This window comes from Sandaracinaceae bacterium, from assembly GCA_020633055.1.
GTDB lineage: Bacteria > Myxococcota_A > Polyangia > Polyangiales > Houyiibacteriaceae > JADJJE01.
Genome location: JACKEJ010000004.1, coordinates 461372 through 576714 on the forward strand (window position 1 = coordinate 461372; position 115343 = coordinate 576714).

The following is a 115343-nucleotide window of genomic DNA, read 5'->3' on the forward strand; positions in this document are numbered from 1 at the left end:
ATCTTGAGCGCCACCTCCACCGAGGTGCTGCCATTGTCGCTGTAAAAGACCCGCGTGAGCCCGGGCGGCGCCAGCGTCACCAGCTCCTCGGCCAAGAGCACGGCGGCGGGGTGCGCCGTGCCCGCCATCGAACAGTGCAGCATGTCCTGAGCCTGCCGGACCAACGCCTCGCGCAGACGGGGATGGCCGTGACCGAGGTTGTTGCACCACCACGCCCCGCTGCCGTCGAGGTAGCGGCGGCCATCGTCGGCATACAGGTAGGGCCCGTCGGCGCGCGTGATGACCAGCGGGTCGAGCGCCTCGTGGTCCTCGCTGGACGTGTAGGGTCGCCAGAGGTGCCGCCTGTCGATGGCGAGCAAATCGGAGCGCGCGGGAGTCATGCGGGGGACCTACCAGCCGCGCTCCACCCGGGCAACGCTCACGCCCGTCACGCCGACGCCGGACGGTTGACCCACCGCGGCAAGCAACGCAGAACAGGCTCCATGTCCGCGCCCACGCTGGAAGCTCTCTCGGCCGCCTTGGCTGCCGTCGTCGACCCCACCTTCGGCAAGCCCCTGGGCGACCTGGGCACGCTGTCGGGCGTGAGCCTCACGGGAACGGTGGGCGCCGCGCAGGTGCGGCTCTCCTCCCCCGCGGAAGAGGTCAAGCAGCAGGTCAAGCAGGCCATCGACCGCGCCGCCGCCGCCATCGGGGTGACGCTGGTGGAGGTGACCTTCAGCGTGCAAGTGCCCACGCGCGACACCACCAGCGAGGACCCGCTGCCCAACGTGAAGAACGTCATCCTGGTGATGAGCGGCAAGGGCGGCGTGGGCAAGAGCACCGTCGCCACCAACCTCGCGCTCGCGCTGCGTCGCATGGGCACGCGCGTGGGCCTACTGGACGCCGACCTCTACGGCCCGTCGCTCCCCACCATGCTCGGCATCACCGGCCGCCCGCACAGCACCGACGGTAAGCGCATCGCGCCGCTGCAGCGCTTCGGCCTCAAGCTGATGAGCATCGGCTTCCTGCTGGACGAGCCCAAGCAGGCCATCATCTGGCGCGGCCCCATGCTGCACGGCGCGCTGCAGCAGTTCGTGAACGACGTGGACTGGGGCGAGCTCGACTACCTGGTGCTCGACCTGCCGCCGGGCACGGGCGACGTGGCGCTCACGCTGGCCCAGAAGATCAAGGTCACCGGCGCCGTGGTGGTGACCACCCCGCAAGAGGTGGCGCTGGCCGACGTCTACAAGGGCGTGTCGCTGTGCCAGAAGGTCAACCTCCCCATCCTGGGCGTGGTCGAGAACATGAGCTTCTTCATCGACAGCGCGGGCGTGAAGCACGAGATCTTCGGCTCGGGCGGCGGCGCGAAGGTGGCCGAGTACGCCAAGGCGCCGCTGCTGGGGCAGATCCCGATGGACGCCCAGGTGCGCGAGTGGGGCGACAAGGGCACGCCCGTGGTGCAGGCCGCGCCCGAGTCCGACGCGGGCGCGGCCTTCGCGGCGGTGGCCGACAGCCTCGCCACGCTCATCGCGAAGCAGCACTTCGACCGGCACGGGGGGGACAAGGCCCCGGCCGCCGAGGGGCGCAAGCGGCTCAAGATCCTGCGCTGAGGTCCGTCGCAGCGACGACGGCTGACGCCAGCAGTCCACGAGCGGTGTGGGACGTCTAGCGCGTCTCACCGCCCTCGGTGCGGCTCACCCGCCCCAGGTGCCGTCCCTGCGCGCCGTGGCGCCCCCGAGGGCGGCGATGCGCAGGTCGAGCGAGGGGTGCGTGGCGAACAGCGCGCCCACGTTCCCCGCGATGCCCATCGCCTCCATGCTGGCGGGCAGCTGCGGGGGCGCGCTGGTCTTCAGCCGCCGGAGCGCGCTGATCATCTTGTCCGCGCCCACCAGGCGGGCTGCCCCGGCGTCGGCGGCGTACTCGCGGTAGCGGCTGAACCAGCGCACCACCAGCGTGGCCAGGATGCCCAGCAGGAACTGCATCACCATCACGATGACGAAGTAGAACGGCCCCCGCCCACGCCGCTGCTCGCCCCGCGACACGGCCGAGTCGATCACGTCGCCCAACACCCGCGGGATGAAGTACACGAACGTGTTCGTGACGCCCTGCACGAGCGTGAGCGTGACCATGTCGCCGTTCGCCGCGTGGGAGATCTCGTGAGCGAGCACGGCCTCGACCTCCTCGCGCGTCATGCGGTTCAGCAAGCCCGTCGTCACGGCCACCAGCGAGCTGTCCTTGCTCATGCCCGTCGCGAACGCGTTCATGTCGTCCGACGCGTAGATGGCGACCTCCGGCATCTGGATGCCCGCCGCCTGGGCCTGTCGACGCACCGTCTCCACCAGCCAGCGCTCCACCTCGCTGCGCGGCTGTGTGATGACCTGCGCGCCCGTCGCGTGCTTGGCCATGGTCTTGGACATGGCGAGCGAGATGAACGCGCCGCCGAAGCCCATCAGCGCCGAGAGCACCAGCATGCCGGTGTAGCTGGAGAGCCCGAGATCCGGCGGGATCACCCCCAGGATGCGCAACACGGCGAGGAGCCCGCTGAGCATCATCAGGACGGCGAAGTTCGTGACCACCAACAGGGTGACTTGCTTCATAGCGCTTCAGTCGTGTGTCGCGTCCGAGGGTTTCGCAACCCCTCCCGATCACCCCTCGTGCCCGTGCCGCCGCATGCTCCCCCACACTCCCGCCGACGCGCTATGCCGACGGGAGCGAGTCCGCGCCGCCAACGTCGCCCACCGAGCCGGCCAGATGCCGCCCCACAGCCTCGCGTGCCAAGTCGGTCGCCGGGCCGACCGGGCGCAACAACAAGGCGAGCGCCCCAGCGCCCGAGCGCTCGAGCATCGCACGCACGAGCGCCTTGGCGCCCTCGTCGTCCCCCTCCGCAGACAGCGCGTGGGCCTCGACGGTGTCGGCCTGCAGGCGCAGGGCAGGGTCCGCCTCGGCCTCGTCGCGACGACGTGAGCGCAGCGCCCGCGCCTGCTCCACCCCCCCACAAAGCACATGCACCAGCGCGCGTGTGAGGTCCACCCACGCGTCCACGGCCTCGGTCGTCGGATACGGTGCGGCGTCCAGGGCTTCGAGCGCCGCCTCGAGGGCGCCGTCGTGCAAGTGGCTCATGGCGACCAGGTGGGCCCGCAGCGCGGCCTCGGGAGGTGCCAGCTGCGCCTCGTCGGCCTGCGCCAAGTGCTTGCGGCTCAGCCCGACCAGCCCGTGCCGCGTGAGCGGTCCGGCAGCGAACAGCACCAGCAGCGCGTGCTGGCGCGGGTCGCGTCCCCGGTCCCGTGTGAGGCGCTCGTCGATGCGTGTCGCGGCGTCGTCGCGCCGGTCCGGCAAGCCCAGCTGTGCGCAGAGGACATGCAGCCCGCGCAGGCCCCGGTCGCGGCGCGCCGCCAGCAAGGCCAGCGTCACCCCCGTGGCCCACGCCAGCGCCGCGGCCGTCAACACGGTCAGCCGCGCCTCGGCCCCGGCCTGCACCAGCACGAGCCAGAAGGCCCCACCGGCCAACCCCGTCAGCACGAGCGTGCTCAGGAAGGTACGCGCCATCCGCGCGAGAGGCACGTAGCGCAAGGGCACGCGCCAAGCGCGCGCTTCGAACCACGGAGCGAGCGCGGCTGCCAGGAGGGCCGCACTGAGCAAAGGTCCCACGGCCTCAGCCTACATCGGCGGCGGGATCACGGCCCCCGCGACGTTCCACCACACCGCTCTCGCGCGGCACCTCGTCCGCCATCTGCGCCAGGTGGGCCCGGTAGAGCGCGAGGGCGCTGCGCCGCGCTCGCCACCCGGCGCTGGGCGAGTAGTCGTAGGTCTCACCCGTGAGCTGCGCCAGCTCTTCGGCCGCCAGGGTGCGCTCGGCCACACGGAAGCTGCGTGCCGCCTCCAGCAGCCACTCGCCCCGAGAGCGCGCCGCGCGGCGCTTGTACCAGGTCCGCCACCGGGCCGGCTTGCGCCCCAGGTCGCGCGCCGTGACCGCGCGGAGGATGCGCTCGGCGGCAGCGACGATGTTCGGGTCGGGGTGGACGAGCAGTTCTGCGACATGCGGGACACAGCCCGGGTCGCGCAGCACCCCGAAGGTGCGCAGCAAGGGCACCACCGGCGGGCTCGGCTGCGTCAGCAGCGCGTACAGGGAGGCGGTGGCGCGCACCCGGGAGTGCGGGTTGGCGTGGGCCCGCATGGCGAGGATGGCGATGTTCGAGACCCCGGGGTCGGGGTCACACACCAGCGACGCCACGTGCTCGGGCAGGTCGTCTGGGTCGATCTCCGCGCACACCAACAGCGCGAAGTAGCGCTTGTCCGCGTCGGGGTGCCGCAGCAGCGGCAGCACGTGTGGCAGCGCCTTTGCGCCGAATTCCACGAGCGCGGAGGCCACCCCAGACACCCCCCGGCCCTTGGGCAGGCGCGTCGCGGTCTGCTGGCGGTTGAACCACACGGCCCCCGGAAAGACCTGCACCAGCTCTGGGAGAGCCGCCGCACCATAGCGCAGCAACGCGTGAATGGTCGGCCCCTCCAGGCCGGGCGTGGCCCCCGTCAGCTCTGCGACCAGGCGCGTGACGCGCTCGATCTCGCTCGAGGGACGGTCCTCGGGAGCGGGCGGTCGGTCGGTCGCGGTCCCGACGGCGCTGAGACCGGTCACCCCCACGATGTCCTCCGTCACGGCGTGGCGACCCGTGTTGCTGTCGCGCGAACGCTCGCGACCGCCTGGGCGTGCTTCGTGCGCAGGGACGGCGCGCGTCCCCACCCGCCCCAACACCGGCTGGGAGGATGGCGTCTTCTTTTCGTTCACAGCAGTTGAAGTCTACCTGTCCGAACGGAAAAGGATAAGGGGTTTGCACCGAGCGAGTTGTCACGCCATCACCGGAGCGTGAGCGCTTCCCGCGAGCTACAGCTGTCGGTCACGTTGCGACCCGAGGACGTGCGCGCGGGGCTGCTGCGCACGGTGCTGCGCCAGACCCGCCTGGCACGTCTGTGGCCCATCTGGCTGGGGCTCACCGCGGGGATGGTGGTCTACGCCATCCAGACGGCCGTGATGCTCGGCAGCGTCCCCACAGTGCTCGCGGTCTTCGCGCTCGTGCTGGCCGGCACTGGCCTCGGGGGTCTGTGGCTGATCAGCCGGCTGGGGGACCGCATGTTCCACGCGCTCCCGAGCCCGGCAGCGACGTGGCGCTTCTCACTCGCGGGCGTCGTGCTCGCTAGCCAGGGGCACGAGACGCTGCTCGCGTGGCCCGAGCTGCGCTACGAGCTGCGCGAAGAGCGGGCGCTGTTGCATCCGACGCCCACGACCTTCCACGTCCTGCCGTTCGCCGGGCTGAGCGCCAGCCAACGCACGGACGTCGTGGCCTGGCTCGAGGCCCACGCGAAGACCGTCCCTCAGCCGAAGCGCCCGTGGCTGCCACCTCTCGTCGCGCTGACCCTCGGCGTGCTGACCGCGCTCTTCCTGCGCACGCGTTGAAACTGCGAGAGCGGCTGCTACAGAGCGGCCATGGCCGAGCTTCAGAAGGTGTTGGTGACGGTGATCGGACCGGACACCCCGGGCATCACCGCCGCCATGAGCGGCGTGGTCGCCGAGAACCACGGGCGCCTCCTGGACATCGAGCAGGTGGTCGTCCAGGGGCAGCTCACCCTGTGCATGCTGATCGGCGTCTCTCCCCAGACGGCCGTGGGTGAGCCCGTCATCAAGGACCTCCTCTTCCGCGCCAAGTCCATGGGACTCGACCTGCAGTTCAAGGTTATCGACAGCCGCCTCGACACGCTCCCGGCGTACTCCACCGAGGGGCACCTGCGCTACGCCGTCACGGCCATCGGGGACTCGCTCGATGCAGAGGGTGTGCACATCCTGACACGCGAGCTGGCGACCTTGGGCGCCAACATCGAGTCCATCCGCAAGCTCAGCAGCAACCGCTTGATCTCCCTCGAGATCATCGTCTCCTTACCGGGCGGGGAGTGTCGCGCCGCGGAGCTGCGCCGCGCGCTGCTGCAGGGCCTCGAGCACAGCGACATCGACGTGGGTGTGCAGCGCGAGCGCCTCACACGCCGCGCCAAGCGCCTGATCGTCATGGACATGGACTCGACGCTCATCCAGATCGAGGTGATCGACGAGCTGGCGCGCATGCATGGCGTGGTCGACCGCGTGGCGGAGATTACGCGTCGCGCCATGGCTGGCGAGCTGGACTTCGCGGCCAGCCTGAAGGAGCGCGTGGGGCTGCTGAAGGGGCTCCCCTACGCCAAGGCGCTCGAGCTGGCCGACGCGCTGCCCCTGATGCAGGGCGCGCCCGAGCTGCTGACGGTGCTCCGCCGGTTGGGCTACAAGACGGCGGTCATCTCGGGTGGGTTCACCTTCGCGGCGAACGAGCTGCAGAAGACGCTGGGGCTCGACTATGCGTTCGCCAACGAGCTCGAGGTCGAGGACGGCGTGCTGACCGGCCGCGTCGTGGGAGCCATCGTGACGCCCGAGCGCAAGGCCGAGCTCCTGCGCGAGATCGCCGAGCGCGAAGGCATCGCCCTCGATCAGACCATCGCGATGGGCGACGGCGCGAACGACCTCGGCATGCTGACGGCGGCAGGCCTCGGCATCGCGTTCCACGCCAAGGCCAAGCTCAAAGCCGCGGCAGACACGGCCGTGAGCGCAGGCGGCCTGGACCGCATGCTGTACCTGCTGGGGCTCCCGTGGCGCGACGTCGAGGAGCTGCTCGCCGACACGCCGAGCGCGTAGTCCTCGTCGCCGCGCTCGCCGTCGTAGAAGGCCGCGGGATCTTGCCCGTGCGAGCGACGCGCAGTAGGAAGAACCAGCCATGCTCCGCTTCCGTGCCGACCTCCGACCGCTCTTCTTCAACGCGGTCTACTTCGCGCTGCTCGGCTGGGCGTTCGCCGCCGTGCCGTTGAACGACCTGCGCCTCTCGCTCCCGCTCTTCGCGGCGCTGTGCCTCACGTCGTTCATGGGCGCGGTGCAGACACACAACGCGGTGCACTGCCCCATCTTCAAGCAGCGCTGGCTGAACAAGCTGTACCAGGGCGTGCTCACCTGCACGTACGGGCACCCGGTCAGCAGCCTCGTGCCGGGGCACACGCTGAGCCACCACAAGCACACGCAGACGCGCAAAGACGTCATGCGCACCAGCAAGGCGCGCTTCCGCTGGCACCTGCTCAACGGCCTCTTCTTCCTGTTCATCGTGGCGCCCTCCACCTCGAAGGCGGACATGGCCTACACGAAGCAGATGCGCACCCGGCACCCGCGCTGGTTCCGCCAGATGCTGTTCGAGCTGGCGCTGCTGTGGAGCATCCAGATCGCGCTCTTCGTGGTCGACTGGCGCAAGGCGCTGGTGTTCTGGTTCATCCCGCACATCTACGCGCAGTGGGGCCTGGTCGGCATGAACATGCTGCAGCACGACGGAACGGACGCGAACCACCCGTACAACCACTCGCGCAACTTCGTGGGCAAGGCGGTCAACTGGTGGGCCTACAACAACGGCTACCATGGCCTGCACCACATGCAGCCGGGGCTGCACTGGTCGCTGCTGCCCGAGAAGCACGCCGAGCTGATGGTGCCGCACGTCCACCCGAACCTCGATCAGCCCTCGCTGCTGGTCTACCTGTTCAAGACCTTCGGCCTCAGCCGGCGCGTGGACTACCTGGGCAACCCGTTGGTGCTCCCGGACGAGGGCCCCGACGAAGAGTGGATCCCCGATCCACGCACCACCGCGGCAGACCTCGGCGCCGAGGGTATCGACCCAGCGCTCGCGGGCACCTGAAGGCCTCCCCTCCGCGAAGCAGCTTCACGACGCGTGGCGAACGCGCGCGCGACCGGAGACAAGGGGCTCCCGGCTGCGGCGCACGGCTTGCGTTCGATGGCGTGGACCGCGCAGGGAGTGCGCGTCGCGGAGACATGTGCACCGCCAGCGCGCACCGAGCGACCATGCGCGAACCTGCTTGCGCGGCGCTGGTCTATGAGTTGCACTGTGGGCTGCCATGACCCACCCCACGTTCCCCGAGGTCCGTCGTATCGTCGTCGGCACCGACTTCTCCGAGCCCTCCTTCCCTGCGCTCAAGGCGGCAGCTTCGATCGCTGCGCGTGAAGGAGCCACGGTCTTCTTGGCGCACGTGATCGACCCGCTGCCCCACATCGGCCCCGGCCTCGACACCCTGGTGGGCACGGACGCGCTCCGCGACGGCATCGAGGAGTACGCCAAGCAGCACCTGAAGGAGCTGACCGAGAGCCACTTCGCGGGCCTGAACGTGGAGACGCACATCCTGCACAGCCCAAACAGCGGCATGGCCGTGGCCGACCTGGCCGAGCGGGTGGACGCCGACCTGATCGTCGTGGGCACACACGGCCGCAGCGGGCTCAAGCGGCTCATGATGGGCAGCGTGGCGGAGCTGGTGTCCCGCTACGCGCCCTGCTCGGTCCTCGTCGTACGTGCTTGAGGCGTGACTGCGCCATGTGAGCTGTGTCGCCTCAGTGACGCAGCGGGGTGACCCGCGTCACGCGCCACGCGGCTTGGGGGGCCAGCGCCTGCTCACCCGCGCGGAGGCGGACGGCCACGCCGAAGTGGTCGTTCCAGCTCTGGTAGGCGTCTTGGACGTCGAAGCGCACCTCGAACTCGCTCTCACCCGGCGGCAGCGACGTGACGTCGAGGCTGGCGTTCCCGAGCGGGCGCGGGTTCCCGTTGCGCACGAAGTCGCCCCCGACCAGCGCGAGCGGCAGCGGCGCGGGCCCGTCGTTCCAGGCGCGGAAGCGGGCGTGGGCGATGCGGGCGGGCGCACCGCCGTGCGTGTGGCGGCGCTGCTGCGTGAGCCCGACGACGGCCACGCCGCGTCCCACGGCCCACACGCTGCCCGAGGTGTAGGCCTGGTGCGTGGTCCCGTCGGCCACGCTGACGTTGGCCGCGAACTCGTCGGGCACGCCGTTCGACGGGCGCGGGCGGACGCGGGCGCGGTAGCCCCACTCCTCGGGGGCCAGCTCCACCGTGCAGCGTGAGCGGTCCACGGCCGGGGCTTCGGTCCCGCACAGAACGTGCTGCTCGCAGCCGCGCGCAGCGGCGGGGTGCACCTCTCGCAAGGCGCGCAGCACCAGCTGTACCCCGCGGCGCACACGGGCGGGGTCCGCGCACCCCGCGTCCGAAGCGGGCTGCTGGGCCCCCACGCGCGACGCCAGCGAGGGGCCGGCCCCGAACGAGCCGCCAAACCGCGCACCCGGGACACCCGTGACCACGCCGAGCGTGAACACCACGATCGCGACGCTCGGCCACCCAGCACCCCACGGACCACGCGCGGACGTCCTCATGCCCTCCTTGTACGCGCCAGCTGCCGGATTGACCTACGCGACGTGGCATGGCGGTCCCCAACGGCGCTGCGGCGAGCGCCCGCGGAGGCCCGCTCAGCGTGGTATAGGCGCCGCATGAACGGAACCGCGCGCGCTCGCCTGCTGTCGGTGCTGTACCTGACGGCCGTTGCCGTGCTGGGGGCGTGGGCGTTCTCGGGGTTGCCGCTGCGCACCGAGATCATGGACTTTCTGCCGGACGCGGGCGACCGCGAGCTGGCGCAGTTGTCACGGCACGTCGCGGCGTCGGACCTGAACCGGACGATCACCCTGACGGTCGAGGGGCCCAGCTTGGATGTGGTGGCCGTGGGCACGCGAGCGCTCGGCGAGCGCCTGGCCCAGACACCGGGCGTGGCTTGGGTACGCACCGGCCCCACCGATGACTTGCAGCGTGCGTTCTACGAGGTGTACTTCCCGCACCGCTTCCAGCTCTTGGGCGACGAGCCGCAGGCCCGAGCGCTGATGACCCCCGAGGGGCTGCGCGAGCGCGCGGCCGAGCTGCGCGCGCGCCTCGCCTCCCCAGCGGGCGCGTTCGTGCGGCAGATCGCGGTCGCGGACCCATGGCTCGCGTTCCTGCACCACGTGGAGCGGCTGCGCGACGCACAGCAGGGCGAGCTGAGCGTCCACCAGGGCGTGTTCGTCACCGAACGGGGCGGGACCCCGGCTGGCGTGGTGTTGCTGGCCAGCGAGCGCTCGCCCTTCGACGGCGCGGCGACGGGACCGCTGCTGTCCGCCATCGACGAGCACTTTCGCGACGTCAACGCAGAGCAAGGAGGCGCGCTGCGCCTCGAGCAGGCCAGCGTGCACCGGCTCGCGCATCACTCGGAGCAGACCATCCGCGCCGACATCCAGCGCGTCAGCGTGGCCGGGAGCCTCGGCGTGGTGCTGCTGCTGCTGGTGCTGTTCCGTTCGCCCCGGGTGCTCGTCCTGGGCGCGCTTCCGCTGGTGGCAGGCCTGGTCATCGCAGTGGCGGCGGCCCGCGCGCTCTTCGGCGCCGTGCACGGGCTCACGCTCGCGTTCGGTGCGACGCTGATCGGCGTGGCCATCGACTACGTGGCCCACTACCTGAACCACCATGTGCTCGCGCCTGCCCCCGAGGGCCCCTACGGCAGCCTGCGACGCATCGGCATGGGCCTGCTGCTGGGCGCCGCCACCACCATCGCAGGGCTCTCGGGGCTCGCGTGGACCTCTTTCCCAGGCATCCGGCAGATGGCCCTGTTCACGACGGTCGGAGTGGCGGGGGCGCTGCTCACGACGGCCCTGGTGGTCCCCGCGTTCATGCCTGTGCGGCCTACCCCCACGGGGCTGCACCTGCGCCTGACCCACTCGTGCACGCGTGGCTTGGCGTGGCTCGCGGCGCGGCCGAAGTTGCTGTACGCCCTGCCCGCCACCGCGCTGCTCCTGATGGCGCTCGGGATCCCACGCCTCTCGTGGCAGGACGACATCCGCGCGTTGAGCGAGCCGGACCCCGCCATGGCCGCCGAGGACGCGCGCGTACGTGGGCGCGTGGCGCGCATGGAGGCTGGCCGCTTCGTAATCGCCACAGCCCCTGACGAGGCGAGCGCGCTCGCACACAACGACCAGGTGGCCGCTCTGCTGGGCGAAGCGCGCGCGGCGGGCGACATCGACGGCTTCCGGTCTCTGGCCACCTTCCTGCCTTCCCCGGAGCGACAGCAGGCAAGCCTGACGGCGATCCCCCGGGATGCCTTCGAGCGCACCATGAGCGCGCTCGAGGCGGAAGACTTCGTGCGCGCGCCCTTCGCGGCGTTCGAGCAGACCCTCGCGGAGGCGCGCTCGCACGCCGCGCCCCTCACCCTCGCGGACCTGTCGGCCACTCCCCTCGGGGCCATCGCCGACAGCTTCGTCGTACGCTCCGACGCGGGCGTCTCGATCCTCACGTTCGTGACGGGGGTCCGAGACCCGGACGCCCTCGCCGCGCGCGTCGAGACGCTCGAAGGCGTGCGCTTCTTCGATCAGGGGGCGTTCATGACTCGCGCCTACCGCGAATTCCGCGAGCGCACGGTCGAGCTCGTGGGGTTCGGGCTGCTGGGTGTGCTCCTGCTCGTCTGGCTGCGCTACCGGCGCGGGCGCCCCACCCTGGCGGCTTTTCTGCCCGCGCTGCTCGCGACGGGCGCCACGCTGGGCGTGCTCGGCCTGGCCGGGGTCGAGGCCAATCTCCTGCATGTGGTCACCCTGCTGCTCGTGCTCAGCATGGGCGTGGACTACGGCGTCTTCATGGTCGAGACGCAGGCCCACCCCGAGGACGAAGCGCCGACGGTGGTCAGCCTCCTGACGGCGTGCGGCAGCACCGTCTTGTCGTTCGGCGTGCTGGGCCTCAGCGCCCAGCCAGCGATGCGGGCCATGGGCGTGACGGCCGCCGTCGGGGTCGCGGCGAGCCTGGTGCTAGCCCCGGCCGCATGGTTGTGGGTGCGACGGCGCGGCTGACCTATACTCCGCGAACGGGGGCGGGAGACCGGCCCACCACACACCCCAACCGGAGCCCGAACAGCTCGACGAAGCGAGGACGAACATGGGAATGATGAGTGAGTTCAAAGAGTTTGCCGTCAAAGGCAACGTCGTCGACATGGCCGTCGGCATCATCATCGGCGGGGCCTTCGGGACCATCGCCAAGTCGTTGGTCGAGAACGTCATCATGCCCCCCATCGGTCTGGCCACTGGCGGGGTCGACTTCAGCGCAATGCAGATCGTGCTTCAGGAGGCCAGCACGAACGAGGCCGGTGAGGAAGTCGCCGCCGTGGCCATCAAGTACGGCGTGTTCCTCAACAACGTGATCTCGTTCTTGATCGTGTCCTTCGCGGTCTTCTTGCTGGTGAAGTCGATCAACCGCTTGAAGAAAAAGGAAGCGGAGGCGCCCCCCGCCGACCCGACCACCAAGGAGTGCCCGGCCTGCTTCAGCACCATCCACATCAAGGCCACGCGCTGCCCCAACTGCACCACGGAGCTGAAGGCCGCGTAGCCCGCGAGACGGCGGCGACGCTGCGCCGTCCGCTCCCGGCCGCGTGGGAGGTGGGCGACCGCGCGTCCTACCCCGCAGCCGGTTCCGCAGCCGGGCGGCGAGCGAGCGGACGCTGGGGGCTCAGCCGCCGCCGTGGCGCACGTCCACGCCGTCCACCAGGAAGATCACCATCTCCGCGATGTTGGTGGCGTGGTCGCCGATGCGCTCGAGGTACTTGGCGCAGTTGCTGACGCGCATGCCGTCGTCGATGGCGCTCGGCTCGGAGCGCATGAAGGCGACGCTGCCACGCAGGATCTCGCCGTAGATCTCGTCCACCGCGTCGTCCTCGGCCAGCACCAGGCGCGCCTTGTCCACGTTCTCCTCCACGAACGAGTCGAGCGCGTGCCGCAGCATGTTCTTGGCCAGCATGGCCATCTCGGACAGACGCTTGGCGGGCGCGGGCATGGCCCCGGACGCGGCCAGCTCGCTGGCGCGCTCGGCCAGGTTGACCGCTTCGTCGCCGATGCGCTCGAGGTCCGTCACGACCTTGACGGCGGTGATCGCGAAGCGCAGGTCGCGGCCCACCGGCTGGCGCAACGCGAGCATGCGCATGGCCATCTCGTCGACGGCCATCTCGTCTTCGTTCATCTGCCGGTCGGCGCGCATGACGTCCTCGGCCAGCTGCACGTTCTGGTCCTCGAGGGCGTTGACGGCCCAGAGGATCATCTGCTCGCAGCGCCCCCCCATGGCCAACAGCCGGCCCTTGAGCTGCCGCAGCTCGGCCTCGAACTCGTGACTGGTGTGAGTCAGCAGGGTCATCACCCGAATCTACCGGTGATATACTCTTCCGTCTTCTTTTGTGACGGGCGAGTGAAGACCGTCTCCGTATCGCCATACTCCACCAGCTCACCCATGTAGAAGAAGGCCGTGTGGTCGCTGACGCGCGCCGCCTGCTGCATGGAGTGCGTGACGATGACGATGGTGTACTGCTGCTTGAGCTCGCGCAGGAGCTCCTCGATGCGCGCCGTGGCGATGGGGTCGAGGGCGCTCGTGGGCTCGTCCATCAGGATGACCTCGGGGCGCACGGCCAGGGTGCGGGCAATGCACAGACGCTGCTGCTGACCGCCGCTGAGGCCCAGCGCGCTCTCCTCCAGGCGATCCTTGAGCTCGTCCCACAGGGCGGCGCCGCGCAGGGACTCCTCCACGCGCTGGGCGATCTCGGCCTTGTCCTTCATGCCGGCGATACGCAGGCCGAACGCGACGTTCTCGAAGATGGACTTGGGGAACGGGTTCGACTTCTGGAACACCATGCCCACGCGCCGCCGCACTTCGACCGGATCCACGCCCTTGCCGTAAACGTTGTACCCGTCGAGCAGGATCTCGCCCTTCACGCGGCAGATCTCGATGGTGTCGTTCATGCGGTTCAGGGCGCGTAGGAACGTGCTCTTGCCGCAGCCCGAAGGACCGATGAAGGCCGTGACAGTGCGCGAGTAGATGTCGAGATCCACCGCCTTGATGGCCTGCGCCTCGCCGTAGAACACGTCCACGGCGCGCGTCTGCATCTTGACGTGCAGCTGCGCGCCGGGTTGGGACTTCGAGGAGTGGGAGAGGGCTGGGCTCACGTGCGCGTCGCTCGGGTTCGGCTTCGGATGACGATAGCCAGGAAGTTGAGGCTGAACGTCAGCGTGAGCAAGACCAGCACCGTCCCGAAGAGGGTGGGCTTGGCCGCGTCGACGTTGGGGGACTGCGTCGCCAGGGCGTACACGTGGTAGCCCAGGTGCATGAACATGTCGCGCAGGTCCGTGGGCAGATAGGGCAAGAAGTTCGCGGCGCCCACGAAGATGATGGGCGCGACCTCACCCGCCCCACGGCTCACCGCGAGGATGACGCCCGTCAGGATGCCGCCCACCGCGTTGGGGAGGACGACCTTGTAGACCGTCTGGAACTTGGTGGCTCCGAGCGCCAGCGAGGCCTCGCGCAGCTCGTGCGGCACCTGGCGCAACGCCTCCTCGGTGGTGACGATGACCACGGGGAGCGTGAGCACCGCGAGTGTGAGCGAGGCCCACAGGATGGAGGGCTTGCCCCACACCGGCGCCGACCCCTCGCCGTACACCAGGGTGTCCAGCGAGCCGCCGACGAAGAGCACGAAGAAGCCGAGCCCGAACAGGCCGAACACGATGGAGGGCACGCCCGCGAGGTTGTTCACGGCGACGCGCACCAGCTGCGCCATGCGGCTGCGCGACGACGCGTACTCCGTCAGATAGACGGCCGTCGCGATTCCGACCGGAACGCCCGCGAGGGTCATCAGCAGCGTCATGAACACGGTGCCGTAGATGGCGGGCCAGATGCCGCCGCCAGTCATGTCGGCCGTGGGGCTGCCGGTGAGGAACTCGGCCGAGACCACGGGCGTGCCGTGCATCACGATCTGGCCCAACAGCACCGCCAAGAGCAGGAGGATGATCAGCAGCGCGAGGCCGCTGAGCCCGCCCAGGATCCAGTCTTTGCGTGTGTAGTTCATGGGGGGCTCTCAGGTCGCCGTGAGGCGCTTCTGTAGGCGGCGGATGGCGACGTCGCCGATGACGTTCAGCACGAAGGTCACGGCGAAGAGGAGCACGCCGAGCATGAAGAGCACGCGCCAGTGAGGGTCACCCACGGCCACCTCGCCGAGCTCGGCCGCGATGGTGGCGGTCACGGTGCGCACGCTGGTGGCCAGGTTGGTGGGCTCCATCATGGCGGCGTTGCCGGAGGCCATCAGCACGATCATCGTCTCGCCGATGGCCCGCCCGAAGCCCAGCACCACCCCCGCGGCGATGCCGGGGAGCGCGGCGGGGACCACGACACGCAGCGCCACCTGATACTTGCGAGCGCCCAGGGCCAGCGCCGCCTCGGAGAGCGAGCGGGGCACGGCCTGCAACGCGTCCTCTGCGATGGTGAAGATGACGGGGACGATGGTGAGCGAGAGCGCGATGGCGGCCACCACGGCGTTGAGGCGGAAGCGGAAGCCGAACAAGTCCTGCGCCCAGGTGGCCACGACCATGAGCGCGAAGAACCCGAGCACCACCGAGGGGATGCCCGCGAGCAGCTCCACCACTGGCTTGACCACCTCACGGACGCGACGCGGCGCGTAGAGCGCGACGAAGAGCGCCGCGCCGATGCCGATGGGCACGCTCATGGCCATCGCCAGCACGGTCACCTTCAGCGCGCCGACGAAGAGCGGGATGACGTTGTACTTGGGGACGCTGCCGACGGGCTGCCAGATGTAGACGGCTTCGTCGTAGCCGTTCCACTGCCGAGCGAAGAAGAGGTCACGCAGGTTCACCTCGTGCGCGAAGTCGGCCTCCCACAGCATGGGGACCGCCTCGCGCCCGATGAACAGGAAGATGAGGACGATGGCGGCGATGGCGCTGAGCGCCATGAAGGTGATGACCTTCTCCGCCACCTTGTGCCACAGCGGCGTCTGGAAGGTGGTCCCCAATGGCGGCGCGCCGCGTCCGCTCGCACGCTCCGCCGAGGCGGTGTTGGCCTCCGAAGAGGACGCGGGCTCGGCGGTGAGTGAAGGCATGGCGGGTTCGGCTGCGCTCATGATGCGGACTCTCTTCCAGAAACGGTAGGACTACTCGGCGGCGGCCGGCTCGGCAGCGGGGGCTTCGGCGGCGGGCGCCTCCGCGGGCTCGGCGGCGGCCTCGTCGGTCGGCGCGTCTGCGGCGGGGGCTTCGGCAGCTGGCTCGGCGCTGGGGGCGGCCGCGGCGGCGCTGTCGGGGAGCGGGTAGTAGCCCACGCCCTCGACGATGGACTGGCCCGCCTCCGAGAGCACGAAGGCGATGTACTGCTGGGCCAGCCCAGTGGGCTCGCCCGCCGTGTACACATAGAGGAAGCGGCTGAGGGGGTAGGTCCCGTTCGTCGCGTTCGTCATGTTCGGCTCGATCGGCTCGCCCCCCTCGGCGGCCACACGGATGGCGCGCACCCCGGTGGCGTAGGCGATGCCGCCGTACCCGATGCCGAAGCGGTCCTGGCCCACGGCGTTGATGACCGCCGCGGTGCCGGGCAGGGTGGCGACGCTGGTGGCGAAGTCCATGTCCTCGAGCACGTGCTCCTTGAAGTACGCGTAGGTGCCCGAGTTGTTCTCGCGGCTGTACAGCACGATCTCGTGGTCCGGGCCGCCCACCTGGCTCCAGTTGGTGACGGTGCCGCGGAAGATGTCGCGGATCTGGGGGATGGTCAGCGACTGGACGGGGTTGTCGGCCTGCACGTACACGGCGAGGGCATCGAGCGCCACGCGGGTCTCGTGGGCCTCGCCGCCGCGCCGCTCGAGCACCTGAGCGCGCTCGCGGTCCTTCATGGGGCGGCTGGCGTTGGCGATGTCGGCCGTGCCGTTGATGAGCGCCGCGATGCCGGTGCCAGAGCCCCCACCCGAGACCTGCAGGGTCGCGCCCGCGTTGTTCTCCATGAAGCGCTCGGCCCAGCGCTGGGCGAGGATGACCATGGTGTCGGACCCCTTGATGGTGAGCGTGCTGGAGGCCGCCTCGGGCTCGGCCGTCTGTCCCTCCGTGTTGGACTGGGCCGCGGGGTCGTGTCGACCGCTGCAGGCCGTGAGGGCGCCCAGGGAGGTCATCGTCAGGGCCAGGGCGGCAACGGGCAGGAGGGCAGCGCCAAGCAGGGCGTTTTGGGACTTGGAGGTCGAAAAAGTCTTTTGATTTCGCATGAAAATCTTCGTTCGTGAGCTGAGCAGGATCTGACCCCAAACCTGCGGGCGAAATGCAACAGATGTGTGACAACCGCGCGACGAGCCGGGGTCAATGACCACGCTGGCGTGTCACGGGCCGCGGTTGGTAGGCTCGTTCGACATGGGGTTGTTCAAGAACCACAAGCAAGGTCTGGCCATGGCGGCGCGCACCCTGGGGCTGTCCCACGACGGGGACTACACCCTGCGGGGGGAACACCAGGGCATCCCGGTACGTGTGCACCTGTGGTCCTCGCGCTCGGACGACAGCACGAATTACTACACGACCGTCGACGCTGGGCACCCCGTCCCGCTGCGCATGAGCCTCGCCGTCACACGGCAGAACGTGGTGGGACGCTTCTTGCGGTCCGCCTTCGGCGGGCAGGACCTCCCGACCGGACACCTGCAGTTCGACGAGCAGTACCGCGTCCGCACGTTGGACCCGGAGCGCGCGGGCGTGCTGTTGGCGGACTCGGGGGTGCGTGGGGCCATGCTCGGAGCGCTGAGCGCCCGACGGAACCAGCTGAGCGTGACGGACGTCGCGAGCAGCATCACGATCAGCAACTGGTACTCGGACCCTGAGGAGCTGCGCGGCATGCTGAACACCACCTACGCGGTGGCAGACAGCATCCGGTCCGCCCGGGGGCGGGTCCCGTTGAGCGACGCGGAGCAGCGCGCCCAAGCGGCCCTGCGTGATGCCGCCACCAGCCTCGGCCTGCCGTGTGACGACGCGCGCCTCGAGGTGGCCGGGCAGCGCGGTCGACAGCACGCCGCCCTCCGCGCGCTCTACCACCCCGCAGGCAACTGGACGACCGAGTTCGAGGTACGCTTCCCCGCCTCCCTCGAGGTGGGACTGCGCCTGCTGCCCCAGGGGGGCTTCTGGAGCACGGTGGGCGAGTTCTTCGGGACGCAGGACATCGAGGTGGGACACCCGGCCTTCGACGCGAAATTCAAGGTCAAGGGCAAGCCCGAGGACAAGATCGCGGCGCTGCTGACGGGGCAGGTGGCCGACCGGATCCTGGCCCTCCACGCCGTGGCGAAGGAGCTGCACGTGGGAGACGAAGGCGTGCGCGCGACGGCCGCGGGCCTGATGGACGACGCCCCCTCGCTGACGCGCTCGATCACAGTGGTGGAGGGCCTCGCGGGCGCCATCACCGAACGGGCCTGGGGCGGCCCGAGCGCCCCCTACAGGTAGCGGCTGATGAGCGAGTGGATCGACGAAGACCTCCCTGCGTCCAAGACGCTGTCCCTCGAGTCGAGCGGGGTCCGCGTTGGCAAGAGCCTGGTGCCGTGGGGATCCGTGCTCGGCGCGCTGGCCCTGCCGGCGGACGCGCCGAAGGAGCTCTACGTGCTGGTGCCGCGCCGTCCCCCCGCGCCGCCGTGGTTCGCGGTGGGCAAGGACGCTTTGCCTGAGGAGCTGCAGCAGCTGGGCCTTTCGGGGTTGGCGCAGCGGATCGACCTCCGCGCGCGTCAGGGGACGTACCGCGACCACGCAGGCCTCGGCGCCCCTCTGCCCCCTGCCGAGCTGCTGAGCCGCGTCATCGCACGACTGGAGATCCCGGGCGCGCTCGAGGTTCCGGTGGGGCACGGACCGGGCGCAGGCTTCAACCGCTTCCTCACCGCAGCCGCCAGCAGCGCCGCCGCGGGAGCGACCGGGCTCGTGGCCGGGCTGATGGTGGCCCCTTCGCTCGCCGGGGCGTTTGCCGGCGTCAGCCTGGCGCTCGGGGCCGCCTCCCCAGCCGGGTGGCACCTGCTACAGGGGCGCATGCGGGGCAAGCCCCGCGTCCTGGTGTTGGCGCCCGACGGGTGCGTGATCGGTTTCCCCGGAGGCGTGCGGGCCTTTGGCTGGAGCGAGATCGAAGGCTTCGGCGAGACCCACGCCGCTCTTCCCGGTCGGCTGAGACCTCTCTACCCCCACCTCGAGGTCACCCTCCGCGACGCCGACGCGAGAGGCGAGGCCGAGCAAGAGGCCACCATCCGGGCGCGCCGCAAGGGGCGCCTGGCGGCGGCCTGGTTCGACGCGCCGCTGCCGCTCATCATCCGGGTGGCGGAAGCGTACCGCCTGCGTCAGACCCGCAGCGCATGATCACGCTGCGCTTCACGGGCGGCACGCTGCTGGCCCTCGGCCTGGCACGGGACGCGAGCCCACCCACGGACGCCTTCGTGTGGGACACACGCAGCGACTGCTACCGGGCGCCGGCGGTGCACTACGCCGACACGGTGCGGGCGCTCCTGCGCGCGGGCTCCGAGTACACCGACGAGGCACGCGACTACCCCGAGTTGGGCAAGACGCTGCGTGTGCACCGCGAGCCACGCTTCTACCAGCGCGAGGCGATGGAGGCCTTTGCGCGGGCGCGCAGCCGCGGGCTGGTGGTGCTGCCCACAGGCGCGGGCAAGAGCCACGTGGCGGTGATGGCCATCGCGAAGCACGCGCGCGCCACCCTCGTGGTCGCGCCCACCCTCGACCTGGTGCGGCAGTGGTACGACCTGCTACGCGCGTCCTTCGGCGGCGAGGTGGGTGTGGTGGGAGGCGGGGATCACCGGGTGCTGCCGCTGACGGTGACCACCTACGACTCGGCGCATCTGCACATGCCGCACCTGGGCGCCCGCTTCGGGATGGTCATCTACGACGAGGTGCACCACCTCCCCGGGGAGAGCTACGCGCTCGCCGCGCGCGGCTACCTCGCCCCGTTCCGGCTGGGCTTGAGCGCGACGTTGGAGCGCGCGGACGGACGCCACGCAGACCTGACCGAGCTGGTGGGCCCGGTCGTGTACCGCAAGGACATCGTCGAGCTCTCGGGAGACTTCCTGGCGGACTACGAGACCGAGAAGGTCAGCGTGGACCTCAGCCCGGACGAGCGCGCGCGCTACGACAAGGCGCGGGGCGTGTACCGGGGCTTCGTGCTGTCGCAGGGCATCCGCATGAGCTCGCCCCACGGCTGGGGGGAGTTCGTGCAGCGCTCGACCTGGTCCGACGAGGGGCAGCGCGCCATGGCCGCCTACCGCGAGCAGCGGCACATCGCGTTCGCCGCCGAGGCCAAGCTCGAGATGGTGGAGCACCTGCTGCACCGCCACCGCGCGGACCGCACGCTGCTGTTCACGCAGGACAACGCCACCGCCTACGACATCTCGCGGCGCTTCCTGGTGCCAGCCATCACGCACCAGACGCGCGTCACGGAGCGCAGCGAGATCCTCGAGGGGCTGGCCAGCGGGCGCTACCGAGCCGTGGTGACGTCGAAGGTGCTGAACGAGGGCGTGGACGTGCCGGACGCGAACGTCGCCATCATCGTGTCTGGCAGCGGGTCGGTGCGCGAGCACGTGCAGCGCCTCGGACGCGTGTTGCGCAAGGTGGGCGACAAGCGCGCCGTGCTGTACGAGCTGGTCACGGCGGACACCCACGAGACGTTCACCAGCGAACGCCGGAGGGAGCACAGTGCTTACCGCTGACATGGTGCGCGCTCGGCGCCGAGGAGACACCCTCACGCTCACCCCGTTGGTGCCGACGGGGCCCAAGGGCGAGCTGGTTCGCGCAGAGCTGATGCAGCTCGCGGAGGACACCCTGGACGCGCTGCGCGCGCACGTGGGTCACTGCCGCGACGACGTCGACGCGGCGCTGGGCGGCCTGGTGGTGCGCGCGGCACTCAAGAAGGTTGCGGCTGGGTTGGCCAAGCTCGCGCTCGACGCGTGCGAGTTCAGCGCCGACGCAGGGGATGAGGCGCGTGCGCTGCGCGCCGAGGTCTTCGGTGCGGCCGCGGCCGCGCGCATGGCGGCAACGTCCCAGCGGGACTTCTCGGTGCAGGACACCGTACGGGCAGCAGCCGAGCGCGTCGGGTGTAGCGTGGACGACTTGATGACGCGCCTCTACGCCGATCTGCGCGGCCAGCACGTGCTCTTGCGCGCGCCGGGGTTTGGCGCGGCGCGGCTGCTATCCGACTACGAGCTGGGGCAGGCTCAAGCGGTGCTCTTGCGCGCGACGTCCGTGCGCGTGGTGGTCTCCGACACGCACGCACCGACGCTGCGCTACCTGTTCCAGAAGCTCAAGTTCCACGGGCTGCTGTTCGAGATCGCGCCCCTGGCCAGCGCTGGCGCGGGTTCGGACGGGACCGCTCCCGCGCAACCGACGCGCTATGCCATCACGCTCGACGGACCGCTCAGCCTGTTCCAAGCGTCCACCAAGTATGGCCTCGCGCTCGCGCTGGTGCTACCCGCGCTGCGAGCCTGTGCGTTGTTCGAGCTCGAAGCCGACGTGCTGTGGGGACCCCAGCGCGACTCGCTGCGCTTCACCCTCCGCGGCGGGCGCGATGTGTCCCCCGATGGCGCCCGGATGGACGACGACGCCGAGCCGCCGGAGGTACGGGCGCATCGGCAAGAGCCCGCGCAGCGCCCCGAGGTGGAGGCTCTGGTGGCCTCGTTCGAGAAGCTGGACGGGCCGTGGCGCGCTGCCGCATCCGGCGAGATCCTCAACGTGCCGGGCCTGGGCGTGTGCGTGCCAGACGTCACCTTCACGCACCGCGAGAGCGGCCAACGGGTACACCTCGAGGTGCTCGGGTTCTGGAGCCGTGATGCGGTGTTTCGGCGCCTTGCGCTCATCGAGGCGGGGCTCGATGCGCCCATGATCCTCGCCGTCCCAGCGCGGTTGCGGGTGAGCGAAGCCGTACTCGACGACGAGCAGAGCGGCGCGCTGTATGTGTTCAAGAGTGTGCTCTCCCGCAAGGCCGTGCTCGAGCGGCTGGACGCGCTTCGAACACGCACCTGAAGCGCACGGCTACGCACGCCCGGGAGGGCGCGGGCACGTTTCCACCCGCGGACTTCACGACCGCCCCGGTGCGTCCCGCAGGGCCACGCAGACCGGTGTGAGTCGCCCGCCAGCGGGCGGGCGCAGGAGAGCGGCGACAAGCGAGCCAATTGCGGTGTCTTTTCAGCATGTTACAACCGCAGTCCGAGGTTGCTCGCGGCCCCGAACGGGAGTACACTCGGCCCGACTTCGCGGGCCCCTGCCCGCTCGATCCAAGGGCTCCATGGCCAACGAAGAAAACGCACCCGAGGGCGGCGCACCTGCCGCCGCTCCCAACGACTACGACCAGAACGCCATCCAGGTGCTCGAGGGCCTCGAGGCCGTGCGCAAGCGGCCGGGCATGTACATCGGCGATCCGCACGACGGAACGGGCCTGCACCACCTCGTGTGGGAGGTGGTCGACAACGCCGTGGACGAGCACCTAGCCGGGCACTGTGACCGCATCACCATGACCATCCACCCGGACGGCAGCGTCACGGTAGTGGACAACGGCCGCGGCATCCCGGTGGGCATGCACGCCAAGGGCGTCAGCGCGGCCGAGGTGGTCATGACGCAGCTGCACGCGGGCGGGAAGTTCGACAACGAGAGCTACAAGGTCTCCGCCGGTCTGCACGGCGTGGGCGTGTCGGCCGTGAACGCGGTCAGCGACTGGCTGCGCCTCGAGATCCGCCGCGAAGGCAAGGTCTGGTACCAGGAGTACAAGCGCGGCGTGCCGCAGGCGCCGATCGAGGCCATCGGCGAGAGCAAGACCACGGGGACGAAGGTGTCGTTCATCCCGGACCCGACCATCTTCTCGATGACCAACTTCAGCTTCGACACGCTGAGCAACCGTCTGCGCGAGATCTCGTTCCTCAACGCCGGCTTCGAGATCACGCTCACGGACGAGCGCCCCGAGGGCAAGACCGTGGTGCACCGCTTCGACGGCGGCATCCGCGAGTTCGTCGAGACGCTCAACAAGAACCGCACCCCGCTGCACGACGACGTCATCTACTTCAGCGCCGAAAAGGATGGCGTGATGGTGGAGATCGCCATGCAGTGGAGCGACGCCTACAGCGAGTCGATCTACCCGTACACCAACAACGTCCGCAACAAGGATGGCGGCACGCACCTCACCGGCCTGCGCACCGCCATCACGCGCGTCATCAACACGTACGGCACGGACGAGAAGCTCCTCAAGGACCTCAAGAACCCGCTCGCCGGCGAAGACGTGCGCGAGGGGCTGACCTGCATCATCAGCGTCAAGCACCCCGACCCGGCGTTCTCCTCGCAGACCAAGGACAAGCTGGTCTCGAGCGAGGTGCGCGGCATCGTCGAGAGCATCGTCGGTGACGAGTTCGCGGCATACCTGCAGGAGAACCCGCGCTCGGCCAAGCGCATCGTCGAGAAGACGGTGCTGGCCGCGCGCGCTCGCGAAGCCGCCCGCAAGGCGCGCGAGATGGTGCAGCGCAAGGGCGCGCTCGACCCCAGCAACCTCCCCGGCAAGCTGGCCGACTGCCAGAGCAAGGACCCGGTGGAGAGCGAGATCTACATCGTCGAGGGTGACTCGGCCGGTGGCTCGGCCAAGCAGGGCCGCAACCGGCGCTTCCAGGCCATCCTGCCCCTGCGCGGCAAGATCCTGAACGTGGAGCGCGCGCGCTTCGAGAAGATGCTTAGCAGCGCCGAGATCGGCACGCTCATCACCGCGCTCGGGTGCGGCGTGCGGGGCGGCGAGAACTTCGAGGTCGACAAGCTGCGCTACCACCAGGTCATCATCATGACCGACGCCGACGTGGACGGTTCGCACATCCGCACGCTGCTGCTGACCTTCTTCTACCGGCAGATGCCCGAGCTCATCGAGAAGGGCTACCTCTACATCGCGCAGCCGCCGCTCTACAAGTTCACCAAGGGCAAGAAGGTGCGCTACCTGAAGGACGATCCGGCGCTCAACGCGCACCTGATCGAGAGCGGCGCAGACAACCTGCTGGTGCGCGCCGACAGCGGCAGTGTGCCGCTCACGGGCGACCCGCTGAAGGCGCTGCTGCGCGACCTCGAGCGTTTCCGCACGCTGGTGGCCAACGCGCGTCGCCGGGCCGAAGGGGCCGTGCTGCACGCGCTGATCCGCGCCACCTCGCTCACCCCGGCTGGCCTGAAGGACCGTGAGCAGGTGGACGCCGCCGTGGCGGGTCTGCGCACCTACATCGAGACCCACCACGACGACCTCGCCCCGCTGCGCATCGACGTGCTGCGCGACGACGAGCACGAGCGCTTCGCCCTCGAAGTGACCACGCGCGCGGGCATCGCCGAGCGCCGCACCACCCTGGACTTCGACCTCCTGAGCGGCGGTGACATCGCGGAGCTGCGGCGCATCGAGGACGGCATCAAGGCCATCGGCGCGGCGCCCTACACGGCCGTCACGCTGGACAAGAGCGGGGCCGAGAGCAGCGACGCCCAGACCCTCGACACCATCGACGCGCTCTGGACGTTCATCGACGCGCGCGCACGCAAGGGCACCAGCATCCAGCGCTACAAGGGCCTGGGCGAGATGAACCCCGAGGAGCTGTGGGAGACCACCATGGACCCGGACACCCGCTCGCTGCTGCAGGTGCGCATCGACGACGCGGTGGAAGCCGAGGAGATCTTCAGCGTGCTCATGGGCGACCAAGTGGAGCCGCGCCGCGCCTTCATCGAAGACAACGCGCTCAACGTGACCAACCTGGACATCTGACCGCGCAGGCGTTCACGGCGGGCCACCCGCTGGCGCGCGCCGCTGCCATCCCGGGGCCGAGCCCCCCCTGACCCGAACGGAGCCCCCCACGTGCTGTACGACCTCGGCGATCGCCGCGTCTCCATCCTCGGCGATGTGTACGTCGCCCCCTCTGCCTCCGTCATCGGCAGCGTGGTGCTCCACCCCGACAGCAGCGTGTGGTTCGGCGCCGTCATCCGCGGCGACGCGGACATCATCACCGTCGGACCCGAGAGCAACGTGCAGGACAACGCGGTGCTGCACGCCGACCCGGGCATGCCCCTCACCCTCGGCCGCGGCGTCACGGTGGGCCACCACGCCATGGTCCACGGCTGCACCATCGGCGACTACAGCCTGATCGGCATCCACGCCGTGGTGCTCAACGGCGCCGTCATCGGCAAGAACTGCGTCATCGGCGCCAACGCCTTCGTGCCCGAGGGCAAGGTCATCCCCGACAACTCCCTCGTCATGGGCACCCCCGGCAAGGTCGTCCGCACCCTGGACGACGCCGCCGCCGCAGGCACCCGCATGTCCGCCGCCGTCTACGTCGCCAACGGCCGCCGCTACCGCGAACAGCTCGTCCCCCGGGGCTAACACGCCCGCACGCGGCCCCTCGCACGCCCCGAGCGCCGCCCCCGAGTCCCCGGACCCCAGCCGCGCCCACCCAAGCCCGATCCCCGATCCCCGATCCCCGGATCCCAGCCGCGCCCACCTGAGCCCCTTCGCGTCCAGAAGCGCATCCCGCGAGTCCCCCCGAGCCTCATTCGCGCTCACCTGAGCCCCTTCGCGTCCAGAAGCGCATCCCGCGAGTCCCCCAGCCACAGTCGCGCACGCCGAGCACCTACCGCCCGAAAGAGGATCTCCCGAGTCCCGCAGCTACAGTCGCGCACCCCGGGCACAGACGTCCGTGAGGGAGAGGGGAGCGCCGACCACGGGTGTTGGGGGGGCCCCATTGCAAGCGCCCTGGCGCGCCGCAATGGGGGAGGCACCGCAGGGAGCGCCTGCGCGACCGGGCCCGTGGCCGGCGCTCCCCTCTCCCGTTCACGATCACCTTCCCGCCCACACCACCGAACCCGGAGCGGACTGGTGAGCTCCTCGCCCCATGGGTGCATTGACAGCCGCGCGCTCCCCTCTACACTCGGCCACCTATGTCCAGCTCCGATCAGCTCCTCGACAAGCGCATCCTCGACCGCAACCTCGCCAAGGGCCTCATCACGCAGAAGGAGGTCGACAAGCACCTCGCGGGGTTGGCCGACAACAGCGCCAACGCGGAGTACCTGGACCCGGCCGCGAGCCTGGCCGAGGAGCTCGAGGCCATCGAGGGCGCGCTGAGCAAGCAGGCCGCGCACAAGAGCAGCGCGAGCCCCGCCGCGAGCGCCAGCCGGAGCACCGACGACGACGACAGCGACGACGACGACCTCGATGACGATGACGACGACGCGCTGGACGACGACGATGATGACGACGCGGACGACGAGGCCAACGAGGCCTGAGCTCGCGCGAGGGACACCATGAGCGACGAAGACACGGTCGAGCACGACACAGAAGAACAGAGCGCTCCGGCGATCGACTTCAACACGTTCGTGCTGTCGCTGAGCGCATCGGCGCTGGTGGACCTGGGCGCCATCGAGGTGGCGGGCAAGAAGGCGGAGAAGAACCTGCCGCTCGCCCGCCACACCATCGACTGCCTGGTGCTGCTGGAGCAAAAGACGGCGGGCAACCTCACGGGCGAAGAGGAGCGGCTGCTCAGCCAGCTGCTCGACGACCTGCGCGCCAAGTACCGCGCCGCCGGCGGACAGTAGCCGCGCGGCCTGGGGTCAGCCCCCGAGCAGGTGCAGCAAGCCGCCGAGCCCGGCGCCCACCGCCACACCCATGAGCGTACCGGACAAGCGGATCATCTCCAGCTGACGCCGGGTCTGCCACTCCAACATCGCGCGGAAGTCGCTGGCGGGCTGCTCCTTCAGCGACTCGCGCACCGCGTTGCCGACTCCGTCGCTGACGCTCTGGTCGATGCGCTCCACCAGCAGGTTGCGAACGCTCACGGCGATCTCGTAGTCCTTGAGCGTGGGCATGCGGCGCAGCTCGTCGCGTTGCGCCTCGATCCAGGCCGTGACGGCCGTGACCACGACCGGACGCGCGCGCTCCAGCAACGCAGCGATGGCGTTGCGGCGCTCGAGCTCGGTCAGCGCGTCCCACGCGTGCAGGTACGCGGCCACGCCCGTGCTCAGCAGGAAGTCCGTACGCTTCTCGAGCGCCTTGACCAAGACGTTGTCGGCGCTGGGCAACGAGTCGTCCCGGAACTGGACGGCCGCCTCCTTCAGCTCCTGCACGATGCGCTCCTTCTTCGCGATGCCCAGCGAGCGGAAGATGCCGACGTACTGCTTGAGGGCCGCGTCGATGACCTCGGCCGACTCGGGTTGGTCCAGCACCACGAGCACTGCCTCGGCCAGACACGTCCGGAACACCGGCTCCATGCGCGCGTCGCGCGTCACGTCGTCGACGCGTGTGGTGCCGAAGTCTCCCAGCTCGAACGCGACCGCCTCGGGTACGATGCGCTTCTCGATGGAGGCGACGACCCCCTCGACCTTGGCGACCAGCTCGTCCCGCGAGCCGAGCTCCTTGTCCAGGCGCGCGTAGAGCGCGTCGCGCGTGGCGGGGCTGTCGAGCACCGCGTCCACCTGCTTGCGGATGACGTGCTCGCTGAGCAGCTCGTCGCGGACCCAATCGCCGATTCCGTCCGCCACGTCGTCGCGATGGAGCTCGACGGTGCGGTAGGTCTTCACCACGGCGAACCAGTCACACAGGCCCCCCACCAACGCCCCCTCGAGGCCGTGGAGCAGTACCGCGACCCACAGCGCGTGGGGCAGGACACCGTGACCCTGCAAGAGCGCGACCGTGACGCACGCGATGGCCGCCAACACGAGCAGACCCGTTGCCAAGCGCCAACGCGCCAGGTACGGCGGCTCGCCCTTGCGCGCAGGGGCACCGCCGGCGCCCGTGCTGGCGGCAGGCGAACCGGCGGCGGGCGCCTGGGGGATGGGGGCGTCAGTCGTCATACAGCGTCCTGGCCGCGAGGCCACTGCGAGCATGACAGAAAACAGGCCCGAAGCGAGCGTGGCGGGCGCGGACACAATGCGCCAAGCTGCGGCTCGGTGAGCCTCCCCACATGACCTTCGCGCAGCCCCGCCCCCCCATCGCGCTCGACGCCATCCTCGATGACCCGAGCGACGTCCACACGCTCGTGCGCGCGGGTTCCCCGTACTGGTCGGTGCAGCGCTACGTCGAGAACCTGGACCAGCTGCGCGCGCTGTCGGAGGCTGGCCAGGACGAAGCGAGCCACGACGAAGACGCGGAGCGCTCCGACTCGGTCCTGGCCGTGGCGAAGAAGCCAATGCTCGTGGCGCCCTGGTTCCGCGGCGATTGGTGCGTGCCGGGGCAGCCCTCCGTGCCTGGCGTGGCACGCTTCCTCGAGCACCCCGCGCTCATCGACGCCGCGCGGCGCTTGATGGACGCCGCCGTGGTGCGCCCCGAACACGTATACGTGAACCTCAACCCGCCGCTCCCCAAGGTGGACCCCGGCCACGTAGATGTGCCCTGCTTTCGCGGCGCCACGCGTGGTCGCCTGCCCGTGTGGCTGCTGCAGGTCATGCACAAGTCCGAGCTGTTCACGCGCTGGTACGTGCCCACCGCCACGGCCGTGACGTGGTTCTACAGCGGCGTGGGCGGTGGCTTCACGTATTGGCCCGACGGCCCGGACGCGGCGCCGCGCTCGCGCCCGTGCATGAGCAACACCGCGCTGATGGGCGACAACGACTACATGTTCCACGCGGTGGAGGCCATCGGGGGGAACGACCGCGAGGTCCCGATGGGCCTCAGCCTCGACGCCACGCTGCGCGCCACGGACGACGGCTACGTGCTGGAGGACCGTGGACGCGATGCCACCGGGGCGCTCACGGACGAGGTCGTGGAGCGCAAGCGGTATCGGCGCGACGAAGTGCGGCTGAGCGTCTCGTGGAAGGCCCTCTGCTTCGCGACGGAGCGCGACGCGGTGCGCTATGACACAGGGGAAGAGGCGCTCGACGACGGCCAAATCCTCGACACCTTCGTGGGCGACCTCCGCGCCCGCGGGCTGAGCTTCGAGACGCCCCCGGACCTGCACTCGAGCGCCGCGTTCACGGCGCTGCTGACGCGTACCTACCGACGCGCTCCCACGGTGTTCGCCGTCCGGTCATGAGCGCGCTTGCTGCGACCGCGAATCACGCAACGCGTGACGACGCCTCCCCCCGCGAGACGTCCGTCTACGTCCACTTCCCCTACTGCGCGCGGAAGTGCCCCTACTGCGACTTCGCCACGCGCGGCGTGCCCGCCCACAGCATCCCGCACCGCGAGTATGCAGACGCCGTGCTGAGCGAGCTCCGCGCGCGCGCGGAGCAGCTGGGCCCGCGCACGCTGCGCTCCGTGTTCTTCGGCGGGGGCACGCCTTCGCTGTGGGAGACCACCGAGCTCGCTCGCGTGTTGCGCGGCATCCTGTCCGCCTTCCCAGAGCACTGCGAGGGGCTCGAGGTGACGGTCGAGTGCAACCCCAACAGCTTCGATGACGCGAAGGCGGCGGGGCTGGCCGAGGCGGGTGTCAACCGCGTGTCCCTCGGCGTGCAGTCCGTCGATGACGCGCGCCTGCGTTTCCTCGGGCGGCTGCACGACGCCGAGCAGGCGCTTGCCGCGGTGCGCACGGCGGCGCGACACATCCCCCGGGTCAGCGCCGACCTCATGTTCGGCATGCCCGACCAGGAGAGCGGGGCCCTGCGCGCAGAGGTCGCGCGGGTGCTGGACCTCGGGGTGCGCCACGTCTCGTGCTACGCGCTCACCATCGAGCCCGACACGCACTTCGGCGCGCTGCACCGAGAGGGCAAGCTGCGCGTGGCGAGCGAGGATCATTACGCGGACATGTTCGCGGCGGCGGAGCAGGCCTTCGCGGGGCAGGGGCTCCTGCACTACGAGGTCAGCAACTACGCGGTGCCCGGCGAGGAGAGCCAACACAACCTGCACTACTGGCGCGCGGGCGACTACCTGGGCCTTGGCGCAGCGGCGGTGGGCTGCCTGAGCGGCGGCCCGGGGAGCGCCTATCGCTACCGCAACCAGCCCGATGGTCACGCCTACGTGCAGACGTTCCACGATGGCGCGGAGGCACGCGAGGCGGAGCGCGAAGCGCTCGACGGCCAGACGCTGCTGCGCGAGGCGTTGATGCTGGGGCTGCGCACCGCCGAGGGGGTGGACGTGGCGCACGCCGAGCAGCGCGCCGGGCTACCGCTCGAGACGGGCCGGGGCCCCGCGCTGCGCACCGCCCTCGCGCGCGGCCAGGTCGTGCTAGACGGAGGGAGGCTGCGCGTTCCTCACGAGCAATGGCTCGCGCTGGACGGTATCGTCGCGTCACTCTTCTAGCCCCATGACCGCGCCCTCCCCCAGCACCGCGCCGCACACCGCCATGCGCACCACCGACATGCCGCTCGACGCGGTGTGCACGGAGAAGCTCACCAAGCTGTACGGCACGACGCGCGCGCTGCTGGACCTCGACGCGCGCTTCGAGCCCGGCGAGGTGACCGTCGTCTCTGGCCCCAACGGCTCGGGGAAGAGCACGCTGCTCTCGCTGCTGGCGCAGACCGCGCGGCCGACCAGCGGCCACATCCGCTACGACGCGCGCCTCTACGACGACGCCACCTTGCGCGCCGCCGTGGGCCTCGTGGCGCACGACGCGCTGCTCTACCCGGACCTGACGGGCGTCGAGAACCTCACGCTCTACGCCGCGCTCTACAGCGTGCGCAACGCACCCTCCCGCGTGGAGGAGCTGCGCGAGCGCTTCGGGGTGGGCCGCTTTGGCGAGCGACCGGTCCGCACCTACTCGCGTGGGCAGCTGCAGCGTGTGGCGCTGTGCCGGGCCCTGCTGCACGCGCCGCGCATCCTGCTGCTGGACGAGCCCACCAACGGGCTGGACGCGGACTCGATCGAGCGACTGGCCGACGCCATCGCGGCCGAGCGCGCGCGCTCGGTGGTGCAGGTGCTGGTCACCCATGACAGCGCGTTTGCCGAGCGCGTGGGGGACACACACATCGCGCTGCGAGCCGGGCGGCGCCTCCCCACGAGCGAGGCTACGTCGTGAGCGTCGACACATCCGGCAAGCGACGCCCGCCAAAACGCCTGGGTCTGCTGCGAGGCGCACAGCTGATCGCATCGAAGGACCTCCGCATCGAGGCCCGCACTCGCGAGGTGACCGCCACCACCGGGCTGTTCGCGCTGCTCGTGGTGGTCATGGCCGCGCTCTCGTTCTACCTGACCCAAGACCTGGCCCGGCAGATCGCCCCCGGCGTGCTGTTCGTCTCGCTGAGCTTCGCGGGCGTGCTGGGGATGGGCCGCAGCTGGGCGCGGGAGCGCGAGCTGGGCGCCCTGCGTGGACTGCTCATGAGCCCCATCCCACGCGCGTCCATCTACCTGGGCAAGCTCGCGTCCACCATGGTGTTCCTGGGGCTCATCGCGCTGCTCCTGCTCCCCATCGTGGGGCTCTTCTTCCACCTCGAGCCCGACGTGACCCTGCTCGTGGTTCTGGGCATTACGCTGCTCACCTGCTTCGGCTTTGCGGCCGCAGGCACGCTGTTCGCGGCGCTGACGGTGCAGACCCGCGCGCGCGACCTGATGCTCAGCGTGGTCGTGTTCCCGCTGGTGACGCCCACGCTCCTGGCCGGAGTGCTGGGCGCGCGGGAGGTCCTTGGGGGCGCCCCGCTGACCGAGGCGCTCGACTGGCTATTGTTGCTTGGCGCGTGCGACCTGCTGTTCCTCGCCGCAGGAGTGCTGTTGTTCGACACGCTGCTCTCGGAGTGACGCGCGACCCCCGGCCGGGTGCGCCCGTCAGCGCGCGGCCAGTCCGAGGAACTCGAGCAGCCACTCGGTGAACACGGCGCAGGCCAACGCCCACGGGATGAGCCCGATGAACGACCCGATCACGTACTGACGCAGGCGGACGCTGGACATCGCCAGCGCATAGTTGAGCGGCGGCGCGAAGGCGAAGAGCATGCGCAGCACCGTGACGACCGCCACCGGACGCTCGTCCATGAGCTCGAGCACCTTGCGCATGATGGGCCACTTGATCTCGCCCAGCGGCTGACCGCCCACTCGGCGCACCAAGACGAAGGTGCACGTCACGGAGATGACCCCGCCGATGAAGCCGGCGACGCCGCCCACGACCTCCCCGTACGCCACGACGGCTGCAAGCACGAACACCATGCCGGGGATGTGCATCAGCTCGCCCAGGCAGAACACCACGAGGTAGATCACGAACCCGAGGACGCCGAGCTCGCTCATGAACGCGCGGATCTTGGGGACCGTCAGGTGCTCGGCCAGACCCGTGACCTTGCCGAGGACCACCAAGCCCACCAGCAAGGCGGCGAGCAGCACGAGGCGCCAGGTCTTGGTCTTCTCGGGCGGGGGCGCCGGCGTCGCGTCGTCTGTCATCGGTCGATCCTTCTAGCGTGTCTCCGCGTCCGAGTCGCGGGGTATCGAAACCCGGGCGTCGTCGCGGCGCGTCGCCCGCTCGGAGCGCCCTACGCGCGCGACAGGAAGACGTCGGTCAAGAGACGCACCGCGGGCGGCACCGGGCGCCCCGCAGCGAGCAGAATACCGGGTTCCGAGGCCGGTGACGGATACGCGACGGGGAGCACGACGAGCCGCCCTTGCGCCGCATAGCGATCGAGGACCGAGCGCGGCCCCAGCACGATGGTGTCAGACGCCTCCGCGAGCGCCGTGAGGACCTCGTAGTTGTCGCACAGCACATCGGCGGTGAGACCGCGCCCAGGACCGAGCATCTCCTCGACGAAGCGACGCATGCGCGGCGGCGGTGTCGCGCCCGCGCGCGGGTAAGAGAAGAGGTCCGGAAGGGTGGCTCGTTCGCCCAGGGCCGCCAGCGGGTGCCCAGGCCGGACGGCGCCCGCGATCGGGTCGGGGCCGAGGGTCTCCACGTCGAACTCCCCATCAGTCCGCTGCTCCCAGTCGGCGACCACCAGGTGCAGCCGCCCCGCGACGAGCGCGGGCGCCAACTCCTCGGTCGCCGCGACGCGCACCACGACGCGCACGTCCGGCGCGAGCGCGCGGAACCGGGCGAGCGCGGCCGGGAGCGGGCCGAGCGCCACCACGGGACCGACCCCGATCTGCAGCTCGTCCAAGTGCTGCTCGCGATGAAGCGCCGCCTCGCGCTCGAGATCCCCTGCCGCGGCGAGCATCGCCCGCGCACGCGCGAGTACACGGCCATGCAGCGCGTTCGGGCGGAGGCGCCGCCCAGAGCGATCGAAGAGGGGGCTGCCCAGCGCGTCCTCGAGGGCCGCGATCGACTTCGTCAGCGCGGACTGGCTGAGGTGCAGCGCGCCGGCGGCGGCGTGGAGCGTCCCGTGTTCCTCGAGCGCGACCAGGTGCACGAGGTGCCGGAGCTCGAAGGGCGGCAATTGATTCTCACCAGGCATGTTTAGATGAAAACATACCACTTGTAGGAAGTTTTCATGGAAACCATCGTGTGTCCATGACGCTCCGCCTGACCATCCTCTCCATCGGCCTGACCTTCGGGCTCCTCGAGCTCTGGCGCTCCCCACCTCGAGGCCGCAGCGGACGCCAGCTGGCCTTCGACCTCCTGTCGAGCGCCGCGGTGGGTCTGGTCGTGAGCCCGCTCGTCGCGCTGACCGTGAGCGCCCTCCTGGACGTGGCCTCGCCGAGCAGTCGCAACGCGTTGGCCGACCTCCCGCTCTGGGCCGCCGTGGGGCTCTTCCTCGTTGGGGACGACCTGACGCAGTACCTCTGGCATCGCGCGTCGCACAGCGTCCCGTTCCTGTACACGCTCCACCGCGCGCACCACTCCGCCCGCTACATGAGCGTGTCGATGATGTACCGCAACAACGTCTTCTACTACGCCCTCATGCCCAGCCTGTGGGTCAGCGGTGCCCTCGTCCACGCGGGGCTGGGCGCCGTCTACGCGGGCTACCTCGCGGTCAAGCTCACGGTCATCGCTGGCGCGCACTCCAGCGTCCGCTGGGACGAGCGCCTCTACCGTGTGCGTTGGCTCTCGCACGTGATGTGGGTCGTCGAGCGTATTGTCTCCACGCCCTCCACCCACGCGATGCACCACGGCCGGCACGCGGACGACGGTGTCACCCACTACGCCGGCAACTACGGCAACCTGCTGTTCTTCTGGGACGTGCTCTTCGGCACGGCGCGCATCACGCGCCGCTACCCAGAGGCCTACGGCATCGAGAACCTGGCGCCCGAGTCCGCCACGACCGAGCTGCTCTGGCCGCTGGTGCCGCTGCGTGGCGAAGGTCGCGCTGCCGAGGCAACGACCACTCTCCCCGACGCGGCCGAGTAGGAGGTCGCTGCGGCGCCAACGAAACGGACATCGGCGTCGTCGGCGAGCTTGCCGCGCGCGACGTGATACAGAAGCGCGCATGTCCACCGACCTCGAGGTCGTGATCGACCCGGACGTGCTTCGCCTGCGGGTGAGCGAAGCCACGGCCGCCGAGAACCTCACGCGACTGCGCACCTTGGCGCCGCTGCTGGTGGTGGTCCACGCGGTGCACGTGGTGGTGTTTGCGGCCTTCCGCCCAGACTCCCTGCTGGACCAAGCGGGCTCCGCGCGCGCAGAGAGCTGGCGGCTCGCGATCGCGGGCGCACACGCAGCGGCCACGGTGGTGAGCCTGTCCGCCACCCTCCTCATGCGGCGTCTGGGGCGCGCGACGTCGGACGCCGCTCGGCGCTTCGCGCTGATCATGGCCGGGCTCTACCTCGTGTTCGGCGCGCTGCTGACGGGCATCGACCAACTCGTCACCAACTCGATCAACGCCTACCTCGCGGTGTCTCTCGGGGTGGCGCTGCTGACCCGAGCGACCACGGTCCAGACGGTCGCCGCCTACACCCTCGCGTTCCTCGTCCTGGTAGGTGTCTGCGCGCGCACGCAGCCCGACTCGGCGCAGCGGCTGTCCGTCATCGTGAACGCCCTCACGGCCACGGCGCTCGGCCTGGGTCTCTCCCTGTACGCCAACCGCATGACGCGGCGGCGCACGCACCAGCGTCTCTTGATCGAGGCGCAGCGGCGCGCGCTGACCGAGACCAACGCGCGGCTCTCCTCGGAGGTGGCCGAGCGGCGCCGGGCCGAGGAAGAGCTGACACACCTGGCCACTCACGACGTGCTGACCGGGCTGCCCAACCGCCGCGCGTTCGCGCGCACGCTCGAGGACGCCATGGGCGAGGCGCGGGCGGGGCGCCCCAGCACCGTGGCGCTGCTCGACCTCGACCACTTCAAGCGCATCAATGACACCTACGGACACGCGCAGGGCGACGAGGTGCTGCGCGACACGGCCCGTGTCATCCGCGAGGCCCTGCGCACCGACGACCACGCGGCGCGGCTGGGCGGCGAGGAGTTCGGCGTGCTGCTGCGCGGCACCGACGCTGGCGATGCCGGGGCCCTGCTGGACGGGCTGCGCGTGCGTATCTCGGAGCTGCGTTGGCCGGTGTCGGACCTGCGGCTCACGACCAGCATCGGTTTCACGGCGCTGCACGGGGAGGACAACCTCGACGCGCGTGAAGCCCTGCGCCGCGCGGACGCGGCGCTCTACCGTGCCAAGGAGGGCGGACGCGACCGCCTCGTGTCCGCCGACGAGCCCGCCTGAACGCAGACGGGCCGCCGCCAGATGGCGCGGATCGTGCGACCCCAGCTCTCTCCAACACGGTCGCTCAGGACCGTCGACGCAACCGGGCGTCACCCGAGACGGCTTGCGGTACGCCTCGGCCGTTCAGGCGCTCGCGACCTTCGCGACCGCACCCCAGCGACGGTAGGCCTCGGTCGCCCGCGACGCCTCCCGGTCGGCCTCCTCGTCCCTCTCCAGCGCGCGGAGACCGCCTGCCATGAGCTCGTGCGTGAGCGCAACATCGCCGAGCCACGCACCAGCGCGCGCTCCGTCGAGCGCCTGGGCGAAGCGCCGCAACGCCTCCTCGGCGTCCCCGTCGACCTGCATCAGCGCACCCTCCGCCAGCGTCAGACGGTGCGCGAAGTTCATCGGAGCGTGCTGCGCGAGCGTCCGCAGCGCTTCGCGGCTGGCGTCGAGCGAGGGGCGCAGCGCAGCGCGCTCGTCCGCGCTCAGGTCCCCCCAGGCGGCGCAGCCGGCCAACACCGCGAACTGATGGAACAGCGGTAGCATCCAGCACGACGGGATGGCGTCCAGGTACCCGCGCGCGCGCTCGAAGTGCTCGCTCGCGGCCCGCGGGCGCCCGAAGTGGTAGCGCGCCATGCCGATGACGACGTGGTGGATGGCGATGCTTCCGCGCGCACCGGCCTCGACGTCCGCAGCGAGGATGGACGCCTCGTCGAAGTCGGCGTCGTCCAGCGTCCACGGCTCGTCCTTGGCGCCCGTCAGCGCGCGCAGCAGCTGCTCGAACGGCGCGTGCAGGTGCGCCGCGTTGATCTGGCCCGTCGCGCGGATCTGCTCGCCCAGCCGCAGCGCGTCGTCGCGCAGCGGCTCGAGGGGCTCACCCGCCGCGAACGCCATGTACGTGTACATGTGCGCGGCGAAGGCGCCGTACTCGAAGTCTCCCGTGCGCTGCGCCACCTCGAACACGTCGCGGGACATGGGCAGCACGCTGCGCAGCGGCACCATCCACGAACACACGAAGTTGAAGGCCACGTGCCGGGTCGCCGCCTCGAGGCTGCGGTCGGGGAAGCGCGCGATCAGCTCGATCGCGAGCTTCCCCCAGTCGTGCGAGACGGGATAGAGGCCCGCCGAGTTCATGATCAACCCGAAGAGGGCCAGGGCGTTGGGTGTCGCGCTGGAGAGCCCGCGCTCCACGGAGGTGGTCACGAGGTTGCACGCCATCAGCGCCAGCAGGTTGGGCCGCGCGAAGAAGGCCACCGGACACAGGCGCACCTGGATGCGCATGGCGGCCAGGACGTGCGGGTCGTCCGCGTCGGGCAGCGCCGAGAAGCCATCGACCCCGATGCGACCGAGCTCGGCCAACGTGTGACCGAACGCCGCGCCGACGGTGCCCTCGTCGGGGTCGAGCGGCAGCTGGACCCCGAGCAGGCCGAGCGCCTCGAGTCCCGCGTCGAGCGCCGCGAGGTAGTCGTGGCGAGTAGCCAGCGCGTCCACCTCGACGGCGCGCACGGACATCTGGTCCAAGAGCGACCGCGCGTTCGACTTCACCGCCTCGACGCGCGCGTGCATCACGGTCGCGGCGCCCGTCAGGTGGGCTGCCTCTGCGCCCCCCGCGTGGAGCCCGAGCGCGGTGTCGTAGGCGTTGGCCCACGCGTCTTCCGGGAGCAGCGCGAGCCCGTCTTCGAAGCAGCGGAAGGCCAGCGCGAAAGACGCGGCCTGCCGCGCCTGACGACCCGCGAGGAGGTGCAGCTCGGCCGCCCGCAGCCGCTCGCTCGCCTCGACCAAGAGGGGCTCGGCGGCGCCCAGGTGCCGCACGGTGTCGAACAGCCACGGGCCCGGGTCGTCGCGGTCGAGCGCCGCGACCAGCGCTCGGCCGAGCGCGAGGTGTAGCGCGCGCGTGTGCTCCGGCGTGAGCGCCGCCAGCACCGACTCACGCATGCGGTCGTGGTAGATGCCGAGGCGGCCATCCGCGCGTACGCCCGCGCTCTGGACGAAGTGCCCACGATGTAGCGCGCTCAGCACGCCAGGGACGTTGCCCTCGAGCCCCGCCGCAGCACACACCACGGCGCGCGGGATGGGGTTGTTCGCCACCGCGAGCACCTCGACCACACGGCGCTCGGCATCCGGCAGCGCTCGCGCGCGCTGGGCGAGGGCGTGGTCCAGGCGCACGACGCGACCGCCGTGCTGCGCTGCGGCGTGCGCGAGCTCTTCGAGGAAGAACGGGACACCGCCCGACTCCGTGGCGATGGCAGGTGCCAAGTCGGGTGAGAGCCCGAGCGACGTCAGCGTCTCGCGCGCGAGCTCGAGCGCTGCCTCGTCGTCGAGCGGGTCGAGCGAGATGACCACGGCGCGCTGCTCCGGAGGCAACGCCGAAACCGCGCCGAGGAAGCGCGCCACCTCTCCGCGTTGGGAGGCCTCGGCCGGTCGCAGGGACAACACCATCAGCAGCCCGGGCGGCCCACCGTGCAGCAACCGGAAGAGCAGGGACATGCTGTCTGCGTCGGCCCACTGCAGGTCGTCCACCTCCAGCACCAGCGGTGCGCGCGCCGCCAGCTTCACGAACAGCTGATAGAGCGCCTCGAGCACACGCCGGCGCAGCTCGAGAGGCGCGACCTCGCCGGTGGGTGCCGCGGGCACGAGCTCGCCGCGCGAGAGCACCGGGAAGACCTGCGTCAGCTCGCCGAACCACGGAGGCAGCAGCTGCGCCAGCTGCTCGTCGTCGTACGCGGCCAGCTTCACCGCGAGGGCGTCGATCATGCCGTCGAACGCCTTGTAGGGAACGGACTCGCGCTCGTAGCAGCGCCCGTGCAGCACCAACGACCCGGGCACGTCGCCTCCGCTACGGAAGCTGCTGTGCACCAAGGCGCTCTTGCCCACCCCGGAGCCCCCCTGAACCAACGTGACGACGCTGCCCCCCTGGGCGACGCGCGCCCACGCGTCTCGAAGCAAGGCCTGCTCGCGTGCCCGTCCCACGAGGCGCCGCGCCGACGGATCCTCTGGCGCTGCGCGGTGCTCGATGCCGAGCGCCTCCCGCACCTCGGCGATGCTGGGCCGCTCGCGCGGGTCCCGGGCCAGCAGCCTCTGACAGATCTCCATGATGGCGGCCGGAACGCCCTCCACGACGTCTGCGAGGCGGGGCACCCGGCGCACGTTCACCCAGCGCTCCGCGACCGGCAGCTGACCAGCCAGCAGCTGGAACATGACGCACCCGAGCGCGAACAGGTCGGACTCGGGTGTGGCCGACGCGCCCACCCACAGCTCGGGCGCCATGTACGGTGGCGTCCCGATCACGGCCGCCTCTTCGTTGAGCCGCGAGGGACGGCCCACCCGCTGCACCAGGCCGAAGTCCAGGATGCGCACGGTCCCGTTCGGCTCCACCAGGATGTTGCTGGGCTTCAGGTCTTGATGGATCACGCCACGCTGATGCAGGTACTCGAGGGCGTCGAGGATCTGCGCCATGGTGTCGTCGAAGAACTCGAGGTCGCAGACGGGCGTGGCCAGCGCGGGCAAGGCGGGCGCCTGCAGCGTCTCGGCGTCCGGCCGCGTCGTGGGGCGGTCCGCGCGCGTCGCCTCGGTGGGCGGCGCGATCTCCCGCGAGCGACTGACCGAGGCTTCGCTGATCGTCCGACGGATGCCGTCGACCAGGTTCACGCCCTCGATGAGCTCCATCGTGAAGAACCACAGCCCTTCGTGGCAGGCCAACTCGTAGAGGGGCACGAGGTTGCGGTGGGTGAGGTCCGCCACCGCGCGGAACTCGTTCTTGAACAGCAGCAGGCGCTCTGGCGCGATCTCCCGCACGCGCAGCGTCTTCAGCGCGACGCGCCCGCCCAGCTCGGTGTCGATGGCCTCGTAGACGTCGCCCATCCCGCCGTGGCCGATGAGCCCGACGACGTCGTAGCGGCCGACCCGGACGGGGACCTTCCCGACCGCTTCTCGGAGGGTGGACGACTCCATGACGGATGCCATGAGACACCATTCTGGGACGAAAGAACAGTCGCCGAGCACACGCCCCGCCCTTGCGTTAGTCTCCGCGCCATGACCAACGGAGCCTCCGCGCTACTCGAGACCCTGCGCAACGCTGGCGTAGACACGTGCTTCATCAACCCGGGCACCTCCGAGATGCACTTCGTCTCGGCGCTGGACGACAGCGACGTGCGCTGCGTCCTGGCCCTGTTCGAGGGGGTCGCCACCGGTGCGGCCGACGGCTACGCCCGCATGGCCCAGAAGCCGGCCGCCACGCTGCTGCATCTCGGCTGCGGGCTGGGGAACGGCATCGCCAACCTGCACAACGCGCGCAAGGCCCGGGTGCCCATCGTCAACATCGTGGGCGACCACGCGACGTACCACACGAAGTACGACGCCCAACTGCAGTCCGACATCGAGACGCTGGCGCGCAACGTCTCCACGTGGGTCCGCACCACCAGCAGCGTGCGCAACCTCGCCAAGGACACCGCCGAGGCCGTGTCCGTGGCCATCGGCCCTCAGGAGCAGATCGCGACGCTCATCCTCCCGGCGGACGTGTCCTGGGGCGAAGGCGCCGTGGCCGTCCAGCCCGCGCCACGCCCGCAGCCGGAGTGCGCGGCGCCCAGCGTCATCGACGAGGTCGCACGCGTGCTCAAGAGCGGCGAGAAAACGGCGATCCTGCTGGGGCGCCGCGTGCTCCTCGAGCAAGGGCTCACCGCCGCTGCGAAGATCGCGGAGCGCACCGGCGCCACCGTGCTGTGCGAGGTGTTCCCCACGCGCCTGCAGCGCGGCGCTGGGCTGCCCGAGGTCGAGCGCCTGGCCTACTTCGCCGAGCTCGCCTCGGTGCAGCTGGCGGGCTACCGCCACCTCGTCCTGATCGACGCGAAGGCGCCCGTCTCGTTCTTCGCGTACCCCGGCAAGAAGAGCTATCTGGTGCCCGACGGCTGCAGCGTGCACGAGCTGGTCACCACGGAGGAAGACGCCGTGGGCAGCATCGAGAAGCTGGTGCGCGCGGTGGGTGCCGAGCGCAGCAAGCCCAAGCTCGCGGCATCTTCCCGACCCGAGCTCCCGGTCGGAAAGCTCACCGGCCCGAAGGTGTGTCAGGCCGTGGGCGCGCTCCTGCCCCCCAACGCCATCATCTCCGACGAGGCTCAGACCTCGGGCGTCAAGCTGGGCGCCTTCACCGCGGGAGCGCCACGGCACGACCTGCTGACCCTGACGGGAGGGGCCATCGGCCAAGGTCTGCCCGTCGCGCTGGGCGCCGCCGTCGCCGAGCCCACGCGCCCCGTGCTCGCGCTGGTCGGCGACGGCTCCGCCATGTACACGATCCAGGCGCTGTGGACGATCGTGCGCGAGGACCTGAACGTCACCACGGTCATCCTCAACAACCGCGCCTACTCCATCCTCAACATCGAGCTGGAGCGCGTGGGCGCCGAGGAGCCGGGGCCCAAGGCGCGCGCGCAGTTCGACCTGACCAGCCCGCCGATCGACTTCGTCAAGCTCGCCGAGGGCATGGGCATGAACGCACGCCGCGCGTCGACCGCAGAGGAGTTCACCGCGGCGCTGCAGCACGCATTCAGCACCAAGGGGCCACACCTGATCGACGCCATCGTGCCCCCCGAGTTCGACGGCCTGAAGCTGCGTGCGCTGCCCATGGGGCTCGAGGCGCTGCAGCGCATCCCGTCGCCCATCGCGAAGACGCTGAAGAAGAAGCTGGGCCTCTGACGGCGCCGGGCGGTCTACACAGTGGACACATGCGTCCCGAGACGCGACACTGAAGCGGCAATCGTACGTCTTCACCACTTCCTTCGGGGGAACACCTTGACTCGATCTCTCTTCGTGGCCACCGCCTGTTGCGGTCTGCTCGTCGCGTCCCTGTGGGCGGCTCCGGGTCTGGCGCAGGACGACCGCGCGCGCATGCACTTCCAGGCTGGTGCTTCGTACTACGAGGCGGGCGACTACGCCGACGCCCTCCGTGAGTTCCAGCGATCGCACGCGCTCAGCCAACGGTCGGAGCTCTTCTACAATTTCTCGCTCTGCTACCAGCAGCTGGGCGACCTGGAGCAGGCGGCGCAGTACCTGCGGCGCTTCCTCGACGAGGTGCCCACGGTCGAGAACCGTGACCAACTCGAGCGGCGGCACGCGAACCTGCTCGAGCGCATCGCGCAGCAGCACGCGGACCCCGAGCAGCCCGTCGACACGACCGACCCAGACCCGCCCGACACGGACGCGCCAGACACGGACACGGACGCGACAGACGCGGCGAGTACGCCGGCCGCGCCTGATGCCTCGGACGAACCGCCTGCGGACACCCGTGCCGCATCGTCTGGCGTGCACCCCGGAGCCATCGCGGGCTACGCGACAGCAGGCGTAGGGGTCGCCATGGCGGTCACGTTCGGAGCCATGGCCCTCCGCGAGCGCAGCGACGTGGAAGCCGGCTGCGGCGCCGACCGCAGCTGCACCCGCGGACAGGTGCAGCGCATGGACAGGCTGGCCCTCGTGGCCGACCTCGGCATCGCGGTCGCGGTGGCCGGGGCCACGGTCGGCACCATCTTCCTCATCCGCGGTCGTCGCGACTCCTCGGACGCGACGGAAGCGCGGGTCGCCGTCTCACCCTACGCTGGGCCCACGGGCGCCGGCGCCTTGATCCAGGGGCAGTTCTGATGATGCACCCCACTCTCCGCGGTGCCCTCGTGGCCTCACTGCTCGGGCTCGTGATGCTGCCGGTGTCCTCTGGCTGCAGCCTGCTCATCGACTCCGACGAGTTCGTCGCGCCGCGCGATGCGGGCTCCTCGGACAACGGCACGGGCGACGCTGGCGGCAACGACGACATGGGCAACGAAGACAGCGGCCCCGTGGACCAAGGCCCCGAGTCCTGCGGGACGCTCGTCTGCTCTGGCAGCGCGCCCCACTGCTTCGCGCCCAACTTCTGCGTGGAGTGCACCGAGAACGCGCACTGCCCCAACAATGTCTGCGACCCCACGACGGGCAACTGCGTGGACCCCTCGCCCGACTGCGTTTCGTGCAGTGGCCCCGGAGACACGTGCGTGGACTTCCCCGGCGCCGCGAGCGGCAAGGCGTGCATTCGCTGTGACCGAGACGCCGATGGCTTCACCGCCAGCTGGAACCTCTGCAACTCGGCGGCCCCCGTGGGCCGTCCGCGCGACTGCGACGACTCCAACGACCAACGCTACCCCGGTGCCTCGCCGGTGTGCGACGACAACGCACGGCAAGGGTGCCCGACCCCCCAGTTCGATGACCTCATCCAACACCTCGGCGGGAGCATCGTCGAGTTCGGACAGACCCCGAGGTACACCGTCGCGAACGGCATCAACCTGAACACGCAGCTGAGCACCCTCGCGATGGACCCGGCCGTGGGCGTCGAAGGCGAAGACCCGAACGCGGCACGCTGGGCCTTTGGCTACCTGGACAACGGCAGCGCCTACCTGACCACCGTGCAGGAGCGTGGCTTCGACGACAACGCGGGACAGTTCGTGTGGCAGGTGGGGGGCGCGCCGCTGCACGGCTCCCCCGGTTGGCCCTTCGACGAAAACGAGGTGACGGCGTTCACGCTGGACGCCACGGGCGAGACGGGTCCCGGCCGTCGATTCTACCGCTTCGGCGCCGCCGGCAAGATCGGAGGTGACTCGAACACCGTCCTGCTGGCGCAGAGCATGAGCAACCCCGGCTTGATCGACGAGATCTCGCGCGCCGCCGAGACGGTCGGCTTCCTCCCGCCACTGGCCATCATCGGGACAGCCACGGACTTCGACCTGATCTTCCGGTCTGGGGGGTTCGCGGGGAACCGCATGCTCCACTCGCAACCCGAAGGACAGACAGCCGTCGCGCCGGTGGCGCCGGATGCGGTGGCATACGTGTACGAGGCGGAGGGGGAGCACATCTTCTACCGCACCAACGCGGGCAGCATCGGCTACTGGGATGGTGTCGCGAACGCGGGACGCACCGTGGACATGACCGGGACGGGCGGCAACGCGGTCGGGCCTGCGCGCTTCGCAACGGATGGCATGAACACGGTCGGGCTGATCCCTTACCTGACTGGCGTGCGCGTCGTCTCGTTCGGCTGTCCCGGCGGCATGTTCGACAACTGCGAGACGGTCACGTCCGACATCCAGCCGGTGCTGCCCAACATGAACGTGTTCGACTTCGAGCTGCGCGACAACGTGCTGTTCGTCGCGTTCGCGATGGGCGACAGCGTGATGCTCCACGTGCTGACCTTGAACGCGGGTACGCTCTCCGTGCGGACTCCGCAGGCCCTCCGCATCATCGGGCCGAACGACAGCAACCCGACGCTGCAGAGCATCGTCGCCGTGGAGACCGACATCAACGTCGGCCCCAACCACGTCGAGATCGTGGTGGGTGCCGCCGCCGCGACCACGGGCGGGCCCTCCGCGGCGATCGTCGCCACCGCCCTGCGCGCGTGCACGGCGCTCTGAACACCCGCGCGTCGACCCTCTGAGCGGCTCTGGCTCAGCGGGCGACGCGGCACCGGACCGCCAAGGCGGCCAGCGTCGGGTCGCGCTCGTCGACCTCACGCAGGCACCGCTCGCTGGCGGCCAACGCGTCGGCCGTGCGGCCGAGAGCAATGAGCGCTTCGACCTCGATCGCTCCGCGCGCCGCCCCTTGGTGCGGAAACCCTTCGAGCAGGCTCAGGGCACGCTCGGCCTGTCCCGCCTCGAGAGCAGCCCCCGCGTCGCGCAGGGCCGCGAACGGCGTGCACGCGTCCGGTGCGCGGTAGGCGCAGTCGAGTGTGAGCTCCTCCGCGCACACCTCGTAAGCGCGCGCCGCCTGGCCGGCGTGCGCAAGCGTGTACTTCAGCATGGTGGCCGCACGGCAGCGGGTGGACGACGGCAACGACGCGTCCCTGAAGATCGGCTCGATCGCAGCGGCCCGCGCCGCGAGGGGTAGGTCGTCCGCGGTACGCAGGATGCGCTCTTCGTGGCGACGCCGGGCATCGCGGAAGAGGTACCACCCGAAGACCGCGCTCAGCAGCAGCGCGACGGCGACGTGTGGGGCGTACCAGCGCGATCGCCCGGCCGGGCGGCCCTCGCGCCGTACGCGGTCCTCGATCTCGTGCAGGCGGTCGCTCGTGGCCGCAGCGAGCGCCCAGTCCAATACGCCCTTTGGATCATCGACCGCGAGCTCTGCGATCACCAGCTCGCCGTCGGCGCTCTCCAATGCGATGAGGGGGATGTCCCGTGATTTCACCCGCCGCGAGAAGCGCCGCACGTCGGTGATGTCCCGCCAGGCGACGAACCGCTCACGCCACAAGCCCACACGGCGCAGCCCCGTCGCGCCGACCAACACCGACTCCATGCGGGCCACCCGCGTGACCCCCCACGGGAACAGCGGCCACACCAGCACGCACACCGGGAGCTTCCACCAACCGACCCCCGTCGCGAAGGGCGAGACGATACCCGCGAGCACGAAGAACAGGAACCACACCGCCAGGAACCACAAACTGGGCCCGAGGACGACACGTCGGGCGCGCGTCACGGGCAGCGTGATGAAGCGGTCGGATTCGGCTGGCGTCGCGGGTTCGCGGTAGGCGCTCATGAGGGGAAACCTACCTGTAGGTTCAGGTGTGCGCTAGTGTTCCTGTGTCTCCCCATCGCGTTCGTTGGGCGGACGTCTGCGGCGGTCGCTGCTCCTCGAAGGGGTACGCGCTCCAGCTAGTGCGTCTCGGGCTCTGCGAGATGGTCGGGGAAGCGTCGTGTGAAGAGCGCGTGCCTCGCGGCCGAGAGCGGGTCCCGCGGCAGGCGACAGAAGTAGCGCATGGCGTTGGGCACGGTCCCGAACGTGCGGGCGATCGCCTTGAAGCGGTCCGAGTCCGCCACGTTCTCCCGAATCGGCGCCTGCGCGTCGCGCGCGACCCGGAACGCGCGCACGTAGTCCAGCAGCTTGCCGTGGTATGTGGGGTCCTCGATGATCGCCTGGATCGAGCGCGTGCGCGGGTGAGTCCCCGCGAGCATCTGCTCCACCTGCTTCTCGAGCTCCTCGAGCCCGCCCTCGTGCGCGTCCAGCAGCTGCAGGTCGTAGCAGGGGTTGGCGTGCGTGACCTGCATCAGATGTCCGATGATGTTGTCCGTCGTGCTCAGCAGACCCGTCGGATCCACGAGCGACGCCGGATCATCGAGGAAGCGCAGCACCTGGTGGAAGTTGAAGTTGATGCCCTTGCTCTCGTAGTAGTCCTCGGCCGCGGGCACGATGAAGAAACGCAGCATGTCGTAAGCGCCGATGGCGAGCTGCACGCGGCTGGGGATCTGCTCGACGTACCCCAGGCGGTGCAGGCGCTGCAGACGCTCATCGATCGCGGTGGGCCGCGCGTACTGGGTGAGCGCCTTGGCCAGCCGCGCGAGCTTCTCGGCCATCTCGCCAGGAGATCCAGCCGCTTGGGTCATCAGGGAGAGGGGTGATTGTGTGAGGCGTGCGACGTCGTCCATAACATGAACCTTCGGTCATAATATATTGGCACCAAGTGCCGCGAGGTCAAGGGGCCCCGGTCGTTTTCGCGGGCTGCTATGGTCCCCGGGTGCGCTCCACCCTAGTGGCCATGGTCGTCGAGGAAGCTGGTCAGCTCAAGCTCCGCGATGCGTTTCGACCCGAGCGAGCCGTGCTCTCGATCGCGCTAGCCGCGCACGCCGAGCCCGTGGCGACGCCCACCGGCGACGAAAGCGTCCCCTCGCCCCTCGACGAACCAGGTGCCCAGCGGGCGGGCGACGTCTCCGATCTCGCGGCGGGCGACTGGGTGGTCGCACAGCTCGACCCCAGTGACGGCGCAGGGACCTCGGGCAGCGCCCACGTGACCGAGCGCCTGGCCAGCGCGGGCTCGGCGCGCGCGCACCTCTACGGCATCGCGGCGGATCACGGGCTCGATCCCGTGTTCCCGGACGAGGTGCAACGCGAGGTCGAGCAGCTGGTCCGCGATCCGGGGCTGACCGACCCGGAGCTCACGGACTACCGCGCGCTGGGCTTCGTCACCATCGATGGCGAGAGCTCGCGTGATCTCGACCAGGCGGTCCACGTCGCGCGCGAGGGCGACGGCTACCTGCTGCGCTACGCCTTGGCCGACGCCGCACACTACGTGCGCCCCGGGACGGCGCTCTTCGAAGAGGCGCTGCGGCGAGGCGCCAGCTACTACCTCCCCGGATTCATGGTGCCCATGCTGCCGCGCGCGTTGAGCGAGGGCATCGTGTCGCTCAACCCCCACGTCGACCGACGCGCCCTGGTGTTCGAGCTGCACCTCGACCCGCGCGGCGTGTGCACGGCGACGCGCGTCGTGCGCGGCCTCGTGCACAGCCACGCCAAGCTCTCGTTCGAGCGCGCGCAGGCATACCTCGACGACCCCTCGGGCGCACCCTTCGAGGACCCGGCGATCGACGAGAACCTGATGCTCCTGGGTCACGTGGGCCGCCTGCGCATGCGCGAGGCCGAGCACCGCGACGTGGTGCGCTACCGACGCGAGGAGATCTCGCTCGACATGGGCGCGGCGGGCCTGACGCTCTCCGTGCACCTGCACCCGCGGCTCGAGATAGAGCGCTACAACGAGCAGTGCTCCCTCCTGTGCAACGTCGAGGGCGCCAAGCTGCTGCGCGCCGGGAGCGACGACGCGAACCACGAAGGGGCTTCAGAGGTGCAGGCCGTGTACCGGGTGCACCCAGCGCCGGAGCGCGACAAGGTGCGTCGCTTCGAGCGGCTGCTGGCCGCGCTGGTACGCTTGCACGACCTCGACCCAGCGCGCTTCTCCTGGTCCGAAGATGGCGGCGTCCCGCTCGCGGAATTCCTCGACGCCTTGCCGACCGAAGGGCGCCTCGGCGACCTGGCGCGCGCCATCCACAGGCAAGCCGTCATGGTGAACGTCCGCAGCGAGTTCCGCGACGAGCCTGGCCAACACCATGGGGTGGGGGCCGAGGTGTACGCGCGCTTCTCCGCGCCAATGCGCGAGATCGTCGGCGTGTTCCTGCACAAGGAGCTGTGGGAGCTGTTGTCGGGAGAGGCCAGCACGGCCGAGCTCATCGCGCGCGACCAGGCCCTGCGGGAACGCATCGTGGAGCGCTCGAACCAGGCGAAGACCGTCCAGGGCCGCATCAACCAGCTGTCGCACCTCTACGTGCTGGACCAGCTCTTCGCCGAGGACCTGGCGCGCCCGCTGGCCCAGCGCGCGTGCTACAGCGGCATCGTGATGGGGCTCACGCACCAGAAGGTCCACGTGACCTTCGATGCGCCACCCGTCGACGTGAAGCTGTATGTGGACGACCTGGTGCAACAGCTCGACAGCGAGCTCGTGCTGAGCGACGGGGGCGCCTCGCTGCGTCGCAAGAGCGGCCGTGGTGTGTGCCGTATCGGCGAACCCGTGCGCGTGCGCGTCGACCGCTGGGACGCGTCGCGTAAGCGCTTCGTCCTGCACATGGACGTCGCCTGACGCAACGCAGCGCTATCCCTCACGGGCGCAGATCAACCGCGCGTCGAGCAGGCCCGCGGTGCGGTGTACCGTCTCGCGCTGATACGAAGGGGCCATGACCATGCTCAGGAAGGCCCCGCGGCTCGGATAGCGTACGATCAGCACCTCATCCCACGACTCACCGGGCGGAGCGATGGGACACGAGAGCGCCGGCCCATGGAAGATCACGTCCCCACCGGCCGCGCGGACAGCGGGCAGCGCGTGCACGGCGTAGCGCGCGTAGGCGTCCCGGCCGGCGCACGGCGCGTGGCCGCTGCCCTCGGGATACTGGGCGTCTTCCCTGAAGCGCAGCAGGTTCAGCATGACGAGCGGCTCGCCGTCGGGGACGTCGCGCGCGAGCGCGCGGAAGCTCTCGGGTGTGGGGTCGACCGAAGTACGCATGAGTAGACGGTACATCGATTCGCCCGCTGGTGACTTGACCGGGCGATGGGAACGGCGGAATCCTCCCGGCATGACGTCCCGCCGCCCCCCCTCGGTCCGAACCTTCGCGCTCGCAAGGCTCTCGACGCTGGCCTCGCTCGCCGCGCTCTCGTCCCTCGGAGGCTGCGCCGAGTCACACGTACTCGACCCGCTCGATGGGGACGTGGTGTTCTTCGACGGCGCCGTCCTGTTCGATGGTGCCGTCCTCCCCGACGGAGCCGTCCTCCCCGACGGAGCCGTCCTCCCGGATGGCGCCACCTTTCCGGATGGCGCCGTCCTGCCCGATGGTGGCGCGCCCATCGACATCGGCATCCACCCCGTCGACACGGGTGTGCTCCCCGACCTCGGCGGACCCGCAGATCAAGGCGCGGACCTCGGACCGCCGCCACCGGAATGCGTGAGTGACGACGAGTGCGAGGACGACGACGACTGTACGGCCGACTCGTGCGAGGCGGAGCGCTGTGTGCACGACAACCCCGACGCCACGTGTGACCGCTTCGCTGGCGCGCAGTGCGGGGGTGCGCTCGCCACTGCGTTGCTCACGACGAACCGCACGTTCTGCATCCCTGGCTTCGCCATCAGCAACCCAGCGATCGGTGATGTGTCGCTCTGCCAGGGGCGCCGATGCAACCCGACGGACGCCAACTTCGGCTGCCTCATCACACTCGAGAGCCAAGGCGACCCGGTGACGCTCCCCTCACCAGACGAGCTTCACGTCTCTGGGCGCATCTCGCGCATCTCGGGCTCGGTGGCCTTCACCGGCTCCATCCCCAGCCCCATCGGAGGCGGCACGATCCCGCTGAACTGCAGCGTCTCGTTTGGCGTGGGCAGCGGCCTGCCGCTGAGCGCGGACCTGTCCCTCTCGGAGCGTCAGATGTGTGAGACGGATCGCGACCTGATGGCCAGCGCGGACGTCGACCTGTCCATGATGAGCATCCGCCTGTCTGGCACGGGCTTGAACGCCATCCTCTGTGGCGTGGTCGACTCGGCCGTCGCGGGGCAGGTCAGCCAGCTCTTCGCCGGCCTCGAACCCGCGCTCGAGACGGGCATTCGCATCGCGCTCGACAGCCTCGATTGCGGAACCTGCGATGGTGACTGCCCGGCGGGCCTCACCTGCGTCACGCGCTGACGTCAGACCCCGACGTGGGTGTCCCAGGCCGCGAACACGAAGTGGGCGAGTCGTACGTAGGCCAAGCAGGGGTCGGTGCTGTTCAGCATGATCGGGCCGTTCTCGCGAAACCAAAGCGATGGACCCCGGTCGTTGTAGCGCTCGGACTCGACCTGCCAGTGGGGTTCGTTGGGGAAGGCCGCGAGGGGTTCGCAGCGCGGCATCTGTCCGAGCCCGGTGACGAGACGCGCGAACGACGCCCGCTCGGAAGCGTCCAACGTGAAGCGTCGCGGCACGGGATGCGCACGGGTCTCGTCGGCCCGCACACCCGCTACCGTGGTTCCCGTCGCGTCGGACAGGACCCGAACGTCCAGGTGGTGACGCTGGCCCTGGAAGTCGAAGAATACGACCACGTGCATGTCGGCAGGGAGCTCGTCCTCCGGACCGAGCGCGTCGGTGGAGCTGGTGGACGCGGTCACGGTTTCCCCCGTAGCGGCGGGCTCGGCGGCCGGTTCCTGCGAGGGAGAAGCTCCCGAGCCACAGCCCACGATGAGCAGCACGAGGGTCCACGGCGTCGAACGATGGAGGACATGCATGCAGCACGGTACGCCGTGGTCGGGTGCGCCGTCGAGCGCGACCATCACGAGAAGCCGCGCGGGAGCCCGGGACGCGGGACGACGCTGTCGCGTCGCCCAGCATGGTCTGGAGCGCGGAGCCGCTCCGCCCCACCGTCCGGCTCCTGACGCCCGCGCTCCGGCGTCCCCACACGCTCCGCCGCAGCGAGGACGACCTGCGACCCAGCGCACCCCGAGACGGCGGGCTCCGGCATCCGCGCGAGCTCCGAAGCGCCGGGTGACACGCCCACCGTCGTCGCCCGATAGGCGCCCAGATGCACCTCACGCGCGCGCTTTGCGAGCGCCGCAGCCTCCGCCGCGCTGAGCGCCCCGACCCGCGCGAGCCACGCGAAGAAGAACGGGAGCGCGCGGACCACGGACGCGCGCAGCGCATCGAAGCCATAGAGCTCCCCGGGTAGATGCACCCCAGCGAACGCCTCCACCGGGAAGTCCACCCAGGAGGCGAGCCGCAAGCGCTCGAAGTACTCGATGGTGAAGACGGCGGCGGCATGCAGCGCGTCCTCGGGGATGTCCGCGAAGCCGTGGCACCGCACAAAGGCATCGGCGCGCGTGGAACGGTCCGACGCGAGCACGGAGGGCAGCGCACATTGGGTCGGCGGCTCGGAGACGGGGTGGGTCACGCCTGCTTGTCGGGCGCGCTTGCGGCGAGTTGCGCGCGCCCGCGCGGATCACCACTTCAGCGCGGCACCGAGGGGTGCAGCAGCTCGCCCAGCTTCACCGCGGTGCGCCAATTGCGGGTGGTCACGGGTGAGCCCGCGGCGCGGTCGAGCACGTTCGGCGTGAGCTTCGAGCGCGCCGACCCACCCGCGTAGTCAATCAGCAGGGCGCCGCCGTGCACCGCCACGCGCTCGCCGGCTCCGGCCCGCTCTCTCAGGGCATCGAGCACATCGACCGCGAGCGGCGCCTGGCTGAGCCCGAGCATCAGCCGGTTCGGGTGGTGCGCGATGGCATCCGCGAACGGTGGCTGCTCGAGGTAGCCGGCCCATGCTGCGGCCGTCCGCACGATGACGGGGACGCTGAACCCGAGGTGTTCGTGCAGCAACCCCTCGACGGCGCGCTCCAACAGCGCGTGCGGCTCGACGTCGCGCTCGCGCCGAGAAGACCGCCCCTGCGACTTGTCGCGGCGCCGCCCAGCGTCCGCGTCGCCGCTGGCCAAGGTGCCCACCACGTTGCCGCTGTTGATGTAGGTCGCCACCTCCGTGAGCCCGGCCAGCGCCGCGAGCTGGCGCAGCTGCGCCATGGGCACCTTCTTGTGTCCGCTGACGTTCACGCCGCGCAGCAACACGACCACGCGGCTCATACGCGCAGCGAGCTCACCATCTGCTGCGCGGCCGCGCGCGCAGCATCGAACGCGTCTTCGGGCCCCTGGGCGGTCAGCACGAAGATGCGCTCGCCGACCCCGAAGCGCGCGTGCCACTGACGTTGCGGCACGCCCCGATGCTCGTAGGCGACCTCCACCACGCTGTGGGTCTCGTGGTCTTCCCGTGCGAGCAGGGCGCGGCCGGCGGTCACCAGCGCGTCCACGCTCGGGCACAGCTCGGGCGCGTAGGGGCCTGCCACGAACACCAGACACCCAGCTCCAGCCTCGTCCCCCTGCGCCTCGGGGAGTAGGTCGAACAGAAAGGGCCCCTCGCGATCGGGCGAGGCGACCCGGAACCCGTCCGGCCACGCACACACGAAGTCGCTCGTCTCGAGCCTGAAGGGACCCGCGTAGTCGGTGTCGACGGCCGCCATCAGGTCGTGCAGCCCCCGAGCGCCCCCGTCCACCACGTAGCGCAAGGAGTCGCCCACCACACGCAGCCGCGCGAGCATGCCGCGGTGCACCACCTCGACCCCCTCGTCGGTAGGTGTCAGGACGAAGGGCGCCTTGGGCACCAGCGCGACGCGGTGCCCAGCGATGCGCACGTGCGCCTGAACGTCCGCGACCTGGCTACGAGCCGAGGAGTCGGGACTCACGAGCGCCCCTCGCCGAGCCGCGCGGCCAGTACCCGCTCGACGGTGTCCACGATGGCCACGGTGCGCGGGTCGAGCTCGATGTTGACCAAGTCGCCCACCGCACGGGTCCCGAAGTTCGTCAGCCGCAGCGTCTCGGGGATGAGGTGCAGCGTGAAGCCGTCCGGAAACGTGCGCCCGACGGTGAGGCTCGACCCGTCCACTGCGATGAAACCCTTCGGGAGAACATAAGCCATCCACGCCTCGGGGACACGTACGCGCACGGACACGTCGTGGCCATCGCGCGAAAGCGCGACGATCTCGCCGCGCCCGATGACGTGACCCGCGACATCGTGTCCTCCAAGCTCGTCGCCGATGCGCAGACTACGCTCCACGCTCACGTTCCGTCCTGGTGCCAGGGTGTCGAGCGTCGTGAGGTCGAGCGTCTCCTGGATGGCGTCGAAGTGTACCCGCGATCCCTCGAGCGCGACGACGGTCTGACAGACCCCGTCGATGGCCACGCTGGCGCCTAGCGTCAGGCCAGCGCTCAACTCGGCGCCGAGGTCCACCACGTAACGCAGCAGACCGGGTTCGCGGGAGACCTCGACGACGGGGAAGAGGCCGCGTGTGATGCCGCTGTACATCGGGGGGTCATAGCAGGCGCGCGCGCTCGCAGCCCGTGCGGGTTGTTTGCGACTGCACGCGGCACGTGTGCGAGCGCCCCCCGACTTCGCGGACCTCACGGCCGGGGGGCACCTCGAGACCTCAGGCCGCGTGCACGGCGATCTTGCGGGCCCCCGGGGCGTCACGCTTGGGCAGCGTCACGCGCAGCACACCGTCCGCGAGCTTGGCGTCGATGGCGTCCGCGTCGACCGTCTCCGGCAGCGTGAAGGAGCGGCGGAACGTCCCGCGGAAGCGCTCGACGTGGCGGAAGCCCGTGCTCTCGTCCGTGGACTCCTGGGCGTCTTGACGCTCGGCCTGCAGCGTCAGCACGTTCTTCTCCACGTTGACGCTCACGTTGTCCGGTGAGACGCCCGGCAGCTCGGCCAGGATCTCGTACGCCTCGGGGCGCTCGTGGATGTCCACCGCCGGGCGCAGGTACCCGTCGTTGACGGGCCCACGGCGACGCGCGGGGACGGTGCGGTAGAAGTCGGCGAAGGGGTCGAAGAGGGTCAGCATGGCGTAGGTCTCCATGGCCGCGCAGCAGGCGCGCAGCCGGTCGAAGGGGGTGTCGGTGTGGTCCCAAGCGGGCCGTTCAGGTCCGAGTGGGGCCGTGTTCCGTGACTCGCAGCCAAGCTAAACACGGCCGTTTCGGTGTCAACCGCGCCAGCGCAGAGCCATCGCGACCTGCCGCTCACACCCAGTCGCCGTTCTCGGGCGTCTCGCGTATCCTGTCGTTGAATATCGAGACGAGCCCCGCGTCTCACCCTGAACTTTTTGCGTTCGCGCGCGCACGCGCCTGGGAGCCCACTCATGAAGCACGTCCGCTGGTCCATCCTGCTCACGCTCGTCACCGTGTCGCTCTTGGCGTCGGGCTGCATCGTCACGACCGACGCTCCGCCGTTCGCGCCCTTCGGTAGCGATGTCACGGTGAGCGGCGAGTGGGACGTCGATGGCGCTGCCCCGACCGTCGCGTCGTGCGGCGACATCGTCACCATCCGCGCGCTGGTGTGCGAGACCTCGACGGGCGCCAACTGTGTCCCCAACGCGAACCTCACGTTCGCGTGCGCCACCGGAGCGTTCGACACACGTCCCACCCCGCTGCTCGCCTTCGGCACCTACTACGTCGTATGGGAGGCCCTCAACTCGAGCGGTGCTCGGCTGCAGTCGTCGGCGCCCACGCGCCTGGACGCGCTGACCTCGCACGCCGTGTTCCCCATCCCCGACTTCGCGCGGGGCACGTCCGGGTTCGACCCCTCGGGCACCGACGTATCCCTGGACGGCATCTGGGACGTGAACGGCGCAGAACCCACGCCAGCGTCGTGCGGGGACATCGACGCGGTGCGCGTCGTCATCTGCCAGACATCGGCCGCGACCAGCTGCTGGACCTCGGCCGCGCTCACCTTCCCGTGCGAGGACGGCGGCTTCGATACCCGCCCGACGCGTGTGCTGGCCGCCGGCTCCTATCACTCGCTGTGGGAGGCGCTGGACGTGAACGGCAACGTGCTGCAGGAGACGGCGCCGCTGCCGTTGGTGGTGAGTGGTCACGCAACGCTGGCCACACCCGACTTCGACGGTGCGCTGCCACCCACCAGCGTCACGGTGCAGATCCGGTTCCAACAGAGCCCCAACAGCCTGCAGTTCCTCACGTGTAGCGGCGCCATGATCGCGAGCAACCAGTTCTCTTACTCGCTGCACGAGGGCTCGCTCGTGTCGGACCCGGTCATCGTGCCGTCCACCAGCCAGAGCTGCGCCACGAGCAGCGACGTCTTGTTCACGGAGAACGCGAACTTCACCTTCGACGCCGAGCCCTACACGCTGCACGTCACCGCGGAGGAGACCGTCAGCAACTGCACCAGCGCATGGGACGGAAAGTGCACGTTCACGCTGACCCTCAACACCTCGAACGTCATCACCTGCGACGCGACGGTGAGCACGTTCGGCCCAGGCTGCTGACGCTCGCCCACGCGGGTCGTGCGGCGGCTTTGCATGCCGTGACCCGCGTGCTTACATCCTAGCCGTGTTCCGTTTCCCGCGCCTGATGCCGCTCACTCGGGGGTTGCTCATCGCCACCGCGGTGAGTTTCGTGCTGCACGCCGTGGTGCAGGTCTGGGTGCGATCCCCGTGGGGGTTGATCCTCGCGCTCCAGACCCACGCGGCGAGCCCATGGACGGCGCTACAGGTCGTGACTCACCCGCTCGCGTGGCGCATCGGCCCGGGCTCGCCCGTGTCGCTCCTGATGCAGTTGGTGTTCACCTGGTGGGCCGTGTCACCGTTCGAGGAACGCTATGGCGCCAGGGCCACCGCGCAGCTGCTGTCGTTCGCGACGGTCGCGGCGGGTGTGCTCGCGGCGCTGGCTGGTCTCGTGTCCCCCCCCGACATCGTCGCTGGCCCGGGGACCTGGATGCTCGCTGGCTGGGCCGCGCTCGGGTGGAGTCTGCGCCATGCGACGCTCGACTTCGCGGGGCTGCAGGTGCGCGGGGTCGCGTACCTGTGGGCGGCGCTCATCATGGTGGCGCTGTCCTTCTTGACAGACCCACGCCTGCCCACCCTGTTCGCCGAGCTCGCGGCCATCGGTGCTGGTGTCGCGTTCGTCGCGTACCGCCGGCGCCGGCTACCCGCAACGCGCACGTCGTCGGTCGTATCCATCGGTGCGGCGCGTGCGGCACGTGACAAGAAGAACAAGGAGTGGCTGAATTGACCGTCACGCACCCGCGCCCCGCCGTGGCGCTGGCCTTGTCGCTGCTCCTGCTCGGGCTCGCCGGTTGTGAGGGCTGCGGCTGCGAGCAGAGCCGGCTCGTCACCTTCGGACTCGACGCGGGGCCGCGCCCCGGACAGTCGGCCCCCGTGGCGAACGTCCCGACGCTGGAAGGAGACGGGGCGAGCCGTGGCGACTTCGTCCCGAGCGCCGCGCGTATCCTGCCCGCCGGTACACAGCGGGTGGAGCTGAGCGGCGAGCCCGTCGCGGTCGCCGATGGTGAGCTGCGCGCCATCCTGCTGGTGGACGTGGACGGCGATGGCGATCAAGACGCCTACGTGCTGCACACGCGCGGGACCCAGGCGCCGAGCCCTGCGGCACCCGCGAGCCCGCAGACGGACGGAACGGGTCGCGGCGGCGCTCCGAACGCCTCCTCCACCGCGGCGCCGCGCAGCACCCCACCAAGCACCCCGGCGGAGCTGGTTCTGTCGCTGGCTCGGGTGGGAGGCCCCCTCTCGCTCTCCGAGCTGGGCCAACTCGCGGTCCCGGCCGGCTGCGCGCTGGAGCAAGCGCACGGGGAGACGCTGGCTCCGACGTTGATCTCGCTGGGCGCTCAGTTCGCATGCCCGACGGGACCTGCGTCGTTGAGCGCCGTAGCCAGCGTGGAGCCGCAGCCACGCCTGATGGAGCGCGTGTCGCTGCTGCCGCCCGTTCCCGCGGCCGGTTCCGCCCCGTCGACCGACAACCCCGGCGCTGAGGCCGCGACCGCCACGGTGCAGCCCCTCTCACTCGCGCTGCGCGCGGAGGACCGCAACGCGGACGGCGCGGCGGATCTGGTCGCCCGCGTTGCCCTCGGCGCCGGAGAGGACGCGGTGAGCGTCGAGCTGCAGTGGATGGTGGGCGCGAGCGGGATGTCGCGGGACCGCGCCGAACCCGAGGCTACGCTGCGCAGCCTGGCCAACGCGGCCGCGGACCCTCTCACACGCCAGCCCGAGGTGGCGATGCGTGGAGCGCAGCGGGTGCTCGCGCTGCATGGAGCCCTGTGCAGCGAGAGCGGGGCCGCGCGGATTCAGCTCGGGAGCGTGACGGGCCTGCCTTGCGGACGCTCACGAGGCGCTGGCAAAGCCGCCGCGGTCGTCGCCGCCGCGCACGCGCAGGCCGGAGACGTGTTCGAGACCGCCGCGGCCCTCGACCGCCTCGAAGACCCTGCGATCGCGTTGAGCGACGCGGAGCGCCGAATGGTGACGCGCGCGCTGGGGCGGGCGCCAGGGCCGCGAGGCCTCAGCATGCGCAAGCTGGCCGACGTCGCGGGGCGGGCGGGGCTCGACTTCCTCGACGAGCACCACGTGCAGCTGCCTGGGGGGCGCGTCGTGTCGCTCCGCGAGCCCGCCACATCGAACGGCACCTCGGCCTCACCGAGCCCGGCTCCGACGCCCGCACCCCCGGGGTCACCCGAGGCCGTAGCGGCGGACGACGCCCAGCCGTCGAGCCCGCCGCTCGCGGAGACGGTGGAACCCGTGGCGACCGACGGAAACAGCACGGGGGACGCCCCCGGCGCGTCGCTGCCTCCTCCCCGTCCCAACGCCGGCCTGATCGTGGACCCGAGCGGGCGCTTCCGCGTTCAGCGGCTCGGCCGCGGGTGCGCCAGCTACGTCGTGGAGCTCGCCGCCCTCGACCCCATCCTACATGGACCACCGCGAGTCGCGCCGCTCGGACCGCTCGACGCCCCGCGCTGCAGCGCCGACACGCCACCCACCCTCGAGGCGCCCGACGATGGCGGTTTCACGGCCCTTGGCTGGGCCCCGCAAGGCCTCCTGCTCGCGCGTGGCGCGGCGCTGTGGGTGGTGCCCCTCACGGACGAGGCGCGACCCGCTGGCGACCCGTTCTCGCTCGACGCTGACACCCTGCCGCCCGCCCCGGTGAACGGGCCGGGCATCTCGCGCGATGGCACGCGCTACGTCACGGCGCTCCCGATGGGGTTGGTGCTGCACACGCTCGGCCCCGACGCCAGCGTGACACTCCTCCGGCCCACGGGCTGGGGAGACCTGCCAAGCGACGCGCCCGTGCGTGGCCTCGCCATGTCCCCAAGCGGCCGAGCAGCGGTGGTGCAGCGGGGCGGCGCGGTGTATTTGCTGACGTGGTGACGCGCATACGGCATGCTCTTTCCCACCTGCGCCCACGCGCGGAGAAGACCTTGAACCACCCCTGCTCAGCACTCCGGCCCAACCGCCTCGTCGCGTCCACGCCCGCTCATGGCCCCTCTCGGAGCCGCACGCGAGGCCAACGCCGCGACAGTGTGCTGGGGTGGTCCCTGGGGCTGTGGGTGCTCGCCGCGAGCCTCGCAGGTTGCGCGGGTCGAGAGCCGCGTCCCGCCACGCCCTGTATGTCGGACCGCGAGTGTGACGGGTCGGACCGCATCTGCCATGAAGGGCGCTGCCGCTTCTTGTCGGAGGTGCGTGCGGAGCTTGCCACGGAGCCGGAGCCCGCACCCGAGGCCGACGCCGGAGCCACGCACGAGCCCGACGCCGGGGTCACCCCCACGCACGAACCGCTCGCCACACCGGTCGCGCTCGGCCTACCCATGTTCATGGGCGACCCCCGTCACACCGGCCGCAGCCCTCACGAGGGCCCCGCGCGCGCGCCGAGCGAACGCTACAGCTACGCCACCAGCGGCCGCGTGTTCGCCAGCATCGTGGTGCACGACGACGTCGCCTACGTGGCGGCGCTCGGACGCGCGCTGTCCGCTGTCGGCCCCGACGGGTCGCTGCGCTGGCGCTTCAGCGCGAGCGGGCGCCTCTACGCGACCCCCGCCGTGGCACCCAACGGCGTCGTGTACGTCGCGAGCGACGACGGGGTGTTGGTGGGCCTGCGCCCCACGGGTCAGGTGGCCTTCAGGGTCAGCTTGGGCCGGATGCTGGACGCCAGTCCCACCCTGGGGCCCGACGGGATGGCGTATGTCGCGGGTGACGGGGTCTTCGCGCTCACCCCCGAGGGGCGCGTGGCGTGGCAGGTGGCGAGCGCCAGCCACATCCGCAGCAGCCCCGCGCTGCACCCCGACGGGTTTCTGGTGGTGGGCACCGCCGAGGGAGTGGTGCGTGCCATCGGGCTCGACGGGCGTCCTCGCTGGGAGGCCCAAGTAGGCGCGAACATTGACGGAAGCGCCGCCATCGGGGACGACGGGACCATCTACGTCGGCAACGACGCGGGCTTCTTGATCGCGTTGACCCCTGGCGGTGGGGTCCGATGGCGCTATGAAACGGGCGCGGACATTCGAGCCACCCCGGCGATCGCCGCTGACGGCACCGTAGTCGTCGGCTCCTATGACCACCATGTCTACGCCATCCGACCGGATGGCTCCCTCCGCTGGCGCGTGGCCACTTCGGGACGCGTGCGCAGCTCCGCCCTCTTGGATGCGAACGGTCGCATCTACGTGGGATCCCAAGATGACTCCATCTACTGCCTCTCGCCCGAAGGCGAGGTCCTCTGGCAGCACAACATCGGCCAGGACGTGGACGCCACGCCCGCGCTGGGCCCCGACGGAACCCTGTTCGTCGGCGCCGACGACGGACGCCTCCACGCCCTCCGCTAGAGCACCGCTTCCAATGAATCGGTGTCGTAACTCGCACCGCGCCGAGAACGCCCACGAGGGGCCGCGCGCCGTGACGAGAACAGAAAGAATTCCATGACGAACATTGATCCCGACGACGTCCTGCGCGTCCTCCGCACCCGTGCACCCCGTGCCCTCCAGCTGGGCGAGCTCCAGAGCCGCCTGTTCGAGAGCCCTGAAGCGGCCAAGGCCGCGCGCGGCGAGCTGCTCGCCGTGCTGGACACGCTCTGTGTGAGCGGTGCAGCCCAGGAGATGCCTGGCCTGCGCTTCCGCTTCAAGGCCCCCACACCCAAGGAGCCCCCGGCTCCCCCCGCGGCGGGCGCCAAGGCGGGCAAGCCCAAGAACAAGATGGTCGTGCGCGACCGCAAGGAGGCCCGGCGTGAAGAGCGCGGAGCCGGCGGCCTTGGCCAAGGCCAGGACCAGGGCCGTCGCGGCGGCGCGCCTTCATTCCGTGATGCGCGCTCGCAGCCCGCGCCCGAGGCGCCTCGCACCCCGTGGCAGCGCCCTGCGGCACGCGCCGCGTCCGTGGCGGGCTACTTGACCGTGACCCCGCGCGGCTTCGGCTTCGTCGCCGCGGAGGACGGGGGCCCCGACGTGTTCGTGGCGCCCACCGCGATGGGCGCGGCCCTGCACGGCGACAAGGTCGAAGTGGTGACGCAGCCCTCGCCCAAGGGACGCGAGGGACAGGTGGTGGGCATCCTCGCCCGCCGTGCCCCGCGCGTGACGGGGACCCTGCGCGGTGTCGGGCAGCGCCCCTACCTGGAGCCCGACGACCTGCGCCTGCGCGGGCCACTCGAGCTGGTCGCGCCTCCGCCCGAAGGCGCCAAGGACGGCGATGTGGTGGACGCCCAGATCGTCCGCTTCCCGCAAGACGCCCACGAGCGCCCGGGTGTCATGGTCGAGGGGGTCCTCGGCGTACAGGGCATCACGGCCGTCGAGGTGGCCAAGATCAAGATCCGCGAGAACGTCCAGGAGGAATTCCCGGCTGCGGTCATGGCCGAGGCCCAAGCCATCCCCAACCGCGTGTCCGCGGCGGACAAGCAGGGGCGCGAGGACCTGCGCGACTACGACCTATGCACCATCGACCCCGTCGATGCACGGGACCACGACGACGCGCTCTTCATCGAGCGCCTGAAGGGCGGCGGGTACCACGTCATCGTCGCGATCGCCGACGTGTCCCACTACGTCCGCCTCGGGACGGCGATCGACGAGGAGGCCCAGGCGCGCTGCACCAGCATCTACCTGCCGGACCGCGTCATCCCGATGCTGCCGCACGAGATCAGCAGCAACCTCGCGTCGCTCGTGCCCAAGCGCGACCGCTTGTGCCTCGCCGTCGACATGACCCTCGACGCGCAGGGGCGCGTGACCTCGCACCGCTACGTGGAGGGGCTCATGCGCTCACGCGCGAAGCTCACCTACGGGGGCGTGGCCGACGCGCTGGGCCTGACCGAGACGGGCGGCGTGAAGCAGCCGGCGGCGCGCGAGCGGCTGCCCATGCTGGAGGCGCTGCTGGAGCTGTCGCGCGTGCTGCGCAAGAAGCGCCTGGAGCGCGGCGCGCTGGACTTCGACCTGCCCGAGGCGCGCGTGAAGCTCGACGAGCAGGGCGAGCCCCTCGACGTCGTCCGCTCGCGGCAGGACCCTGGCGTGCGCGAGGCCTACCGCGTGGTGGAGGAGATGATGCTGCTGGCCAACGAGACGGTCGCCACCGACCTCTCGCAGCGCAACATCCCCGCCATCTACCGCACGCACGGCGCGCCCGCGGTGGAGAAGCTCGAGACCTTCTGCGAGCTGGCCACGTCCCTGGGCGAGCCGCTGGACCCGGAGGCGGCGCAGGACCCCAAGCAGCTGACGGAGTTCCTGGCGCGCATCGAGGGCGAGCCCGCGGCGCCGGTGCTGCGCTACCTGCTGCTGCGCGCCATGCAGCAGGCCATCTACGACACCAACGACGTGGGTCACTTCGGCCTCGCGGCGAAGCACTACCTGCACTTCACGTCGCCCATCCGGCGCTACCCCGACCTGGCCGTGCACCGCGTGGTGCGCGCGCTGGCGCGTGGCGAGTACGTCGACGGGGCGCTGCTGCTGCCGATGCTGCGCAAGATGGCAGCCCGCAGCAGCCAGCTGGAGCGTCGGGCCATGACGGTGGAGCGCGACGTAGTGGCGCTCTATCGCTGCCTCGTGATGCGCGACAAGGTCGGCGAGGAGCTGCACGCGACCATCAGCGGCTTGGACGAGAGCGGCTTCTACGCCAGCATCGACAGCCCGTTCGTGGACGTGTTCGTGCCGTGTGAGCGGCTCACGGACGACTACTACGCGGTGGACCGGCTGGGCGTGCGCCTGGTGGGGCAGCGCGGTGGGCGCGTGTTCGAGATGGGGCAGGCCGTGACGGTGCGCGTGGCGAGCGTCAACCTGGAGCGCCGGCGCGTCGAAGCCGAGCTGGTGGGCGTGGACGAGGAGCGACGCCGGCCGGGAGGACGCGGTCGCTCCCGGTCGCCCGAGGGTGAAGAGAGCACCGGCGGGTCAGGCAAGGGCGGCAAGCGCGAGAAGAGCGGCCATGGGGGTCGTGGCGGCGCGCGCGGGGGTCGCTCGGACGGCGACGGCTCGGGCAAGCGCCAGGGTGCCTCCGGCAAGGGCAAGGGCGGCGCCAAGGGCGACAAGGGCACGCCGAAGAAGGGCAAGGGTGGTGGAAAGGCCGGCGGCGGCAAGCGCAAGGGCAAGCGCTGACCGCTCAGCGCGTGATGCGCTCGATGACCAAGGGGGGCTGTGAAACCGGGCGCGGCCCCAGCTGAAACGCGTCGCGCACGCGCGCGAGGTGACGGGCCTGCCCTCGTCGCTGGTTGACGTGGAGGAACGCCAGCGGCGCGCCCTTCGCGACCCGCTCGCCGACCACCGCCGCCAACTCGATCCCCACCCTAGGGTCGACCACGTCTTCGGTGGTCGTCCGCCCGGCGCCGAGCGCGACGCCGACGAGCCCCAGCTCCAGCGCGTCCACCGCCTGCACGGTGCCCCCGCGGGGGGCCAGCACCGCCATCCGCACCTTCGCGCGCGGCAGGCGGTCGGGCTCCGAGACCACGCGCGCGTCGCCTCCTTGTGCGGCGATCATGCGCTCCGTCAGGCGCGCCGCGCTGCCATCGCGCATGGCCCGCAGCAGGCGCCGCTGGGCCTCGGCGCGGCTCTTGGCGACGCCGCCCATCTGGAGCATCTCCACGCCCAGCGCGAGGGTGCACTCGAGCAGGTCGGCAGGACCATCCCCGCGCAGCGTGAGGAAGGCCTCCTCCACTTCGAGCGCATTGCCGATCATCTTGCCCAGCGGGTCGTCCATTCGCGTGAGCAACGCGCGTACGTCCTTGCCCGCCTTGTGCCCCACGCGCACCAGGCTCTTCGCCAGCACGCGCGCGTCGTCGACGTTCTTCATGAACGCGCCGCGCCCCACTTTCACATCCATCACGAGGCCGTCGAGCCCCTCGGCCAGCTTCTTCGACAGGATGCTACCCGTGATGAGCGGCACGGACTCGATCGTGGCGGTGACGTCCCGCAGCGCGTACAGGCGCTTGTCGGCTGGCGCCAGGTCCGCCGTCTGCCCGATGATGGCGCAGCCCAGCGTGGCCATCTGCTTGCGGAACTGCTTGGGCGTCAGATCCACATGGAAGCCGGGGATGGCCTCCAGCTTGTCGAGGGTGCCCCCCGTGTGGCCCAGTCCGCGCCCTGCCATCATGGGCACTGGCACGCCGCAGGCCGCGACGATGGGCGCCAGCGCGAGGCTGATCTTGTCACCCACCCCGCCCGTGGAGTGCTTGTCGATCTTCTTGCCCGGGATGGCCGAGAGGTCCATCACCCGCCCGCTGTCGCGCATGGCCAGCGTGTAGGCCGTCGTCTCGGCCGGGGTCATGCCGCGGAAGTAGATGGCCATGGCGAGCGCCGCCATCTGGTAGTCGGGCAGCTCTCCGCGTGCGTAGCGGTTCACCAGCAGGCGCAGCTCGTCCTCGCTGAACGCGCCGCCGTCGCGCTTGTGCGCGATCAGCTCGGGGACGGAACGGATCTCGGTCTTCTTTCGCATGCGCGCAGCCTATCGAACGCGCCGGGTCATCGCAGGTTTCCTGAAACGACCACGCCCCCCGCGCGACGTCGTATGGTGAGTCCATGACACGTTGGCCCGGTGCATCTCGCCTGCTCTCGCTGCTCGTCCTCGCCGCTGCGACGCTCGCCAGCTCGTGCGCCGGGCCGCGGGAGCTCACCTACCACCGCGTGCGCAGCGACCGGATGAGCGGGGCGCGCCTCAGCTACTCCGTGTGGCTGCCACCCGACTTCCGCGAGGACGAGCGCCTGCCGCTGATCACGTTCCTGCACGGCGGTGGTGACAGCCCGAACGCGTTCGACAAGCACGGCCTCTCCCAGCAGTTCCGCGAGGCCACCGCGCGCGGCGAGCTCCCACGGGCCGTGATCTTTTTTCCCCAGGGAGACAACGGCTTCTGGGCCAACTGGTACGACGGGTCGCGGATGTACCAAGACTGGATCCTGGAGGAGCTCATCCCCGAGGTGCAGCGGCGCTACCACACCCTGGCCTGCCCGGACGACTGCCACATCATGGGCGTCTCCATGGGCGGCTACGGGTCGCTGCGCTTGGTCATGGATCACCCCGGCCGCTTCGCGTCGCTCACCGCCGTGAGCGCGCCCATCTTCGACACCGAGCAGATGATGAACTTCGCGACCGACCGCATGACCCAGCTGTTCATCCCGGTGCATCGCGTGTGGGGCCCGGCCAATGAGCGCGAGATCCGCGGACGCGACCCGTTCCTGGTGTGGCGTCGTCCGAGCGACCTGCATGGCACGCGGCTGGCCATCCACTGGGGCAGTGACGACCGCGCGGGCATCAAGGACACCAACGAGCGGCTGCACACGCACCTGAGCGAGCGGCGCATCCCGCACACCGCCGCGGAGTACGAGGGCAACCACTCCTGGGTGAGCTGGAGCCCGGTCATCCAGGCGGCCATGCGCGCCCAGCTGGGCGGCGAGGCGGGCACTGGCCCCCCCGAGACGACCGTCGCGCCCACGCCGGGAGCGATGGCGGGCGAGTAGCGGAGGCGGCGTCCACCGGTCACAGTGCGGGCGCATGGAAGCAGCGAGCGCAGGCAGCGCCCCGGGCAGCAACAAGCCGTGGGCCTTGGTCACGGGCGGTAGCCGCGGCATCGGCGCCGCCATCAGCAAGGCGCTGGCCCAGGCCGGGCACCCCATTCTGCTGAACTACCGGAGCAATGACGCGGCGGCCGAAGCCGTGAAGGCCGAGATCGAGCGTGAGGGCGGGCGCGTGCGCCTGTTGCGCTTCGACGTGGTGGACCGCGAGGCGGCCTTCGCTGCCATCGACGCGCTGGTCGACGAGGGGCTGCCCATCGGCGTGCTGGTGAACAACGCGGGCGTGTCGGCCGACAACGCGTTCCCCATGATGACCCCCGAGCAGTGGGACCCCATCATGCGCGTCAACCTGGACGGCTTCTACAACGTCACGCAGAAGCTGGTCATGCCCATGATCCGCCTGCGCAAGGGGCGCATCATCAACATCTCGAGCGTGAGCGGCGTCATCGGCAACCGCGGCCAGGTGAACTACAGCGCGGCCAAGGCCGGCTTGATCGGGGCCACGAAGGCGCTCGCCATCGAGTGCGCCAAGCGTGGGGTGACGGTCAACGCGGTCGCGCCAGGGCTGATCGAGACGGACATGGTGGTGGACGCGCCCCTCGACATCATCAAGAAGCACATCCCCATGCGGCGCTTCGGGCAGCCCGAGGAGGTCGCGGCGCTGGTGGCGTTCTTGGCGAGCGACGCGGCCGGCTACATCACCGGGCAGGTCATCTCCATCAGCGGTGGGCTCTAAGGCGCGGTGCTGCGGGTCGTCCTGACCGTACTGAACATCGTGCTGGCGGTGACGTACCCGCTGGCCGTGTGGTGGTCGCTCACGCACACGAGCGCGCGCAACACCGGCCTGCTGGTGATGGTGGTGCTGGTACCGGGCATCGCGCTGCGGCTGCGAGGCAAGCAGCGCAGCGAGCTGTGGGCCGTGCTGCGCGTCCCGCTGGTGGTGCTGCTGGTGCTGCTGCTGGGCGTGGTCTTCGACGACGCGCGCTTCGTGTTCGCCATGCCCGTGCTCATCAACCTCGGGCTGCTGGCCACGTTCGGCAGCACGCTGCGCACGGACACCCCCCTCATCGAGCGCTTCGCGCGCCTGCAGTCACCCGAGCTCTCGGACGCGCAGCGCGCCCACTGCCGCCGCTGGACGGTGCGCTGGTGCGTGTTCTTCGTGCTCAACGGCGGGGTGGCGCTGGCGCTCGGGCTGCTGGCCGACGTCGCGACGTGGGCCACGTACACGGGTGGGGTCGCCTACGCCCTGATGGGCGCCATGTTCACCGCGGAATTCCTGGAGCGCCGCTACCGCTTCCGCGAGTACGGCGAGGGGCGCCTGTGGCCGCACGACTGGCTCCTGAAGAAGGTCTGGCCGCCGCATGCCTGAGCCGACCCAGCCCCAGGCCGACGAGCACCCGGACACATCTCCGGACGGTGCCCCCCTGACGGCCGCGCCACCGCCTGCGGCGCTCCCCGCTGCGCCCGCCGGCGGAAACCCCACGCCAGACGCCGTCGCAAGGCGGGCCGACTCGTCCGACGACGCAAAGCCCGCTGAGAGCGCTTCCCCGAGCCCCGCGTCCCCTGAGACGCGGCGCTGGCGCGACGTGTCGGAGCACGGCACCCGTCTCGGCATCAAGGCCGTCGTCGTGCTGGCGACCGTGTTCGGCCGCGGACCGGCCCGCCTGCTCGGCTTCTTCATCGCGCTCTACTACACGCTCACCTCGAGGGTCGCGCGCGAGACCGGCGACGAGCTGCGCCGCCGACTCGGGCTGCCGCTCGGCTTTCGCCCCGCGTTCCAGCACGTACGGCGCTTCGTGCAGTGCACCATCGACGCGCTGTTCTTCCTGCGCGGCAAGACGAAGCCCTTTCGCGTGACGCGCAACGGCAAGGAGCACCTGCAGCGCTTGCGGGACACGGGCCAGGGCGCTGTGCTGCTCGGCGCCCACGTGGGCAGCTTCTACGCGATGCGCATGCAGAGCACCCAAGAGGCGCTGCCGCTCTACCCCGTCGTCTACACGAAGCACGCGCGCCGCATCAACGACGTGCTCGAGAGCCTGGATCCCACCAGCCGCACACGACTGATCGAGATGAGCGGAGGCGACTCGATCGACTTCATGCTCGAGATCCGCGAGCGTGTGGAGGCGGGGGGCCTGGTGGCCATCCTGGGCGACCGCCCGCCCCCCGACGGGAAGACGGTGGTGGTGGACTTCCTCGGCGACAAGGTGGCGCTGCCGGCTGGTCCGTACATCCTCGCGGCCTCGCTGCGCTGCCCCGTGTACTTCACGGCAGGGCTGTACCGTGGCGGAAATCAGTACGAGCTGTACTGCATCCCCTTCGCCGAGCGTGTCGTGCTCCCGCGTGGCCAACGTCAGGAGGCCATCGCGCGCTATGCCCAGCAGTACGCCGACCTGCTGGCCGACTTCGTCCGCAAGGCGCCAGACAACTGGTTCAATTTCTTCGACTTCTGGGACACACCGCGGTGAAGAAAGCCGCCCCCGCGCCGTCCGACAGGCTCCGCATGCAACGCCTCCCCTCGCTCACCCTCACGCTGCTCGTCCTGCTGGCCACGCAGCTCGCGCCGCCCCCCGCCGCCGCTACGGCTCAGCGTGGCGCGCCCACCCTCGACCGCCTCCTCCAGGGCTTCCAGAGCATGCCCGGCCTGTCGGCGCGGTTCACGGAGGAGAAGCAGATCGCCCTCCTGTCCCGCCCGGTACGGAGCGAGGGCGTGCTGTACTTCACGCCCCCCGGCCGCCTGATGCGGCGCGTGACGGCCCCGACAGCGTCGGCGGCGCTCATCGAGGGCGACACCCTGACGTTCGTGGGGGACGGCCGCCGCGAGCAGATCCCGCTGGGGAGCAACGAGGTGGTGGGGGGCTTCGTGTCGTCCTTCCGACATGTGCTGGCGGGGGACAGGGCCGCCCTCGAGCGCACGTTCGCGCTGCAGTTCGAGGCCCTCGGGGGGCAGCGCTGGCGCCTGCGGCTGACCCCGCGCACCGACGCGCTGCGGCGCTTCCTGACGGAGATGGAGCTGGTGGGGACGGGCCCGGCCGTGGAGACGATGGTCATGCGCGAGGCGAGCGGCGACGTGACCACGACGACGTTCAGCGACGTGAACACGGCCCGACGCTTCACGGCCGACGAGGCGCGCGCGCTGTTCCGTCTCTGAACGATGACCCGGGGATCGGATGCCCTGAGTGACGCATGGGAGAGCCCCTGTGGGATCGCCCGAGGCCTCGACACCAAGGGGGCGAAGGTGACACCGACGTGACGACATCGTCCTGAACAGACCGGATTCGACGCACAGGTGACGAGCATCACGGACGCGTCACGTTTGCGTCACGTGGTTGACACACAAGGGGCGTAACCCCGGGCGCATGTCACACGCCACTTGGAACCGCGCCCTCGCGCTGACGACCCTGCTGCTCACCGCATCCGCGGCCCATGCGCAGCCCACCGCCCCCGTCGAGTCGGCCGAGGCCCCGCCTGCGGACGCCACGGACGCCCCCACCGAGTCCGAGGGGTCGGAGGCCACCACCGACGAAGCGGCGCCGCCCGCCGAGGTCGGCACGACCGCACCAGCCGAGGCTGCGGAGAGCGACGAAGACGCGGACGCCGCGCGCATCCCGGAAGGCGAGGAAGTACAGATGGGCCCCCACGCCATCGGGAACGATCGTGTGCGCTTCACGCCCGGCAGCGGCCTCGACCTGCGCAGCGACGACGGCGCATTCCGACTCCAGACCCGCGTGCGCGGCCAGTTCCTCTACGGGCTGACGGACGAGAGCGGCTCGATCCAGCACCAGCTCACGGCCCGCCGCGTGCGCATCGCGTTCAGCGGCAACTTCTTCGGCGAGGCCAACCGCTTCAAGCTGGAGCTCGCCATCTCCCCGAGCGACGACGGCATCCGCGACAACATCGCGTCGTCCACGCCGCGCAACACGCCGCTGCTCGATCTCTACTTCGAGTTCCGCCAGATCCGCGACTTCAACATCCGCGTCGGCCAGTACAAGCTGCCCAGCAACCGTCAGCGCGTGATCTCGTCGGGCGACCTCCAGATGGTGGACCGCGCCCTCATGAACAGCGAGTTCACGCTCGACCGCGACCTCGCCATCGACGCGCGGTCGGGTGACTTCCTCGGCCTCGGACTGCTGCGCTACGCGGCGGGCGTCTCGGTGGGTCGTGGCCGCGACAGCACGGGCTTCGAGGACTTCGACTTCCACTACTTCGCGCGCGTCGAGGTGCTCCCCTTCGGCATGTTCGACGACTACGAGGAGTCGGACTTCGAGCGCGCCGCCACGCCACGCCTGAGCATCGGCGCCATGTACTCGTTCCAGCACAACGCCATCGGCCTGAACCGCCAGACCAGCAACATGCCCGCCGACGGCGGCACGACGAACTACCACCTGTTCATCGCCGACGCGATCTTCAAGTACGCGGGCTTCTCCGCCCAGTGGGAGCTGGCCATCCGCACGGGCTCACGCAACCCCGGCGACGCCGTCGACGACATGGGCGTGCCCCTGCCCGTGACCGACCCACGCAACGGCCTCGGCACCATGCTCCAGGCTGGCTACCTGCTCCCTGGGCGCCGCATCGAGTTCAGCGGGCGCTACGGCGCCATCCGCCACCTCGGCATCGGCGGCGCCTCGAGCATCCCCGACGAGAGCGAGCTGGGCGTGGGGTTCAGCTACTACGTGGCGCAGCACCCCTTCAAGGTCCAGCTGGACTACTTCCGCCTGTGGGCGGGCCCGGGGACGCTGGACGACGGCGCGAACCAGTTCCGCATCCAGCTGCAGGGCTCCATCTGACGTAGACGAGGGTACGTTGTGCCCTCGCCAGCCCTGGACACAGATGAACCGTGCCTCACCTCGCGTGGGGCACGGTTTTCCCGTCACATGTCACGGAGTCTCCCGAAACACCCAACGCGAAAGGGGGCCGCTCGCGTGAGAAGTTGAGAGATTTCGAAAGGTCCTGGCCTGGCACGCGCGCTGCTCGAGGCGCGCCGCATGGACCGCGACTCCTCGGTCTCTTCGCCTCGCCACGACCTCGCGTCGAGAGGCGCGTGCCGCCGACTCTTGTGCCGCTCCCGCACACCCGACCAACGCAAACGGCGGACCCCATCGGGATCCGCCGCTCACGTCGGTCATGGCCGCGCCGAGGGACTACTCGGTCTCTTCGAACTCGGCGTCGATGACGTCGTCGTCACCACCCGCGCTCGCACCGGCCGCCGCGCCCTGCGCACCGGGAGCCGCGCCGCTCGCGCCGTAGGCGCTCTGGGCGATCTCGCCCATGGCCGCCTCGAGCGCGGCCATGCCGCTCACGATGCCCGCGTCGTCCGAGGCCTCGATGGCGCTGCGCAGGCTGGCCACCTTGCCCTCGATGTCCGCGATCTTGTCCGCGGGCGCCTTGTCCTTGAGCTCGCCCAGGGCCTTCTCGACGCCGTAGCAGAGCTGGTCCGCCTTGTTGCGGTTCTCCACCGCCGCGCGGCGCTTCTTGTCCTCTTCCTCGTTGGCCGCAGCCTCTTGGACCATGCGCTCGATGTCCGTGTCGCTGAGCCCCGAGTTGGACGTGATGGTGATGGCCGTGTCCTTACCCGTGGCCTCGTCCTTGGCCGAGACGCTCAGGATGCCGTTCGCGTCGATGTCGAACGTGACCTTGATCTTGGGCATGCCCCGCGGCGCCGGCATGATGTCCGACAGCTTGAAGCGGCCCAGCGTGCGGTTCTGCTTGGCCTCCGCGCGCTCACCCTGGAGCACGTGGATCTCCACCTGGGTCTGGTTGTCGTCCGCCGTGGAGTAGGTCTCCTCCTTGCGGGTGGGGATGGTGGTGTTGCGCGGGATCATGACCGTCATCACGCCGCCGAGCGTCTCGACGCCGAGGCTGAGCGGGGTTACGTCGAGCAGCACCATCTCCTTCACGTCGCCGGAGAGCACGCCGGCCTGGACCGCCGCGCCGAGGGCCACGACCTCGTCCGGGTTGACGCCCTTGTGGGGCTCCTTGCCGAAGAACTTCTTGACCGTCTCGAGCACGAGCGGGATGCGCGTGGAGCCACCGACGAGGACGACCTCCTGGATGTCCGCCGCGGTCTTGTTCGCGTCGGCCAGCGCCTTCTTGACCGGGGTCAGGGTGCGCTGGATGAGGTCCTCGATCATCGACTCGAGCTTGGCCCGGGTGATGCGGATGTTGAGGTGCTTCGGGCCCGTCGCGTCGGCCGTGAGGAAGGGCAGGTTGACCGTGGTCTCCAGCTTGCTGGAGAGCTCGATCTTGGCCTTCTCGGCGGCGTCCTTGAGGCGCTGGAGCACCATCTTGTCGGAGCTGGCGTCGATGCCGGTGTCCTTCTTGAACTCCGCGATGAGGTAGTCGATGATCTTGTCGTCGACGTCGTCGCCGCCCAGGTGGGTGTCACCGTTGGTGCTGATGACGTCCACCACGTTCTCGCCCACCTCGAGGATGGAGATGTCGAACGTACCGCCGCCGAAGTCGTAGACCGCGATGACGTGGTCCTGCTGCTTGTCGAGGCCGTACGCGAGCGCCGCCGCGGTGGGCTCGTTCACGATACGCTTGACCTCGAGCCCGGCGATGCGGCCGGCGTCCTTGGTGGCCTGGCGCTGGGAGTCGTTGAAGTACGCGGGGACGGTGATGACCGCCTCGGTGACCGTCTCGCCGAGGTAGTTCTCGGCGGCGCGCTTGAGCTTGCGCAGCACGTGGGCCGAGACCTCGGGGGGCGCCAGCTGCTTGTCGCGGATGTCGATGCCGACGCCGCCGTCCTTGCGCCGCACCACCTTGTAGGGGATGCGGTTCGTGTCCTGATCGCCCAGCTCCTCGAAGCGGCGCCCGATGAAGCGCTTGGCCGAGTAGACCGTACCCTCGGGGTTGGTCACGGACTGACGCTTCGCGATCTGACCGACGAGGATCTCGCCCTGGTCGTCCCAAGCAACCACAGAGGGCGTGATGCGATCTCCCTCTTCATTGACGATGACCTTGGGCTCGCCGCCCTCCATCACCGCGACGACCGAGTTGGTCGTGCCGAGGTCGATACCGATGATCTTGCCCATTGCTGCTAACTCCTTTGATTCTTTCGAAAATCCGCCGCCAACCTACGCCTTCGTAGGGGCAGCCAGCACTCACGGGGCACCTTAACCACGGGGACCGGAGGGTCAACCGCGAGAGGCGATTGGAGCGCCTCTCAGGCGGGCATGTGGGTGAGGGTGTTCCGCTCGAGCCCGTCGTGCAGCATCGTCAGCGCGCCCTCGTCCGCGAGCACCACGATACCGCTGCGCTCGGCGATGACCATGTCCCCCTTGGGGTTGTAGACGTACGTCCCGTCGGGCTGGTGGATGGCCAGGACGAGCGCGCCCGTGTTGCGGATGCGCGACTGCGCGAGCGTCCGGCCAAAGAGCGAGGACCCCTCCGGGATGGCGATCTCCTCGATGCGCAGCTGGTTCCCGTCGCGGTCCTGGAGGATGCGGTCCAGGAACTCCACCGTCTTGGGCCGGATCATCTCGTTGGCCAGCCGCATGCCGCCGATGTAGTTCGGCGAGACGACCGAGTCCGCGCCAGCGCGGTAGAGCTTGCGCTCCGTGCTGGCCTCGACGGCCTTGGCCACGATGCGCGCGGTCTTGTTGAGCGCCCGGGCCGAGATGGTCACGAAGAGGTTGCTGCGGTCGTCGCTGAGCGCGGCGATGATACCCATGCACTTGGTGATGCCCGCCCGCTCCATCACGGCATCGTCGGTGGCATCGCCGTGGATACGGAGGAGCTTGCCGCCGAGGGACTCGTCCAGCTCGGTCAGGCGGTGCTCGTCCGTGTCGATGACCACGAAGCGCGTGCCGGCCGTGAAGAGCTCCCGCACGATGTGCCGTCCGGTGGTGCCGATGCCGCACACGATGACGTGGTCGTGGAGGTGTTCGATCGCGCGTTCCATGCGTCGTCTACGGAGGAGCCCCTGCAGATCGCCTTCGACGATCAGCGCGGTGAGGTTGGAGATGAAGTAGAGGAGGGTACCGCTTCCCGCGACGATCAGCGCAAGCGTGATGATGCGCGCCTCGGGCACCTCGCCCATCCCGGGCAGAGTCTCGCCGAAGCCGACCGTCGAGAGGGTGATGACCGTCATGTAGAAGCAGTCGAAGTGCGACCAGCGCCCCTGACCCACCTCGAAGTACGACGTGGTCCCGACGACCATGACGATCCCGAGCACGCCTGCGGCGACGAAGATGCGCTTGTAGACGTCGGGGAGCTTCACCTCGCGGAAGATACTGTCTCGAGCGCGGAGCGGGCGACCTTTCGCGTGACCCACTCACATGAAGCGCAGGACGACGCGTCGGCTGCCGGACTCGATCCGGTTCGATCGACGCTCAGCGGGTGGACGGCGCGGGGAGGCCCCGCTCGGCGAGAAAGCTCTCGAAGCGTCGTCGCAGCGCCTGCGCGGCGGCCGAGGAGGTGTCGGGCTGACGCTCGCGGGGGTCCCGGATGAGATCGAACCGGGCACCGATCCCTGTCTCGCCATCGACCACGAGCTTCTCGTCCCCGACCAGGAAAGCGAGCTGATGGTACCGCGTCGTTCCGTCGGGCAGCGCAGCGGCAAAGAGCGGCTGGTGCGCGATGGGCGTGCCTGCGCGCAGGGTGCGCGTGAGGCCGTCCCCGCAGACCCCCACGGGCACCTCGAGGCCCGCGAGGCCCAGCACGGTGGGCAGCAGCTCCACCAACGAGACGGGGGTGTCGTACGTACCGGCCCTGACCCCACCGCCCACCACCACCAGGGGCACGCGGAGCTCCTCTTCGTAGACCGTGGCACCGTGGCGCGCGTTCCGGTGCTCGTCGAAGGCTTCGCCATGATCGGACGTGACGATGACGATCGTCCGCGCCCGCCGCTCGGGAGCGAGCGCAAAGCGGAGGAGGCGCTCGAGCTGCTCGTCCACGTACTGCACGGCGAGGTCGTGGCGCGCCTCGTTGTCGCGTGGCGAAGGGAGTGAGCCCTCCGTAGGGCCCCGGGTGTACGGATAGTGGGGCTCGATGAGGTGCGTCCACACGAAGCGCGGAGCGTTCGTGTGCGGAGGGGGCTCTGCGAGGCGACCGATGATGCGGCTGATCTTCAGCTGCGCAGAGTGCCTGTGCCGCAAGTGATACTCGGCGGGCACCTCGTCGATCTCGGCGAAACCAGTCAGCGCGCTGCTCTCCTCGGGGAAAGCCTTGGGCTTGGAGATCAGCGCGATGGTCTCGTAGCCCGCCTCCCGCAGATAGGCGGCGAGCGTGGGCTGGGCCGGGGTCAGGGTGAGGGCCCAAGGGAAGCGAGACGCGGGCGGCGCGTCCACCTGACCCGGCAGCAGGCCAGAGAAGATCGAGCGGAAGGCCGCGCGCGTAGAGGGCGCCGGGGTGTAGGCGCGCGTGAACGACGCCCCCTGGCGAGAGCGCTCGAGCAGCCGTGGCGTGTTTGGGTGGGTCGACCCCGGTAGCAGGCTGGTGTGATCCAACCGCACCCCGTCGATGGTGATGAACAGGATGTCGGGAGCGTCGGCACCGACGCGACCGACGCTACCTGGCGCCCCGAGCCCCTGCCCCACCATGCAACCCCGCAGCCCCTGCGCCGCACCGAGGGGCGGCGTCGGGACCCCCACCGCGAACGCGGCCGACACGAGCGGACTCGACCAGAGCCCCGGCGTGTCGCGCAGCGCGCGCGCTTGTTCTGGGTCGGCAGCGCGCGCCCCGAGGAGACCCGCCGAGACACCCACGAGGGCGAGGAGGCCGAGCAGCAGTGGTGCCCGGACGACGTGCGACCAAGCGAGCAGCGCAGGTTGCCGAGCGCGCAGGCCGAGCGGCGTAGGCCGCAGAGCGCGCGTGACGAGCACCCCGACCACGAACGCAACCAGGGGTGGCACCGCCAGCAGACTGACGCCCCAAGGGAAGTCGCGCGTCAGCTCGGTGACGTAGTCGCTGTGCGCCGTGGCGAGAGACAGCAGCACAACCCCCACCGAGAGGAGCGCGACGACCACACAGAGGGCGCGGCGTGGGCGCCCAGGCGCGGCTCGTGCGATCCGCCGCGTGGCCCACCGCCGCGTGGCTCCAAGCAGCGGGAGGACGCCCGCCCCCACCAGCGCCAGCCCTATCACGAGGGTCTCCGTCGAGCGCCACGTGAGCAGCAGCCCCACCCGGTGCAAGACGAGGCCCAGCCACGCGGCCTCAGCGAGCCGCAACGCGAGCCGGTCGAGCCGGTCGAGCGCGGGCTCGAGCGGGTTCGTCGATGGACCGGCGGGAGCGATGATCCGCCGCGCGAGCTCGACGCCCGCCCAAGCCAACGGCGCACTCACCAGGGACCACAGCGTCCACAGCCCGATGAGCGCCCCCAGCATGGGCCACGGCGAGCGCTCCCCGGTCGGGTCCAGGGCCCGGCCGTCGAGCACCGCAAGCACCCATGCGCTGAGCACGGCGGCAATGGCCGCCAGCACGGGGGCGGGCCCGCGCAGCCGCGCGGAAAGCGCCGACGAACCGGGCTTGGGAGGATCGAGTGGAGGGAGGTCGGTCAACGGGCGGTGGCGGACGGTGAGCGGAGCCGAGCCAGGTCGTGGCCTGGCCCCACGAACGGCCATGGCAGGGATGACGAGCGCCGAGTGTGCCGGACGCCCACGGGGTTGGCCATGCGCCGCGCGCCGTGCTTCACACGACGTCCCACAATCCCCTTGTGGTACTCTGGAGCGAACGTGAAAAAAACCTACGTCCTCGACACCAACGTCGTCCTCCATGACCCGCTGGCCATCTACAAGTTCGAGGAGAACGACGTCGTCATCCCCATCTTCGTCATCGAGGAGGTCGACCAGTTCAAGAAGGAGCTCAGCGAGCTGGGCCGCAACGCGCGCACCATCGTGCGCATCCTGGACGAGCTCCGGGAGCGCAAGGGCGCGTCGCTGCAGACCGGGGTGGTGCTGGACGAGACGGGCGGCATGCTGCGCGTGGCCGTCCCCAAGGTGGAGCCCCGTCGCGGCGGCCACGGCGCGATGGACAACGCCATCCTACAGGCGGCGCTGGACCTGCGAGACGCATCCCCCGAACAGCCCGTCGTGTTCATCACGATGGACTCCAACCTGCGCATCCGAGCGGACGTGCTCGGGCTGCGCGCGGAGAACTACGAGGGTGGGCGCATCGACATCGACGAGCTGTACAGCGGCATCGTCACCGTGGACACATCCGCGGACCTGGTGAACGCCCTCGCGGGGCGCGAGACGCTCGACCTCACGCGGCTGAACGGCGACCTGGACGTCGCACAGCTGCACCCGAACGCCGGCGTGGTGCTACGCGAGCGCGACCAGCCGCGGCACACCGCCCTGGGCATCTACGACGCCAAGCTCGGGGCGCTCACGCCGCTGCGGGTGGGCAAACAAGGCTGTTGGGGGGTGCGCCCGCGCAACCTCGAACAATACTTCGCGCTGGACCTGCTGCTGCGCCCCGAGGTGCACCTGGTCACGCTGGTGGGCAAGGCCGGCACGGGCAAGACGCTGCTCGCCATCGCCGCGGGCCTGGAGGCCGTGATCGACCAGGGCACGTTCAGCCGCATGCTCGTCAGCCGGCCCATCTTCCCGCTGGGCCGCGACCTAGGGTTCCTGCCCGGCACGGTGGAAGAGAAGCTCAACCCGTGGATGCAGCCCATCTACGACAACCTCGAGTTCATCTTCTCGTCCGGGCGCAACCGCATGAGCGAGGCGCGCGACTACCACGAGCTGGTGGCGGCCGGGACCATCCAGGTCGAGGCGCTGACCTACATCCGCGGGCGCTCGCTGCCTAGCCAGTACCTCATCGTGGACGAAGCGCAGAACCTCACGCCGCACCAGGTGAAGACCGTCATCACGCGCGCGGGGGCCAACACGAAGGTCATCCTCACGGGCGACCCGTATCAGATCGACAACCCCTACGTCGACGCGGCGAGCAACGGCCTGACGATCGTGGCGCAGCGCTTCCAGGGAGAGCGCATCGGGGCGCACATCACCCTCACCAAGGGGGAGCGCAGTGAGCTCGCCGAGCGCGCCACCCAGCTCCTCTAGCGGCAGCAAGGTCGGGCGGGCCGCGCTGCGCACGCGTAACGCGCGGCAGGTCGCGCTGGACGAGGAGCTCGGGCGCGTCCTACGCGCGAACCGGCTGCTGGCCTTCGTGACGCCCAAGAACGCAGCGGCGGAGCGCGAGCGCCTGGTGCAGGCCGTGACCCGCGGTGTGGTCGCGAAGCCGGCGTGGGACGCTGTCGCACCCCCTCTGGCCGATGTGCAGGTGGAGTCGCGGCGGAGCGTCGAGCGCATGCACGAACTTGCGGCGCAGCTGCCGGGGACGCCGCTGTATCAGCGGCGGCTCACCGAGCTGGATCTCGACCTGCAGCTGCTGGCCGCGGTCGGGTCGCCACGCAAGGTGCGGCCGCTCGCCCGGCGACGCTATGGGCACGGCGGTGAGCCGGCCTTCCCGCACCTCCCCGCCGGCCCCACGTTGCGCGAGCTGGCCGAGCGGCTGCTGGCGGACACGCCGCCCGACCCGGAGGAGAAGGTGGTGCCTCCATCAGGCCAGGGCAGCCTCGCCGAGCTCGCCCGGCGCGTGGCGCGCGTGCTGGACCTGGACATCCGTGTGCGCATCGAGCCGCACTTGGTGTCGGGCGCAGCGGCCGGGGAGCGCACGATGTTCATCGCCGAGCGCCTGTTCGGTGCGCGAGAGGCGCGGCGCCTGGTGGTGCACGAGGTGCTGGGCCACCTCGTCGCCGCGTTCAACGGGCGCACCCAGCCGCTCGGGATCTTCGCGCTGGGCACGGGCGGCGCCTACGCCGACCAAGAAGGCATGTGCATCACTCTCGAGGAGGAAGCTGGCCTGCTCGACGCCAGTCGCCTGCGGGCGCTCGCGGCCCGCGTGCTGACCACCGACTGGGTGCACGAAGGCGCCACCTTCGCGGAGTCGGCGCGCGCGCTGCACGAGGACTACGGCTTCAGCGCCGAGCGCGCGGTGGTCCTGTCCGAGCGCGCGTTCCGCGGGGGCGGCGTGGCCCGCGACATCGTGTACCTGCGGAGCTGGCTGCGAGTGCGCCACGCCCTGCGGACGGCGCCTCGCACCATGGACCGCCTGCGGCTGGGCAAGGTCTCGCTCGACGACCTGCCCGAGCTCGAGTGGCTGGCGCGCGAGCGCTGGGTGGACCTGGGGCCGCGCTACTTGCCGGGCTTGAGCTTGGCGAGGAGCCTCGCGTCCACCGGCGGCGGGACTAGCTTGGACACGTCACCGCCCAAGCGGCAGACCTCCTTGCAGAGGTTGGACGACACGTAGAAGTAGGCGTCGTTGGCCATGATGAACGTGGTCACGATGTCGTTGTTCAGGTGGCGGTTCATGTTCGCCATCTGGAGCTCGTACTCGAAGTCCGCCACGGCGCGCAGGCCGCGCAGGATGACGGTGGCCTGCTTGCGACGGCAGTAGTCCACCAGCAGACCGTCGAACGAGTCGACCTCGATGCGCTTGACGTCGAGGCCACGACGCTCGATGGCCTCGCGGGTGATCTCGATGCGCTCGTCGACCGAGAACAGCGGCGCCTTGCGCTCGTTGTTGAGCACGGCGACCGTGATGCGCTCGAACGAGACCAGCCCGCTCTCGAGGATGGACATGTGTCCGTTGGTGATGGGGTCGAACGAGCCGGGGTAGATGGCGTGGGACATGCGTGAGGGCTTTGCTGGAGGGAGGCCCGGGGGCCCTTAGGTCACCGTCAGGAGGCGCACACCGGTGTCACCATAGCGGTAGACGGCGAGGGGCGCGAGCCGCGCACAGGCGGGTGGGGGGAGCGCGTGCCGGTGCTCCAGCACGACCACCGCCGACGGGTCGATGAGCGCCTGCTCCACCATGTCGTCCAGCAGCGGTGGGACCACGGCGACGTCGTCGTAGGGAGGGTCCGCGAACACCAGGCTGAACGGGGCGTACGGGCGCAGCGCGGCATAGAGGCTCCGCTCCCGGGTCGCCGGTGGAGCTCCGAGGTCGGCGCGCAGCACACGGACGCGCTGCGCGAGATCGAGCGACTTCGCGCTGTGCAGCGCCGCCTTCACCACGCGCGGGTTGTGGTCGATCAGCACGGCGTGCTCGGCACCTCGTGACAGCGCCTCGAACGCCAGGGCGCCCGTGCCCGTGTAGAGGTCGAGCACGCGTGCCCCGCGCAGCGCATCTCGCGCATCGAGCGCCGAGGCCAGCGCCTCGCGTACCCGCTCGGCCGTGGGACGCGTGAGATCCGACGGGGGCCCATCGAAGCGTCGCCCCCCCAGGGTGCCGCCGACGATGCGCACGCGTCAGAGCCCCCAGAGCGCCCGCAGCCAGTCCAGGAGGCGGCCTTCGGCCTCGCCCATGTTGCCGTCGGCGGCCGCCATGCCCACCAGGACCTCGTAGATCCACTGCTGCACGGGCGGCCGCGACACGTTGCGCGCCGCGTCGCTCAGATCCTCCATGTCCGGCAGGGCCTGCTGGGCCTCCGTCATGCAGCGCCAGAAGCGCAGGCTGCCCACCTCACGGGCGAGCGTGCTGAGCGCCGCGCTCTCTGCTGCGGTCAGCACGCCATCGGCGCGCACCATCGTCCGCACCAGGCCGGCGAAGGCGAGGCGCTCGTGAGGCTCGAGGTCGTCCAGGGTCACTGACCCGCACCGTATCAGGCTTCGGGCTTGCGGAGCCACAGGAAGGCCTCGTGGTTGCCCTTTGGCCCCTTGATGGGCGCGTCGGCGCGGCCACGCTCTTGGAACCCGAGCGACACGGCGGCCTGCGCCACGGCCTCGATCGCGGCGGCGCGCAGGACCGGGTCGCGCACCACGCCCCCCTTGCCCAGCTGGTCCCGGCCCACCTGGAACTGCGGCTTGACCATCGCCAACACGTCGCCCCCCGGAGCGAGCACGGCGTGGGCCGCAGGCAGCAGCTTCTCGAGCCCGATGAAGCTCGCGTCGATGACCACCAGCGTGACGAGCTCAGGCAGTGATTCGGCTGTCAGGTGGCGCGCGTTGGTGCGCTCCATGACCACCACGCGCGCGTCCTGACGCAGCGTGTCGTGCAGCTGCCCGTAGCCCACGTCGATGGCGTACACGCGCGTGGCGCCGCGTTGCAAGAGACAGTCCGTGAAGCCTCCTGTGGACGCCCCGAAGTCGGCAGCCACGCGCCCCGCGGGATCGAACGCGAACGCGTCGAGCGCGCCGCTCAGCTTGACCCCACCACGGGAGACGAACGGGTGGTCCTCGCCGCGCACGAGCAGGGGCGCCTCGTCGTCGAGCTTCTCGCCCGCCTTGTCGACGCGCCGCTCGCCGGAGAACACCACCCCGGCGAGGATGAGCGCCTGCGCCTTGGCGCGCGTGGGGGCGAGCCCGCGCTGTTCCAACAACACGTCGACGCGGGTCTTCGGCACGGCTGGGTGGTACCAGAGGCGGACCAGGGACACCAGCGGAGGTCACCGCGCGAGCAGCTGCAGAATGAACGGCAGCGCGATGATCCCGTTGTAGCCCAGGTGCGCGAGGATGCTGGCGAGGGTCGAGCCCGTCAGCGCCCGCAGCGTGCTGAAGGCCACCCCGGCGACGGTGATGCTCACGAGCGAAGGCCACGCACCGAACACCTGGGGCGCGTGCAGCAGCGCGAACAGGAGCGCCGTGCCGACCACCGCGGGGACCGGACCGCGCAGCCGCTCGAGCTGGCGGAAGAGCAGCCCGCGGAAGAAGAGCTCCTCGGCGAAAGGAGCGACGAGGCCGATGGCGAGCATGGTGAGCAGCCCGCTGGGAGCGCTGACCATGTGCTCGATGGGTGCGGTCCCCGTGCTGGGGACCAGCCGCGAGATCTGCGCGAGCGCGATACGGAGCACGACCCCGAGGACGGGCATGGCGAGCAACAACCACGGCCAACGCGGTGGCGCCACCAAGCCCAACCCCTGCGCGTGACGGGTGAGGCCGACCACGAGCAGGAGCTGACCCAGAAACAGGACGAGCGCGGCTCCAATGGACGTGAGCGGGCTGGGCGGCAGCAGCGCGCTCGCAACGAAGGAGACCACGAGCCCCAGCAGCGCCGCGGCCAGGACGCGGGAAGGGCCGAGCGGACTGCGTCGGGGCGCGTGGATGTCCTCTGCGTCGGCCGCGAGCGCGTCGTCGACGAGCTGCTCGAAGGCGCTCCGCGGTGGAGGTCGCACGAGCCACGCCAGCGTCATCAGCAGCACGCCCACCCAGGCCAGCAGCGGGCCCGTCATGTCGGCGGCGGTGAGCGTGCGCACAGCGGTCACATGCGTCCAGAGCCGCGTGTCGGCGGCGGACACCTGACGGACGACGGTGAACTCCCCCGACCCAGGCGTCTCCAACACCACGCTGAAGCGACCGCGTCCGGTGAGGGCGTCCGCGCGCGCCAGGTCGACGCAGCCGCCCTCGGGCGCCTCCCGCAGGCTGGCCATGCGGTCTTGGTCCAGGCGCACCCGCAACACCAGCTCGTGGGGATCCTCGTGGAAGATGGCGAAGGTCGACACCTTCCACCCCGGTAGGTAGAACGCGTCCGTGGCGCACACGCTGAAGTTGACGCTCTGGCCGTGCGCGAGGGTCAGCTCGCCGAGCACCGCGGAGGACCCCGTCAGCTCGCCCATCGTGAGGAGGGGCCCGCGGTAGTCGCGCTCCTCCGTGGCCAGCTCGCCGACGCGCGACATCGTGAGCAGCAGCCCCACCGCACAAAGTGAAGCCCCGATGGCGAGCAGCACGCGACGCATCCCCGGAATCCTGTCATGTTCCAGAGCGTGACGGAGCCAGAGATCACCATCCGCTACTTCGCCGGCGCACGAGAGCTGGCTGGGCTCACGGAAGAACGACTGCCGCTGGGGGAGGTCAGCTCGCACGCCGCCCTGCGCGCGAGCCTCGCCACACGCCACCCCGCGCTGGCGCCGTTGCTGGGCGCGATGCGCTTTGCGGTCAACGACGCGTTCGTGGGGACCGACTACGTCCCCGTAGCGGGAGACCGCGTGGACGTGCTGCCACCCGTGGCGGGGGGTTCGCTCCCGCTGGCCGAGGTGCGCAGCACGCCGCTCTCAATCGACGAGATCTACCGCGCCGTCTCGCACGCTGGCGCGGGCGGGGTGACGCTCTTCGTGGGCGTGGTGCGGGACGTCGCCGACGGCAAGCCCGTGGCGCGGCTGGACTACGAGCAGCACCCCACGTTCCACGCTCGACGTGACCTCGCCGTGCTGCGCCGCGTCCAGGGCGAGCTGGCCTCTGGACGGCGTGCGCGTCGCCGCGACCCACCGGTGGGGCGAGCGACGGCCGTGGGGTGGACCACGTGGTGGTGGGCGCCTCGGCCCCGCATCGGGACGCGGCGTTCCGCGGCTGCCGCCTCGCGATCGACCGCTTGAAGGAGCGGGTCCCCATCTGGAAGAAGGAGTGGGAGCCGGGGGGTGCCGCCCACTGGGTCAACCTGGATGCGCCCGCGGACGCGTCGCACGACAGTTGACACCCCAGGGGTCCGCTCCATAGTTTGTTCTCCTGTGTCCGAGATCGCGCATCACGTAAGCGAGAGCCCCTCCGCGTCGCCCGAGAACGGGCACGCGGCGCTCACCACCGGCGACATGGCGCGCTTGACGGGTAGCACCCTGCGCACCGTGCGCTTTTACGAGCAAGAAGGCCTCATCGCGCCCCTCGACCGAAAGGACGGGGGGCATCGTCATTTTGGGCCCAGCGAGCTCGAAAAGCTGCGGCTCGCGCTGGACTTGCGTGAAGCTGGACTGAGTCTGCCCGACATCAAGCACATGTTCAGCCTGCGCCACGCGTGCAGCGAGCGGGCGGGTGCCAGCGCCGCGATGACCCAGCTGCTGAGCGAGCGCATCGGCGAGGTCCAAGAGAAGATCCTGCGGCTGCGTCGCTTGCGCGAAGAGCTCACGGCCATGGCGTCGTCGCTGACCGAGTGCGAAGGCTGCTCGCAGGGCACCTGCGAGGGCTGCGACGTGCTCGAGTCGGAAGCCGCGCCGCGGAGCCTACGCGTCCTCCTGCAGGAGTGAGCGGGCGCGAGCACGCGTGAACGGGCGTGGTCGGGGCCTTCCGACCGGCGCACCCGTCGCTCCGAGACGTGCAGGACACGGCACGCGCCGGGTAGGCGTCTGTCGTCCCCGAGACCCCTCCGCCGACGCTGACTCGTGCGTGGGTCGAGAAAACGCGCGGAGGACGCAAGTGGCGGCCGCCGGGGTCGACAAGGCAAGGGCGCACCTCCCTTGGTGCAGAAAGGCCCGTGCATGACCACCCGTATCGACCCCCAGCAGAGCGTCACCGTCCGTCCCCCGTCGGAGCGCCAGACCCCCCTCCCCGCTTCACGGCGTTTTCGGGATGCCCTCGACGAGGGCGCGCAGCGCATCGTCGCGAGCACGGCAGCGTTGACCGGGGTCGCCCCGCTGTCTCAGGCGACCACCGCGTCGCGGGTGTCCGGTGGGCGAGCGGCGCTGAGCCAGAGCGGAAGCCTGCCAGACCTCGCGCCGGACGTCAGCGACGGCGGGAGCGGGGGCGGGGGCCCCGACGCAGCGAGCGGCGTGCCCAGCGACACGATGGAGCTGCTCGAGATGCAGCGCCGCATCGGCGCCGAGCAGGTGCACTTCTCCACGCTCTCGAACGTGATGAAGGCCCGCAACGATACGGCCAAGTCCGTGGTGGGCAACATCCGCTGAACGTGTGGGGCGTGGCGCGCTGCGCCCCCAGCGGCTAAGAGAACGAGGCACCATGACCAGTCCCATCAAACCACCGTCGGGTCCCCCGCGGGCGCTCGACATCGCTGCGGGGGCGCCCACGCGCGTCCAAGGCGGCGGCGAGGGCGACGAGTTCAAGGCGGCCCTCCAGGGCGCCGCGGCGAGTGGCGCCGCGATGGAACCGGGCACCCCCGTGGTCAACACCCGCGCGGCCGAGCTCGGGGCCGCAGTCCGGGCAGGCGCGCTGACGCCGAGCCAAGCCGTCGACGCGCTGGTCGCCGACGCGCTGGCCTCGCCCGAGGCCCAGCGGCTGGAGCCAGCCGGTCAGAAGGCCCTGGAGCAGCACCTCCGCACGATGTTGGCAGAAGACCCTTCGCTGCTCGAGCTGGTCGGCGACCTCTCGCGCTCATGACACCCCGTGGGCTGCCGCGACCCGCGCCGCTGACGAGCGCCTTTGGCGGTGGCCCGAGCAGCGTCCCGATCGCCATCTGGCTCACCGCCGTGCTGTCCGCATCCAGCAGCTTCTCGAGCGGGTGCTCCGAGCGGGCCGAGCGCGCCCCGGCAGCCGACGTGGATCGCCCGCCTCGGCCCCAACCGACCCTGGACGAGGTGTACGCGCCCACGGTGCGGGGTGAGCGGGATGCCAGCTACCGGGTGCGGATCGCGCCGCGACCCGACGACGAATACACGGCGCGCACACCCATCCCGGCGAGGCGCTTGGTCTACCGCATGCGCCTGCACATCCACGGTACCTTCGGCGAGCCACCCCCCGGCACGCCTCCGGCGGGCGCCGAGCTCAACCTGGACATGACGCCCGACCGACTGCGGGCGCGCTTCCTGGGAGACACGTGGCCGATCCAACCAGGAGCCGAGGTGCGCGTGCGGCGCGGGTCACCTGGAACGTACGTGTTCGATGCCCAGGGCGGACGGCATGTGGGGCCTGGCGAGCTGAGCGGCTGGTTCGTGGGCGAGCCCGTGGGGCGCGACCCGTTCATCCGCGTGCGCGGGCCGCGCACGCCGGCGGTGGGCCCCGCCCCGATGATCTGTCGCCTCTTGGCCGAGTGGGGCAACAGCACCTACAGCAGCATTTCCGGGCGTTGCCGCGACGGAGCGCCCCCCTGGTTCCGGGTGGGCATGTGGTTCGGCACGCTCTCGGCCGACGTCACCATGGACCTGCCGGAGTCCGCCCTGCGCGCGGACGAGCGCGAGCCCCCGGCGCGCGTCGACCCGGTGGAGGGGCGCGTCATGCTCTCCGAGGTGATGCGCCTGCGCCTGTGGCCCGCCACCACACCCACCTACGACCCGGGACCGTTGCCAGAGGAGCACGGCACATTGACGGTGGAGAACCAGACCACACGCAAGATGATCATCGTGGTCGACGCCGTGCCCGTGGCGTGGGTGGAAGGGGGCGCCACGTTCGAGGTGCCCCAGCTACCTGTGGGTGAGCACTGGGTCGGCGCGCAGTACCCGTTCGGGCACCGCGCCATCGCGCCCATCCAGGTGCAGGTGCCAGGCACGTACGTGGTCGATCGGTAGGCGCTGCACGCGAGCCGACACCACGCGGGCGATGGCGCCCCTGGGTCCTACCGGCGAGCCGAGCCCGCCAGATGCGTGGCCAACGCACGGACGGCTGCCCCACGGTGGGAGCGCGCGTTCTTCTCGGCGGGGCTCAGCTCGGCGCTGGTGAGGCCGACGTCCGGCAGGAACAGCAGCGGGTCGTAGCCGAACCCCCCCGTCCCGCGCGGGGCGTCAGCGACCACACCTTCATACGTGCCGCGCGCCTCGAACTGCACCTTCCCCTCGGCGTCGACGAGGCAGATGGCCGCCACGAAGCGCGCCGTCCGCGCCTGTCGCGGCACGTCGCGCAGCGCGGCGAGCAGCTTGTCGTTGTTGGCGGAGTCGCGTGTCTCGCGGTCCCCGTCCACGCCCGCGTAGCGCGCCGAGTGCACCCCCGGGGCGCCGCCGAGGGCGTCCACCTCGAGGCCCGAGTCCTCGGCCACACAGGCACGGCCCGTGAGCCGCGCGTACCCCACGGCCTTCAGGCGCGCGTTCGCCTCGAAGGTGTCGCCGTCCTCGACGGGCTCCTCGGGCAAGTCTCCCGCGGGGTACAGGTCCGCGAGGCCGACCACACGAAACCCGAGAGGCTCCAGCACCTCGCGCACCTCGCGCACCTTGTTGGGGTTGCCGGTGGCGAGCAGCAGCTCGCGGGCGGTGTCGGTCACGGCGGTCATGGACCCTCCAGCTTGAGCCGCCGTGGCCCCGTACGCCAGGTCGGTGGGCGCCCCCGCGGCGCCCGACACGGAGGCTCGCCGCTTAGCGACGCGCGCGACGGCCACGCGGACGTGACGTGGTGGCCCGCGACGGCGACGCGGCGCGGCGGGTGCTCGCCGAAGACGACCCGGCAGGCGCGCCCGGGACGGCCGCCCCGACGGCTCGCGTCGGCAACGCAGCGAAAACCTCGTGCATCTGTTCGGGGTGCGGCCACGCGCGACCGAAGAACGTACTGCCGCGCAGTACGGTGGGGTCGATGGAGAAGTCCCACGCGTCGCGACCCGCCGGGATGAAGGTGTCCACCAAGTGGGTGCCCGGCGTGAAGTGCAGCGCCCCTTCGCCGGACTCCTGTGCGTGGGGCGCGATGGCGCCGGCCTGGGTCACCCGAAACGCGAAGGTGCGCAGGACGCGGCCCTCGTAGGAGAGCACGCACCGATAGGCCCCGGGGCGTTCGCTGACGTTGAACACGCCACCCTCCTGCAGCGCAGCGCTCCCACCCAGGCGCACGCGCATGCGCGTGGACAGGCGGTAGTGACGCCAGGCGTAGTCGAGCGGCTCCTCACCCATACGCGCGTGCCGTGCGGAGAAGCCCCCGGCAGCGCCGAGCCCCTCGAGCAGCGTCACACCCAAGGCCACGCCATCCACGGTGCACTCGAAGCGCGCGTCGTCGGGTCGTGGCAGCGCGACCTCGTGCGAGGCGGCCCAGAAGTCGAACAGCACTTGGTGGTAGCCGTTGAAGCCCTGCGGCAGGGGAGACACCGTGGTGGCGAGCAACAGGTCGTCGCCCACCACCTGGTAGAAGCTGTCGTACACCGGCTGGTTGTGGCGCACCCCGTCGAACGAGTAGTAGCGACCCACGCGGACGCGCAGGACGGGGAGGTCTCGCTGCCCCGCGCTCGTCGTGATGGAGGGGGCGAGCTCGAGCAGCCCTTCGCCGCGCAGCGCGACGCGCGTGTCGGTGCAGCCTTCGGTGTACGCGACGGTGCGACCGTCGCCCTGCAGTGGGCAGGTCATGGTGGCCTCGGTCGTGCCGCCGCGCCGAAGGGTCAGGGTGAGCGTGGTGGCGCCAGCGACGGCACCGCGCAGCACGAGCCGCACCCCAGGGCGGAAGCTGACGTTGTCGGGATCGCTGCGGTTGTCGGTGATGGCCTCGACCCAGGTCAGCCCATCGTCGATGACCACGTCCGACGGTGCCTGCGCGCGTCCGACCGCAGCGCTCGTGCAGAGCACGAGGCACACCGTGAGGGTCCGTCCCAAGAGCGCGCTCGCGAAGAGGTGCTCACGCGCCATGACACGCGCCCCCCGCGTTCTCGAGCGGCGTGCAGGTCTCGTCGGCGCCGCACATGGTGTCGCTGTCGGTCGGGTCGCACACCGGCGCGCACACGGGCGCATCGTCGGCGCCGAAACGCACACAGCGCGCCGCGCGCACGCACTCGAGGTTGCCTTCGCACGTCTCGCCTACCGGGGTGGTCCCCCCCAGCCAGCACACCGACTGCGTCCCCGATGTCAGCTCCAAGCACGCCGACCCGTCCGAACACATCGTGAGTCCGTCACAGCGCGCCATGCAGCGGCTCACCTCGTCCGCCGCGCGCACGCACACGAAGCCATCACCGCACGGGTCCGCGCTGCTGCAGACACGACCCTCGACGCTGTCCTCGTCGCAACCAATCAATAGGCATGAGCCGACCATGAGCGCGAGCGCGCCCGAAGAGACGATGTTCCTGATCACCTGAACCCCTTGGACTAGAGAATGCTCATGAGATGACTGGCGCGCGCACAGGAGTCGAAGAGATGATCGTCATGGGAACATGCACGAGATTCATGCGGGACCTGCGATGCGGTCGGCGGGCCGTGAGCGCACGCTCCCGAGCGACGCCCGGAGCGCTCACGGTGAGCCCGTCGAATCGCTGGCCACCCGTGGAGGAAACAGCTCGCGGCCCATGCGGGCGAGCTCCCCGCGGAGCCACACGTTGCCCGGCTCCCGATCGCAGCGCTCGTGCCACCACGCGACGATCGGGAGCACGAGCAGTTCGACGGGCGCCTCCACATAGCGCACGGGACACGTCGCGCTGGCCGCTTCCGCCAGGGCGCGTGGCACCACCGCGATGAATGGCAACGTCGCCACGAGGTGCGGCACGCACGGGAAGTCGGGCACCCGCAACGCGACCTTGCGCGTCTTGCCGTGGGCACGGAGCGCGTCGTCGACGAACGTCGGTTCTTCGTCGCTCGCGACCACGACGTGGGGGGTATCGCAGAACTCGGCCAGCGAGAGTGTCTCTTCCCGGCACGGGTGGTCCGCGCGGATCAGGACCACGAAGCGATCGTAGCCGAGACGCATGTGATGGAGGCCGGGGTGCGGCAGGTGCATCAGGCTGCCGACCCCCACATCGAGGCGAGCGGAGGCCAAGTCGCGCGCGTCATGCCCCTCGAGAGGCCGCACGGTGAACCGCACGCCCGGTGCGACGCGGGCCAGGCGCCCCATGAGCGCTGGCACGCCGGACGTGTGGAAGACCCCCGAGGCGGCGATGCGGAACACCCGAGTAGAGACGGCAGGGTCGAACTCGTGGCGCGCTTCCACCACCGTGCGTAGGTCTGCCAAGCCGGCGCGAAGCGCTGGCCGGAGCCCTTCCGCGAAGGCGGTGGGGACGAGCTCCGCTCCCGACCGCGCCAAGAGGGGGTCGTCGAACAACCGGCGCAGGCGCGCGAGCGAGTGAGACATCGCGGGCTGGGTGACGCCCAGGCGCGCGGCCGCGCGCGAGACGCTCCGCTCGTCGAGCAACACGTCGAGGGCCAACAGGAGGTTGAGGTTGACGGCGGAGAGGTTCACGACGCCACGATGGTATCGGACGATTCCTTCCAGTCGACCGACGTGGCCGCACGCGCTCGGCGCGCGCGTTGACGGGTCGCCGACAGCGTAACACCATGGTTACTGTATGCCTCGCCCAGCTCAGGCTCTGCCAGACCAGTCGCTCGACGCGCTGGGCAACGAGACGCGGCGCGAGATCTTGCGTGCGCTGGCCGAGTCTCCGCGTACCGTAGGCGCGCTGGCGCGCGAGTTCCCCATCAGCCGCCCCGCCGTGTCGCGCCACCTGCGCGTGCTCGAGGAGGCTTCGCTCGTTCGGCACGTGAGCACGGGTACGACGAACGTGTACGAGGTGGACCCCCGGGGCTTCGACGCCGCGCGCAAGTGGCTCGACGGGTTCTGGGACATCGCGCTCGCGCGCTTCAAGCTGTTGGCGGAGAACACCGCGCGGGAGGACGAGGATGAGCGCGGATGAGCACGGCTCGGCGGCGGCGGGCGCGCCCCTCGAGAAGGAGATCCACGTGGCTTGCTCGCGCGAGCACGCGTTCGCGGTGTTCACGTCGCGCATCGACGTGTGGTGGCCGCGCGGGCACCGGCGGTTCGGCGAGTCGGAGCTGCGGCTGGAGCCGTTCGTGGGTGGTCGCTTCTTCGAGCGCGCAGCCAACGGCGAGGAGTTCGACCTCGGCGCCGTGCGCATCTGGGAGGCGCCGGACCGCGTCTGCTATTCGTGGCGCCCCGGCACGCCGATGACGCCTACCGAGGTGGAAGTTCGCTTCATCGCGGAGGGCTCGTCGACGCGCGTGTGTGTGACCCACCGCAGCGGCAGCACCTGCCCCAAGGACGCGTTCGTGGAGAAGGTGGCGCTCTACGAGCGCGCGTGGGGTCACGTCCTCGCCGCGCTGTCCGAGGCGCTCCGGAGCTGACGCGGCGGATGCGGGGTCACCCGACCAGCGCCAGCACCGCCGAGACGACGAGCGACAGCACGACCTGGCTGCCCGCGCCGATCAAGAACGCGTCGTAGCGCTTCGTGAAGGCGTAGGCGGGGAGCGCCATGGGCACGAACAGGACCAGGGCGACGAACCCACCCAGCGCGAGCATGCCCGCCAAGGAAGAGACGCCGAGGGCTCCGCGCAAGAGCGCCAGCCCCACGCTGAGCGTCGCCGTGCACGCAGCGCCGACCCCGTACGTCCACGGCGGCACCTCGGTGCGGTGTTGCTCCTTCGTCATGGTCGGACCCCCGTACGCCCGCGCCCAGGCGTCTGGAAACAGGACCACGAACCAGAGCGTGAGGACGACCTGCCCGGCGAACACGGAGGCGAGGACGGCGAGCCAGGGGACTGCGGCGAGATCGAGTGACATGGGGACTCCTGGGGTTGGCCATTGGTAACACGTAAGTTACCAATGGCCAACCCCAGAGTGCGGTGAGGGAGCGCTCGTTCGGCCACCAAGGTCACGGCGACGTGTAAGCAGCACGCCCCGCGCACGTTTTCCGTGAGATGCTGTCTCGTCGAGCCACCCGTCCACGTCGCGCCCAGCGCGCGGGCACACGTCCACGCCTCGCATTCATCAGTTCGGTCGTATGGGGCGGGCTCGCGCTCGGGGCCGCGCTGGCGGTGCCTGCGGCCGTACCCAGCGTCACCCGCGCGCGCGCCGACTTTCCGCCCGAGCCAGCGCCGCCCCTGGGCGCGATCACGGCGGTCGGCGAGGCAGACCTAGACGAGGTGGCGCTCGACACGCGCTGCCGCACGGCCCGCCATCGCGCCCGCTGCGTCGTGACGCTGACGTTCGTGGTACGAGGCAACGACGGAGCGGTGCTCACGTTCCCACCGATCGACGGCGCGAGGCTCGACGTCGACGGGCACGCGTTCGGTGACGAGGGCGGCGGTACGCTCGACCTCGCGCCGGGCGAGGCGAGGCGCGTCAGGCTGCGCGTGCGACGCACGGTGTGGGAGGATCGCAGCGAGGGCCTGTACCTCGTGGCCGAGGCAGCCTTCGCGCGCCACGCCGCGCTGGGAGAGTTCCAACACATCCACCGCAGCGACGGCTCGATCCGGGTGCCGCTGTTCGAGGGCCCCGGCCTGCACCTGCGAGGCAGCGTGCGGGTGGCCAGCCGCGTGGGGCGCCGCGTCACGGTCGAGACGGACGCCGGGGTCATGCCGGAGCTGGTCGCGGCGCAGCTGAGCGCGCTGCCGCGCCACCTCGACGTCACGCTCGAGGGGCCGCGCGAAACGCCCCGCTGGCTCCGGCGAGGCGGACCCGTGTTCATGCTCGGGTCGACCGTCGGGGACCAGCAGCGACTCGTGGGCAGGGCCGGCTACGAAGCGGGCTTCGGACGCCACGGGTTCGTTCAGGCGCTGGTCGAGTCGGACCTGCAACGCAGCCTCGCGCTGGCCCTGGTGCTCGAGGGTGCGCTGCCTGCACCCCTGTTCCTCATCCCGAGTCTGTCCGCTGGCGCCGGCCTCGTCGTGGAGACGCGCGCTGATCCACGCGTCGCCCTACGCTTCTCGCTCGGCGCCATGCTGGGCGCCGGGCTGGGCGCACAGGCGACGCTGGACTGGGACCCGCGCGGCCGCCGCACCACGCTCGCTCTCGTGGGGCGACTGAGCTTCTGATTCAGCGCGCGCGCGAACGTCGACGGCCAGGGTCGCAGGTCGGGTCGTCGGCCTGCGGCCAGGGGACGCCACGCTCGTACACCGCGAGCCGAATGTCGTATCCTCGGGGCACGGTCCCAAGCACCGAGCTCACCCGCGCGACCAGCCTATCGGGTGACACCCCAGCGTCGATGAGGGCCGCACGGACCGCCTGCGCCCGCACATCCGGGAGCGGTTCCCGGCGCCGCGGATCGTGATGCACGCGCTCGTCGATCACGACGACCCGCACGAACGGCGCATGCCTGAGCAGCTCTGCCACGGCAGCCAGTCGGGCTGAGGATTCGGGCGTGAGCGTGGCGCTGCGACCGCGGAAGCGGATCGGGCGATCGAGCGTGAGATCGGCGCATCCGAGCGACACGTGGCCTCGCTCGGGTTCGGGACAGCCGTCCTCGTCGCGCGCCCCGTCGAAGTCTTCGGGCTCGCTGGGACAGGCGTCGACCGTGTCGGGCAGGCCGTCCCCATCGGCGTCGGCCGATGCTGGGTCGGCATCACAAGACCAAGGCGGGTCCACCAAGACCAGGCGGACCCCACGAGGCGCTGCGCTGGCGGGGGTGACGCGCTGGTCGCCGAGGCCGCGAAACGTGAGGAGGTCTGGGGGCGCCCCAGCGGCGACGAGCCTCTGCATCACCTCGGCGGCGCGCCGCTCGGACACGTTCACAGCCCTGTTCGGGTCGTGCCACGCGTCGTCGGCTTCGACGCGGACGCGCACGTCTCGCAGCTGCGCGATCAGCGCGCCGGCGTCGGCGAGGGCTGGGAGGGACCACGGATCGAGCTGGGCGTCGTAGCGAAAGACCACCGATCGTTCGAGCGCGATCGCCCGGCAGGTGAGCTGCGCCAGGCCCACCCGCGCGCCTATCGGGACGCGCCGAACGGTGGGCTCGCCCGCGTCGGCTCGCGCAGGAGTGGCCTCCCGCGTGGCCGCCCCGGAGCTCGGGCCCTGTGCGACCAGGGACGAGGTGCCGAGAGCGACCACGCACGCGCTGCCCCAGGCGACGACGCGTACCAGAGAGCCACGGGACACACCCGAAGGTGCGCGGGAGGTGAGGAGGACTCGGCGCATGAACGTGTCCCACGGGTGGACCCGCGCGGGAGCCTGCGCGACGCACGACAGGCCACGTGTATTCAGCCGCAGACCCCACTGGACACGCTGATTAACGTGACTTTTCGGTCGCCACATTGCGAAAGCCGCGCGCGTGCGTCAGCTTTGAGTCGCGATGGCCGGAACGATGAACATCAAAGCCCAGGCGCTGCTGAACGCCGCGAAGTGGGTGGAAGAGCAGCAGGGGAGCGACACGCTCGGAGAGGTCATCCGGCGCTGCAGCGCCCCCGTGCGCGAGCGCTACATCAGCGGCATCGCCATCGAGTGGCACCCGCAGCACGAGTTCGTCGAGTTCCTGCACCACGCGGAGGCGGTGATCCGGCAGCCGCGCGGCAGCGTGTCCAAGGCCATCGGCGCAGAGGGAGCGCGCATCAACACGCGCAGCATGGCCAAGCGCGCCGTGATGTACGTCGCCAGCCCCGAGTTCCTGCTGCGCCGCATCGCGACGCTCTGGCACCAGTTCAACGACCGCGGCGAGATGCGTATCCTCGGCATCGACGAGCGGGAGGCGCACATCGAGCTGCTCCACCTGCCGGAGCCGGACGAGCTCTTCTGCGCGACGATCACCGGCTGGTCGGAGGTCATCGGCGAGGCCGTCGGCTTCGATCGACCGCGCAGTGAGCACGTCTCGTGCTGCGCGCGCGGGGACGACGCGTGCGTGTGGCGAGTGGGCTTCACCCCGGTGGCCAAGGCGTGAGCGGCACGTGACCCCCCAATGGTCGCGCCGCACGTGCCTACAGCACGAGCGACGACCCAGGCGAGTTGCACCGTCACGACGCCACGAGCATGTGGTTGCGGATGCGCGTGCCCCCCGTGAAGCCGAGCTGACGGTACAACGGCTCGCCCATGGCGGACGCCTGCAGCGTCACCAGCGGAGAGCGGTGGAGCGACAGCAACCCACGCATGATGTGACGCGCGAAACCGGCGCGGCGTGCGTCGGGGACCACGCCGACCATGTGCAGGCCAGCCACGCCGTCGGCTTCGAAGAGCAGCCCCGTGCCCACGACCGCGTCCCCCACGCGCGCGAGCACGAGACGCGCGCCCTCGTGGCCGAGCAGACGCTCGACCGACGTCGGGTCGACGCGATAGCCAAACGCCGAGGACGCCGCGTGCGCCCACGTGGTGAGCTCGCGCTCCGCTCCATCGAGCCTGACGGGGCCGGCGAGCCGCGCGGGCGAGTCCCGGAAGGGCGCGGGTCGGAGCGACATGAGCGTCTGCTCGAAGGCGACCGCGAAGCCCGACTCCGAGAGCACGGGTCCGAGAGCCTCGCTGCGCGGCCCCCAGTCTGGGATCACGACCTCGGACGCCGCCGCACGGGCCGCTGCGACGAGCGCGCGTGCGTCGTCGGGGGCAGGAGTCACGCCAGGGTCGAACCACAGGCGATGGGGCCAGCCGAGCGAACGATTGAGCACGGTGCCCGACGGAAGACGGTGTCGCTGCGCGCCCAGCGCCATCCACAACGAGGTGAGGTTGCGGAGGTTGACGAGGTGGTCGGACACGGCGCTCATCCTCGGTTCACCAGCAGGACGCCCAGCAGCAACGTGACGGCACCCGCCACGCGTGTGGGCGTGAGCGTGGCGACGGGCTGGTCGAACCACCCGAAGTGACTGAACAACATGGCCACGAGCAGCTGGCCCGTGAGTGCCGCGCTCATCATGGGGCCGATGCCCATGCGCGGGATGAGCCAATAGAAGCCCACGATGGCCACGCTCGAGAGCAGGCCTCCCGCGACCCACAAGTACGGTGGGACGGTCCGTGCGGCCGCGAGGTCGGGCGGCTGACGCGTGAAGGCGAGCAGAGCGACCAGCGCCGTGAGGCCGACGCCGAAGGCGACGACGGTCGCGTGCGCGGGGTTGCCGAGCAGGCGCCCGAGGTGAGCGTTCATGCTGGCCTGGGCGGCAATGGCCGCTCCTGCCAGGAGCGCGAAGCAGACGAACGAGTTCATGACCTCCATGCTGCGAGGGCGCCGCTGACACCGCCTCTACATAGGTTGAGAGCCGCGCGTTTTTTTCTGCGCGCCTGCTCCCCGTGCTGCACGGGCCGTCGCGCCCCCTGCGGCGGTTCCAGGGGCCACGCGCTCGCCGACGGGCATCGCATCACGTGCGGCGTCCGTGGGGAGGGAGCGGCGCAGCCTGCTGAGCTGCGTCGGCGTGATGCCCAGGTGGGAGGCGACGTGATAGAGCGGCAGTCGTTGCGCGAGTCTCGGGGCGTCTCGGAGGAAGCGCGCATAGCGGCTCGCGGCGTCCTCCTGCACCAGCGCGACCTCGCGTGGTTCCTTGGCCAGTAGCCAGTTCTCCTCGAGGTAGCGGATCTGGAACCACATCAGGTCTGGTCGCTCCCGCAACAGCGCACGGTACCCCGTGAAGTCGATCGAGATCATGCGGGTGGGCTCGAGCGCCTGGATCGCGACGCGCGACGGGAGCCCGCGCAGGAGGGCGACCATCGACCCCGGAAAGGTTCCTTCGTCGAAGAAGACCTTGTTGTATTCGGCGCCGTGGTCGTCGCCGACATAGCCCCGCAACAGTCCGTGGAGCACGTAGCCGAACTCCTTCGGCTCCTCGCCGGGTGCGCAGTAGAACGCTCCCTTGGACAAGCGGACGGGACGACAGAGGCCGAGGAGCGCCGTGCGCGTGTCTGCGTGGAGGGGCGCGTAGCGTTCGAGGGACGTGAGCAGGCTGGCGGCGTCGTGCGGGGCGAGGTTCGAGCGACCCATCGAGGGAGGGTAGAACACGGGGGACGGCCGAGGAGCGCTCGGAATTCGGATCGGGGGCTCTCGGCGCTCTAGCCGGCGGGATCGAGGGCGGCGTACGATTCCGCTCGTGACCAAAAACTTCACCTATGAGCGGCCCGATGGAACCGTGCGAAAACTGTCGGGCTACAAGGCCCCGACGCAGCGCTGGGAGGGGCAGCGCTTCAGCGCGACGCGCGTGACTGCCGCGCGACTGCCCGCACGCGTGGACCTGCGGGCGGCCATGACAGCGGTGGAGAACCAGAGCGAGACGAGCAGCTGCGTCGCCAACGCCGTCGCGGGGGCCTACGAGTATCTGGTCAAGCAGCACCGGCAGGACGACGCCTACGACGTCAGCCGCCTGTTCATCTACTTCGTCGCGCGCGCGGTCGCCGCCGGCGAGGATCCCACCAGCGAACCCGAGCTCGAAGACGAGGGCACCATGATCGGCGCCGCCATCGAGGGCCTGCGCGAGTTCGGCGCCTGCTCCGAGGAGTCCTGGCCCTTCGACGACGAGCTCGTCAACGAGACCCCCTCGGAGGAGGCGTTCGACGAGGCGAGCTACTTCCTAGTCGAGGACGTGATGCAGGTGCCCACGCGGCTCGAGGCTTGGAAGGCGGCGCTCGCCGAGGGGCACCCCATCATCTTCGGTATCAACCTGTACGAGAGCTTCGACGCTCAGCGACGCCCAGGGCTGGTGCCTTCGCCATCACCCCGCGAGGCGCAGCGAGAGGACCACGCCGGGCACGCCATGCTGGCGGTGGGCTACTCGGACCGCGATCAGGTCTTCATCGTGCGCAACTCGTGGGGCGAGGAGTGGGGTGACCGCGGCTACTGCTACATCCCGTACGCCTACCTGATGAACCCGCGCTTCAACGACGGGGACAGCTGGGTCATCCGCCGCGTGGAGGAGCCCGAGCTGGACGAGTCCACCTGGGCCGACGACGACGAGTCGCTGATCGGCGACGTCGAGAACGAGCTCGCCGCGATGAGCGACGAAGACTTCGCTGCCATGTGGGACGCGATGGGCGACGTGGCCTTCGAGACGCGGCTGGCGCTGGTGCTGCTGTTCGCGGCGGGGGCCGACGGCGAGATCGACGACCAGGAGCTGGAGGGCATCGCGGACGTGCTGGCGAACGTGCAGGAGACGCTCGGCATCCGGATGAACCCCGAGAAGGTGCTGCGGCGCGCGCTGAAGCGCATCGACCGCGACGAGGACGTGTTCGAGGAGACGGTCGCGCTGTTCGCCGAGCACGTGCCCGCGACGGTGTTGGCGGCGATCGTGAACGCCGTGCAGGAGGTCGTGGAGATCGACACGGAGGACGAGGAGGACGTCCTCGCGTACCTGGTGGAGGCGTGGCAGGTGGACGCGTTCGGCGAGGGCGATGAAGCCAATGACGAGGGCGACGATGACGATGACGGGGACCACGACGACGATGAAGACGCGGACTACGACGACGATGAAGACGCGGACTACGACGACGATGAAGACGAAGACGGGGACTACGACGAAGACGAAGACTGACTCCGCGTGCCGCGCTTCCTCGCCGTGTGCCCACCCGGGCGCGCTCGGGTGAGCCCCTCGACTGCCATCGGTCTGCTGGCCGAGCGCAGTGTCGCAGGCTGCGCGGGTGCAGGACCCTGCGACAAGACGCAGCGGGGTCCTTCAGCGCGCTCTCGTCAGCGCGCCACCGCGACGTCGATGGCATCGAAGCCGACGTCGATGGGGTCGTCGCTGGCGACGTCGCCGCTGTGCGCGTGGAACACGTGGACCCCTCGCTCACAGCCCTGGTTGGCGGGCGTGACGGTGCACGGATCGGGGAAGAACACGAGGTCCTCGACGCGGTCCAGCGCGAGCTCGTCGACGTATCGACCCGAGAAGGTGTTGTACGTGGAGAAGGGCCCCGCTCCCACGAGCTCGAGGTGCGAGGACGCACCTGGGCCGAAGTCCGTGTGCGTGATGCGCCACCCCAGCACGGCGTCGACGACGACGAAGCCACCCACCTGGGCCCCGTTCGTGAAGGGGAAGGCGCTCACCTCGAACGTGTCCAGGTCGACGACTTGGTACGCACCGCCACCCGAGAAAAGCGGCCTCGGCTCGGCGACGTAGAGGCGCCTTCCAGCGCAGTCCACGGGCATGTCGAAGTCCGCCCGGGAGCCCAAGGCCACCCCTTGGACGCCGGCCGTCATGGGGTCGACGTCCACCACGCGGCTCCCGCTGGGCAGCGAGAGGTCGATGACGACCAGCGCGGGTCCCACCGGTGACTCGGCGCCCGAGTCGTGTTCCACGCGCGCCACTTGGACGTAGGCGCGCGTACCGCAGCTTGCGACGCGCCCCGCCTCGGGGAGGCCGTCGGCGTCGGCCAACGCCGTCAGGTTGACGCTGGTGGTGGTCAACGAAGGCACGTCGATGACCACGACGGAAGCGCGCTCGTACTGGGTGACCACGACGCTGTCGTCCCCCACCCACGCGGCAAAGCGTGGATCGGCGCCCGTGGCGAGCGTGAACGTGCGCGTGACGCTCAGGCTGAGCGCGTCGATCAAGTCCACCGTGTCGACTGGGCTCGGATGAACGACCACGCAGCGGAGCCCGCGGCAGGTGACGCTGCTGGCCACGCCGCCGAGGTCGGCGCTCGTCACGACGGAGTGCGGGGCCGCTGCGCTCAATGACGCGACCTCCCCGTCGGGCCCGAGCACGATCAGGCGTGCAGGCTGCGCCTGGCCCGCATCCACGTCCTGGTCGGGCGCCGCGTCGGGCGGCGTGTCGCCGTCGAGCGTGTCGCCGTCCGTGCCTCCGTCGGAGGCGGGCGCATCGGTGACGCTGCCGTCGTGGGGGGTCGCGCTGTCGGGATCGCCGCCATCGGCGAGACCGGCGTCCAAGCCGCCGTCGGGGGACGCGGTCCCCCCATGACAACCCGGCAGCGCGAGCACGGCGAGTGGGTAAAGGAAGCAGATCGTCCGCGCCCACGATGGGCGCGCGCACGTCGTGCGGGGAAGCAAAGATGAAAGCATGAGCGCCATGCTAGCAGCGCGCGCAACACCCCGCGTTCATGGACGTGGGAGACCCTTTCCGAAGTCTGCGAGCGCAGCGGTCACGTGCCCGCGCAGCCACCGGTGGCGCGCGTCGCGCGTGAAGCGGGAAGCCCACGAGACGCACATCGGGAGGACGGGGGTGGTCACCGGGCAGCGCTGTCGATGCAGGGTTGGGGCGAGCGCGCGCGTGACGTCTTCGGGCAGCGTGGCCACCAGGTCGGTCTGGCTGACGATGTTCAACGCGGCTTGGAAGCTGGGTACGGTGACCGCCACCCGGCGGCGCTCGCCGAGGGCCGCGAGCGCCGTGTCCACGTAGCCCCCCTCGCCGCCGGTGGGCGACACCAACAAATGGTCGGCGCGCAAGAAGGCACGGAGCGACAGCGTGCGGCGCTCACGCGTCACGCAGACGAAGCGTCGCCCGTATTGCGGGCTGAGCACGAGGGCGTCCAGCTCGGGGATGGCGTACTCCCCGCGGACGTCCGGGAACACGCCCACGTCCACCAGGCCTCGCTGCGCCTCGCGTGCCGTGTCGAGGCCCAACGGACGAACGCGCACGTCCAGCGCAGGCGCCTCCGCGCGAATGCGCAACAGCAGGGCGCCCGCCAGCATGGCCTGCAGGTCGTCCCCCAGCGCGAGCGTGACGTTCCCCTCGGCCTCGGCCGGCACGAACGGGGCTGGCGGGGCGAGCACGCGCGCCGCACCCGCGACCAGCGCCTCCACCTCGGGCAACAGCGCGGCACCACGCTCCGTGCGTACGAGCCTCCTCCCGGCGCGCACCAGCAAGGCGTCTCCCGTCGCCTCGCGCAGCTTCTCGAGCGTGCGGCTCATCGCGGGCTGCCCCACGTGCATGCGCCGCGCGGCCAGGGTGACGCTCTCGGTCGCTAGGAGCGCGTAGAGCGCGGGGAGCAGCTCTGTGGGCGCGCGCAGTTCCATGTCTTGCATGCATGCCTCATAGCATTTCAATCGATTTTCGGCATTCGTTCGAGCGCGTCATGCTGACCCCGAAAGCGAGGCACGACATGGAACGAGACGAGCGCGAGAGTCGGAAGATGGTGGTGGTGGGTGCGGGGCAGATCGGCACGCCCGTGGTGCGGCGCCTGGTGGCGTTGGGGCACTCGGTCACGTGGCTGAGCCGCACGCGCCCGAGCGAGGTGCCCGCCGGCGCACAGCACGTCTGCGTGGACGCGCGCGACCCGGACGCCGTGGCGACCGCAGCGGAGGGCGCAGAGGCTGTGATCGCCGCGGTGAACCCCGCCACCTACGACGCAGACGTGTGGGCGCGGGAGCTCCCGCCGCTGCACGCGGGCCTGATCGCAGGCGTCGGGCAGAGCGGGGCGCGGCTGGTGCTGCTGGACGCCCTGTACCTCTACGAGACGGGCGCAGCCCCGCTGAGCCCCGACACCCCACAGACGCCCAGCACGGCCAAGGGCCGGGTGCGCAAGCAGCTGGCCGACATGGTCGCCGAGGCTCAGCGCGCCGGCTCACTGCGCGCGACGACCTTGCGCGCGCCAGACTTCTGGGGCCCCGGGCTGCACAGCGCGCTCATCACCGAGCAGGGGCTCGCGGACCTGCGGCGCGGCAAGCGCCCGCTCGTGTTGGGCGACCCCGACGTTCCGCATGCGTTCGCGCACCGCGACGACGTGGTGGACGCGCTGGTCACGTTGGCGCTCGCCGACGACAGCGTTCTGGGTCACGTCTTCCACGCCCCCGTGATCCACGTCAGCACACGCGAGCTGGTGAGCACGCTCTCTGCGGCGCTCGGCACGCCGGTCGAGCCACGGGTTGGGCCGCGCTGGCTGCTGCGCGTGGCTGGTCTGTTCGACGCGTCGACGCGCGGCCTGATCGAGATGCTGCCGCAGTGGGAGAGGCCCTACCTGGTGGATGACCACGCGTACTGTGAGCGCTTTGGCGTCCGCGCGACGTCGCTCGCCGAGGGGGTGCGTCAGCTGGCGAGTTGAGTCTCGTGCCGCGCGCCGCGCCAGACCGCCGCGGGTACACTGCGCGACAGGTCGCGCTCCATGGAGCGCGCCATACGTCGGAGCACGCATGCGCATCGCCTTCTCGGTCCTCGTGGTGATCCACGCCCTCATCCACCTCCTCGGGTTCGTCAAGGGCTTCGGGTTCGCGCCCGTCGCCCAGCTGAGCGCGTCCATCTCACGTCCCGTCGGCGTGCTGTGGCTGACGGCCTGTGGGCTGCTGCTGGTGGCCGTGGGGATGCTCACCGCCAGGCACGCGGCGTGGTGGATGCCCGCCGCCGTCGGGCTGCTGCTGTCGCAGGCGCTCGTGTTCACGGCGTGGTCGGACGCCAAGTTCGGCACGCTGGCGAACGTGCTGTTGGTGGTGGGCGTCGCGGTGGGCTTCGGCGTCGCGCGCTTCGAGCGCGTCACGCACGCGCGAGCGGACGCGCTGGTGAGCGCAGCGAACCGCGACGCGGCGCCCATCGAGAGCACGCTCCCGACCGCGACGTTGCCCCCCGCCGTGCGGCGCTACCTCGAACGTAGCGGCGTGGTCGGACACGCGGCGCCGCGGACCGTGCGCCTTCAGCAGTCGGGGTCCATGCAGCTCTCGCCGGGCCAAGGCTTCCTCGAGATCCAGGCTCGACAGTACGTCGCGCTCGCCCAGCCCGCGTTTCTCTGGCACGTGAAGCTCGCCATGTTCGGGGTGCCCATCGTCGGGCGTGACACGTACGAGCGCGGGCGTGGACGCATGCGCATCGACGCGGGAGGGCTCGTCCCGGTCGTGGACGCGGCGGACGCGAAGATCGATCAGGGCGCCCTCCTGCGCTACCTGGGTGAGAGCGTGTGGTACCCGGCGGCTGCGCTCGGCCCACACATCACGTGGGAAGCCGGCGCAGACGACCAACGTGAGGCGCGCGCGACGATGCGCTACGAAGGCGTCGAGGCGAGCGCCGACTTCACGTTCGACGACGACGGGCGCTTCGTCTCGCTGCGGGCCGACCGCTACCAGGGCGGCGGGGAGGCGGCCGTCCTGCGGCCGTGGTCCGTCCGCGCGAGCGCGTGGTCGCACTACGACGTGCACACTGGCGAGGAGGCCTACCGGGTGGAGGTGCCCAGCGAAGGCGACGTGGTCTGGCACGAGCCCGAGGGAGAGTTCGTGTTCTTCCGGTGGACGCTGCGCGACCTGGCGTACGACGTGGACGAGCCATACCCGCGCTGGTGAGCCGCGCGCGCAGCACGCCCACGCCTGCGGACACCGGTCGGCCCACGGCGACGTGCGACGCGCGACGCGCCGGGCGCGGGCGGCTCAGGACCCGTGCTGAGAGGGTATGATGCGTTCGTGCGCGCTCCGCTCATCGCTCTGATGTTGGCCGTCTCGTTCCCTGCCTGTGGAGGCCCGTCCGCGACGCCCGCGGACACACGCGAGGCGCAAGCCCACGACCCACTGAGCGTGGAGGAGGCCGAGGGATGCACGGAACGCTACGACATCACCGCGACGCCCGGCACGTCGTTCGAAGACGTGGAGCCATCCGCCACCACCGCGTGGCCACGAGCTGGCGTGAGCTTCGAGGCGAACGTTGCGCGCGTGGGTGACGCCGTCCACATCACCGGCGTGCTGGTCAACGCGACCGACTCTCCCGCGACGGTGGACTTCCTGACCGGTGGGGTGATGGGCATCTCCACGAACCCCTTCCAGGTGGACATCGACAGCGTCCCTGCCGTCGCGATCGGCCCGGAGGTGTACCCGGCTCCCCGTCGGGTGACCCTCGGGCCCCGTGGCCAGGTGACCTACAGCGTCGTGCGCTGTCCCCCGTTCCCCGCTCGCGTGCGTTGGACGTTCTCGCCATGGAGCGGACAGCCCGTGCAGGGCGAGGCGACGCTCCGCTGACGGCGACCCGTGCCGAGCGCATCGTCGTCGCGCGAGAAGTCGTGACGGATCGACAGTCGGTGGGCAAACTGTTCCGGATGAGTCGAATCACTGCTTCCGAGCTCCACCGCCGATTGGTCACACTGGACAAGGCCCTCGCAGAGGACCCGCACTTCGCCGTCAACCTGCGGCTCCAGCTGAACTCCGAGCGCGCCTCCGACGAGGAGGTGCGCCACGTGGAGGACGTCGCCGGCATTGCGTTGCCCGATGTGGTCGCGACCTTCCTACGAGACGTCGCCATGTCCGCGCAGCTCTGCTGGCACCTCGAAGAAGACGGGGTCGAGCGCTACGACACGTCGTGGGGGGGCGGCACGGGCGGCCTCTTCCTTCTCACACCCGCCGAGATGATCGCCCAGCGTGAGCGGCTCTTGAGCATGACGGAAGCCGACCCGGCCACGACGCGCATCCTCCCCTTCGCGAAGGACCCTGGCGCGGCGACCTGGCTCGCCGTCTACGCCTCGCGCTTTGGCGAGCGCATCGCGATCGTTCACCACGACGCCTCACTGGACGAAGCCGAGGTGTTCAAGGCGGATGAGTTCTTCGAGGGCTGGTCACGCGCCGGCTTCCCGATCGAAGACCGCTGGGAGGACCAACCGGAGGAGCTCGTCGCGTACCTCGAGGACGCCATGGGGCTCGAGCCCGAGGAGTTCGAGGAGGACGAGTAGCAGGCGCACGAGGCGCGGCTCACGTCCCGCGGGTTGACGTGCCCCGCGGCGTGCAGTGAAGTGCGGCCCATGCGTCATCGTATCTCGCTGCACCTGACGGGCAGCTCCGCGGCCGAGTTGGTGAGCGCCGCGCGCGCCTGTGAAGACGCGGGGGTGCACTCCCTGATCGCGTCCGAGCTGTACACCAACCCGTTCGTCCCGCTCGCTGCGGTGGCGGCGAGCACGTCGCGCATCGGCTTGAGCACCGGCATCGCGCTCGCCTTCGTGCGCAGCCCGCTGTCGCTGGCGCTCGAGGCGCTCGACCTGGACGCGCTCACCGGCGGGCGCTTCACGCTGGGGCTGGGCACGGGCGTCAAGACGCTGAACGAGCAGTGGCACGGCGTCACGAACTTCGGGCCGCCCGTGGCCCACATGCGTGAGGTGGTGGCGTTCCTGCGGCACTTCAACGCGCACGCGCATCTGGGACAGCCCATCCAGTTCGACGGGCAGTTCGTGAAGGTGCACATGGAGGGCTACCAGCGCCCCGTCGCGCCCCTGCGCGAGCGCATCCCCATCCACCTCGGGGCCAACCGCAGCAAGATGCTGGAGCTGGCCGGCGAGGTCGCGGACGGTGTCCTGGGGCACGTGTTCGTCTCGCCGCGGCAGCTGCGCGACGAGGTGCTGCCGGCCATCGGCCGGGGCCTGTCGAAGGCTGGCCGCGCGCGCGAGGACTTCACGCTGGGCGCGGGCATCACGTGCGCCATCGACGACGACCGCGCCACGGCGCGCCACCACGCCCGCGGCCCGCTCGCGTTCTACGCCACCGTGCGGACCTACGAGCCGCTCTTCGCGGCTGACGGCTTCTCGGCCGAGGTGACGGCGATTCGCGAGCGCTTCCACGCGGGCGACAAGCGGGGCGCGGTGAGCCTCGTGACGGACGCCATGGTGGACACCTACTGCGCCGCCGGCACGCCGGACGAGGTGCTGCGCAAGGTGGCCGAGTACGACGGCCTGCTCGACATCAAGGGCGTGAGCCCTCCGCGTCACTTCTGCCCGCCCGACGCGCACACCGCGTACCGCGCGCGCATCCTCGAGGTGTTCGCGAACGCGTGACGGCGCGCGGCACGACGATGCGTCAGCGCCCGCGGCGCGGCCAGTCGGTGTGCACGGGCACGTCGGGCGCGTCGATCCGCCTGTACGTGTGGCTGCCGAAGTAATCGCGCTGTGCCTGGATGATGTTGGCGCTGCCGCGCGCCGTGGCCAGCGTCTCGAGCCAGCCGAGCGACGCCGACAGCGCTGGCACCGGGATGCCCGCCAAGGCCGCGGCGGACACGGTGCGGCGCAGCGCAGGCGTGGCCTCACGCAGCTGCGGCGCGAGCGCCGGGGCAAGCGCCAAGAGGGGCAGCTCGGGGTCCGCTCGGTAGGTCTCGCTGATGACCCCGAGGAAGCCCGCACGGATGATGCAGCCCGCCGTCCAGATACGCGCCACCTCGGCCAGGTCGATGCCATAGTCGCGCTCGGCGCTGGCCGCCCGCAGCATCGCGAAACCCTGCGTGTAGCTCGCCATCTTCGAGGCGAAGAGCGCGCGGCGCAGCGTGTCCACGTCGACCCCCGCGAACGGCTCGGCGTCACGGGGACGCAGGGCCCCCTCGGCCTCCAGCCGCAAGCCGCGTCCGCTGGATAGCGCGCGCGCGTCGAGGGCGGCGGCGATGGTGGGGATCGGCACGCCCAGCTCGATGGCGGCCATCACGGTCCAGCGGCCCGTGCCCTTCTGGCCCGCTTGGTCGACGATGGCGTCCACCAGCGGCGCGCCGGGCTGCTGTGGATCGTCGGCCAGAAAGATGTCGGCGGTGATGTCGATCAGGTAGCTGTCGAGCTCCTGCTCGTTCCACGCCGCGAACGTCGCGGACACCTGCGCCGCGCTCTGTCCGAGGCCCCTCCGCAGCAAGGTGGCGGCCTCGGCGATGAGCTGCATGTCCCCGTACTCGATGCCGTTGTGGGTCATCTTCACGAAGTGGCCCGCGCTGCCGCGCCCGCAGTAGGTCACACACGGGCCGCTCGCGCTCTTCGCAGAGATGGCGGTCAGCACCGGCGAGAGGCGGCGCCAGGCCTCGACGTCGCCCCCCGGCATCAGGCTGGGCCCCAGCAGCGCCCCCTCGCTGCCGCCGCTGATGCCCATCCCGACGAAGCGCCACACCTCGGAGGCCGCGCGCGCGTTGCGACGGTCGGTGTCCGTGTAGAGGCTGTTGCCGCCGTCGACCACGATGTCGTCGGCTTCGAGGTGCGGGGCGAGTCCGTCGAGCACCGCATCCACGGCAGGGCCCGCGTTCACCAACAGGATGATGCGGCGTGGCCGCTCGAGGCGCGCCACCATCTCGGCCAGCGACGCGGAGATGCAGAACTGCCCGTCGGGCTCGCTCGCGGCCAGCCGGGCGCCGGCCCCTGGGTCCAGGTCGAAGCCCCCCACGCGCAGGCCGCGCCGCGCGAAGTTGCGCGCCAAGTTGGCGCCCATCACGCCCAGGCCGACTACGGCTACGTCGTCGAGAGCTTCGGAGTCTGGGCTGGGCTGGGTCATGGGCTGACGTCCTGGTCGGTGACGAACACGAGGTGGGGGAGCCCCGTCGTGGGGAGACTCGGGGCGCCGCGCAGGGCGCGCTCCAACGCTTCGCGCTTGGCCTCGCCGAAGGCCAGCACCACGCAGAGCCCCGCGCGCATGAGCGCGTGGCGGGTGAGGGTCACGCGGGCCGCCGGAGGCTTGGGGCTGTCGTCCACGTGCGCGATGTACGTCTCAGGTCCTGGGTCGGGGTGCCCCGGGAAGAGCGACGCGACGTGCCCATCCGGCCCGAGCCCCAGCAGGGCGACGTCCAGCCGCGCATCGAAGCGCCGCCGAAACGGGAGCGACGCGCGCATGGCCGCGACGTGCGGACGTTCCCCGTCTTGGTAGAGGGGCAACTCGTAGGCCGGGGGGTGGCTCGCAAGCAGCGCTCCCTCGCGATGCAGGGCCCCGCGTGTACTGTCTTCCGACGCGTAGGGCACGCAGCGCTCGTCCGTGTACGTGAGCAACACGTCGCTCCATCGCGCACCCAGGGCCTCGCGGATGGGGCCTACCGCCGCCGCCGCCGAGCCGCCAGGGACGGCCAGGCGCGGCGACTGCACGGAGGTGAGCCGCCCCACCACCAAAGACACCGCCTGGGCGACGGGGTCCGCGTGCTGCACGACGCGCGGCGCGTGAGCTGCGTCCGCGACCGAGCGCGTCACGCGTCTTCTCCTGTGCTCCACGAGCCCTCGCACCCGTGGAACAGCGCGTTCGCCGCGGCCGGCCCCCAGGTGCCCGCCGGGTACGACAGGATCGGGGGCGGGTCGTCGCTCTCCCACGCGTCGCGGATGGCGTCCGCGAAGCGCCAGCACGCCTCGATCTCGTCGGCCCGCAGGAAGAGCGTGGCGTCGCCCTCCATGGCGTCCAGCAAGAGCCGCTCGTACGCTGGCGCGCTCTCCTCCCCGAACACCTGCCCATAGTCGAACGAGAGCTTGGCGGACGCCATCTCCATGTCGGCTCCCGGGCGCTTCACGCCAAACGAGAGCGTGATGGCTTCGCGCGGCTGGATGCTGAGGGTGAGCACGTTGGGCGGCTTCCGGCCCAGCTTGCGGTCGCGCAGCAGGCGCCGGAACTCGGGGCGGCTGACCCCCTCGGGGCGGTTGAACAGCGAGAGCGGCGGGGTGCGGAACTGCACCTGCACCTCGGTGAACTTCTGCGGGAGACGCTTGCCGTGGCGCAGCAAGAACGGCACGCCCGCCCAGCGCCACGTGTCGATCTCGGCACGCACCGCCACATAGGTCTCGGTCACGCTCTGTGGCGACACCCCCTCTTCGCGCAGGTAAGCGGGGACCGTCTCCCCGTCCACCTCGCCGCCGGTGTAGCGGGCGCGGACCACGCTGTGCTTCACGTCCGCGAGGTCCGGGATGTGCAGCGCCTCGAGCACGTCCACCTTCTCACCGCGCACCGCGTCCGCCTGCAGCGAGGGCGGCGGCTCCATGGCGATCAGCGCGAGGATCTGCAGCATGTGGTTCTGGAGCATGTCGCGCACCGCGCCGGACTGGTCGTAGTAGGCGCCGCGGCCGCGCTCCATGCCCAGCGGCTCGGCCACCGTGATCTGCACCAGCTCGATGTGGTTGCGGTTCCACAGCGGCTCGAAGATGGCGTTGTGAAAACGGAAGCCGAGCAGGTTCTGCACGGTCTCTTTTCCGAGGTAGTGGTCGATGCGGTAGATCTGCTTCTCGTGCAGGTGCTCGTGCAGCTCCGCGTTGAGCGCACGGGCGCTGGCCAGGTCCACGCCGAACGGCTTCTCGATCACCACGCGCCGCGCCCCCTGCGTAGCGTCCTCCGACATCTCGACCAGGCCCGCTTGCGCCAGGTGGGACACGGCGGAGGCGAACAGCGCAGGCGCCAGCGAGAGGTAGAAGATGCGCGTCGAGGCGTCGCCGCCTGGGAGCGTGTCGAGGTGGGCGCGCAGCCCCAGCATGTCGTCCAGCTGCATCACGTCGCCCGAGCGGTAGGTCACGCGCGCGGCGATGGCATCGAACGCGGCCCGCTGCTTCTCGGGCAGCGCCTCACGCAGCGCCGCGCGGTACTCGTCGTCCGTACGCTTGGCGCGCGAGACGCCGACCACGTGGAAGCCCTCCTCAGGGAGGCCCTTCTCGGCCAGACGGGTGAGCGCCGGCATCAGCTTGCGCAGCGTGAGGTCGCCGGTGGCCCCGAAGATGACGAGCTGGATGGGGTGCGCGCTCATGGCGCAGTTGTATCAGAGCACGACGCCGTCCACGCGAAAGAAGCCGACCTCGACGAGCGGTCGGCGGTAGCTGACCGCCGCCGCCGGATGCGCGGGGATGGACTCCACGTGGAGCGGCGTCAGGTGCAGCCGCCGCTCGACGGCGACACACTCGTCGCGCGGTCCGTCGGGCTCTCCCGACGGGAGCTCGTCAGCCCGCTGGGTCCAGCAGATGGCTGGACGGTAGTAGTAGCCACAACCGTAGCGCCGCAGCGAACGACCCACCTCGATGCGGGCGGCTTCCGGGGCGCTCACCGACCGCCAACGGTTCGGGGCGATGGCGTCCAGCGTCAGGTAGGTCGGGCCGAGCGCGTAGGGGCCCTCGGGCGTGGGAGGTAGCCACACCTCGCAGGTGCGTCCCGCGTCCAGCAACGCGGGGACGGCGCGCAAGGCCACGCGACGCTCACCCTCGTAGACGGTGGGGTCGCTGAGGGGGCCCGGCGACATCGCCACCGAGACACCGAGCCCGAGGGCGAGCAAGGCCGGGACCAGGTGCCGGTAGCGGCGGGCACGCGCCGGGCCCAGCCACACGAACGCGGCGTGCAGGATCGCCACGCTGCCTGCCCCCGCGAGCATCGCGTGCAGCGGGACGGCCGCGTACTGGAGGCGCGGGAGGTTGTAGCGGCCCCCGACCATGCCTGGCAGCGTCATGAGCGCCGCGGCGGCGAAGAGCGTGAGCAGCGTCGCGCGCCGCTCGGGCTGCCTCACGGCGAGCGCGGCGGCGAACCAGCACCCGACGGCCAGCGCGGGCGTGCAATGGACGTTGAGAAACGCGTTGAAGGGCGCGTCCGGGAGCCCGAGCGTCGGTAGCACGACGCGCCACGCGCTCTGCAGCGCTTGGGTCGGGTCGCCCCCGAGCACCGCGTCGGTCGCGCCCAGGCTGAGCTGCAGCCAGGACAGGCGGAGCAAGATGGCCCAGACCGCGGCCACGGACGCGAGGGCGAGGTGGACGCGCGGTTGTCGGAGCAGCGGCCAGGCATCGCGGCGAGCCACCCACAGCAGGCCGAGCACCAGCGGCGCCGGCAAGAGGACGGGGTGGAAGCTGGTGGCGACGAGGGCGAAGAGCCCGCCAGACAGCAGCCACAGCGCCCGCCCCGCGCTCAGTCCAGCGCCCGTCACGACCAAGGACAAGAGGACGAAGAACGCGCCAGGCACGGGTCGCACCTCGGTCATCGCGAAGTACGCTGCGCACGGCACGAGCGCGTAGATCGCGGCGGCCCAGGTCGCCTCGCGCTGCACCCTCAGCCAGGCGAGCGCGGCGAGGTAGACGAGCGGGATGATCAAGATGCCGAGGCTGGCCTGGAGCGCGAGCAGCGCCCACTCCTCACGTGGCAGCAGCGCGAACCACAGCTCCGTCAGCGCGGCCATGCCGCTGCCGTTCGGATCGAGGCCTGGTGCCCCCAAGCCGAGCGTGGCGGCGATGTCGGCATAGCCGTAGGGCTCGCCGTGGCGCCCCTCGAACCCGGGCGTGCGGATGCCCTGGGCGACACGCAGCAGCGCCCCGCTGGCCGTGAGCACCACGAGCGGGGAAGCATGCCGTACCCACGCCGCGGCGCGCTTGCGCGGCCTCCGGTGCGCTCCATCGTCGGCGTCTCCGTCGTCCTCCGGGGCGCGCTGGGCGAGCCGCGCCTGCCGTACGTCGCGCAGGTGCGAGAGCGCCCCGAGCAGGCCGAAGAACACCGCCAACGCGAGCACGCCCTGCAGCAGGGTGATGACGCGCCCGACCTGCACCGAGCGCGCCAGCGCCGCCCGCTCGAGCTCCGCCTCGGTCGGGGCGTTCTCCGCCTCGTGCAGCCAAGCCAACACCTCCTCCTGCACCCCCTCGGGAGCGAACCCCTCCGGCGCAGCCTGCAGCGAGTGGTGTTCGCTGGCGACGTCGGTCTCCAGCTGGGTGCGCGCGATGATCTCCACGTGAGCGCGCTCGTCGTCCCGGACGAAGTGCAGCCGGATGTACTCCGGTTGCTGCTCGACGCTCTCGACGACCCAGCCCTCCACCGTCTCCTGGCCCACGCGGTCCTCGAAGCTGGGGAGCTGCGCCGCGCCGTCCGCCGCGCGCAGGGTGATCGCAGCCATCACGAGCAGCGCCGTCGCACACCACGCCAAACGCCGCAGCGGGGCGCGGGACATCAGGACGGCCTGCCCTGAAAGATGGGGGCGATGCGGTCGAGGGCGTCGCGCAGCGCGGGCTCGTCGACGGCCGTGAAGCACATGCGCACCCACTTCTCGTATCCCTGACCGCACGCCAAACCGGGCGTGAGCAGCACGCCCACGTCGGCGCAGCGTTCGAGAAGCGGGGTGGCGTCCGCCGCATCCCCTATCAGGTGCGATACGGGTACGAACAGGAAGGTGCCCCCTCGAGGAGCTCCGACGCCCATGACATCAGCGGCCGCCGCGCCCGCACGCCTGTATCGTTCACGACACTCAGCGAGGTAGTCGCCTCCCTGTTCGAGCGCCGCCGCAGCCCCGAGCTGCATCGCCGTGGGCGCGCCGTACGTGATGAAGGTCTGCATGCCGCGCACCTTCGCCATCACCGCCGACGGCCCGTGCGTGTAGCCCACGCGGCCTCCCGCGAAGCCGTAGCTCTTGCTGAGCGTGTGGCTCGCGATGGTGCGCCCCGCAAAGTCCGGTCTCGTGTAGACAGGCGCGGGCGCGTGCTCTCCCAGCCACAGGTCTTGATAGGCCTCGTCGGCCAGGATCCAGAGGTCGTGCCGCGCCGCCACACGCCCGATGGCGGCCAACACATCGTCGCTCAAGACCCGCGACGTCGGGTTGTGCGGCGTGTTGACGTAGATGGCCACGCTGCGCTCCGTGACCGCCGCCTCGAGCGCTGCCTCGGGGTCGAAACCGGGCTCGTCCAGCTCGGTGAAGAACGGCACCTCCACCGCGCGCGCGCCGCGCACGGCGGCCAACCCACGCGCGAGCGGCCAGAAGGGCGCGGGGAGGATGAGCTCGTCCCCCGGCTCGAACAGCACCTGACAGACCACGTTCAGCCCGGCCGTGGCGCCTGCCATGATCTGGATGTCCTCGAGCGGGACCTCCCAGTCCGCCCGCGCCCGGATGCGCGCCTGGACCGCTCGCAGCAGCTCGGGCACGCCCTGCACGGGGGCATAACGGTACAGCCCTCTCTGCTCGGATGCGCGCGCCTCGACCCGTGCCATGGGGGGTGGCTCGAGGTAAGTGTCACCGACGTGCAGGGGATGGACGGTTCGGCCAGAGGCCGCCGCTCGCGAGCCCAGGGTGGTGTAGACGCTGTCGGTGACCGTGTCCGCAGCGCGAGACGTGGTCGGGTGTCGGGGCATGGTTCAGAGCCAGTAGAGCCACACGAAGAACAGCGAGCTGAGCCCTACCAAGACCTGCAGGGGCAGCCCGAGCTTCAGGAAGTCCACGTATCTGTACCCCCCAGGGCCATAAACCATCAAATTAGTTTGGTATCCGATGGGCGTGCTGAAGGCGGTCGCGGCGGAGAGCATGATCACATAGCTCATCGCGATGGTCGGCACGTGCAGCTCGCCCGCCACGTGCCAAGCGATGGGGAACATGACGGCCGCGGCGGTCTTGGTGCTGACCGCGCCGGCCAGGATGGCGGTCAACAGGTAGATGACCCCCAGCACGCCGAGCGCGCCCGTGGGGCACGCGACGTCCACCAGCGCGGTGGCGCACACCTCGGCCGCGCCGCTGCGTTCGAGCCCCGTCGCGAGCCCAAGGGCCGCGCCCACCGTCATGATCACCTGCCAATCGATCGAGCGCCGCGCCTGGTTGCCGCTGAGGCACCCGGTGAGGAGCATCGCGGCCGCCGCCAGCAGGGACGCGGTGAGCAGCGGCAACAGCTCGGTCACGTTGACGACCACCATGACGAGCAAGATGCCGAGCGCGAGCGCCGCCTTGTCGTGGCGTGGCCGCTCGCTGTCCGCCACCGCCGCGACGAGGGCGAAGTTGGGGTCGCGCTGCCGGTCCTCCACGAAGCCCGGCTGGGCCTCGATCAGCAGCACGTCGCCGGGCTCGAGCAAGATGTCGCCGATCTTGGTCTCGGCGATGCGCACCCCCTGCCGGTGCACGGCGAGGATGGCCGCCTTGTAGCGCGTGCGGAAGCCGTACTCGCGTACCGAGACACCGACCATGGCGGACTGAGGAGCGATCACCGCTTCCACCCACGACGCCTCGACGGCGGGCGCGGGCAACAAGCTCAGGCGGCGCAGGCGTGCGCTCTCTTCGTCGGCCGGGAGGGCGTCCGACGCCACGGGGACGATGCGCATCTTGCGCAGCTCCCCGATGGACTCCACGACACCGGCAAAGCGCAGGACGTCGTTGGCCTCGACCAACACGTCGGGCGAGACGGCTGGGTACACCACGCCAGCCCGCTCCAGCTCGAACAGGTAAAGGCCCTCGAGCGCGCGCAGCGTGCCGATCTTCTTGCCCACCACGGGCGACTCGGGCTCGACGCGCATCGCGATGGTGTAGGCCCGCGCGCCGTTGCCCTCGGTGATGGCCTTGCGGTCTTCCAACAGGTAGGGGCTGACGAGGACCACATAGAGGATGCCGATCAAGACGGCCGGCACCCCGATCAGCCCGATCTCGAACAGCGGGAAGCTGAGCGAGGGGTCCCGGGCGACCGCCATGCCCACCACGACCAGGTTGGTGCTGGTGCCGATGATCGTGCAGGTGCCCCCCAGGATGGCCGCGTAGCTGAGGGGCATGAGCAGCATGGACGCGCTCAGGTTCGGCAAGCGTCGCGCCCAGTCCTGCACGAGCGGCATGAACATGGCGACGACGGGGGTGTTGTTCAGGAACGCGGAGAGGGCGGCCACGGGCCACATCAAGCGCATCTGCGCCCCCCCGGGGATGAAGCGCGGGGTCCCCAAGAGGGCCCGCGCCAGCCAGTCGAGCGCCCCCGTCTCCTTCACGCCAGCCGCGACGACGTACAACACGGCGACCGTGATGACGGCGCTGTTCGCGAGCCCGAGGAACGCCTCGTTGGGCGCGATCACGCCGGCCGCCAAGAGCACCGCCAGGCCGCCGACCAGCACCAAGTCCGGCCCGGCCAGGTTGAACGCCATCACCAGCACCATGGCGGTGATGACGGCCACGGTGATCCAGGCATCCACGGTCATGGGGCACGACTCTACCCGACTTGCCGAAATTGCGAGAAATCTGGGAGCGACGCGGGGTGAACGGTCGTGTCGGGGGGTCGAACCGTCGTCAGCGGGCGGCGAGTCGCGCGCGCACGGGATCCGCCAGGGGCCGCATGGCGCTGCGCACCGCGGCCGTGATGCTCGCCGGGACTGGGTCGCTGCCTCCCCGCGCCTCCGCCCGGCCGCTGAGGAGCATGCGGACCGCCCCCCCCCGCCGCTCCGACACGAGCAGCGACACCTCGGCGCGCACCCCCTGGGCCGTGCGCTCGAGGCGCACGAGCGAACCTGCGACCACGACCTGGGCCCGCGCAGGCCCTGTCCGATCGACCGAGGGCATGGCGTCGAGGGCCTGCTCGACCGCGACGCGGAGCGGACCCTCGAGGGCGGGATCTCCCGCTGACGTGGTGCTCAGGCTCCCAATCGCCACGCGCAGCGTAGGGGTGGCCGAGGCCGAGGAGACATGCAGGCCCAATGCACCAAGAACACCCAAAAGGGTGATCATCGTGCCTGGGCGCGAGATGAGACGCGCCGTCATGGAGACTCTCTGGACCGTACTCGGGGCTCATGCGCCCGAGGACACCGCTCGCCCGCGGTTCACCATCGCGAGTATCATCGGTGGCGTTTGCGTACAAAAAATGCGCAACCGCGACGCGGGAGGGAGTGGTACCATCGGCGGACGGATGAGCACGAAACCAGAGAGTGTACCGACCACGCAGGGCACGAATCCGCGCCGCGTGGGCGCGGCCCGAACGGAGAGCGCCGCAGGGGACAACCACGAGCTGGTGCTGGAGCACGACCTCGTGCGCGGGCGCATCTGGAAGCGGCCGGACCTGGACCTGGCGCAAGGCGCGGAGAACGCGCGGCAGATCGAGCGCGCGCTCCTGAGCTGGCTGCAGCACAAGCCCCGTGGGCTCTTCCTGGACGTCAGCGAGGGACCGGAGGTGGCTGGCCCGAAGACGGAGGCGACGCTGGGCGAGTGGTTCCGCGCGTACGCCAACGCCAAGGTGCGGGTGGCCATTCGCGTGGGGCCCTCCGCCATGCAGCGCATGCAGTACCGCCGCCTCGTGCAGGAATTCGTCGGGCCGGCGGGGTACGTGGGAGAGGACGTCGGCAAGTGCCTGGCGTTCCTCGCCTGACGCGGCGAGCTTCAGGCGGCGGGCTGACGAAAGCGACGTGAGGCGAGCTCGAGCAGATGCCCGGGCAGGCGCCCGAGGGGCAGGTCGAGCGGCTGACGGGGGAACGTGCGTGCGCAGTAGTTCGCGAAGCGCACGAGGCTCATGAACTCCGGACGCAGGAAGGCTGCCACCTCGGCCTCGCCAGGGTAGTCGAGCGCCTCGGCCTGGTCGATCCAACCGCCGGGCTCGAGGAAGCAGTGGCGATAGCGGGAGGCTTCGGGGACCACGAGGTCGATGCGCTTGCGCTGGCGGGCGCGCTCCGGAGTGCGCCCGTCTTCGATGTCCTGCGCGTACTGCCGGAAGGTGGCGAGGCCGCCAGGGACCGTCTGGATGAGCTGCAGATCGTAGGCTGGCATGCCCTCGTGGAACACGAACATCAGGTGCCGGTAGAGTGACTCGGCGGCGGCGTGCAGGCCGTGGCCGATGCGCAGGTGGTCGGGCCCCACCTCCCAGAAGACGAGCGGCGTGCGCAGCAGCGGATGCCCGAGGGGCGCACCCGCGTAGCGGTCGTCGTCGCCCGCGTCGGGGAGCAGCACGAACGGCGCCATCTCCAGTTGCCCCTGCAGCAGCTGGAAGGTGGTGGGCACCTGAGACACGAGGCCCGCGTCGACGAACACGGCGAGTCTCACGGCGGGATCTCGGCTGAGGGCGGTGACCATGGGGACAGCAGCATAGGCCACGTGGCGCGCGGCGGACAGCCCCGCCCGCACAGCCAGCTTGCCCAGTCGCGCCGCAGGGCCGACCCCGGAGCAACAGACGCGTGGTCGGCGGGGGTGACGCGCGGTTCGGAGTCGCGGCGCCGTCAGCGACGGTCACATCAAGAGCGCGAGGGCACGCGCCAGATCGGCCAACCGCTCGGCGGGCTCCTGGTTGCCGCACGCCACCTGCGCGATGGGCACGCGTCGCACATCGCCGTGCCACATGCCCGTCATGAAGCCGCGTTCGCCAGCCACGAGCCCCAGGACCACGTCCGCTCCCAAGCGGGCCGCGAGGATCCTGTCGCGAGGGCTCGGCGCGCCGCCACGCTGGACGTGGCCGAGCACCGTCACGCGCATGTCGGCGCTCGGCATGAGCGCGCGCAGCTGCGAGGCGAGCGCAGCTGCCCCGCCGGAGCTGTCCCCCTCCCCCACCACCACGACCGCCGAGCCTCCCTCGGCGAGCTCACGCAGCAGATAGGTCGAGAGGGCCGAGACGTCGGTGGGCCACTCGGGCGTGACGATGGCCTCGGCCCCGCCCGCGACGCCCACCGCCATGGCGATGGCGCCCGAGTGACGGCCCATGACCTCCACGATGAACACGCGGTGGTGGCTCTCTGCCGTGTCGCGCAGACGGTCGATGGCCTCGACGCCGCGCCCCACGGCCGTGTCGAAGCCGATGGTCTCGTCCGTGCCGAGCACGTCGCAGTCGATGGTCCCCGGCACACCCGCCACCGCGACACCGTGCTCGTGCATGAGCGCCAAGGCGCCGCGCATGCTGCCATCCCCGCCGATCACCACCAGGGCGTCCACGCCTGCAACGCGGAGCTGGTCCGCCGCGCGAGCCCGCCCCTCGGGGTGCCGGAACGCCTCACAACGCGCGGTGCCGAGGCGCGTTCCACCGTGCGAGAGCTCGGCGTCCAGCTCCGCGCGACGAGCCGGAACCCACCGGCCATCGAGCAGCCCCGCGTACCCATCGCGGATGCCCACCACCTCGAGCCCGTGGCCCGCCGCCACCCGCGCGATGGCGCGAACACAGGCGTTCATTCCTGGAGCGTCGCCCCCCGAGGTGAGCACGCCGATGCGGCGCAAGGTAGGCAGCGTGTCGTTGGGGTCAGCGCTCATGATGGGAGGGTAGCGCGCGTGTGTGGCCAGGTCGCTGTCCGCGTGCGCTTCTTGCCACCGGGGTGATGGGGAGCCGAGTGAGCCCAGGCGCGAGCACGAGCGACCCGCCGACCGCACGCGAGGTCCACGGGAGCCCTTGACAAGAACGTGAACGACGTTTACTAAATGGACATGGTTCTCGACGCGAGCGCGCACACGGCCCCGAAGTCCCGTCGCCGGCAGGTGAGCGAGGAGCGCATCCTGCTCGCCGCCACGCAGCTGCTGCTCGAGCGCGGGTACGACGGTCTGAACATGAAAGACGTGGCGGACGCCGCGGACTACACGCCGGGAGCCCTCTACCGGTACTTCCCCTCCAAGTCCGCCTTGCTCACCCGCGTGCTGTCCCAGCTCATCGGACGGTTGGGGGACGAGCTGACGGCGCTGGAGCTAGCCCCCGGGGACCACACGAGCCTCGCGCGCATCGTGGCGCTCTGCCTCTGCTACCGGCGCTTCGCGGCGCAGCAGGTGCACGCCTTCGCGCTGTTCTCGTCGATGCTGGCCGACCCACGCATCCTCCTCCCGGACGAAGACGACCGCGTCGCGATCGTGGCCGCCATGCACCGCGCGCTGATGCCCATGGCGCGGCAGCTCGACCTCGCCGCGCAGCGCTCCGAGCTGAGCCACGGGCCGGCCGAGACCCGCGTGCTGATGCTGTTCACCGCCCTACACGGCGCGCTCCAGCTGGGCAAGCAAGAGCGCCTCTCGCTGCTGCCGGTCGCTACCGACACCCTCGTGCGCAGCTTGCTGCACGCGCTGCTCACGGGCCTCGGCGCCCCCTCCGACGACGTGTCCCTGGCCCTCGACGCGGGTCAGGCGCTGCTC

108 protein-coding genes and 1 pseudogene (2 of these 109 running past the window's edge) are annotated in these 115343 nt (G+C 70.7%); 57 read left to right on the top strand and 52 right to left on the bottom strand.

The genetic code is table 11. The features are described from left to right. Positions 1–380, bottom strand: the 5' portion of a protein-coding gene (gene bioA / locus H6726_01775; GenBank protein ID MCB9656349.1) for an adenosylmethionine--8-amino-7-oxononanoate transaminase. It extends 964 nt beyond the left edge of the window; the window shows 380 of its 1344 coding nt (coding positions 1–380); it begins with the start codon at positions 378–380; its stop codon lies beyond the left edge, outside the window. Between the two features lie 102 nt (positions 381–482). On the opposite strand from bioA, the gene H6726_01780 reads away from it, so the two are divergent. Further along, entirely contained in the window at positions 483–1589 is a 1107-nt protein-coding gene (locus H6726_01780) for an Mrp/NBP35 family ATP-binding protein (protein MCB9656350.1), read from the top strand. Positions 1590–1673: 84 nt separating this feature from the next. Here the strand turns inward: H6726_01780 and htpX are convergent, their stop codons facing one another. The 3 genes from htpX to H6726_01795 all read right to left on the bottom strand — a co-directional run bounded on the left by htpX (position 1674) and on the right by H6726_01795 (position 4762). Beyond that, on the bottom strand, positions 1674–2576 hold the full coding sequence (htpX, locus tag H6726_01785; protein ID MCB9656351.1) for a protease HtpX: 903 nt from the start codon (positions 2574–2576) through the stop codon (positions 1674–1676). A gap of 100 nt (positions 2577–2676) precedes the next feature. Continuing rightward, positions 2677–3627: a hypothetical protein gene (locus tag H6726_01790; GenBank protein MCB9656352.1), complete on the bottom strand. Its 951-nt coding sequence runs from the start codon at positions 3625–3627 to the stop codon at positions 2677–2679. A 4-nt stretch (positions 3628–3631) separates the two neighbouring features. Then, entirely contained in the window at positions 3632–4762 is a 1131-nt protein-coding gene (locus tag H6726_01795; protein ID MCB9656353.1) for a HEAT repeat domain-containing protein, read from the bottom strand. 78 nt (positions 4763–4840) lie between these two features. Here H6726_01795 and H6726_01800 point away from each other — a divergent pair, with 78 nt between their 5' ends. The 4 genes from H6726_01800 (at position 4841) to H6726_01815 (ending at position 8397) form a co-directional block, all read left to right on the top strand. After that, positions 4841–5428, top strand: a complete 588-nt coding sequence (locus H6726_01800; GenBank protein ID MCB9656354.1) for a hypothetical protein — start codon at positions 4841–4843, stop codon at positions 5426–5428. A 30-nt stretch (positions 5429–5458) separates the two neighbouring features. Further along, on the top strand, positions 5459–6688 hold the full coding sequence (gene serB / locus H6726_01805) for a phosphoserine phosphatase SerB (GenBank protein MCB9656355.1): 1230 nt from the start codon (positions 5459–5461) through the stop codon (positions 6686–6688). A 79-nt stretch (positions 6689–6767) separates the two neighbouring features. After that, on the top strand, positions 6768–7724 hold the full coding sequence (locus H6726_01810) for a fatty acid desaturase (protein MCB9656356.1): 957 nt from the start codon (positions 6768–6770) through the stop codon (positions 7722–7724). A gap of 217 nt (positions 7725–7941) precedes the next feature. Beyond that, a complete protein-coding gene (locus H6726_01815; GenBank protein MCB9656357.1) occupies positions 7942–8397 on the top strand; it encodes a universal stress protein in 456 nt (151 codons plus the stop codon). A 31-nt stretch (positions 8398–8428) separates the two neighbouring features. On the opposite strand, the gene H6726_01820 is transcribed toward H6726_01815, so the two are convergent. Continuing rightward, positions 8429–9256, bottom strand: coding sequence for a hypothetical protein (locus H6726_01820; GenBank protein MCB9656358.1), 828 nt, complete (start codon positions 9254–9256; stop codon positions 8429–8431). 114 nt (positions 9257–9370) lie between these two features. On the opposite strand from H6726_01820, the gene H6726_01825 reads away from it, so the two are divergent. Further along, positions 9371–11737 (top strand): hypothetical protein, encoded by a 2367-nt coding sequence (locus H6726_01825; GenBank protein ID MCB9656359.1) that lies wholly within the window; start codon positions 9371–9373, stop codon positions 11735–11737. 91 nt (positions 11738–11828) lie between these two features. Next, positions 11829–12269: a large-conductance mechanosensitive channel protein MscL gene (gene mscL / locus H6726_01830; GenBank protein ID MCB9656360.1), complete on the top strand. Its 441-nt coding sequence runs from the start codon at positions 11829–11831 to the stop codon at positions 12267–12269. Between the two features lie 120 nt (positions 12270–12389). Here mscL and phoU read toward each other — a convergent pair whose 3' ends face one another. The 5 genes and pseudogenes from phoU to H6726_01855 all read right to left on the bottom strand — a co-directional run bounded on the left by phoU (position 12390) and on the right by H6726_01855 (position 16860). After that, positions 12390–13067 carry a phosphate signaling complex protein PhoU gene (phoU, locus tag H6726_01835; GenBank protein ID MCB9656361.1) on the bottom strand — a complete coding sequence of 226 codons (678 nt, stop codon included), beginning with the start codon at positions 13065–13067 and terminating at the stop codon, positions 12390–12392. Beyond that, positions 13067–13810: a phosphate ABC transporter ATP-binding protein gene (locus tag H6726_01840; GenBank protein ID MCB9656362.1), complete on the bottom strand. Its 744-nt coding sequence runs from the start codon at positions 13808–13810 to the stop codon at positions 13067–13069. Before H6726_01840 ends, phoU begins: the two co-directional genes overlap by 1 nt. A 56-nt stretch (positions 13811–13866) precedes the next feature. Further along, the gene (gene pstA, locus H6726_01845; GenBank protein MCB9656363.1) at positions 13867–14766 is read right to left on the bottom strand and encodes a phosphate ABC transporter permease PstA; all 900 of its coding nucleotides are present in this window, start codon (positions 14764–14766) and stop codon (positions 13867–13869) included. A gap of 9 nt (positions 14767–14775) precedes the next feature. Further along, positions 14776–15810, bottom strand: a complete 1035-nt coding sequence (gene pstC, locus H6726_01850; GenBank protein ID MCB9656364.1) for a phosphate ABC transporter permease subunit PstC — start codon at positions 15808–15810, stop codon at positions 14776–14778. Positions 15811–16008: 198 nt separating this feature from the next. Then, positions 16009–16860 (bottom strand): annotated as a pseudogene (locus H6726_01855) (PstS family phosphate ABC transporter substrate-binding protein). 184 nt (positions 16861–17044) lie between these two features. Between H6726_01855 and H6726_01860 the strand changes: the two are divergent. The 8 genes from H6726_01860 (at position 17045) to H6726_01895 (ending at position 26287) form a co-directional block, all read left to right on the top strand. After that, complete coding sequence (locus tag H6726_01860; protein ID MCB9656365.1) at positions 17045–18163, top strand: hypothetical protein; 1119 nt, start codon at positions 17045–17047, stop codon at positions 18161–18163. 6 nt (positions 18164–18169) lie between these two features. After that, positions 18170–19054 (top strand): hypothetical protein, encoded by an 885-nt coding sequence (locus H6726_01865; protein ID MCB9656366.1) that lies wholly within the window; start codon positions 18170–18172, stop codon positions 19052–19054. Then, positions 19051–20415 carry a DEAD/DEAH box helicase gene (locus H6726_01870; GenBank protein ID MCB9656367.1) on the top strand — a complete coding sequence of 455 codons (1365 nt, stop codon included), beginning with the start codon at positions 19051–19053 and terminating at the stop codon, positions 20413–20415. The genes H6726_01865 and H6726_01870 overlap by 4 nt, the downstream gene beginning before the upstream one ends. Further along, the gene (locus tag H6726_01875) at positions 20402–21724 is read left to right on the top strand and encodes a DUF790 family protein (protein ID MCB9656368.1); all 1323 of its coding nucleotides are present in this window, start codon (positions 20402–20404) and stop codon (positions 21722–21724) included. Before H6726_01870 ends, H6726_01875 begins: the two co-directional genes overlap by 14 nt. 262 nt (positions 21725–21986) lie before the next feature. Continuing rightward, the gene (gene gyrB, locus H6726_01880; protein MCB9656369.1) at positions 21987–24467 is read left to right on the top strand and encodes a DNA topoisomerase (ATP-hydrolyzing) subunit B; all 2481 of its coding nucleotides are present in this window, start codon (positions 21987–21989) and stop codon (positions 24465–24467) included. 90 nt (positions 24468–24557) lie between these two features. Continuing rightward, positions 24558–25079 (top strand): gamma carbonic anhydrase family protein, encoded by a 522-nt coding sequence (locus tag H6726_01885; GenBank protein ID MCB9656370.1) that lies wholly within the window; start codon positions 24558–24560, stop codon positions 25077–25079. Positions 25080–25633: 554 nt separating this feature from the next. Continuing rightward, a complete protein-coding gene (locus tag H6726_01890; GenBank protein MCB9656371.1) occupies positions 25634–25978 on the top strand; it encodes a hypothetical protein in 345 nt (114 codons plus the stop codon). An 18-nt stretch (positions 25979–25996) separates the two neighbouring features. Next, complete coding sequence (locus H6726_01895) at positions 25997–26287, top strand: DUF1844 domain-containing protein (protein MCB9656372.1); 291 nt, start codon at positions 25997–25999, stop codon at positions 26285–26287. A 15-nt stretch (positions 26288–26302) separates the two neighbouring features. Here H6726_01895 and H6726_01900 read toward each other — a convergent pair whose 3' ends face one another. Then, a complete protein-coding gene (locus H6726_01900) occupies positions 26303–27541 on the bottom strand; it encodes a DUF445 family protein (GenBank protein MCB9656373.1) in 1239 nt (412 codons plus the stop codon). Between the two features lie 110 nt (positions 27542–27651). On the opposite strand from H6726_01900, the gene H6726_01905 reads away from it, so the two are divergent. From H6726_01905 to H6726_01920, 4 genes are read left to right on the top strand one after another with little or no spacing between them, the layout of a single operon-like run. Next, the gene (locus H6726_01905; protein ID MCB9656374.1) at positions 27652–28719 is read left to right on the top strand and encodes a hypothetical protein; all 1068 of its coding nucleotides are present in this window, start codon (positions 27652–27654) and stop codon (positions 28717–28719) included. Beyond that, positions 28716–29924: a radical SAM family heme chaperone HemW gene (gene hemW / locus H6726_01910; GenBank protein ID MCB9656375.1), complete on the top strand. Its 1209-nt coding sequence runs from the start codon at positions 28716–28718 to the stop codon at positions 29922–29924. Before H6726_01905 ends, hemW begins: the two co-directional genes overlap by 4 nt. Positions 29925–29928: 4 nt before the next feature. Further along, a complete protein-coding gene (locus tag H6726_01915) occupies positions 29929–30639 on the top strand; it encodes an ABC transporter ATP-binding protein (protein MCB9656376.1) in 711 nt (236 codons plus the stop codon). Beyond that, positions 30636–31355: a heme exporter protein CcmB gene (locus H6726_01920; protein ID MCB9656377.1), complete on the top strand. Its 720-nt coding sequence runs from the start codon at positions 30636–30638 to the stop codon at positions 31353–31355. The genes H6726_01915 and H6726_01920 overlap by 4 nt, the downstream gene beginning before the upstream one ends. 27 nt (positions 31356–31382) lie before the next feature. Here the strand turns inward: H6726_01920 and H6726_01925 are convergent, their stop codons facing one another. After that, complete coding sequence (locus H6726_01925; GenBank protein MCB9656378.1) at positions 31383–31985, bottom strand: VTT domain-containing protein; 603 nt, start codon at positions 31983–31985, stop codon at positions 31383–31385. Between the two features lie 89 nt (positions 31986–32074). Continuing rightward, positions 32075–32986 (bottom strand): LysR family transcriptional regulator, encoded by a 912-nt coding sequence (locus H6726_01930; GenBank protein MCB9656379.1) that lies wholly within the window; start codon positions 32984–32986, stop codon positions 32075–32077. Between the two features lie 56 nt (positions 32987–33042). Here H6726_01930 and H6726_01935 point away from each other — a divergent pair, with 56 nt between their 5' ends. Together H6726_01935 and H6726_01940 are read left to right on the top strand one after the other, a co-directional pair. Beyond that, positions 33043–33879: a sterol desaturase family protein gene (locus H6726_01935; protein MCB9656380.1), complete on the top strand. Its 837-nt coding sequence runs from the start codon at positions 33043–33045 to the stop codon at positions 33877–33879. 79 nt (positions 33880–33958) lie between these two features. Beyond that, entirely contained in the window at positions 33959–35179 is a 1221-nt protein-coding gene (locus tag H6726_01940) for a diguanylate cyclase (GenBank protein MCB9656381.1), read from the top strand. A gap of 123 nt (positions 35180–35302) precedes the next feature. Here the strand turns inward: H6726_01940 and H6726_01945 are convergent, their stop codons facing one another. Continuing rightward, positions 35303–39124: a protein kinase gene (locus H6726_01945; GenBank protein ID MCB9656382.1), complete on the bottom strand. Its 3822-nt coding sequence runs from the start codon at positions 39122–39124 to the stop codon at positions 35303–35305. Positions 39125–39193: 69 nt separating this feature from the next. On the opposite strand from H6726_01945, the gene H6726_01950 reads away from it, so the two are divergent. From H6726_01950 to H6726_01960, 3 genes are all read left to right on the top strand, one after another. After that, positions 39194–40846 (top strand): acetolactate synthase large subunit, encoded by a 1653-nt coding sequence (locus H6726_01950; GenBank protein ID MCB9656383.1) that lies wholly within the window; start codon positions 39194–39196, stop codon positions 40844–40846. Between the two features lie 96 nt (positions 40847–40942). Further along, positions 40943–41785, top strand: a complete 843-nt coding sequence (locus H6726_01955) for a tetratricopeptide repeat protein (protein ID MCB9656384.1) — start codon at positions 40943–40945, stop codon at positions 41783–41785. Further along, positions 41785–43575 carry a hypothetical protein gene (locus H6726_01960; GenBank protein MCB9656385.1) on the top strand — a complete coding sequence of 597 codons (1791 nt, stop codon included), beginning with the start codon at positions 41785–41787 and terminating at the stop codon, positions 43573–43575. Before H6726_01955 ends, H6726_01960 begins: the two co-directional genes overlap by 1 nt. A gap of 34 nt (positions 43576–43609) precedes the next feature. On the opposite strand, the gene H6726_01965 is transcribed toward H6726_01960, so the two are convergent. Together H6726_01965 and H6726_01970 are read right to left on the bottom strand one after the other, a co-directional pair. Next, on the bottom strand, positions 43610–44695 hold the full coding sequence (locus tag H6726_01965) for a hypothetical protein (GenBank protein MCB9656386.1): 1086 nt from the start codon (positions 44693–44695) through the stop codon (positions 43610–43612). A gap of 116 nt (positions 44696–44811) precedes the next feature. Beyond that, the gene (locus tag H6726_01970) at positions 44812–45510 is read right to left on the bottom strand and encodes a hypothetical protein (protein ID MCB9656387.1); all 699 of its coding nucleotides are present in this window, start codon (positions 45508–45510) and stop codon (positions 44812–44814) included. Between the two features lie 161 nt (positions 45511–45671). Between H6726_01970 and H6726_01975 the strand changes: the two genes are divergently transcribed. Next, complete coding sequence (locus H6726_01975) at positions 45672–47561, top strand: RNB domain-containing ribonuclease (GenBank protein ID MCB9656388.1); 1890 nt, start codon at positions 45672–45674, stop codon at positions 47559–47561. A 12-nt stretch (positions 47562–47573) separates the two neighbouring features. Here H6726_01975 and H6726_01980 read toward each other — a convergent pair whose 3' ends face one another. Then, positions 47574–47981, bottom strand: a complete 408-nt coding sequence (locus tag H6726_01980; protein ID MCB9656389.1) for a DUF1330 domain-containing protein — start codon at positions 47979–47981, stop codon at positions 47574–47576. A gap of 70 nt (positions 47982–48051) precedes the next feature. Here H6726_01980 and H6726_01985 point away from each other — a divergent pair, with 70 nt between their 5' ends. Next, on the top strand, positions 48052–49149 hold the full coding sequence (locus H6726_01985; GenBank protein MCB9656390.1) for a hypothetical protein: 1098 nt from the start codon (positions 48052–48054) through the stop codon (positions 49147–49149). 2 nt (positions 49150–49151) lie between these two features. On the opposite strand, the gene H6726_01990 is transcribed toward H6726_01985, so the two are convergent. The 6 genes from H6726_01990 to H6726_02015 form a co-directional block, all read right to left on the bottom strand. After that, a complete protein-coding gene (locus tag H6726_01990) occupies positions 49152–49607 on the bottom strand; it encodes a hypothetical protein (protein ID MCB9656391.1) in 456 nt (151 codons plus the stop codon). Positions 49608–49768: 161 nt separating this feature from the next. Beyond that, positions 49769–50383: a hypothetical protein gene (locus tag H6726_01995; GenBank protein ID MCB9656392.1), complete on the bottom strand. Its 615-nt coding sequence runs from the start codon at positions 50381–50383 to the stop codon at positions 49769–49771. Positions 50384–50439: 56 nt separating this feature from the next. Beyond that, positions 50440–51063: a DUF1697 domain-containing protein gene (locus H6726_02000; GenBank protein ID MCB9656393.1), complete on the bottom strand. Its 624-nt coding sequence runs from the start codon at positions 51061–51063 to the stop codon at positions 50440–50442. Further along, a complete protein-coding gene (locus H6726_02005) occupies positions 51060–51719 on the bottom strand; it encodes a hypothetical protein (protein MCB9656394.1) in 660 nt (219 codons plus the stop codon). Before H6726_02005 ends, H6726_02000 begins: the two co-directional genes overlap by 4 nt. Beyond that, positions 51716–52339 carry a riboflavin synthase subunit alpha gene (locus tag H6726_02010; GenBank protein ID MCB9656395.1) on the bottom strand — a complete coding sequence of 208 codons (624 nt, stop codon included), beginning with the start codon at positions 52337–52339 and terminating at the stop codon, positions 51716–51718. Before H6726_02010 ends, H6726_02005 begins: the two co-directional genes overlap by 4 nt. 121 nt (positions 52340–52460) lie before the next feature. Next, positions 52461–52874 carry an Hsp20/alpha crystallin family protein gene (locus H6726_02015; GenBank protein MCB9656396.1) on the bottom strand — a complete coding sequence of 138 codons (414 nt, stop codon included), beginning with the start codon at positions 52872–52874 and terminating at the stop codon, positions 52461–52463. Positions 52875–53168: 294 nt separating this feature from the next. On the opposite strand from H6726_02015, the gene H6726_02020 reads away from it, so the two are divergent. The 5 genes from H6726_02020 (at position 53169) to rnr (ending at position 61381) form a co-directional block, all read left to right on the top strand. After that, positions 53169–54311 (top strand): hypothetical protein, encoded by a 1143-nt coding sequence (locus H6726_02020; GenBank protein ID MCB9656397.1) that lies wholly within the window; start codon positions 53169–53171, stop codon positions 54309–54311. Positions 54312–54375: 64 nt separating this feature from the next. Further along, on the top strand, positions 54376–55056 hold the full coding sequence (locus H6726_02025; GenBank protein ID MCB9656398.1) for a hypothetical protein: 681 nt from the start codon (positions 54376–54378) through the stop codon (positions 55054–55056). After that, positions 55053–57197: a hypothetical protein gene (locus tag H6726_02030; protein MCB9656399.1), complete on the top strand. Its 2145-nt coding sequence runs from the start codon at positions 55053–55055 to the stop codon at positions 57195–57197. The genes H6726_02025 and H6726_02030 overlap by 4 nt, the downstream gene beginning before the upstream one ends. Positions 57198–57436: 239 nt before the next feature. Then, on the top strand, positions 57437–58642 hold the full coding sequence (locus H6726_02035; GenBank protein ID MCB9656400.1) for a PQQ-like beta-propeller repeat protein: 1206 nt from the start codon (positions 57437–57439) through the stop codon (positions 58640–58642). 93 nt (positions 58643–58735) lie between these two features. Continuing rightward, positions 58736–61381, top strand: a complete 2646-nt coding sequence (gene rnr, locus H6726_02040) for a ribonuclease R (GenBank protein ID MCB9656401.1) — start codon at positions 58736–58738, stop codon at positions 61379–61381. A 4-nt stretch (positions 61382–61385) separates the two neighbouring features. On the opposite strand, the gene H6726_02045 is transcribed toward rnr, so the two are convergent. Continuing rightward, the gene (locus tag H6726_02045; GenBank protein MCB9656402.1) at positions 61386–62696 is read right to left on the bottom strand and encodes a thymidine phosphorylase; all 1311 of its coding nucleotides are present in this window, start codon (positions 62694–62696) and stop codon (positions 61386–61388) included. Between the two features lie 101 nt (positions 62697–62797). On the opposite strand from H6726_02045, the gene H6726_02050 reads away from it, so the two are divergent. From H6726_02050 to H6726_02075, 6 genes are all read left to right on the top strand, one after another. After that, entirely contained in the window at positions 62798–63733 is a 936-nt protein-coding gene (locus H6726_02050; protein ID MCB9656403.1) for a hypothetical protein, read from the top strand. A 34-nt stretch (positions 63734–63767) separates the two neighbouring features. After that, positions 63768–64523, top strand: coding sequence for a 3-oxoacyl-ACP reductase FabG (gene fabG, locus H6726_02055; protein ID MCB9656404.1), 756 nt, complete (start codon positions 63768–63770; stop codon positions 64521–64523). Positions 64524–64529: 6 nt separating this feature from the next. Then, positions 64530–65156: a hypothetical protein gene (locus H6726_02060; GenBank protein MCB9656405.1), complete on the top strand. Its 627-nt coding sequence runs from the start codon at positions 64530–64532 to the stop codon at positions 65154–65156. After that, positions 65149–66252 carry a hypothetical protein gene (locus H6726_02065; protein MCB9656406.1) on the top strand — a complete coding sequence of 368 codons (1104 nt, stop codon included), beginning with the start codon at positions 65149–65151 and terminating at the stop codon, positions 66250–66252. Before H6726_02060 ends, H6726_02065 begins: the two co-directional genes overlap by 8 nt. Before the next feature lie 35 nt (positions 66253–66287). Continuing rightward, entirely contained in the window at positions 66288–66935 is a 648-nt protein-coding gene (locus tag H6726_02070) for an outer membrane lipoprotein carrier protein LolA (GenBank protein MCB9656407.1), read from the top strand. Positions 66936–67143: 208 nt separating this feature from the next. Further along, positions 67144–68571, top strand: a complete 1428-nt coding sequence (locus H6726_02075) for a hypothetical protein (protein ID MCB9656408.1) — start codon at positions 67144–67146, stop codon at positions 68569–68571. 354 nt (positions 68572–68925) lie between these two features. Here the strand turns inward: H6726_02075 and dnaK are convergent, their stop codons facing one another. The 3 genes from dnaK to H6726_02090 form a co-directional block, all read right to left on the bottom strand. Beyond that, positions 68926–70818: a molecular chaperone DnaK gene (gene dnaK, locus H6726_02080; GenBank protein MCB9656409.1), complete on the bottom strand. Its 1893-nt coding sequence runs from the start codon at positions 70816–70818 to the stop codon at positions 68926–68928. A gap of 131 nt (positions 70819–70949) precedes the next feature. Further along, positions 70950–72005, bottom strand: a complete 1056-nt coding sequence (locus H6726_02085; GenBank protein ID MCB9656410.1) for a potassium channel protein — start codon at positions 72003–72005, stop codon at positions 70950–70952. A 112-nt stretch (positions 72006–72117) separates the two neighbouring features. Continuing rightward, positions 72118–74283 (bottom strand): sulfatase-like hydrolase/transferase, encoded by a 2166-nt coding sequence (locus H6726_02090; protein ID MCB9656411.1) that lies wholly within the window; start codon positions 74281–74283, stop codon positions 72118–72120. A 174-nt stretch (positions 74284–74457) separates the two neighbouring features. Between H6726_02090 and H6726_02095 the strand changes: the two genes are divergently transcribed. Both H6726_02095 and H6726_02100 read left to right on the top strand, forming a co-directional pair. Next, positions 74458–75792 carry a PhoH family protein gene (locus H6726_02095; GenBank protein MCB9656412.1) on the top strand — a complete coding sequence of 445 codons (1335 nt, stop codon included), beginning with the start codon at positions 74458–74460 and terminating at the stop codon, positions 75790–75792. Then, the gene (locus H6726_02100; protein ID MCB9656413.1) at positions 75758–77041 is read left to right on the top strand and encodes a DUF1704 domain-containing protein; all 1284 of its coding nucleotides are present in this window, start codon (positions 75758–75760) and stop codon (positions 77039–77041) included. Before H6726_02095 ends, H6726_02100 begins: the two co-directional genes overlap by 35 nt. On the opposite strand, the gene coaD is transcribed toward H6726_02100, so the two are convergent. From coaD to H6726_02125, 5 genes are read right to left on the bottom strand one after another with little or no spacing between them, the layout of a single operon-like run. After that, positions 76927–77424, bottom strand: coding sequence for a pantetheine-phosphate adenylyltransferase (coaD, locus tag H6726_02105; protein MCB9656414.1), 498 nt, complete (start codon positions 77422–77424; stop codon positions 76927–76929). The two genes, H6726_02100 and coaD, sit on opposite strands and share 115 nt — an antisense overlap. A 36-nt stretch (positions 77425–77460) precedes the next feature. Further along, the gene (locus H6726_02110) at positions 77461–78039 is read right to left on the bottom strand and encodes an RsmD family RNA methyltransferase (GenBank protein MCB9656415.1); all 579 of its coding nucleotides are present in this window, start codon (positions 78037–78039) and stop codon (positions 77461–77463) included. A 3-nt stretch (positions 78040–78042) separates the two neighbouring features. Then, positions 78043–78381: a TerB family tellurite resistance protein gene (locus tag H6726_02115; protein MCB9656416.1), complete on the bottom strand. Its 339-nt coding sequence runs from the start codon at positions 78379–78381 to the stop codon at positions 78043–78045. Positions 78382–78395: 14 nt separating this feature from the next. After that, positions 78396–79136 (bottom strand): TlyA family RNA methyltransferase, encoded by a 741-nt coding sequence (locus H6726_02120; GenBank protein MCB9656417.1) that lies wholly within the window; start codon positions 79134–79136, stop codon positions 78396–78398. 42 nt (positions 79137–79178) lie between these two features. Continuing rightward, on the bottom strand, positions 79179–80465 hold the full coding sequence (locus tag H6726_02125) for a CPBP family intramembrane metalloprotease (GenBank protein ID MCB9656418.1): 1287 nt from the start codon (positions 80463–80465) through the stop codon (positions 79179–79181). Positions 80466–80480: 15 nt separating this feature from the next. Between H6726_02125 and H6726_02130 the strand changes: the two genes are divergently transcribed. From H6726_02130 to H6726_02155, 6 genes are all read left to right on the top strand, one after another. Next, complete coding sequence (locus H6726_02130) at positions 80481–81101, top strand: MoaD/ThiS family protein (protein MCB9656419.1); 621 nt, start codon at positions 80481–80483, stop codon at positions 81099–81101. After that, complete coding sequence (locus H6726_02135) at positions 81020–81199, top strand: molybdenum cofactor biosynthesis protein MoaE (GenBank protein MCB9656420.1); 180 nt, start codon at positions 81020–81022, stop codon at positions 81197–81199. Before H6726_02130 ends, H6726_02135 begins: the two co-directional genes overlap by 82 nt. A gap of 34 nt (positions 81200–81233) precedes the next feature. Beyond that, positions 81234–81743 (top strand): MerR family transcriptional regulator, encoded by a 510-nt coding sequence (locus tag H6726_02140; protein MCB9656421.1) that lies wholly within the window; start codon positions 81234–81236, stop codon positions 81741–81743. A 231-nt stretch (positions 81744–81974) separates the two neighbouring features. Then, positions 81975–82400 (top strand): hypothetical protein, encoded by a 426-nt coding sequence (locus tag H6726_02145; protein MCB9656422.1) that lies wholly within the window; start codon positions 81975–81977, stop codon positions 82398–82400. 52 nt (positions 82401–82452) lie between these two features. Next, complete coding sequence (locus tag H6726_02150; protein MCB9656423.1) at positions 82453–82830, top strand: hypothetical protein; 378 nt, start codon at positions 82453–82455, stop codon at positions 82828–82830. Beyond that, complete coding sequence (locus H6726_02155) at positions 82827–83954, top strand: hypothetical protein (protein ID MCB9656424.1); 1128 nt, start codon at positions 82827–82829, stop codon at positions 83952–83954. Before H6726_02150 ends, H6726_02155 begins: the two co-directional genes overlap by 4 nt. 47 nt (positions 83955–84001) lie before the next feature. Here H6726_02155 and rdgB read toward each other — a convergent pair whose 3' ends face one another. The 4 genes from rdgB to H6726_02175 all read right to left on the bottom strand — a co-directional run bounded on the left by rdgB (position 84002) and on the right by H6726_02175 (position 87516). Continuing rightward, entirely contained in the window at positions 84002–84649 is a 648-nt protein-coding gene (gene rdgB, locus H6726_02160; protein MCB9656425.1) for an RdgB/HAM1 family non-canonical purine NTP pyrophosphatase, read from the bottom strand. A gap of 82 nt (positions 84650–84731) precedes the next feature. After that, a complete protein-coding gene (locus H6726_02165; GenBank protein MCB9656426.1) occupies positions 84732–85979 on the bottom strand; it encodes a hypothetical protein in 1248 nt (415 codons plus the stop codon). Then, the gene (locus H6726_02170; protein MCB9656427.1) at positions 85969–86418 is read right to left on the bottom strand and encodes a hypothetical protein; all 450 of its coding nucleotides are present in this window, start codon (positions 86416–86418) and stop codon (positions 85969–85971) included. Before H6726_02170 ends, H6726_02165 begins: the two co-directional genes overlap by 11 nt. 156 nt (positions 86419–86574) lie before the next feature. Then, positions 86575–87516, bottom strand: a complete 942-nt coding sequence (locus H6726_02175) for a LysR family transcriptional regulator (GenBank protein MCB9656428.1) — start codon at positions 87514–87516, stop codon at positions 86575–86577. A 106-nt stretch (positions 87517–87622) separates the two neighbouring features. Here H6726_02175 and H6726_02180 point away from each other — a divergent pair, with 106 nt between their 5' ends. Together H6726_02180 and H6726_02185 are read left to right on the top strand one after the other, a co-directional pair. Next, entirely contained in the window at positions 87623–87967 is a 345-nt protein-coding gene (locus H6726_02180) for a winged helix-turn-helix transcriptional regulator (GenBank protein MCB9656429.1), read from the top strand. Next, positions 87954–88415: an SRPBCC domain-containing protein gene (locus H6726_02185; GenBank protein MCB9656430.1), complete on the top strand. Its 462-nt coding sequence runs from the start codon at positions 87954–87956 to the stop codon at positions 88413–88415. Before H6726_02180 ends, H6726_02185 begins: the two co-directional genes overlap by 14 nt. Positions 88416–88431: 16 nt before the next feature. Here H6726_02185 and H6726_02190 read toward each other — a convergent pair whose 3' ends face one another. Continuing rightward, positions 88432–88851, bottom strand: coding sequence for a DUF1761 domain-containing protein (locus H6726_02190; GenBank protein MCB9656431.1), 420 nt, complete (start codon positions 88849–88851; stop codon positions 88432–88434). A 137-nt stretch (positions 88852–88988) separates the two neighbouring features. Here H6726_02190 and H6726_02195 point away from each other — a divergent pair, with 137 nt between their 5' ends. Continuing rightward, positions 88989–90104, top strand: a complete 1116-nt coding sequence (locus H6726_02195) for a hypothetical protein (protein ID MCB9656432.1) — start codon at positions 88989–88991, stop codon at positions 90102–90104. Position 90105: 1 nt separating this feature from the next. Here H6726_02195 and H6726_02200 read toward each other — a convergent pair whose 3' ends face one another. Next, the gene (locus H6726_02200) at positions 90106–91203 is read right to left on the bottom strand and encodes a hypothetical protein (GenBank protein MCB9656433.1); all 1098 of its coding nucleotides are present in this window, start codon (positions 91201–91203) and stop codon (positions 90106–90108) included. A gap of 166 nt (positions 91204–91369) precedes the next feature. Here H6726_02200 and H6726_02205 point away from each other — a divergent pair, with 166 nt between their 5' ends. Then, on the top strand, positions 91370–91939 hold the full coding sequence (locus tag H6726_02205; protein ID MCB9656434.1) for a hypothetical protein: 570 nt from the start codon (positions 91370–91372) through the stop codon (positions 91937–91939). Between the two features lie 73 nt (positions 91940–92012). Here H6726_02205 and H6726_02210 read toward each other — a convergent pair whose 3' ends face one another. From H6726_02210 to H6726_02220, 3 genes are read right to left on the bottom strand one after another with little or no spacing between them, the layout of a single operon-like run. After that, on the bottom strand, positions 92013–92741 hold the full coding sequence (locus H6726_02210) for a GNAT family N-acetyltransferase (GenBank protein MCB9656435.1): 729 nt from the start codon (positions 92739–92741) through the stop codon (positions 92013–92015). 5 nt (positions 92742–92746) lie between these two features. Continuing rightward, complete coding sequence (locus tag H6726_02215; GenBank protein MCB9656436.1) at positions 92747–93187, bottom strand: DMT family transporter; 441 nt, start codon at positions 93185–93187, stop codon at positions 92747–92749. A 36-nt stretch (positions 93188–93223) separates the two neighbouring features. Then, positions 93224–93955, bottom strand: coding sequence for a Crp/Fnr family transcriptional regulator (locus H6726_02220; protein MCB9656437.1), 732 nt, complete (start codon positions 93953–93955; stop codon positions 93224–93226). A 106-nt stretch (positions 93956–94061) separates the two neighbouring features. Here H6726_02220 and H6726_02225 point away from each other — a divergent pair, with 106 nt between their 5' ends. Beyond that, entirely contained in the window at positions 94062–95495 is a 1434-nt protein-coding gene (locus tag H6726_02225) for a C1 family peptidase (GenBank protein ID MCB9656438.1), read from the top strand. 155 nt (positions 95496–95650) lie between these two features. Here H6726_02225 and H6726_02230 read toward each other — a convergent pair whose 3' ends face one another. Continuing rightward, entirely contained in the window at positions 95651–96901 is a 1251-nt protein-coding gene (locus H6726_02230) for a hypothetical protein (GenBank protein ID MCB9656439.1), read from the bottom strand. A 117-nt stretch (positions 96902–97018) separates the two neighbouring features. Further along, positions 97019–97945: a LysR family transcriptional regulator gene (locus tag H6726_02235; protein MCB9656440.1), complete on the bottom strand. Its 927-nt coding sequence runs from the start codon at positions 97943–97945 to the stop codon at positions 97019–97021. A 77-nt stretch (positions 97946–98022) separates the two neighbouring features. On the opposite strand from H6726_02235, the gene H6726_02240 reads away from it, so the two are divergent. From H6726_02240 to H6726_02260, 5 genes are all read left to right on the top strand, one after another. Next, positions 98023–98961 (top strand): NAD(P)H-binding protein, encoded by a 939-nt coding sequence (locus H6726_02240; GenBank protein ID MCB9656441.1) that lies wholly within the window; start codon positions 98023–98025, stop codon positions 98959–98961. Positions 98962–99049: 88 nt separating this feature from the next. After that, complete coding sequence (locus H6726_02245) at positions 99050–100183, top strand: hypothetical protein (protein ID MCB9656442.1); 1134 nt, start codon at positions 99050–99052, stop codon at positions 100181–100183. Between the two features lie 117 nt (positions 100184–100300). Next, positions 100301–100849: a hypothetical protein gene (locus H6726_02250; protein MCB9656443.1), complete on the top strand. Its 549-nt coding sequence runs from the start codon at positions 100301–100303 to the stop codon at positions 100847–100849. A gap of 77 nt (positions 100850–100926) precedes the next feature. Further along, positions 100927–101553 carry a hypothetical protein gene (locus H6726_02255; GenBank protein ID MCB9656444.1) on the top strand — a complete coding sequence of 209 codons (627 nt, stop codon included), beginning with the start codon at positions 100927–100929 and terminating at the stop codon, positions 101551–101553. Positions 101554–101622: 69 nt separating this feature from the next. Continuing rightward, positions 101623–102645, top strand: coding sequence for an LLM class flavin-dependent oxidoreductase (locus H6726_02260; protein ID MCB9656445.1), 1023 nt, complete (start codon positions 101623–101625; stop codon positions 102643–102645). 22 nt (positions 102646–102667) lie between these two features. Here H6726_02260 and gndA read toward each other — a convergent pair whose 3' ends face one another. From gndA to H6726_02295, 7 genes are all read right to left on the bottom strand, one after another. Then, complete coding sequence (gene gndA, locus H6726_02265) at positions 102668–104107, bottom strand: NADP-dependent phosphogluconate dehydrogenase (GenBank protein ID MCB9656446.1); 1440 nt, start codon at positions 104105–104107, stop codon at positions 102668–102670. Beyond that, positions 104104–104790, bottom strand: coding sequence for a 6-phosphogluconolactonase (locus H6726_02270; protein MCB9656447.1), 687 nt, complete (start codon positions 104788–104790; stop codon positions 104104–104106). The genes gndA and H6726_02270 overlap by 4 nt, the downstream gene beginning before the upstream one ends. After that, positions 104787–106319 carry a glucose-6-phosphate dehydrogenase gene (gene zwf, locus H6726_02275; protein MCB9656448.1) on the bottom strand — a complete coding sequence of 511 codons (1533 nt, stop codon included), beginning with the start codon at positions 106317–106319 and terminating at the stop codon, positions 104787–104789. Before zwf ends, H6726_02270 begins: the two co-directional genes overlap by 4 nt. Positions 106320–106331: 12 nt before the next feature. Next, positions 106332–108485 carry a hypothetical protein gene (locus tag H6726_02280; protein ID MCB9656449.1) on the bottom strand — a complete coding sequence of 718 codons (2154 nt, stop codon included), beginning with the start codon at positions 108483–108485 and terminating at the stop codon, positions 106332–106334. Beyond that, on the bottom strand, positions 108485–109657 hold the full coding sequence (locus tag H6726_02285; GenBank protein MCB9656450.1) for a pyridoxal phosphate-dependent aminotransferase: 1173 nt from the start codon (positions 109655–109657) through the stop codon (positions 108485–108487). Before H6726_02285 ends, H6726_02280 begins: the two co-directional genes overlap by 1 nt. A 3-nt stretch (positions 109658–109660) precedes the next feature. Next, on the bottom strand, positions 109661–111466 hold the full coding sequence (locus H6726_02290; GenBank protein ID MCB9656451.1) for an SLC13 family permease: 1806 nt from the start codon (positions 111464–111466) through the stop codon (positions 109661–109663). A gap of 88 nt (positions 111467–111554) precedes the next feature. Beyond that, entirely contained in the window at positions 111555–112022 is a 468-nt protein-coding gene (locus H6726_02295; GenBank protein MCB9656452.1) for a hypothetical protein, read from the bottom strand. Positions 112023–112167: 145 nt separating this feature from the next. Between H6726_02295 and H6726_02300 the strand changes: the two genes are divergently transcribed. Further along, the gene (locus tag H6726_02300) at positions 112168–112623 is read left to right on the top strand and encodes a hypothetical protein (protein ID MCB9656453.1); all 456 of its coding nucleotides are present in this window, start codon (positions 112168–112170) and stop codon (positions 112621–112623) included. Positions 112624–112634: 11 nt separating this feature from the next. Here the strand turns inward: H6726_02300 and H6726_02305 are convergent, their stop codons facing one another. Both H6726_02305 and H6726_02310 read right to left on the bottom strand, forming a co-directional pair. Next, a complete protein-coding gene (locus H6726_02305; protein ID MCB9656454.1) occupies positions 112635–113321 on the bottom strand; it encodes a hypothetical protein in 687 nt (228 codons plus the stop codon). Positions 113322–113474: 153 nt separating this feature from the next. Further along, on the bottom strand, positions 113475–114449 hold the full coding sequence (locus H6726_02310; GenBank protein ID MCB9656455.1) for a 6-phosphofructokinase: 975 nt from the start codon (positions 114447–114449) through the stop codon (positions 113475–113477). Positions 114450–114647: 198 nt separating this feature from the next. Between H6726_02310 and H6726_02315 the strand changes: the two genes are divergently transcribed. Then, positions 114648–115343, top strand: partial view of a TetR/AcrR family transcriptional regulator gene (locus tag H6726_02315; protein ID MCB9656456.1) — the 5' portion only. 30 nt of this gene lie beyond the right edge of the window; 696 of the gene's 726 nt are visible here — the first part of the coding sequence; the start codon lies at positions 114648–114650; its stop codon lies beyond the right edge, outside the window.

Bases quoted from the DNA above. Each gene is read 5' to 3' on its own strand.
- H6726_02015 (MCB9656396.1), bottom strand. From the start codon at position 52,874: ATGCTGACCCTCTTCGACCCCTTCGCCGACTTCTACCGCACCGTCCCC.
- H6726_01810 (MCB9656356.1), top strand. From the start codon at position 6,768: ATGCTCCGCTTCCGTGCCGACCTCCGACCGCTCTTCTTCAACGCGGTC.
- H6726_01860 (MCB9656365.1), top strand. From the start codon at position 17,045: ATGACCACGCTGGCGTGTCACGGGCCGCGGTTGGTAGGCTCGTTCGAC.
- gyrB (MCB9656369.1), top strand. From the start codon at position 21,987: ATGGCCAACGAAGAAAACGCACCCGAGGGCGGCGCACCTGCCGCCGCT.
- H6726_02280 (MCB9656449.1), bottom strand. From the start codon at position 108,485: ATGTCCCGCGCCCCGCTGCGGCGTTTGGCGTGGTGTGCGACGGCGCTG.
- H6726_01950 (MCB9656383.1), top strand. From the start codon at position 39,194: ATGACCAACGGAGCCTCCGCGCTACTCGAGACCCTGCGCAACGCTGGC.
- H6726_02235 (MCB9656440.1), bottom strand. From the start codon at position 97,945: ATGCAAGACATGGAACTGCGCGCGCCCACAGAGCTGCTCCCCGCGCTC.
- H6726_02245 (MCB9656442.1), top strand. From the start codon at position 99,050: ATGCGCATCGCCTTCTCGGTCCTCGTGGTGATCCACGCCCTCATCCAC.
- H6726_02290 (MCB9656451.1), bottom strand. From the start codon at position 111,466: ATGACCGTGGATGCCTGGATCACCGTGGCCGTCATCACCGCCATGGTG.
- fabG (MCB9656404.1), top strand. From the start codon at position 63,768: ATGGAAGCAGCGAGCGCAGGCAGCGCCCCGGGCAGCAACAAGCCGTGG.
- H6726_01900 (MCB9656373.1), bottom strand. From the start codon at position 27,541: ATGACGACTGACGCCCCCATCCCCCAGGCGCCCGCCGCCGGTTCGCCT.
- H6726_02180 (MCB9656429.1), top strand. From the start codon at position 87,623: ATGCCTCGCCCAGCTCAGGCTCTGCCAGACCAGTCGCTCGACGCGCTG.
- H6726_02130 (MCB9656419.1), top strand. From the start codon at position 80,481: ATGTTCCAGAGCGTGACGGAGCCAGAGATCACCATCCGCTACTTCGCC.
- phoU (MCB9656361.1), bottom strand. From the start codon at position 13,067: ATGACCCTGCTGACTCACACCAGTCACGAGTTCGAGGCCGAGCTGCGG.
- H6726_01970 (MCB9656387.1), bottom strand. From the start codon at position 45,510: ATGGCCGAGAAGCTCGCGCGGCTGGCCAAGGCGCTCACCCAGTACGCG.
- H6726_02155 (MCB9656424.1), top strand. From the start codon at position 82,827: ATGACACCCCGTGGGCTGCCGCGACCCGCGCCGCTGACGAGCGCCTTT.
- H6726_01960 (MCB9656385.1), top strand. From the start codon at position 41,785: ATGATGCACCCCACTCTCCGCGGTGCCCTCGTGGCCTCACTGCTCGGG.
- H6726_02010 (MCB9656395.1), bottom strand. From the start codon at position 52,339: ATGTACAGCGGCATCACACGCGGCCTCTTCCCCGTCGTCGAGGTCTCC.
- H6726_01820 (MCB9656358.1), bottom strand. From the start codon at position 9,256: ATGAGGACGTCCGCGCGTGGTCCGTGGGGTGCTGGGTGGCCGAGCGTC.
- rnr (MCB9656401.1), top strand. From the start codon at position 58,736: ATGACGAACATTGATCCCGACGACGTCCTGCGCGTCCTCCGCACCCGT.
- serB (MCB9656355.1), top strand. From the start codon at position 5,459: ATGGCCGAGCTTCAGAAGGTGTTGGTGACGGTGATCGGACCGGACACC.
- H6726_01825 (MCB9656359.1), top strand. From the start codon at position 9,371: ATGAACGGAACCGCGCGCGCTCGCCTGCTGTCGGTGCTGTACCTGACG.
- H6726_02185 (MCB9656430.1), top strand. From the start codon at position 87,954: ATGAGCGCGGATGAGCACGGCTCGGCGGCGGCGGGCGCGCCCCTCGAG.
- H6726_01840 (MCB9656362.1), bottom strand. From the start codon at position 13,810: ATGCAGACGCGCGCCGTGGACGTGTTCTACGGCGAGGCGCAGGCCATC.
- H6726_01890 (MCB9656371.1), top strand. From the start codon at position 25,634: ATGTCCAGCTCCGATCAGCTCCTCGACAAGCGCATCCTCGACCGCAAC.
- dnaK (MCB9656409.1), bottom strand. From the start codon at position 70,818: ATGGGCAAGATCATCGGTATCGACCTCGGCACGACCAACTCGGTCGTC.
- H6726_02295 (MCB9656452.1), bottom strand. From the start codon at position 112,022: ATGACGGCGCGTCTCATCTCGCGCCCAGGCACGATGATCACCCTTTTG.
- H6726_01965 (MCB9656386.1), bottom strand. From the start codon at position 44,695: ATGAGCGCCTACCGCGAACCCGCGACGCCAGCCGAATCCGACCGCTTC.
- H6726_02215 (MCB9656436.1), bottom strand. From the start codon at position 93,187: ATGAACTCGTTCGTCTGCTTCGCGCTCCTGGCAGGAGCGGCCATTGCC.
- H6726_01895 (MCB9656372.1), top strand. From the start codon at position 25,997: ATGAGCGACGAAGACACGGTCGAGCACGACACAGAAGAACAGAGCGCT.
- H6726_02070 (MCB9656407.1), top strand. From the start codon at position 66,288: ATGCAACGCCTCCCCTCGCTCACCCTCACGCTGCTCGTCCTGCTGGCC.
- H6726_01905 (MCB9656374.1), top strand. From the start codon at position 27,652: ATGACCTTCGCGCAGCCCCGCCCCCCCATCGCGCTCGACGCCATCCTC.
- H6726_01865 (MCB9656366.1), top strand. From the start codon at position 18,170: ATGAGCGAGTGGATCGACGAAGACCTCCCTGCGTCCAAGACGCTGTCC.
- H6726_02195 (MCB9656432.1), top strand. From the start codon at position 88,989: ATGCTGTCTCGTCGAGCCACCCGTCCACGTCGCGCCCAGCGCGCGGGC.
- gndA (MCB9656446.1), bottom strand. From the start codon at position 104,107: ATGACCCAGCCCAGCCCAGACTCCGAAGCTCTCGACGACGTAGCCGTA.
- hemW (MCB9656375.1), top strand. From the start codon at position 28,716: ATGAGCGCGCTTGCTGCGACCGCGAATCACGCAACGCGTGACGACGCC.
- H6726_02205 (MCB9656434.1), top strand. From the start codon at position 91,370: ATGAACATCAAAGCCCAGGCGCTGCTGAACGCCGCGAAGTGGGTGGAA.
- H6726_02260 (MCB9656445.1), top strand. From the start codon at position 101,623: ATGCGTCATCGTATCTCGCTGCACCTGACGGGCAGCTCCGCGGCCGAG.
- zwf (MCB9656448.1), bottom strand. From the start codon at position 106,319: ATGAGCGCGCACCCCATCCAGCTCGTCATCTTCGGGGCCACCGGCGAC.
- H6726_02200 (MCB9656433.1), bottom strand. From the start codon at position 91,203: ATGCGCCGAGTCCTCCTCACCTCCCGCGCACCTTCGGGTGTGTCCCGT.
- H6726_02150 (MCB9656423.1), top strand. From the start codon at position 82,453: ATGACCAGTCCCATCAAACCACCGTCGGGTCCCCCGCGGGCGCTCGAC.
- H6726_01985 (MCB9656390.1), top strand. From the start codon at position 48,052: ATGACGTCCCGCCGCCCCCCCTCGGTCCGAACCTTCGCGCTCGCAAGG.
- H6726_01935 (MCB9656380.1), top strand. From the start codon at position 33,043: ATGACGCTCCGCCTGACCATCCTCTCCATCGGCCTGACCTTCGGGCTC.
- H6726_02125 (MCB9656418.1), bottom strand. From the start codon at position 80,465: ATGCGTCGCGTGCTGCTCGCCATCGGGGCTTCACTTTGTGCGGTGGGG.
- H6726_01980 (MCB9656389.1), bottom strand. From the start codon at position 47,981: ATGCGTACTTCGGTCGACCCCACACCCGAGAGCTTCCGCGCGCTCGCG.
- htpX (MCB9656351.1), bottom strand. From the start codon at position 2,576: ATGAAGCAAGTCACCCTGTTGGTGGTCACGAACTTCGCCGTCCTGATG.
- H6726_02075 (MCB9656408.1), top strand. From the start codon at position 67,144: ATGTCACACGCCACTTGGAACCGCGCCCTCGCGCTGACGACCCTGCTG.
- H6726_02220 (MCB9656437.1), bottom strand. From the start codon at position 93,955: ATGGGTCGCTCGAACCTCGCCCCGCACGACGCCGCCAGCCTGCTCACG.
- H6726_01815 (MCB9656357.1), top strand. From the start codon at position 7,942: ATGACCCACCCCACGTTCCCCGAGGTCCGTCGTATCGTCGTCGGCACC.
- H6726_02145 (MCB9656422.1), top strand. From the start codon at position 81,975: ATGACCACCCGTATCGACCCCCAGCAGAGCGTCACCGTCCGTCCCCCG.
- H6726_02065 (MCB9656406.1), top strand. From the start codon at position 65,149: ATGCCTGAGCCGACCCAGCCCCAGGCCGACGAGCACCCGGACACATCT.
- pstA (MCB9656363.1), bottom strand. From the start codon at position 14,766: ATGAACTACACACGCAAAGACTGGATCCTGGGCGGGCTCAGCGGCCTC.
- H6726_01780 (MCB9656350.1), top strand. From the start codon at position 483: ATGTCCGCGCCCACGCTGGAAGCTCTCTCGGCCGCCTTGGCTGCCGTC.
- coaD (MCB9656414.1), bottom strand. From the start codon at position 77,424: ATGTCCCACGCCATCTACCCCGGCTCGTTCGACCCCATCACCAACGGA.
- H6726_01870 (MCB9656367.1), top strand. From the start codon at position 19,051: ATGATCACGCTGCGCTTCACGGGCGGCACGCTGCTGGCCCTCGGCCTG.
- H6726_02305 (MCB9656454.1), bottom strand. From the start codon at position 113,321: ATGGTCACCGCCCTCAGCCGAGATCCCGCCGTGAGACTCGCCGTGTTC.
- H6726_01940 (MCB9656381.1), top strand. From the start codon at position 33,959: ATGTCCACCGACCTCGAGGTCGTGATCGACCCGGACGTGCTTCGCCTG.
- H6726_02050 (MCB9656403.1), top strand. From the start codon at position 62,798: ATGACACGTTGGCCCGGTGCATCTCGCCTGCTCTCGCTGCTCGTCCTC.
- H6726_01945 (MCB9656382.1), bottom strand. From the start codon at position 39,124: ATGGCATCCGTCATGGAGTCGTCCACCCTCCGAGAAGCGGTCGGGAAG.
- H6726_02255 (MCB9656444.1), top strand. From the start codon at position 100,927: ATGAGTCGAATCACTGCTTCCGAGCTCCACCGCCGATTGGTCACACTG.
- H6726_01930 (MCB9656379.1), bottom strand. From the start codon at position 32,986: ATGCCTGGTGAGAATCAATTGCCGCCCTTCGAGCTCCGGCACCTCGTG.
- pstC (MCB9656364.1), bottom strand. From the start codon at position 15,810: ATGCCTTCACTCACCGCCGAGCCCGCGTCCTCTTCGGAGGCCAACACC.
- H6726_02300 (MCB9656453.1), top strand. From the start codon at position 112,168: ATGAGCACGAAACCAGAGAGTGTACCGACCACGCAGGGCACGAATCCG.
- H6726_01925 (MCB9656378.1), bottom strand. From the start codon at position 31,985: ATGACAGACGACGCGACGCCGGCGCCCCCGCCCGAGAAGACCAAGACC.
- H6726_02000 (MCB9656393.1), bottom strand. From the start codon at position 51,063: ATGAGCCGCGTGGTCGTGTTGCTGCGCGGCGTGAACGTCAGCGGACAC.
- H6726_02165 (MCB9656426.1), bottom strand. From the start codon at position 85,979: ATGGCGCGTGAGCACCTCTTCGCGAGCGCGCTCTTGGGACGGACCCTC.
- H6726_02240 (MCB9656441.1), top strand. From the start codon at position 98,023: ATGGAACGAGACGAGCGCGAGAGTCGGAAGATGGTGGTGGTGGGTGCG.
- H6726_02020 (MCB9656397.1), top strand. From the start codon at position 53,169: ATGAAGCACGTCCGCTGGTCCATCCTGCTCACGCTCGTCACCGTGTCG.
- H6726_02035 (MCB9656400.1), top strand. From the start codon at position 57,437: ATGTCGGACCGCGAGTGTGACGGGTCGGACCGCATCTGCCATGAAGGG.
- mscL (MCB9656360.1), top strand. From the start codon at position 11,829: ATGATGAGTGAGTTCAAAGAGTTTGCCGTCAAAGGCAACGTCGTCGAC.
- H6726_02285 (MCB9656450.1), bottom strand. From the start codon at position 109,657: ATGCCCCGACACCCGACCACGTCTCGCGCTGCGGACACGGTCACCGAC.
- H6726_02190 (MCB9656431.1), bottom strand. From the start codon at position 88,851: ATGTCACTCGATCTCGCCGCAGTCCCCTGGCTCGCCGTCCTCGCCTCC.
- rdgB (MCB9656425.1), bottom strand. From the start codon at position 84,649: ATGACCGCCGTGACCGACACCGCCCGCGAGCTGCTGCTCGCCACCGGC.
- H6726_01915 (MCB9656376.1), top strand. From the start codon at position 29,929: ATGACCGCGCCCTCCCCCAGCACCGCGCCGCACACCGCCATGCGCACC.